The sequence below is a fragment of the Brevundimonas sp. GW821-FHT12E07 genome (assembly GCF_058807035.1).
In genome coordinates, this window is record NZ_JBXAQH010000003.1 from 113,808 (window position 1) to 222,925 (window position 109,118).

At 68.1% G+C, this 109,118-nt stretch carries 116 protein-coding genes and 2 tRNA genes (1 of these 118 only partly in view); 57 read left to right on the forward strand and 61 right to left on the reverse strand.

Annotated elements, in window-relative coordinates:
- Positions 1-13 precede the first annotated feature (13 nt).
- Positions 14-223 (forward strand): hypothetical protein, encoded by a 210-nt coding sequence (locus tag AC1ROD_RS12260; protein ID WP_492948545.1) that lies wholly within the window; start codon positions 14-16, stop codon positions 221-223.
- A gap of 3 nt (positions 224-226) precedes the next feature.
- On the opposite strand, the gene AC1ROD_RS12265 is transcribed toward AC1ROD_RS12260, so the two are convergent.
- Positions 227-1,096 (reverse strand): glutamate racemase, encoded by an 870-nt coding sequence (locus AC1ROD_RS12265; protein WP_492948546.1) that lies wholly within the window; start codon positions 1,094-1,096, stop codon positions 227-229.
- A 164-nt stretch (positions 1,097-1,260) separates the two neighbouring features.
- On the opposite strand from AC1ROD_RS12265, the gene AC1ROD_RS12270 reads away from it, so the two are divergent.
- On the forward strand, positions 1,261-3,456 hold the full coding sequence (locus AC1ROD_RS12270; protein WP_492948547.1) for a M3 family metallopeptidase: 2,196 nt from the start codon (positions 1,261-1,263) through the stop codon (positions 3,454-3,456).
- Between the two features lie 69 nt (positions 3,457-3,525).
- Here the strand turns inward: AC1ROD_RS12270 and AC1ROD_RS12275 are convergent, their stop codons facing one another.
- The 5 genes from AC1ROD_RS12275 to ppc all read right to left on the reverse strand — a co-directional run bounded on the left by AC1ROD_RS12275 (position 3,526) and on the right by ppc (position 8,023).
- Positions 3,526-3,867: a UrcA family protein gene (locus tag AC1ROD_RS12275; RefSeq protein WP_492948548.1), complete on the reverse strand. Its 342-nt coding sequence runs from the start codon at positions 3,865-3,867 to the stop codon at positions 3,526-3,528.
- Between the two features lie 146 nt (positions 3,868-4,013).
- Positions 4,014-4,361: a UrcA family protein gene (locus AC1ROD_RS12280; RefSeq protein ID WP_492948549.1), complete on the reverse strand. Its 348-nt coding sequence runs from the start codon at positions 4,359-4,361 to the stop codon at positions 4,014-4,016.
- Positions 4,362-4,538: 177 nt separating this feature from the next.
- Positions 4,539-4,835 (reverse strand): UrcA family protein, encoded by a 297-nt coding sequence (locus AC1ROD_RS12285; RefSeq protein ID WP_492948550.1) that lies wholly within the window; start codon positions 4,833-4,835, stop codon positions 4,539-4,541.
- A gap of 234 nt (positions 4,836-5,069) precedes the next feature.
- Positions 5,070-5,243, reverse strand: coding sequence for a DUF1328 family protein (locus tag AC1ROD_RS12290; protein ID WP_207870306.1), 174 nt, complete (start codon positions 5,241-5,243; stop codon positions 5,070-5,072).
- Positions 5,244-5,314: 71 nt separating this feature from the next.
- Positions 5,315-8,023 carry a phosphoenolpyruvate carboxylase gene (ppc, locus tag AC1ROD_RS12295; RefSeq protein ID WP_492948551.1) on the reverse strand — a complete coding sequence of 903 codons (2,709 nt, stop codon included), beginning with the start codon at positions 8,021-8,023 and terminating at the stop codon, positions 5,315-5,317.
- A 344-nt stretch (positions 8,024-8,367) separates the two neighbouring features.
- Here ppc and ffh point away from each other — a divergent pair, with 344 nt between their 5' ends.
- The 4 genes from ffh (at position 8,368) to AC1ROD_RS12315 (ending at position 11,923) form a co-directional block, all read left to right on the forward strand.
- A complete protein-coding gene (gene ffh, locus AC1ROD_RS12300) occupies positions 8,368-9,909 on the forward strand; it encodes a signal recognition particle protein (RefSeq protein WP_492948552.1) in 1,542 nt (513 codons plus the stop codon).
- Positions 9,910-9,937: 28 nt separating this feature from the next.
- Complete coding sequence (gene rpsP / locus AC1ROD_RS12305) at positions 9,938-10,507, forward strand: 30S ribosomal protein S16 (protein ID WP_492948553.1); 570 nt, start codon at positions 9,938-9,940, stop codon at positions 10,505-10,507.
- Positions 10,508-10,622: 115 nt separating this feature from the next.
- Positions 10,623-11,153, forward strand: coding sequence for a ribosome maturation factor RimM (gene rimM, locus AC1ROD_RS12310; RefSeq protein ID WP_492948554.1), 531 nt, complete (start codon positions 10,623-10,625; stop codon positions 11,151-11,153).
- Between the two features lie 65 nt (positions 11,154-11,218).
- On the forward strand, positions 11,219-11,923 hold the full coding sequence (locus AC1ROD_RS12315; protein ID WP_492948555.1) for a glutathione S-transferase N-terminal domain-containing protein: 705 nt from the start codon (positions 11,219-11,221) through the stop codon (positions 11,921-11,923).
- Here the strand turns inward: AC1ROD_RS12315 and AC1ROD_RS12320 are convergent.
- The 8 genes from AC1ROD_RS12320 to trhA all read right to left on the reverse strand — a co-directional run bounded on the left by AC1ROD_RS12320 (position 11,901) and on the right by trhA (position 17,175).
- The gene (locus tag AC1ROD_RS12320) at positions 11,901-12,095 is read right to left on the reverse strand and encodes a hypothetical protein (RefSeq protein WP_492948556.1); all 195 of its coding nucleotides are present in this window, start codon (positions 12,093-12,095) and stop codon (positions 11,901-11,903) included. The genes AC1ROD_RS12315 and AC1ROD_RS12320 overlap by 23 nt on opposite strands.
- On the reverse strand, positions 12,095-12,295 hold the full coding sequence (locus AC1ROD_RS12325; RefSeq protein ID WP_492948557.1) for a hypothetical protein: 201 nt from the start codon (positions 12,293-12,295) through the stop codon (positions 12,095-12,097). Before AC1ROD_RS12325 ends, AC1ROD_RS12320 begins: the two co-directional genes overlap by 1 nt.
- A gap of 292 nt (positions 12,296-12,587) precedes the next feature.
- The gene (locus AC1ROD_RS12330) at positions 12,588-12,764 is read right to left on the reverse strand and encodes a YegP family protein (RefSeq protein ID WP_492948558.1); all 177 of its coding nucleotides are present in this window, start codon (positions 12,762-12,764) and stop codon (positions 12,588-12,590) included.
- A 129-nt stretch (positions 12,765-12,893) separates the two neighbouring features.
- The gene (gene hslU / locus AC1ROD_RS12335) at positions 12,894-14,195 is read right to left on the reverse strand and encodes an ATP-dependent protease ATPase subunit HslU (RefSeq protein WP_492948559.1); all 1,302 of its coding nucleotides are present in this window, start codon (positions 14,193-14,195) and stop codon (positions 12,894-12,896) included.
- A 22-nt stretch (positions 14,196-14,217) separates the two neighbouring features.
- Positions 14,218-15,093 carry a DUF4440 domain-containing protein gene (locus AC1ROD_RS12340; RefSeq protein ID WP_492948560.1) on the reverse strand — a complete coding sequence of 292 codons (876 nt, stop codon included), beginning with the start codon at positions 15,091-15,093 and terminating at the stop codon, positions 14,218-14,220.
- A gap of 217 nt (positions 15,094-15,310) precedes the next feature.
- Positions 15,311-15,703: a hypothetical protein gene (locus tag AC1ROD_RS12345; RefSeq protein WP_492948561.1), complete on the reverse strand. Its 393-nt coding sequence runs from the start codon at positions 15,701-15,703 to the stop codon at positions 15,311-15,313.
- Positions 15,704-15,711: 8 nt separating this feature from the next.
- Positions 15,712-16,362: a polyhydroxyalkanoate synthesis repressor PhaR gene (phaR, locus tag AC1ROD_RS12350; RefSeq protein ID WP_492948562.1), complete on the reverse strand. Its 651-nt coding sequence runs from the start codon at positions 16,360-16,362 to the stop codon at positions 15,712-15,714.
- A 108-nt stretch (positions 16,363-16,470) separates the two neighbouring features.
- Positions 16,471-17,175, reverse strand: coding sequence for a PAQR family membrane homeostasis protein TrhA (trhA, locus tag AC1ROD_RS12355; RefSeq protein WP_492948563.1), 705 nt, complete (start codon positions 17,173-17,175; stop codon positions 16,471-16,473).
- 155 nt (positions 17,176-17,330) lie between these two features.
- Here trhA and AC1ROD_RS12360 point away from each other — a divergent pair, with 155 nt between their 5' ends.
- Entirely contained in the window at positions 17,331-18,518 is a 1,188-nt protein-coding gene (locus AC1ROD_RS12360) for an acetyl-CoA C-acetyltransferase (protein WP_492948564.1), read from the forward strand.
- Between the two features lie 37 nt (positions 18,519-18,555).
- On the opposite strand, the gene fzlA is transcribed toward AC1ROD_RS12360, so the two are convergent.
- Both fzlA and AC1ROD_RS12370 read right to left on the reverse strand, forming a co-directional pair.
- The gene (fzlA, locus tag AC1ROD_RS12365) at positions 18,556-19,236 is read right to left on the reverse strand and encodes an FtsZ-binding protein FzlA (RefSeq protein WP_492948565.1); all 681 of its coding nucleotides are present in this window, start codon (positions 19,234-19,236) and stop codon (positions 18,556-18,558) included.
- Positions 19,237-19,298: 62 nt separating this feature from the next.
- Complete coding sequence (locus AC1ROD_RS12370; protein WP_492948566.1) at positions 19,299-20,285, reverse strand: cation diffusion facilitator family transporter; 987 nt, start codon at positions 20,283-20,285, stop codon at positions 19,299-19,301.
- Between the two features lie 135 nt (positions 20,286-20,420).
- Here AC1ROD_RS12370 and AC1ROD_RS12375 point away from each other — a divergent pair, with 135 nt between their 5' ends.
- The gene (locus tag AC1ROD_RS12375) at positions 20,421-21,599 is read left to right on the forward strand and encodes a citrate/2-methylcitrate synthase (RefSeq protein ID WP_492948567.1); all 1,179 of its coding nucleotides are present in this window, start codon (positions 20,421-20,423) and stop codon (positions 21,597-21,599) included.
- Positions 21,600-21,632: 33 nt separating this feature from the next.
- Complete coding sequence (locus AC1ROD_RS12380) at positions 21,633-22,442, forward strand: undecaprenyl-diphosphate phosphatase (protein ID WP_492948568.1); 810 nt, start codon at positions 21,633-21,635, stop codon at positions 22,440-22,442.
- A 378-nt stretch (positions 22,443-22,820) separates the two neighbouring features.
- Here the strand turns inward: AC1ROD_RS12380 and AC1ROD_RS12385 are convergent, their stop codons facing one another.
- Entirely contained in the window at positions 22,821-23,810 is a 990-nt protein-coding gene (locus AC1ROD_RS12385; RefSeq protein WP_492948569.1) for a complex I NDUFA9 subunit family protein, read from the reverse strand.
- 189 nt (positions 23,811-23,999) lie between these two features.
- On the opposite strand from AC1ROD_RS12385, the gene AC1ROD_RS12390 reads away from it, so the two are divergent.
- Positions 24,000-24,086, forward strand: a tRNA-Leu gene (locus AC1ROD_RS12390).
- 59 nt (positions 24,087-24,145) lie between these two features.
- Here the strand turns inward: AC1ROD_RS12390 and AC1ROD_RS12395 are convergent.
- Positions 24,146-24,955, reverse strand: a complete 810-nt coding sequence (locus AC1ROD_RS12395; RefSeq protein WP_492948570.1) for a hypothetical protein — start codon at positions 24,953-24,955, stop codon at positions 24,146-24,148.
- 113 nt (positions 24,956-25,068) lie between these two features.
- Between AC1ROD_RS12395 and AC1ROD_RS12400 the strand changes: the two genes are divergently transcribed.
- Genes AC1ROD_RS12400 through lptB form a run of 4 tightly spaced genes read left to right on the forward strand, consistent with a single transcriptional unit; the run spans position 25,069 to position 27,681 of the window.
- Positions 25,069-25,683: a ribonuclease D gene (locus tag AC1ROD_RS12400; protein ID WP_492948571.1), complete on the forward strand. Its 615-nt coding sequence runs from the start codon at positions 25,069-25,071 to the stop codon at positions 25,681-25,683.
- Positions 25,676-26,353 (forward strand): LPS export ABC transporter periplasmic protein LptC, encoded by a 678-nt coding sequence (lptC, locus tag AC1ROD_RS12405; protein WP_492948572.1) that lies wholly within the window; start codon positions 25,676-25,678, stop codon positions 26,351-26,353. The genes AC1ROD_RS12400 and lptC overlap by 8 nt, the downstream gene beginning before the upstream one ends.
- An 8-nt stretch (positions 26,354-26,361) precedes the next feature.
- Positions 26,362-26,847 carry an LptA/OstA family protein gene (locus AC1ROD_RS12410; RefSeq protein WP_492948573.1) on the forward strand — a complete coding sequence of 162 codons (486 nt, stop codon included), beginning with the start codon at positions 26,362-26,364 and terminating at the stop codon, positions 26,845-26,847.
- A 33-nt stretch (positions 26,848-26,880) separates the two neighbouring features.
- Entirely contained in the window at positions 26,881-27,681 is an 801-nt protein-coding gene (gene lptB, locus AC1ROD_RS12415) for an LPS export ABC transporter ATP-binding protein (protein WP_492948574.1), read from the forward strand.
- Between the two features lie 5 nt (positions 27,682-27,686).
- Here lptB and AC1ROD_RS12420 read toward each other — a convergent pair whose 3' ends face one another.
- A complete protein-coding gene (locus tag AC1ROD_RS12420) occupies positions 27,687-28,505 on the reverse strand; it encodes a DUF805 domain-containing protein (RefSeq protein WP_492948575.1) in 819 nt (272 codons plus the stop codon).
- Between the two features lie 223 nt (positions 28,506-28,728).
- Between AC1ROD_RS12420 and rpoN the strand changes: the two genes are divergently transcribed.
- From rpoN to AC1ROD_RS12440, 4 genes are all read left to right on the forward strand, one after another.
- Positions 28,729-30,252, forward strand: coding sequence for an RNA polymerase factor sigma-54 (gene rpoN / locus AC1ROD_RS12425; protein ID WP_492948576.1), 1,524 nt, complete (start codon positions 28,729-28,731; stop codon positions 30,250-30,252).
- A gap of 74 nt (positions 30,253-30,326) precedes the next feature.
- Positions 30,327-31,010, forward strand: coding sequence for a ribosome hibernation-promoting factor, HPF/YfiA family (hpf, locus tag AC1ROD_RS12430; RefSeq protein ID WP_492948577.1), 684 nt, complete (start codon positions 30,327-30,329; stop codon positions 31,008-31,010).
- Positions 31,011-31,106: 96 nt separating this feature from the next.
- Complete coding sequence (locus AC1ROD_RS12435) at positions 31,107-31,574, forward strand: PTS sugar transporter subunit IIA (protein ID WP_492948578.1); 468 nt, start codon at positions 31,107-31,109, stop codon at positions 31,572-31,574.
- A gap of 92 nt (positions 31,575-31,666) precedes the next feature.
- Complete coding sequence (locus AC1ROD_RS12440) at positions 31,667-32,212, forward strand: dihydrofolate reductase family protein (RefSeq protein WP_492948579.1); 546 nt, start codon at positions 31,667-31,669, stop codon at positions 32,210-32,212.
- 208 nt (positions 32,213-32,420) lie between these two features.
- Here AC1ROD_RS12440 and gcrA read toward each other — a convergent pair whose 3' ends face one another.
- A complete protein-coding gene (gcrA, locus tag AC1ROD_RS12445) occupies positions 32,421-32,954 on the reverse strand; it encodes a cell cycle sigma 70 cofactor GcrA (RefSeq protein WP_492948580.1) in 534 nt (177 codons plus the stop codon).
- A 371-nt stretch (positions 32,955-33,325) separates the two neighbouring features.
- Here gcrA and AC1ROD_RS12450 point away from each other — a divergent pair, with 371 nt between their 5' ends.
- Positions 33,326-34,147, forward strand: coding sequence for an ABC transporter permease (locus tag AC1ROD_RS12450; protein WP_492948581.1), 822 nt, complete (start codon positions 33,326-33,328; stop codon positions 34,145-34,147).
- On the opposite strand, the gene pdeM is transcribed toward AC1ROD_RS12450, so the two are convergent.
- On the reverse strand, positions 34,144-34,857 hold the full coding sequence (gene pdeM, locus AC1ROD_RS12455) for a ligase-associated DNA damage response endonuclease PdeM (protein WP_492948582.1): 714 nt from the start codon (positions 34,855-34,857) through the stop codon (positions 34,144-34,146). The genes AC1ROD_RS12450 and pdeM overlap by 4 nt on opposite strands.
- Positions 34,858-34,889: 32 nt before the next feature.
- Entirely contained in the window at positions 34,890-37,430 is a 2,541-nt protein-coding gene (locus AC1ROD_RS12460; RefSeq protein WP_492948583.1) for a ligase-associated DNA damage response DEXH box helicase, read from the reverse strand.
- A 106-nt stretch (positions 37,431-37,536) separates the two neighbouring features.
- On the opposite strand from AC1ROD_RS12460, the gene AC1ROD_RS12465 reads away from it, so the two are divergent.
- A complete protein-coding gene (locus tag AC1ROD_RS12465; RefSeq protein WP_492948584.1) occupies positions 37,537-37,902 on the forward strand; it encodes an endonuclease domain-containing protein in 366 nt (121 codons plus the stop codon).
- 139 nt (positions 37,903-38,041) lie between these two features.
- On the opposite strand, the gene AC1ROD_RS12470 is transcribed toward AC1ROD_RS12465, so the two are convergent.
- From AC1ROD_RS12470 to AC1ROD_RS12480, 3 genes are read right to left on the reverse strand one after another with little or no spacing between them, the layout of a single operon-like run.
- On the reverse strand, positions 38,042-38,251 hold the full coding sequence (locus AC1ROD_RS12470) for a hypothetical protein (RefSeq protein WP_492948585.1): 210 nt from the start codon (positions 38,249-38,251) through the stop codon (positions 38,042-38,044).
- A gap of 10 nt (positions 38,252-38,261) precedes the next feature.
- Entirely contained in the window at positions 38,262-38,603 is a 342-nt protein-coding gene (locus tag AC1ROD_RS12475; protein WP_492948586.1) for a RidA family protein, read from the reverse strand.
- Positions 38,604-38,635: 32 nt separating this feature from the next.
- Positions 38,636-39,991 (reverse strand): amidohydrolase, encoded by a 1,356-nt coding sequence (locus AC1ROD_RS12480; RefSeq protein WP_492948587.1) that lies wholly within the window; start codon positions 39,989-39,991, stop codon positions 38,636-38,638.
- A gap of 94 nt (positions 39,992-40,085) precedes the next feature.
- On the opposite strand from AC1ROD_RS12480, the gene AC1ROD_RS12485 reads away from it, so the two are divergent.
- The 3 genes from AC1ROD_RS12485 to AC1ROD_RS12495 are packed head-to-tail and all read left to right on the forward strand — an operon-like array spanning position 40,086 to position 42,262.
- Entirely contained in the window at positions 40,086-40,457 is a 372-nt protein-coding gene (locus tag AC1ROD_RS12485) for a hypothetical protein (protein ID WP_492948588.1), read from the forward strand.
- A gap of 2 nt (positions 40,458-40,459) precedes the next feature.
- The gene (locus AC1ROD_RS12490) at positions 40,460-41,761 is read left to right on the forward strand and encodes an MFS transporter (protein ID WP_492948589.1); all 1,302 of its coding nucleotides are present in this window, start codon (positions 40,460-40,462) and stop codon (positions 41,759-41,761) included.
- 54 nt (positions 41,762-41,815) lie between these two features.
- On the forward strand, positions 41,816-42,262 hold the full coding sequence (locus AC1ROD_RS12495) for an SRPBCC family protein (protein WP_492948590.1): 447 nt from the start codon (positions 41,816-41,818) through the stop codon (positions 42,260-42,262).
- Between the two features lie 133 nt (positions 42,263-42,395).
- Here AC1ROD_RS12495 and AC1ROD_RS12500 read toward each other — a convergent pair whose 3' ends face one another.
- The 10 genes from AC1ROD_RS12500 to AC1ROD_RS12545 form a co-directional block, all read right to left on the reverse strand.
- Positions 42,396-43,364 (reverse strand): type II secretion system F family protein, encoded by a 969-nt coding sequence (locus tag AC1ROD_RS12500; RefSeq protein WP_492948591.1) that lies wholly within the window; start codon positions 43,362-43,364, stop codon positions 42,396-42,398.
- A 12-nt stretch (positions 43,365-43,376) separates the two neighbouring features.
- Positions 43,377-44,357 (reverse strand): type II secretion system F family protein, encoded by a 981-nt coding sequence (locus AC1ROD_RS12505; protein WP_492948592.1) that lies wholly within the window; start codon positions 44,355-44,357, stop codon positions 43,377-43,379.
- 10 nt (positions 44,358-44,367) lie between these two features.
- Positions 44,368-45,993, reverse strand: a complete 1,626-nt coding sequence (locus AC1ROD_RS12510) for a TadA family conjugal transfer-associated ATPase (protein WP_492948593.1) — start codon at positions 45,991-45,993, stop codon at positions 44,368-44,370.
- A gap of 6 nt (positions 45,994-45,999) precedes the next feature.
- Positions 46,000-47,508 (reverse strand): CpaE/TadZ family protein, encoded by a 1,509-nt coding sequence (locus tag AC1ROD_RS12515; RefSeq protein WP_492948594.1) that lies wholly within the window; start codon positions 47,506-47,508, stop codon positions 46,000-46,002.
- Positions 47,509-47,515: 7 nt separating this feature from the next.
- Positions 47,516-48,196, reverse strand: coding sequence for a CpaD family pilus assembly protein (locus AC1ROD_RS12520; protein WP_492948595.1), 681 nt, complete (start codon positions 48,194-48,196; stop codon positions 47,516-47,518).
- 8 nt (positions 48,197-48,204) lie between these two features.
- Positions 48,205-49,875, reverse strand: a complete 1,671-nt coding sequence (locus AC1ROD_RS12525; protein ID WP_492948596.1) for a type II and III secretion system protein family protein — start codon at positions 49,873-49,875, stop codon at positions 48,205-48,207.
- An 8-nt stretch (positions 49,876-49,883) separates the two neighbouring features.
- Positions 49,884-50,828, reverse strand: a complete 945-nt coding sequence (cpaB, locus tag AC1ROD_RS12530; RefSeq protein ID WP_492948597.1) for a Flp pilus assembly protein CpaB — start codon at positions 50,826-50,828, stop codon at positions 49,884-49,886.
- A 151-nt stretch (positions 50,829-50,979) separates the two neighbouring features.
- Positions 50,980-51,495, reverse strand: coding sequence for an A24 family peptidase (locus AC1ROD_RS12535; RefSeq protein WP_492948598.1), 516 nt, complete (start codon positions 51,493-51,495; stop codon positions 50,980-50,982).
- Positions 51,496-51,624: 129 nt separating this feature from the next.
- On the reverse strand, positions 51,625-51,807 hold the full coding sequence (locus AC1ROD_RS12540; RefSeq protein WP_492948599.1) for a Flp family type IVb pilin: 183 nt from the start codon (positions 51,805-51,807) through the stop codon (positions 51,625-51,627).
- Between the two features lie 259 nt (positions 51,808-52,066).
- On the reverse strand, positions 52,067-52,249 hold the full coding sequence (locus AC1ROD_RS12545) for a Flp family type IVb pilin (protein ID WP_492948599.1): 183 nt from the start codon (positions 52,247-52,249) through the stop codon (positions 52,067-52,069).
- A 264-nt stretch (positions 52,250-52,513) separates the two neighbouring features.
- Here AC1ROD_RS12545 and AC1ROD_RS12550 point away from each other — a divergent pair, with 264 nt between their 5' ends.
- Genes AC1ROD_RS12550 through AC1ROD_RS12560 form a run of 3 tightly spaced genes read left to right on the forward strand, consistent with a single transcriptional unit; the run spans position 52,514 to position 54,067 of the window.
- A complete protein-coding gene (locus AC1ROD_RS12550) occupies positions 52,514-52,930 on the forward strand; it encodes a pilus assembly protein N-terminal domain-containing protein (RefSeq protein WP_492948600.1) in 417 nt (138 codons plus the stop codon).
- Between the two features lie 4 nt (positions 52,931-52,934).
- On the forward strand, positions 52,935-53,480 hold the full coding sequence (locus AC1ROD_RS12555) for a TadE/TadG family type IV pilus assembly protein (protein ID WP_492948601.1): 546 nt from the start codon (positions 52,935-52,937) through the stop codon (positions 53,478-53,480).
- Positions 53,481-53,509: 29 nt separating this feature from the next.
- On the forward strand, positions 53,510-54,067 hold the full coding sequence (locus AC1ROD_RS12560) for a TadE/TadG family type IV pilus assembly protein (protein WP_492948602.1): 558 nt from the start codon (positions 53,510-53,512) through the stop codon (positions 54,065-54,067).
- Here the strand turns inward: AC1ROD_RS12560 and AC1ROD_RS12565 are convergent.
- The 5 genes from AC1ROD_RS12565 to AC1ROD_RS12585 are packed head-to-tail and all read right to left on the reverse strand — an operon-like array spanning position 54,057 to position 57,729.
- Positions 54,057-55,400: an anthranilate synthase component I family protein gene (locus tag AC1ROD_RS12565; RefSeq protein WP_492948603.1), complete on the reverse strand. Its 1,344-nt coding sequence runs from the start codon at positions 55,398-55,400 to the stop codon at positions 54,057-54,059. The genes AC1ROD_RS12560 and AC1ROD_RS12565 overlap by 11 nt on opposite strands.
- The gene (locus tag AC1ROD_RS12570) at positions 55,397-56,179 is read right to left on the reverse strand and encodes a tyrosine-protein phosphatase (RefSeq protein ID WP_492948604.1); all 783 of its coding nucleotides are present in this window, start codon (positions 56,177-56,179) and stop codon (positions 55,397-55,399) included. Before AC1ROD_RS12570 ends, AC1ROD_RS12565 begins: the two co-directional genes overlap by 4 nt.
- Before the next feature lie 19 nt (positions 56,180-56,198).
- Positions 56,199-56,501, reverse strand: coding sequence for a winged helix-turn-helix domain-containing protein (locus tag AC1ROD_RS12575; protein WP_492948605.1), 303 nt, complete (start codon positions 56,499-56,501; stop codon positions 56,199-56,201).
- On the reverse strand, positions 56,501-57,133 hold the full coding sequence (locus AC1ROD_RS12580; RefSeq protein ID WP_492948606.1) for a hypothetical protein: 633 nt from the start codon (positions 57,131-57,133) through the stop codon (positions 56,501-56,503). The genes AC1ROD_RS12575 and AC1ROD_RS12580 overlap by 1 nt, the downstream gene beginning before the upstream one ends.
- A 23-nt stretch (positions 57,134-57,156) precedes the next feature.
- Positions 57,157-57,729 carry a hypothetical protein gene (locus AC1ROD_RS12585; protein WP_492948607.1) on the reverse strand — a complete coding sequence of 191 codons (573 nt, stop codon included), beginning with the start codon at positions 57,727-57,729 and terminating at the stop codon, positions 57,157-57,159.
- A gap of 110 nt (positions 57,730-57,839) precedes the next feature.
- Here AC1ROD_RS12585 and AC1ROD_RS12590 point away from each other — a divergent pair, with 110 nt between their 5' ends.
- On the forward strand, positions 57,840-58,595 hold the full coding sequence (locus AC1ROD_RS12590; RefSeq protein ID WP_492948608.1) for an SAM-dependent methyltransferase: 756 nt from the start codon (positions 57,840-57,842) through the stop codon (positions 58,593-58,595).
- A 50-nt stretch (positions 58,596-58,645) separates the two neighbouring features.
- Here AC1ROD_RS12590 and AC1ROD_RS12595 read toward each other — a convergent pair whose 3' ends face one another.
- The gene (locus AC1ROD_RS12595; protein WP_492948609.1) at positions 58,646-60,091 is read right to left on the reverse strand and encodes an AMP nucleosidase; all 1,446 of its coding nucleotides are present in this window, start codon (positions 60,089-60,091) and stop codon (positions 58,646-58,648) included.
- Positions 60,092-60,137: 46 nt separating this feature from the next.
- Positions 60,138-60,965, reverse strand: coding sequence for a helix-turn-helix transcriptional regulator (locus AC1ROD_RS12600; RefSeq protein WP_492948610.1), 828 nt, complete (start codon positions 60,963-60,965; stop codon positions 60,138-60,140).
- 98 nt (positions 60,966-61,063) lie between these two features.
- Between AC1ROD_RS12600 and AC1ROD_RS12605 the strand changes: the two genes are divergently transcribed.
- Complete coding sequence (locus AC1ROD_RS12605) at positions 61,064-61,957, forward strand: SDR family oxidoreductase (protein ID WP_492948611.1); 894 nt, start codon at positions 61,064-61,066, stop codon at positions 61,955-61,957.
- Here AC1ROD_RS12605 and AC1ROD_RS12610 read toward each other — a convergent pair.
- Both AC1ROD_RS12610 and AC1ROD_RS12615 read right to left on the reverse strand, forming a co-directional pair.
- Positions 61,954-62,814 carry an alpha/beta hydrolase gene (locus tag AC1ROD_RS12610; RefSeq protein ID WP_492948612.1) on the reverse strand — a complete coding sequence of 287 codons (861 nt, stop codon included), beginning with the start codon at positions 62,812-62,814 and terminating at the stop codon, positions 61,954-61,956. The genes AC1ROD_RS12605 and AC1ROD_RS12610 overlap by 4 nt on opposite strands.
- A 75-nt stretch (positions 62,815-62,889) precedes the next feature.
- Complete coding sequence (locus AC1ROD_RS12615) at positions 62,890-64,941, reverse strand: AsmA family protein (protein WP_492948613.1); 2,052 nt, start codon at positions 64,939-64,941, stop codon at positions 62,890-62,892.
- Between the two features lie 214 nt (positions 64,942-65,155).
- On the opposite strand from AC1ROD_RS12615, the gene AC1ROD_RS12620 reads away from it, so the two are divergent.
- Positions 65,156-65,476, forward strand: a complete 321-nt coding sequence (locus tag AC1ROD_RS12620) for a hypothetical protein (RefSeq protein ID WP_492948614.1) — start codon at positions 65,156-65,158, stop codon at positions 65,474-65,476.
- 77 nt (positions 65,477-65,553) lie between these two features.
- Here AC1ROD_RS12620 and AC1ROD_RS12625 read toward each other — a convergent pair whose 3' ends face one another.
- Complete coding sequence (locus AC1ROD_RS12625; RefSeq protein WP_492948615.1) at positions 65,554-67,656, reverse strand: S9 family peptidase; 2,103 nt, start codon at positions 67,654-67,656, stop codon at positions 65,554-65,556.
- 131 nt (positions 67,657-67,787) lie between these two features.
- Between AC1ROD_RS12625 and AC1ROD_RS12630 the strand changes: the two genes are divergently transcribed.
- The 7 genes from AC1ROD_RS12630 to trxA all read left to right on the forward strand — a co-directional run bounded on the left by AC1ROD_RS12630 (position 67,788) and on the right by trxA (position 78,020).
- Positions 67,788-68,642, forward strand: a complete 855-nt coding sequence (locus AC1ROD_RS12630) for a 1-acyl-sn-glycerol-3-phosphate acyltransferase (protein WP_492948616.1) — start codon at positions 67,788-67,790, stop codon at positions 68,640-68,642.
- A complete protein-coding gene (gene tsaE / locus AC1ROD_RS12635) occupies positions 68,639-69,124 on the forward strand; it encodes a tRNA (adenosine(37)-N6)-threonylcarbamoyltransferase complex ATPase subunit type 1 TsaE (protein WP_492948617.1) in 486 nt (161 codons plus the stop codon). Before AC1ROD_RS12630 ends, tsaE begins: the two co-directional genes overlap by 4 nt.
- Positions 69,111-70,208 (forward strand): N-acetylmuramate/N-acetylglucosamine kinase AmgK, encoded by a 1,098-nt coding sequence (amgK, locus tag AC1ROD_RS12640; RefSeq protein WP_492948618.1) that lies wholly within the window; start codon positions 69,111-69,113, stop codon positions 70,206-70,208. Before tsaE ends, amgK begins: the two co-directional genes overlap by 14 nt.
- Positions 70,205-70,960: a nucleotidyltransferase family protein gene (locus tag AC1ROD_RS12645; protein WP_492948619.1), complete on the forward strand. Its 756-nt coding sequence runs from the start codon at positions 70,205-70,207 to the stop codon at positions 70,958-70,960. Before amgK ends, AC1ROD_RS12645 begins: the two co-directional genes overlap by 4 nt.
- Positions 70,957-74,055, forward strand: coding sequence for a double-strand break repair protein AddB (gene addB, locus AC1ROD_RS12650; protein ID WP_492948620.1), 3,099 nt, complete (start codon positions 70,957-70,959; stop codon positions 74,053-74,055). The genes AC1ROD_RS12645 and addB overlap by 4 nt, the downstream gene beginning before the upstream one ends.
- A complete protein-coding gene (gene addA / locus AC1ROD_RS12655) occupies positions 74,052-77,561 on the forward strand; it encodes a double-strand break repair helicase AddA (protein ID WP_492948621.1) in 3,510 nt (1,169 codons plus the stop codon). The genes addB and addA overlap by 4 nt, the downstream gene beginning before the upstream one ends.
- A gap of 117 nt (positions 77,562-77,678) precedes the next feature.
- Positions 77,679-78,020, forward strand: coding sequence for a thioredoxin (gene trxA / locus AC1ROD_RS12660; RefSeq protein WP_207870453.1), 342 nt, complete (start codon positions 77,679-77,681; stop codon positions 78,018-78,020).
- Positions 78,021-78,078: 58 nt separating this feature from the next.
- Here trxA and AC1ROD_RS12665 read toward each other — a convergent pair whose 3' ends face one another.
- Complete coding sequence (locus AC1ROD_RS12665; protein WP_492948622.1) at positions 78,079-79,368, reverse strand: bifunctional folylpolyglutamate synthase/dihydrofolate synthase; 1,290 nt, start codon at positions 79,366-79,368, stop codon at positions 78,079-78,081.
- Between the two features lie 52 nt (positions 79,369-79,420).
- Positions 79,421-79,588, reverse strand: a complete 168-nt coding sequence (locus AC1ROD_RS12670; protein ID WP_492034908.1) for a hypothetical protein — start codon at positions 79,586-79,588, stop codon at positions 79,421-79,423.
- Positions 79,589-79,904: 316 nt separating this feature from the next.
- Here AC1ROD_RS12670 and AC1ROD_RS12675 point away from each other — a divergent pair, with 316 nt between their 5' ends.
- The 5 genes from AC1ROD_RS12675 to AC1ROD_RS12695 all read left to right on the forward strand — a co-directional run bounded on the left by AC1ROD_RS12675 (position 79,905) and on the right by AC1ROD_RS12695 (position 84,315).
- Entirely contained in the window at positions 79,905-80,588 is a 684-nt protein-coding gene (locus tag AC1ROD_RS12675; RefSeq protein WP_492948623.1) for a sugar transferase, read from the forward strand.
- 112 nt (positions 80,589-80,700) lie between these two features.
- Positions 80,701-81,555: an oxidoreductase gene (locus tag AC1ROD_RS12680; protein ID WP_492948624.1), complete on the forward strand. Its 855-nt coding sequence runs from the start codon at positions 80,701-80,703 to the stop codon at positions 81,553-81,555.
- A 106-nt stretch (positions 81,556-81,661) separates the two neighbouring features.
- Entirely contained in the window at positions 81,662-82,084 is a 423-nt protein-coding gene (locus AC1ROD_RS12685; RefSeq protein WP_492948625.1) for a DUF3597 domain-containing protein, read from the forward strand.
- 78 nt (positions 82,085-82,162) lie between these two features.
- The gene (locus AC1ROD_RS12690) at positions 82,163-82,432 is read left to right on the forward strand and encodes a hypothetical protein (RefSeq protein ID WP_492948626.1); all 270 of its coding nucleotides are present in this window, start codon (positions 82,163-82,165) and stop codon (positions 82,430-82,432) included.
- Between the two features lie 47 nt (positions 82,433-82,479).
- Positions 82,480-84,315 carry a DNA polymerase III subunit gamma/tau gene (locus AC1ROD_RS12695; RefSeq protein WP_492948627.1) on the forward strand — a complete coding sequence of 612 codons (1,836 nt, stop codon included), beginning with the start codon at positions 82,480-82,482 and terminating at the stop codon, positions 84,313-84,315.
- 135 nt (positions 84,316-84,450) lie between these two features.
- Here the strand turns inward: AC1ROD_RS12695 and AC1ROD_RS12700 are convergent, their stop codons facing one another.
- Positions 84,451-85,062 carry a malonic semialdehyde reductase gene (locus AC1ROD_RS12700; protein ID WP_492948628.1) on the reverse strand — a complete coding sequence of 204 codons (612 nt, stop codon included), beginning with the start codon at positions 85,060-85,062 and terminating at the stop codon, positions 84,451-84,453.
- Between the two features lie 183 nt (positions 85,063-85,245).
- Here AC1ROD_RS12700 and AC1ROD_RS12705 point away from each other — a divergent pair, with 183 nt between their 5' ends.
- The 8 genes from AC1ROD_RS12705 (at position 85,246) to AC1ROD_RS12740 (ending at position 91,801) form a co-directional block, all read left to right on the forward strand.
- Positions 85,246-85,575, forward strand: coding sequence for a YbaB/EbfC family nucleoid-associated protein (locus AC1ROD_RS12705; protein ID WP_492948629.1), 330 nt, complete (start codon positions 85,246-85,248; stop codon positions 85,573-85,575).
- A complete protein-coding gene (recR, locus tag AC1ROD_RS12710) occupies positions 85,576-86,193 on the forward strand; it encodes a recombination mediator RecR (RefSeq protein WP_492948630.1) in 618 nt (205 codons plus the stop codon). It begins immediately after the preceding gene.
- 37 nt (positions 86,194-86,230) lie between these two features.
- Entirely contained in the window at positions 86,231-87,460 is a 1,230-nt protein-coding gene (locus AC1ROD_RS12715; RefSeq protein ID WP_492948631.1) for a DNA recombination protein RmuC, read from the forward strand.
- 85 nt (positions 87,461-87,545) lie between these two features.
- The gene (locus tag AC1ROD_RS12720; RefSeq protein ID WP_492948632.1) at positions 87,546-87,986 is read left to right on the forward strand and encodes a hypothetical protein; all 441 of its coding nucleotides are present in this window, start codon (positions 87,546-87,548) and stop codon (positions 87,984-87,986) included.
- Positions 87,987-87,990: 4 nt separating this feature from the next.
- Positions 87,991-88,179 carry a helix-turn-helix transcriptional regulator gene (locus AC1ROD_RS12725; protein WP_492948633.1) on the forward strand — a complete coding sequence of 63 codons (189 nt, stop codon included), beginning with the start codon at positions 87,991-87,993 and terminating at the stop codon, positions 88,177-88,179.
- A 4-nt stretch (positions 88,180-88,183) separates the two neighbouring features.
- Positions 88,184-88,786: a hypothetical protein gene (locus tag AC1ROD_RS12730; RefSeq protein WP_492948634.1), complete on the forward strand. Its 603-nt coding sequence runs from the start codon at positions 88,184-88,186 to the stop codon at positions 88,784-88,786.
- Between the two features lie 39 nt (positions 88,787-88,825).
- Entirely contained in the window at positions 88,826-89,803 is a 978-nt protein-coding gene (locus AC1ROD_RS12735; protein ID WP_492948635.1) for a TraB/GumN family protein, read from the forward strand.
- A 351-nt stretch (positions 89,804-90,154) separates the two neighbouring features.
- Positions 90,155-91,801 carry an FAD-dependent oxidoreductase gene (locus tag AC1ROD_RS12740; RefSeq protein ID WP_492948636.1) on the forward strand — a complete coding sequence of 549 codons (1,647 nt, stop codon included), beginning with the start codon at positions 90,155-90,157 and terminating at the stop codon, positions 91,799-91,801.
- A 15-nt stretch (positions 91,802-91,816) separates the two neighbouring features.
- Here the strand turns inward: AC1ROD_RS12740 and AC1ROD_RS12745 are convergent.
- Together AC1ROD_RS12745 and AC1ROD_RS12750 are read right to left on the reverse strand one after the other, a co-directional pair.
- Positions 91,817-91,890, reverse strand: a tRNA-Gly gene (locus tag AC1ROD_RS12745).
- 62 nt (positions 91,891-91,952) lie between these two features.
- Positions 91,953-92,528 (reverse strand): TetR/AcrR family transcriptional regulator, encoded by a 576-nt coding sequence (locus tag AC1ROD_RS12750; protein ID WP_492948637.1) that lies wholly within the window; start codon positions 92,526-92,528, stop codon positions 91,953-91,955.
- A 121-nt stretch (positions 92,529-92,649) separates the two neighbouring features.
- On the opposite strand from AC1ROD_RS12750, the gene AC1ROD_RS12755 reads away from it, so the two are divergent.
- A complete protein-coding gene (locus AC1ROD_RS12755) occupies positions 92,650-92,961 on the forward strand; it encodes a CC_3452 family protein (protein WP_492948638.1) in 312 nt (103 codons plus the stop codon).
- 4 nt (positions 92,962-92,965) lie between these two features.
- On the opposite strand, the gene AC1ROD_RS12760 is transcribed toward AC1ROD_RS12755, so the two are convergent.
- Positions 92,966-94,327 carry a glutamate--cysteine ligase gene (locus tag AC1ROD_RS12760; RefSeq protein WP_492948639.1) on the reverse strand — a complete coding sequence of 454 codons (1,362 nt, stop codon included), beginning with the start codon at positions 94,325-94,327 and terminating at the stop codon, positions 92,966-92,968.
- 325 nt (positions 94,328-94,652) lie between these two features.
- On the opposite strand from AC1ROD_RS12760, the gene AC1ROD_RS12765 reads away from it, so the two are divergent.
- Entirely contained in the window at positions 94,653-95,252 is a 600-nt protein-coding gene (locus tag AC1ROD_RS12765) for a hypothetical protein (protein ID WP_492948640.1), read from the forward strand.
- Here the strand turns inward: AC1ROD_RS12765 and AC1ROD_RS12770 are convergent.
- The 6 genes from AC1ROD_RS12770 to AC1ROD_RS12795 all read right to left on the reverse strand — a co-directional run bounded on the left by AC1ROD_RS12770 (position 95,249) and on the right by AC1ROD_RS12795 (position 100,490).
- Positions 95,249-95,968: a 16S rRNA (uracil(1498)-N(3))-methyltransferase gene (locus tag AC1ROD_RS12770; RefSeq protein ID WP_492948641.1), complete on the reverse strand. Its 720-nt coding sequence runs from the start codon at positions 95,966-95,968 to the stop codon at positions 95,249-95,251. The two genes, AC1ROD_RS12765 and AC1ROD_RS12770, sit on opposite strands and share 4 nt — an antisense overlap.
- Before the next feature lie 19 nt (positions 95,969-95,987).
- Positions 95,988-96,410 (reverse strand): hypothetical protein, encoded by a 423-nt coding sequence (locus AC1ROD_RS12775; protein WP_492948642.1) that lies wholly within the window; start codon positions 96,408-96,410, stop codon positions 95,988-95,990.
- Between the two features lie 87 nt (positions 96,411-96,497).
- A complete protein-coding gene (locus AC1ROD_RS12780; RefSeq protein ID WP_492948643.1) occupies positions 96,498-97,661 on the reverse strand; it encodes an acyl-CoA dehydrogenase family protein in 1,164 nt (387 codons plus the stop codon).
- A 108-nt stretch (positions 97,662-97,769) separates the two neighbouring features.
- Positions 97,770-99,551, reverse strand: a complete 1,782-nt coding sequence (locus AC1ROD_RS12785) for an acyl-CoA dehydrogenase C-terminal domain-containing protein (RefSeq protein ID WP_492948644.1) — start codon at positions 99,549-99,551, stop codon at positions 97,770-97,772.
- A 3-nt stretch (positions 99,552-99,554) separates the two neighbouring features.
- The gene (locus tag AC1ROD_RS12790) at positions 99,555-100,067 is read right to left on the reverse strand and encodes a MerR family transcriptional regulator (RefSeq protein ID WP_207870485.1); all 513 of its coding nucleotides are present in this window, start codon (positions 100,065-100,067) and stop codon (positions 99,555-99,557) included.
- Positions 100,068-100,130: 63 nt separating this feature from the next.
- Positions 100,131-100,490: a hypothetical protein gene (locus tag AC1ROD_RS12795; RefSeq protein ID WP_492948645.1), complete on the reverse strand. Its 360-nt coding sequence runs from the start codon at positions 100,488-100,490 to the stop codon at positions 100,131-100,133.
- A gap of 38 nt (positions 100,491-100,528) precedes the next feature.
- Here AC1ROD_RS12795 and AC1ROD_RS12800 point away from each other — a divergent pair, with 38 nt between their 5' ends.
- A complete protein-coding gene (locus tag AC1ROD_RS12800; RefSeq protein ID WP_492948646.1) occupies positions 100,529-100,723 on the forward strand; it encodes a DUF2256 domain-containing protein in 195 nt (64 codons plus the stop codon).
- Here the strand turns inward: AC1ROD_RS12800 and AC1ROD_RS12805 are convergent.
- Both AC1ROD_RS12805 and AC1ROD_RS12810 read right to left on the reverse strand, forming a co-directional pair.
- Entirely contained in the window at positions 100,686-101,123 is a 438-nt protein-coding gene (locus AC1ROD_RS12805; protein WP_492948647.1) for a DoxX family protein, read from the reverse strand. The genes AC1ROD_RS12800 and AC1ROD_RS12805 overlap by 38 nt on opposite strands.
- 384 nt (positions 101,124-101,507) lie before the next feature.
- Entirely contained in the window at positions 101,508-102,935 is a 1,428-nt protein-coding gene (locus AC1ROD_RS12810; RefSeq protein ID WP_492948648.1) for a protein adenylyltransferase SelO family protein, read from the reverse strand.
- A 104-nt stretch (positions 102,936-103,039) separates the two neighbouring features.
- On the opposite strand from AC1ROD_RS12810, the gene AC1ROD_RS12815 reads away from it, so the two are divergent.
- The 3 genes from AC1ROD_RS12815 to AC1ROD_RS12825 are packed head-to-tail and all read left to right on the forward strand — an operon-like array spanning position 103,040 to position 104,760.
- Positions 103,040-103,639 carry a DUF2975 domain-containing protein gene (locus AC1ROD_RS12815; protein WP_492948649.1) on the forward strand — a complete coding sequence of 200 codons (600 nt, stop codon included), beginning with the start codon at positions 103,040-103,042 and terminating at the stop codon, positions 103,637-103,639.
- Positions 103,639-103,887 carry a helix-turn-helix domain-containing protein gene (locus AC1ROD_RS12820; RefSeq protein ID WP_492948650.1) on the forward strand — a complete coding sequence of 83 codons (249 nt, stop codon included), beginning with the start codon at positions 103,639-103,641 and terminating at the stop codon, positions 103,885-103,887. Before AC1ROD_RS12815 ends, AC1ROD_RS12820 begins: the two co-directional genes overlap by 1 nt.
- A gap of 27 nt (positions 103,888-103,914) precedes the next feature.
- Complete coding sequence (locus AC1ROD_RS12825; RefSeq protein WP_492948651.1) at positions 103,915-104,760, forward strand: alpha/beta fold hydrolase; 846 nt, start codon at positions 103,915-103,917, stop codon at positions 104,758-104,760.
- Positions 104,761-104,793: 33 nt separating this feature from the next.
- Here AC1ROD_RS12825 and AC1ROD_RS12830 read toward each other — a convergent pair whose 3' ends face one another.
- Positions 104,794-105,276, reverse strand: a complete 483-nt coding sequence (locus AC1ROD_RS12830; protein WP_492948652.1) for an SRPBCC family protein — start codon at positions 105,274-105,276, stop codon at positions 104,794-104,796.
- Complete coding sequence (locus tag AC1ROD_RS12835; RefSeq protein ID WP_492948653.1) at positions 105,269-105,619, reverse strand: ArsR/SmtB family transcription factor; 351 nt, start codon at positions 105,617-105,619, stop codon at positions 105,269-105,271. The genes AC1ROD_RS12830 and AC1ROD_RS12835 overlap by 8 nt, the downstream gene beginning before the upstream one ends.
- Positions 105,620-105,841: 222 nt before the next feature.
- Here AC1ROD_RS12835 and nhaA point away from each other — a divergent pair, with 222 nt between their 5' ends.
- Positions 105,842-107,041, forward strand: a complete 1,200-nt coding sequence (gene nhaA / locus AC1ROD_RS12840) for a Na+/H+ antiporter NhaA (protein ID WP_492948654.1) — start codon at positions 105,842-105,844, stop codon at positions 107,039-107,041.
- Positions 107,042-107,301: 260 nt separating this feature from the next.
- Positions 107,302-109,118, forward strand: partial view of a TonB-dependent receptor gene (locus AC1ROD_RS12845; RefSeq protein WP_492948655.1) — the 5' portion only. Its footprint extends 802 nt past the window's final position; the window shows 1,817 of its 2,619 coding nt (coding positions 1-1,817); the start codon lies at positions 107,302-107,304; its stop codon lies beyond the right edge, outside the window.

A 109,118-nucleotide genomic window follows, 5' to 3' on the forward strand; every position in this document is an offset into this window, starting at 1 on the left:
CCCGGAGACGCCCATGCCCGACACCGCCCATCCGCAACGCCCCGGCGACTGGACCCTGCTTCAGGATCACGTCACCCACGCTCTGTGGCAGCAGGATGAGGCCGACGCGGGCGGGCGCGTGATCAGCCGCTTCTGGGTGGTCAATCCGCCCGAGCAGCTGATGTTCGACACCTTCGACGAGGCTGAGGCGATGTTCGAACAGCTCGGTGAGTCCGGGGACTGACGCTCAGGCCTTGGTTGGGGCGGCCGCGAAGGTCAGGGGCGCGCCCCAGAACTGGCTGACCAGCTCCGACTGCGGCCCCGGCGTGCCGCTGGTCAGGAAGTCGCGGCGGCCCGACGATCCCAGCTCATAGTCCGGGTGGTGGGCGAAGTAGCGCTCCAGGGCGTCGGCCACGGCGGTCGGCTGGTGGATCAGGCTCGTGCCCGCCGGGAGGGCCTGGGCGAACAGTTCGGCGATGATCTCATAATGGGTGCAGCCCAGGATGGCGGTGTCCGGATGGCGGCCGATGCGACGGCGCAGGGCGTCGACATGCTCCTGGACCACCACCTTCAGCTCCTCGGTGGTGGCGCCCAGCTCGATCAGGCCCGCCAGCCCCGGGCAGGGCTCGGAGAAGACCGCCAGGTCCTCGCGCCGCTTGTCGATCTCGATCTCATAGACCCGGCTCATGGCCGTCGCGGCCGTCGAGAAGACGCCCAGGATGTCGATGGCCTCGATCTTGTCGTCCCTGGCTGACTTGTCGGATTCGTAGGTCCAGGGCAGGCCGGTCGCGGCCTCGATGGTCGGAACGATGATGCCCAGCACGTTCACCGGCCGGCCGTAGTGGGCCTTCAGCCCCGGGATCCAGGTCTGCTGCAGACGGCGCAGGGCCACGGCCGAGGCGGTGTTGCAGGCCAGGACGACCACGCTGGCGCCCGCGTCGAACAGGGTCGTGCAGCCCTCGCGGGTCAGTTCGACGATCTCCTCGCCGGTCTTGCCGCCGATCGCGCCGCGCGCCTGATCGGCGAAATAGACGAAGTCCCGCTCCGGGAACCGGGCCACGAGTTCACGGTGGACCGTCAGTCCGCCCACGCCGGAGTCAAATACGCCTATCGCCATGACGCGGGCTTTAGCCGGGATCGCGGGCGGTGGGAATGCGCGACGTGGCCGGGATTTCCAACAGCTCCGTGATCGGGCGATCCGGGTTACGCGACGTTCAGGTGACCGCCGCCGATCTTGCGCCTAAGGTTCGTCATCATGACCGCATTCGACCGGAGTTTTCGATGCATCGACGCCAGCTTCTCATCGCGGGCGGTAGCCTGATGGCCCTCTCTGCCTGCGCTTCCGTGCCCGGCACCGCTGACAGCATGGCGGGTGAATACGCCGCCGGCTCCAACCCGACCACGGTCGCCGACGAGGCCCGCATCGCACGCGCCGTCCTGCCGCAGACCGCGCCCAAGGCCGAGCTGTTGCAGCCCTGGACCGGCCCCTATGACGGCGTGCCGCCGTGGGACAAGGTGACCCCCGCCAAGCTGCGCGAGGCCCTGATGGAAGGCATCACCCTGAACCGGGCTGACGTCGAGGCCGTCGCTAACAACCCCGAGGCCCCGACCTTCGCCAACACCCTGGTGGCCATGGAGCTGATGGGCGCGCCGCTGGACCGGGTGTCGAACATCTACAGCGTCATGACCGGCAATATCGGCGGCGACGAATACGACGCCCTCGACACCGAGATGTCGCCGATCCTCTCGGCCTTCTTCGATGAGATCAGCTTCAACGACAAACTGTTCCAGCGCGTGAAGAGCGTCGCCGACAATGCCGACGCCATGGGTCTGAACGCCCAGCAGAAGCGTCTTGCCGTGCGCAGCCGCGACAGCTTCATCCGTTCGGGCGCCAATCTGGACGCCGCCGGCAAGACCGAGCTGGGCCGGATCAACACCGCCCTGTCCAACGCCTTCACCCGCTTCGGCCAGAAGGTCGTCGCCGACGAGAACGCCTGGACGGTGATCCCGACCGAGGCCGGGGTCGCGGGCCTGCCCGCCTCCAACAAGGCCGCCGCCGCCGCCGCCGCGCGCGCCAAGTCGATCCCGGGCTGGATCATCATGAACACCCGCTCCAGCGTCGATCCCTTCCTGACCTTCGCCGACAGCCGTCCGATGCGCGAGGCCGTCTGGCGGAAGTTCGTCAACCGCGGCGACAACGGCGACGCCAACGACACCAATGCGACCATCGCCGAGATCGTGAAGCTGCGCGACCAGCGCGCCAAGCTGCTGGGCTATCGCAACCACGCCGAACTGCGCATGCAGGACACCATGGCCAAGACCCCGGCGGCGGCGAAGTCGCTGATGGACCGCGTCTGGGCCCCGGCCCGCGAACGGGTCGCCGAGGAGGTCGCCGACATGAAGGCGATCGCCGGTTTCGACATCGAGCCCTGGGACTACCTCTACTTCGCCGAGAAGGTGCGTAAGGCCAAGTACGACCTCGATCAGAACGAGCTGAAGCCCTACTTCGAGCTCAACGCCGTCCGCGCGGGCTCCTTCTACATGGCCGAGCGCCTGTACGGCTTCCAGTTCAAGAAACTGCCCGCCGGGTCCGTTCCGGTGTTCGAGGAAAACGTCGTCACCTACGAGGTTCACGACAAGGCCACTGGTCGCCTGCTGGGCCTCTATTACACCGACGACTACGCCCGTCCGGGCAAGCGTTCCGGCGCCTGGATGACCACCTACCGGTCCTTCTCCCAGCTCGACGGCTCCAAGGTCATCCTGGCCTCGAACAACAACAACTTCACCAAGCCGGAACCCGGTCAGCCCGTCCTGCTCTCGCTCGACGACGCCGAGACCATGTTCCACGAGTTCGGCCACGCCCTGCACTATTTCAGCTCGGTGGTGACCTATCCCTCGTTCGGCAACACGCCGCGCGACTTCGTGGAATATCCGTCCCAGGTGCATGAGCACTGGGTCCTGACCCGCCCGATCCTCGACGGCTTCATGAAGCATGTGGAGACGGGCCAGCCCATGCCCCAGGCCCTGGTCGACAAGATCGACGCCTCGGAGACCTTCAACCAGGGCTATGCCACGGTCAGCTACCTGTCCTCGGCCATCGTCGACATGGACCTGCATACGCAGGAGACCCCGCCGACCGATATCGACGCCTTCGAGAAGGCCTCGCTGGCCCGCATCGGCATGCCAAAGGAGATCGTGATGCGGCACCGCCTGCCGCAGTTCAATCACCTCTTCACCTCGGACGCCTATTCGGCGGGCTATTACAGCTACCTCTGGTCCGAGACGATGGACGCCGACACCTGGGCCTATTTCGAGGAGTCGGGCGACGTCTTCAATCCGGACATCTCGGGCCGGTTCAAGTCGATCATGCTGGCGCCCGGCAACACCACCGACCGCGCCGACGCCTATCGTCAGTTCCGGGGCCGCGACGTCGACGTGTCGGCCCTGCTGAAAGTGCGCGGCTTCCCCGTGAGCTGATCGCGGCGATCGGAAACGAAGAAGGGCCGGCGGGACACCCGCCGGCCCCTTTCAATTCAGGCGAAGGCTTCAGGCCGAAAAGTTCGGAACCATGGCCAGGACGCGGCCCGAACGGCCCCGGGCGTACTCCTGACGCTGCTGGGCGGGCAGGGCGTCGCGCAGCTCGCGCGTCAGGGTCTGTCGGCACTGCAGGTTGGTGATGGTCGGGCGGCCCGAGCAGGTCGAGCGGGCCTGACGCTCGATCCGCTCGTCGAAACGGGCGGCGCCGTTGGCCGAGGACAGATCCAGATCGTCGATGCGGACGCGGACGTCATCGCTGCGGGGAGCGGGCGCGCGATCTTGTGCGAAGGCGGGGGCGGCGACGGTGAGGGCGGCGCAGGCGAGAAGGGCGGAGAGGGCGAACCGGGGCATGACCGATATCCTTGTTCGTCGCGGGGAGGGCGACGGCCGCCCCTCTAGGCCGCATCGGTGACAGTGCGACGCCCGCTTTGTGAGACTTTCCTCACGCTTTGCGGGCGCCGTTCTGACAGTCGTTCCGGGGACGAACAGCCCTTAACCTAGAGGTCGATCCGGGGCAGGCGGGCCCGGGCGTAGTCTTGCTGTGCGCCCTGGGGCAGTTGGCGCATCACCTCGGCGCGGACGGCGGCCTGGCACCAGACCCGGTCGCTGATACGGCTGCCGGGGCGACGGGCGCCGCGGCAGAGGTCGCGCGCGGCCTGATCGATGCGGAGGTCCAGGGCGTCGGCGCCCCGGACAGTGGAGAGGTTCAGGTCGGAGAAGGGGATGCGCGCCTCCCTTTCCGCGGCGAAGGCGGGGGCCCCGGTCCCCAGCAGGGCTGCGGCGAAGGCGGCGGCGGCCAGCAGGGAGGCGGAAAGGAAGGACGCGGTGGGGAACTCGGTCTTCATGGCGTGTCTCCTGAGGGTTCATCGCTCTTTCGGCGACCGCTGCGGTGTGGGCTTTCCATGTTTCGCGCGCGTGTGACGGTGATGGCGGGGATGTGGCGCCGCCTTAAATCGCGGACAGAAAAGGGCCCGGCGGATCGCTCCGACGGGCCCTTTGGACGCCACTGCTCTTCACCCGGCTTACAGGGTGATCGGCTGGCGGTTGGCGGCGTACTGGGCGCGCGCCTGGGCGGGCAGCTGGGCCACAGCCTCGGCGCGGACGGCAGCGGCGCAATGGGCGCTGTCTTTCAGGCGGCTGGCCGGGCGGGTGGCGTCCTTGCACATCGAGCGGCTGGCGTCGGCGATACGGGCGTCGAAGGCGGCGACGCCGGCGGCGGTCGAGAGATTCAGATCGCCGTAGGGAATGCGGGCGGTCTGGGCGGAGGCGGCGCCGGCGATTGCAGCGACGGCGAGGGCGGAAGCGAGGATCAGTTTCATCGGGGGCGGTTCCTGAGTGAGCGTCGCTCTTGTCGGCGACGAACCGTCTTCTGAACCCCTTCCGGAGCGGGACGCGGACCCTTCGGCGGCGACCGTGTGGCCAAGCTTTAATTCGAAGTCATGACATTGAAGTCATTACGTTTTTGTCAGGGTCTTTAATCGTCCGTCTACGGAAAACGGCGGCCCCGAAGGACCGCCGCTTCATCGTTTCGAACTGTCGTTCAAGCCGCTGTTTCAGGTGACTTTCTTGGCCACGGTGAAGCCCAGGACCAGGAAGACGGCGAAGACGATCAGAGCCAGAACCGCCAGGAATTTGGCGATGCCCGCCGCGGCGCCGGCGATGCCGCCGAAGCCGAGCAGCCCCGCCACGATGGCGATGACGGCGAAGATGAGAGCCCATTTCAACATGACGTGTTTCCCTTGCAGGTCTTTTCCTTGCAGGTCTGGGAAACGAGACAGAATGTCGCAGGTTCCTGCCGTCAGCCGCTGTTTCTCAACCCCGCCGCCACCCCGTTGATGGCCAGCAGGATGCCTTCGCGGACCAGCGGATCGTCGTCCCCCGCCCGACGCCGCCGGATCAGCTCGATCTGCACATGGTTCAGCGGCTCGACATAGGGCATGCGCAGCCGGATCAGCCGGTCCAGCTCGGGCTGGCCGCCCAGCAGGTCGGACTGGCCGGTGATGCTCAGGACGGCGTCCTTCGTCTTGTCCCACTCCTCCTTGATCGCGCCGTAGATGGTGGCGCCGAGGTTGGCGTCGGGGACCAGTCGGGCATAGCGGCGGGCGATGGTCATGTCGGCCTTGGCCATGATCATCTCCATGTTCTGGATCAGGGTGCGGAAGAAGGGCCATTCCTTGCCCATGGCCTGCAGCTCGGCCATGTCCATGCCTTGCACGGCGCTGCCGAACCCGAACCAGCCCGGCAGCATCACGCGGCTCTGCGACCAGCTGAACACCCACGGAATGGCTCGCAGGTCCTCAATGGCGGTCGAGGAGGTCCGCGAGGCCGGACGCGAGCCGATCTTCAGTTCGGCCAGTTCGGCGATGGGGGTCGCGGCGCGGAAATAGTCGACGAAGCCCTGGGTCTCATAGACCAGCGACCGATAGGCGGTCATCGAGGCCTGCGACAGCTTCGACGCCGTCGGCCCGTGGCGCGCGGTCAGTTCATCGTCCGGCGGCGGCGCCAGGGAGGCGATCAGCACCCCCGCTGTCAGGGCGTCGAGGTTCCTGCGCGCCACATCGGGCTCGCCGTATTTGTTGGCGATGACCTCGCCCTGTTCGGTGATGCGGATACGGCCATGGACGGTCCCTTGCGGCTGGCTGACCACCCCGGCGAAGCTCGATCCGCCGCCGCGCCCGACCGCCCCGCCCCGGCCGTGGAACAGCTGGAGCTTCAGCCCGGCGGCGTCGGTGACGTCCAGCAGGGCCCGCGACGCCTCGTGCAGCTCCCAGGTCGAGGTCAGGTAGGAGCCGTCCTTGTTGGAGTCGGAATAGCCGATCATGACCTCCTGCACCCCGCGCGCCTTGGCCACGGCGAGGGCGGACGGCTCCTTGAGCAGGCGCGACAGGGTCGGCTTGGCGGCCCTCAGGTCGTCGATGGTCTCGAACAGGGGCGCGGCCTGGATCGGGCATTCGCCGGGCGCCTCGGGCCGGTAGAGGCCGACCTCCTTGAGCAGCAGATAGACTTCCAGCAGGTCAGAGGCCGCGTCGGTCTTGGACACGATATGGGTCCGGATCGCCTGCGGTCCGTAGACGGACAGGGCCTTGGCCGCCGCCTCCAGAATGGCGCGCTCCTTCAGCGTCTCGTCCGTATAGGTGGCATAGGGGCTGAACAGCAGCCGGCCTGAGGCCAGTTCGCTTGAGAGCAGGGCGATGCGCCCCTCCTCGTCCAGCGCCGAATAGTCGGCCTCGACCCCGGAGACCTTGAACAGGTCGGCGACCACCCGCTCGTGCACATCGGAGTTCTGGCGCAGATCGAGCGTCGCCATGTGGAAGCCGAAGATGTCCACAGCGGTGATCAGCTGCGTCAGGCTGTCGTCGGCGAAGACCTGGCCATGGTTGGCCACCAGACTGTCGCGCAGCACCGCCAGTTCGGCGCGGAAGGCGTCGGGCCCGGCATAGGGCTCGGCCCCGAACCGGGCCGCGCGCGGGGCCGGGGTCCCGGTGATGCTCTGGTGGGTCGCCGCCAGCCGGGCGTAAATCTCGGTCAGGGCGCGGCGATAGGGCTCATCGGCGCGGTGCGGGCTGTCGTCCTCCGACGCCCCAGACAGGGCCGCCATCTCGGGCGAGACATGGGCGAGCGAACCCGACAGGCTGAGCTCGGCGCCCAGGTCGTTCACCTCTTCGAGGTAGTAGCGCAGCACCGCTCGTGAGGCCGTGGCCAGGGCCGCCGTCAGGGTCTTGCCGTCGACATTGGGATTGCCGTCGCGGTCGCCGCCGACCCAGGCCCCGATGCGGGTGAAGGGATTGAGATCGGGCGCATCCAGCGCCTTCCTCCACTCCTGCAGCTGTTCCGGCGCGACCCTCAGGAAGATGCGGTCGAGGAAGGAGACGACGGTGTCGATCTCGTCCTGCACCACCAGTCCGGTGGTCCGCACCAGCCGCGTGGCCCACAGGATCACTGTCTGACGCCGCAGCCCCCGGTCCAGCACGTCCGTCGCGCAGTTCAGGTCGTCCTTGTCGCAGGCGTCCAGAAGGTCCGAGACCGCTGCGATCCGGTCGATGACGCTCTTGCGCCGCACCTCCGAGGGGTGGGCCGTCAGGACCGGCGAGATCAGGCCGTCGTTCAACAGGTCGCGCGCATCCGCCGCCGTCTTGCCTGCCGCGGCCAGCCGGGCCATGGCCCCTTCGAGCGTATCCTGCCGAGCGCCTTCCGCCGTCTGGGTCCGGGCGCGGCGCTTGCCGGCCCGGTCCTCGGCGACATTGGCCAGAAGCGAGAAAACCGCGAAGCCGTGCGCCAGCCCGACCGCCTGCTCCAGCGACAGCTCCGACAACAGCCGCTCCAGGCGCCCGGCCGGGTGAGAGCCCGGGTCGCGGTGATAGGCGACCGAGGCCTGCCGCACCGCCTCGATCCGGTCGTAGAGTTCCTGCCCGCCCTCGTCGCGAATGACCTCGCCGAGCACCGCGCCCAGTTTGCGAACCTCCTCGCGCAGACGATCGTCGGCGACAGGAGCGGAAGAAGTCGGCATGGCGTGTCTCTGTGCAGGGGGAGCTGCGGGTGAAAGCGGGACCGTATCAGGGGTTTCCCGTCTGACCATCCCGCACCCTAACGCTGAAACGGATTGTGCGGTCCGCCAGCGAACGCGCAATTCCCCGCAAGAGTCGACAAACGGCCCACTTTCCCTCATAAGCCGCCGCTTCCGACGCAATTGAACCTGCGTCTCCACCTGCACGTCCCCGGTTTCGACCGGACGAGGCAGGCGAGAAACCTCTGCCGACGTGATCGTCGCCAGAGGCCGTTTCGCTATGGGGACCGGTTCAGGCGTGGAAATCACGGCTCCCGCCAATCCCGGCGAGGCTGACGAGGTAGTGAATGTTCGAGGCTCTGAACGAGCGGCTGACAGGCGTTTTCGACCGGATCACCGGCCGCGGCGCCCTGTCTGAAAAGGATGTCGCCGAGGCGATGCGCGAAGTGCGCGTGGCCCTGCTGGAGGCCGACGTCGCCCTGCCGGTGGTCAAGGACTTCATCGCCTTCGCCACCGAACGCGCCACGGGCGAAGAGGTCATCCGCTCGGTCAAGCCGGCCGACCAGGTGGTCAAGATCGTCTATGACGGCCTGATCGAGATGCTGGGCGGCGAGGAGCCGGTCGGCCTCAACACCAACGCCACGCCCCCCGCCGTCGTCCTGATGGCCGGCCTGCAGGGCTCGGGCAAGACGACGACCTCCGCCAAGCTGGCGCTGCGACTGACGAAGTTCGATCGCAAGAAGGTCATGATGGCCTCGCTGGACACCCGTCGCCCGGCGGCGATGGAACAGCTGGCCACCCTCGGCAAGCAGATCGAGGTCGCCACCCTGCCGATCGTGGCGGGCGAGAGCGCGGTCCAGATCACCAAACGCGCCCTGACGTCGGCCAAGCTGCAGGGCTTCGACGTCCTGATCCTCGACACCGCCGGCCGCATCACCCTCGACGAGGGTCTGATGGCCGAGGTCGCCGAGGTCGCGGCCATCGCCAATCCCGTCGAGACCCTGCTGGTCGCCGACAGCCTGACCGGTCAGGACGCCGTCCGCACCGCCAAGGCCTTCCACGAACGCCTGCCCCTGACGGGTCTGGTCCTGACCCGCGCCGATGGCGACGGTCGCGGCGGCGCCATGCTGTCGATGCGCGCCGTGACCGGCCTGCCGATCAAATACATGGGCTCGGGCGAGAAGGTCGATGCGCTGGACGTCTTTGACGCCCGCCGCGTCGCCGGCCGCATCCTGGGTCAGGGCGATATCGTCGCCCTGGTCGAAAAGGCGTCCCAGGAACTCGACCAGGCCAAGGCCGAGAAGATGGCCCGCAAACTGGCCAAGGGTCAGTTCGACCTCGACGACCTGGCGGCCCAGTTCCAGCAGATGAAGAAGATGGGCGGTCTTCAGGGCATCATGGGCATGCTGCCCGGCGTGGCCAAGATGAAGAACCAGATGGCCGACGCCAACATCGACGACAAGGCGATCGCGCGTCAGGAAGCCATCATCTCCTCGATGACCAGGGCCGAGCGCAAGAAGCCCGACCTGCTCAACGCCAGCCGCAAGAAGCGCGTCGCCGCCGGCGCCGGCGTCGAGGTCCAGGACATCAACCGCCTGCTCAAACAGCACCGTCAGATGGCCGACATGGTCAAGTCGATGGCCAAGGGCGGTCCGCGCAAGATGCAGCAGATGGCCGCCATGCTGGGCGGTCTCGGCGGCGGCGGCGGCGGTATGGGCGGCATGCCCGGCGGCCCCGATCTCAACCGTTTGAAGGCCATGGGCGGGGGCAAGATGCCCGAACCCTCGGCCGACGAAATGAAAGCCATCCAGGACCGCCTCGCGGGTCTGGGCGGCGGACAACTTCCGGGAGGCCTGCCCGGCCTGCCGGGCTTCCCACCCAAGAAATAAGACTACAGATTAAAGAAAGAGACTGAAAATGCTGAAGATTCGTCTGGCCCGCGGTGGCGCCAAGAAGCGCCCCTACTACTACATCGTCGTCGCCGACTCGCACGCTCCCCGGGACGGCAAGTTCCTGGAACGCGTCGGCAGCTACAACCCGATGCTGCCCAAGGACGGCGCCCAGCCGCGCGTCACCCTGAAGGCCGACCGCATCTCGGAATGGCTCGGCAAGGGCGCCCAGCCGACCGACCGCGTCGCGCGCTTCATCTCGCAGAGCACCGACGAAGCCCTGGTCGGCAAGGTCAAGTGGACCCAGTCGAACAACCCGAACAAGGGCACCCCGGGCAAGAAGGCCCAGGAGCGTACGGCTGAACGCGCCCAGCGCGAAGCCGACCGCGCCGAGGCTGAAGCCGCCGCCAAGGCCGAGGCCGCTGAAGCCGCCGCCCGCGCCAAGGAAGAAGCCGCCGCCGCCGCCGCTGCTCCGGCCCCGGCCGCTGAAGAAGCCCCGGCTGAAGAGGCTCCGGCCGCTGAAGCCGAAGGCTCCGCCGAGGTCAGCGTCGAGGAAGCTCCGGCCGAAGGCGCCGCCGAAGAAACCACCGAGGGCTAAACCCCTTGCCGCTGACCCGGCGAAAGCCGGGTCCAGCTGGAGAAAGGCAGTGTCCGGTATCCGGGCGCTGCCTTTCTGCTATCTGGCGAGACACGGATCGAACGGAGCGGCCGCGATGGCGCAGAACGACGCAAAACTCATCCTCGTCGGCCATGTCGCCGGGGGCTTCGGGGTGAAGGGCGAGGTGCGGATCACCGCCTATACCGCTGATCCCCTGGCCCTGACCGCCTATGGCCCGCTGCTGCGCGCCGACGGCTCCCACGCCCTGACGGTCACCGGGACCCGCGCCACCAAGGACGGCGTCGTCGGACGGGCCAAGGAGATCGCCACCAAGGAACAGGCCGACACCCTGCGCAATCTGAAGCTCTACGTTCCCCGCGACCGCTTCCCCGAGCCGGAGGAGGACGAGTTCTACCTCGCCGACCTCGTCGGCCTTGAGGCTCGTGACCCGGAAGGCGTGGTCCTCGGCAAGGTCAAGGCGGTCCAGAATTTCGGCGCCGACGACATGCTGGAGATCGCCCCCGCGGCCGGCGGCCAGACCTGGTATCTGCCCTTCACGAAAGAGGCCGCGCCCGAGCTGCACATCGCCGACGGCTGGCTCCTTGCCGTCCGTCCGGTCGAGACCGGCGAGCGCGAACCGGACTGACTGATCCCGGCTTGCGGTCAAGCTGACCGCTCCCGACATAGGGGCTCGCCACACGAGGGAGCACCATGGCCGATCTGTCCGCCTTTGCGATCACCAACCAGTACCCGGCCAAGGACCCGACGGTCCTGCAGTACTACGGCCTGCCCACGCCCAACGGCGTGAAGGTCTCCATCATGCTGGAGGAACTGGGCATCCCCTATGAGGTCCACCTGGTGGACATCATGAAGAACGAGAGCTGGACCCCCGACTACCTGTCGCTCAATCCGAACGGCAAGATCCCGGCCATCCTCGATCCAGACGGCCCGGGCGGAAAGCCGCTCGCCCTGTGGGAATCCGGCGCCATCCTTATCTATCTGGCCGAGAAGACCGGCCGCTTCCTGCCCGCCGACCCCGCCCTGCGCTACCAGACCATCCAGTGGCTGATGTGGCAGATGGGCGGTCTGGGCCCGATGTTTGGCCAGCTCGGCTTCTTCCATAAGTTCGCCGGCAAGGACTACGAGGACAAGCGTCCGCGCGACCGCTACGCCGCCGAATCCAAACGCCTGCTGGGCGTGCTGGAGAGCCGCCTTGAAGGCCGCGACTGGATCATGGGCGACGACTACACCATCGCCGACATCTCCATGATCGGCTGGGTCCGCAACCTGATCGGCTTCTATGAGGCCGCCGAGATCGTCGACTACGCCAGCCTGAAGAATGTGCCGCTCTGGCTGGAACGGGCGCTGGCCCGTCCCGCCGTGCAGCGCGGCCTCACGATCCCCGCTCGGGGCTGATCAGGACGACATGGCCGGGGTGGCATTCCGCCTCGGCCATGGCGTGTCTCAGGGCGGTGCGGCGGTCCGTGAAGATCCCGCTGAACAGCCGGTCGCTGGACCGGAGCCGCCAGCGCGGCCCGTCGGGCAGGACCTCTATCACCGCCGGCGGCGTCTGAAGGGCGAGAGCCATCAGTGCGGCCTGTCGTTGTTCAGCGCGTCGGCCTGTTTCTGCAGCGACCTGGCGATCCGCTCGGCCGCACGGCGGCTGCGGAAGGGCCGGGTGCAGGCGTCGTTCAGCACGACGCTCCAGCCGCCCGCCCGGGCGACGACCTCATAATGACGCGGCTTCACGGCGTGCGGCCGGGTCTCCGAAATGACCCCCGACATCATTTGACGGCCCTCCGTCGCGTTTCGGGAAACGCTGAGCCAGAGCGTGGCGCGGCCCCAAAGGCGGCGCCCAGAACGGTCAGGGCCGCTCGCCAGCTGCTCCATGGGTAAGGCTCCGGCGAGGTGGATTTCGTGCGCGACATGGGAGGATGTCCTTTCGCGCGGAGTTCACTCCCGCACCCCGTAAGGGCGCCATTCTGAAAGCGGGATCGCGCATAAGGCGGGCGTAAGGGCGCAACGAAAAAGGCCCCGCGGGCGAACCGCGGGGCCTCTGTCTGTCACACCGTGGGGCGGACTATTCGATCTCGACGGTTTCCGCGTCGGGCACGTGCTTCTTGATCGACTCGATCGCCCGCTTGGCGCCCGACTTGTCGGAATAGCCCTCGGTCGAGAAGATGACCTCGGAGTTGAATTTGAACCGGACGCGGAACTCGCCGGCCTTGTCCTTGTAGACTTCGAACTTGTGCGCCACGGGGCGTCTCCTTGATTTCACGGCCCTGTCGGGCCGCGCCAAGCTGGAGCGGATGGGATCAGGGCGTCAATCGCGAACTGTCGGCCGCCGCACACAGGCGCGTGAGTTACAATTGGCCCCTGCGTCGGATCAGAGGATGTACCGGCTCAGGTCGGCGTTCTTCGCCAGGTCGCCGACCTTTTCGCGCACCTGTTCGCCATCGAAGGTCAGGGTCTGGCCGGACAGGTCCGAGGCCTTGAAGGAGGTCTCCTCCAGCACCCGTTCGATGACGGTGACCAGACGCCGCGCGCCGATGTTCTCGACTTGGCCGTTGGCGGCGACCGCCGCATCCGCCATGGCCTCGATGGCGTCGGGGGTGAAGGTCAGGGTCACCTCCTCCGTGGCCAGCAGGGCCTGGTTCTGACGGATCAGATTGGCCTCGGGCTCGGTCAGGATGCGCACGAAGTCGTCGCGCGTCAGGGCCTTCAGCTCGACCCGGATCGGCAGCCGCCCCTGCAGCTCGGGCAACAGGTCGCTGGGCTTGGCCACGTGGAAGGCGCCCGAGGCGATGAACAGCACATGGTCGGTCTTCACCGGCCCGTATTTGGTCGAGACGGTGGTCCCCTCGATCAGGGGCAGAAGGTCGCGCTGAACGCCTTCGCGCGACACATCGGCGCCGCCCCGGTCTTGCCGCCCCGCCACCTTGTCGATCTCGTCGAGGAAGACGATCCCCTCCTGTTCGGCCAGGGTCACGGCGTCACGGGTCAGACTGTCCTGATCCAGCAGCTTGTCGCTCTCCTCGGTGATAAGGGGCGTCAGGGCCTCCTTGACCGTCGTGTGGACCGACTTGGTGCGCGGCCCGCCCATCTTGCCGAGCATCTCCGACAGATTGATCATCCCCACGCCCCCGGCGCCGCCCATGTCCATCCCCTGCAGGGGCGAGGCCGTGTCGGCCAGGTCGAGTGTGATCTCCTTGTCGTCCATCTCGCCGGCGCGGAGCTTCTTCCTGAAGCTGTCGCGCGTCGCCGGACCCGAGCCGGGGCCGACCAGGGCGTCGAGGATCCGCTCCTCGGCCGCCGCTTCGGCCTTGGCCCGCACGTCGGCGCGGCGCGTGTCGCGCACCATGATCAGGGCCGCCTCGACCAGGTCGCGCATGATCTGGTCGACGTCGCGGCCGACATAGCCGACCTCGGTGAATTTGGTCGCCTCGACCTTCAGGAAGGGGCTGCCCGACAGCCGGGCCAGACGTCGGGCGATCTCGGTCTTGCCGACCCCCGTCGGGCCGATCATCAGGATGTTCTTGGGCGTCACCTCGTCGCGCAGATCGGCGGGCACGCGTTTGCGTCGCCAGCGGTTGCGCAGGGCGACGGCGACGGCGCGCTTGGCGTCGTGCTGGCCGACGATGAAGCGGTCGAGTTCGGAAACGATTTCGCGGGGGGACAGATCGGTCATGCCGCTCAGATAGGGCGTCGGTTCAGCTTGCGGGAGGGGGTTGCGTCGTCGCAGGCGGCGGATTGGGCAGCAGCTGTGCGAAGGCCAGCTTCCAGCCTTCCGGCCGCTTCTGCCACAGGTGGACATACCAGCCGGTCCGCTCGGCGCCGTCGCGGCTCCAGCTTGCCGCCCCATAGTCCCAGACCAGATCGCCGCCCTGGGATGCTCCGCCGCCGGTCGGCGCCGTGAGGTCGAAGGTCGCAGGCCAGCCGTCCAGCGCGGCGGCATAGGCAGGGGCTCCGATCGCCGGCGGCAGGGGCGCGACATAGAGGCGGCCGTCGTCGGCCAGCACGGCCAGATGCGCGGCCTTCTGATCGGTCGCGGCGGCGACGGCGAGTTTGGCCTCCTCGGCGCGGACCTCGGCCATGGCGGCGTCCGGGGAAGCCGAGCCGACGGGCGCGACGGGCAGCTGCATCGGCTCCGTGTCGGCGCCCGGGACGTTCGCCGCCGTCGCGCCTGTCCCGCCGTCATAGACCCACTTCCAGTCGCCATCCGACTGGCGCTTCCAGATGGTGAAATAGTGCCCCGTGCGGCGTCCGCCGACCTCGACCCCGCCGGTGGTGAAGCCCAGGTCGCCGGACCGTGCGATCCCGGCCCAGTTGGGCCACCAGACCAGCGAGGGCGACGCCGGATCGAAGACGGCCTTCGGGTCGAGGATCTCGTGGGCGATCTTCGGCCCGCCGCCGGCGATCATCACCGCCTCGGGCGCGGACCATTTCAGGAAGGAGGCGTCGACCCCGGTGGCCAGACCGTCGGCCGCGAAGGCGCGTTCAGCCGCGATGACGGGGGCGGGATCAGCCGTCTGGGCCAGCGACGGCCTCGCGGCGATGACGGCCAGAAAGGCGAGATATCGGATCATGCGCGGTCTCCAGACCCGCATTGATCGCCGATCGGCGCGCGCCGACCAGTGAATTCCGCGACAGGTTTAGAGCAGGGCCGCGAAGATCAGGGCGACGACGATGACGTCGAAGGCGCGGAAGGCGGAGCTGACGGCGAGGGACATGGGCGCGGACCGCGGGATCGGGACAGATGTCCGTCCTCACTGCAAACCGCGCGCCAGATTTCGGTTCCGCGCCTCAGATGTCGGTGCGCTTGGTCGTCCCGACCTGAGGGCGGCGGTCCTTCTCGCCCGTATATTCCGCGCCGAGGTAGGCGGAGCGGGCCTTGTCCATGACCGGCGGGCCGCCCTTGATGCCGTTTCTCTGGCCGCCCTGACCCAGCATCTGGGCCGCGAACCCGGCCGCAGCGGCCTGGGCCTCGGTCATCGCCGCTTTGGACGCGGCAGGGCCTGCCGGGTCATGGTGAACGGGCTTGCCGACCGGGACCAGATCGCGCGAGGCGCTTTCTTTCTTCGCTCGCCGATCCGCCGAGCGGCGCTCCTGGCCGCGCCGGTCCTCGTTGCTGGTCCGCGTCACCGCGGGGGTGATCGCGCCACCCCCGACGCCGCTGACGGGCCCGACAGGAGGCACGCGACCGCTCATTCGCCCTTGCCGCCCTTGGAGGCCTTTGGCGGGGTGGAGATGCGTTCGATCTGGGCGCGCATCTCGTCCATCTGGCGGCGCATCTCGGCCAGAGGGTCGTTGGCGGCTTCCGGGGCTGCCTCGGGAGCCTCCTTCGGCGCGTCCGGCTCGGTCCGCGCGCCATAGGCGCCGCCGAAGGCCGGGAACATCTTCATGGCGTTCTGGAAGATGGCCATGTTCTGTTTGACCGCCTCTTCCATCAGCGTGCCCGTGGAGCCGCCGCCGAAGGCCTTGGCCATCTGGGCGCGATATTGCTCCTGTTGGCGGGAGAAATTCTCGAGCGACATCTCCAGATAGGACGGCAGGACGCCCTGCATCTGGCCGCCGTAGAAGCCGATGAGCTGGCGCAGGAACTGGACGGGCAGCAGGGCCTCGCCACGGCTCTCTTCCTCGAAGATGATCTGGGTCAGGATCTGACGCGTCAGCTCCTCATTGGTCTTGGCGTCGAACACCACGAACTCGACCCCGTCCCGGACCATCTTGGCCAGGTCCTCGAGCGTCACATAGGCGCTGGTCGAGGTGTTGTAGAGGCGGCGATTCGCATACTTCTTGATGACGACAACGTCGCCCGCCCTGGTCTTCCCCGTCTGGGGTTTATCGTCGGCCACGCCAATCAACTCCCTTTATCTTTTCCTCAGTATCCCGCAGTGCGAAGACGGACGCCAGTGCAATATTTGGCGCCGCACAAGGCGGGAATACTCAGGCAAGACAGAGTGTTAGGCCATCTGGGGCGCGAGGACGACGCCCAACAGCACCGCCACCCAGTGCACCCCGGCCCCGGCGACGACGAAGCCGTGCCAGATCGCACGCCGGTATTTCAGGCGCGGGCTGATGAAGACGAAGACCCCGGCGGTATAGATCAGCCCGCCCAGGACCAGCAGGCCCAGCGCCACCGGATGCACCGTCTCGAGCATGGGTTTGAGGGCCAGGACGGCCAGCCAGCCGAACAGGACATAGACCCCGCTCCAGAAGGCGTCGGAGATGCGCGGGGCGACCAGCTTGGTGGCGACGCCGGCGCCGGCGATCAGCCAGACCGCCAGGGTGAAGCCGATGGACCACATCCCCTCGAACCTCTGGGTCGTGAAGGGGGTGTAGGAACCGGCGATCATCAGGAAGATGGCCGCCTCGTCCATCCGCCGCAACACGGGGCGAGCCGCGCAGGGATTGGTCCAGTTGTAGATGGTTGAGACCGACAGCATGGCGATCAGACAGACCGCATAGACGGCCGTGGCGATGATCGTTCCGGGGCCACCGTAGACGGCCGCCAGTCCCGCCAGGACGATGCCGCCGACGCCCGCGAGAGACAGGCCCGTCACATGCACCCAGAGGTCCGCCAGGCGCTCGGCCCGGGTCTGGTAGTGGTCGATCATGTCCAGCGCGTCAGGCGTGCAGACATGGGTAAACACGGATCGCAAACGCATCTTCATGGCCCCATCAAGCCCACGACCGTTCGGTTCGTTCCCTCCATCTGGACGCGACACGATGACCATCCGCTGAATCCGGCGTATGGGGCGTGACGAAAGCGCCGGGATGCGGCAGAAACGCCACGCAATATTTCCGCAGTGAGTGAATAACCATGGCCTCCGCTGTCTCTGACGTCGTCATCGTCTCCGCCGCCCGCACCCCCGTCGGGTCCTTCCTCGGCGGCCTGTCGAGCCTGCCGGCCTCTAAGCTGGGCGAGATCGCCATCAAGGCGGCGCTGGAGCGGGCGGGCGTCGCGGGCGCCGAGGTCGACGAGGTCATCCTGGGTCATGTGCTTCAGGCCGCCGCCGGTCAGGGTCCGGCCCGTCAGGCCTCGATGGGCGCCGGCGTCCCGAAGGAAGTCCCGGCGTGGAGCCTGAACCAGATCTGCGGCTCGGGCCTGCGCGCCGTCGCCATCGGCGCCCAGCAGATCGCGCTCGGCGACGCGAAGATCATCGTCGCCGGCGGTCAGGAGAGCATGAGCCAGGCGCCGCACGCCCAGCACCTGCGCACCGGCCAGAAGATGGGCGACATCGCCCTGGTCGACACCATGATCAAGGATGGCCTGTGGGACGCCTTCAACGGCTATCACATGGGCCAGACGGCCGAGAACATCGCCGCCGAGGGCCACATCAGCCGCGAGGCCCAGGACGCCTTCGCCGTCGCCTCCCAGAACAAGGCCGAGGCCGCCCAGAAGGCCGGCAAGTTCGCCGACGAGATCGTCCCGGTCGTCATCCCGGGCCGCAAGGGCGACACCGTCGTCGATCAGGACGAGTACATCCGCCACGGCGCGACCCTGGAGGCCATGGAGAAGCTGAAGCCGGCCTTCACCAAGGACGGCACGGTCACCGCCGCCAACGCCTCGGGCCTGAACGACGGCGCCGCCGCCCTGGTGCTGATGTCGGCCGAGGATGCGAAGGCGCGGGGCCTTGAGCCTCTGGCCCGCATCGCCTCCTGGGCCACCGCCGGCGTCGATCCGGCCGTCATGGGCACGGGTCCGATCCCGGCCTCGAAGAAGGCGCTGGAGAAGGCCGGCTGGACCGTCGCGGACCTCGATCTGGTCGAGTCCAACGAGGCCTTCGCCGCCCAGTCGCTGTGCGTGCTCAAGGAGCTCGGTCTCGATGCGGCCAAGGTCAACGTCAACGGCGGCGCCATCGCCATCGGCCACCCGATCGGCGCTTCCGGCGCCCGCATCCTGACCACCCTGCTGTTCGAGATGAAGCGCCGGGACGCCAAGAAGGGCCTCGCCACCCTCTGCATCGGCGGCGGCATGGGCGTGGCCCTGTGCGTGGAGCGCGCCTGATCGCGAAGCTCTGCCGCCTCTGAGACGGCGGACCGCCCTAGAAGTCCAGATCGGCGTAGTGCGGGGCCGGGGCCAGGCCCTGGAACCGGTCCGCCAGCAGCGGCCGGAAGCAGGGGCGTGACTTGAGGCGCATGTACCAGGTCTTGAGCAGCGGATAGGACTTCCAGGCCACCTCGCCGAAGTAGTCCAGCACCGAGACGTGAGCGGCGGCGACCAGATCGGCCTGGCTCATGCGGCGGCCGGCCAGCCAGTCGCGCTCGCCCAGCAGGCCTTCCAGCATGACCAGATGCTCGCGCAGGGCGCCGCGGCCCTCGCGCAGGCCTTGCGCCTCGGGCGGGCCGAGGCGGAGCAGGGGCTTCTCCATCCGCTCGTGCAGCAGGACGGCGTTGACCTCGTCGGTGAAGCGGCGGTCGAACCAGGTGGTCAGGCGGCGCACCTCGGCGCGCTCGGCCGGATCGGCGGGCATCAGGAGCGGCGTCTTCTGCTGGTCCTCGACCCAGCCCATGATGGCGTTGGCCTCGCACAGGGTCAGGGGGCGGCCCTGATGGCTGGTCTGCAGCACAGGCGGCATGCCGGATGGATTGAGGTCGCGCACGGGGCAGTCGGCCTCCCACGGACGCACCGCGGTCTCCTCGACTGCGATCCGGGCCTCGCCCAGCGCCAGCCGGGCGGAGCGCGAGCCGGGGTCGAAGGGGAAATGGAACAGTACGGCCGTCATGCGCGACTCCATGCCCCCCTCGCTCTTAACGGGCCGTTTACCGCGGTCGGTTCAGCCGCCCTCTATGACCAAGGTCCTGTGTTCGGGACGGTCTGGCCGCCCTCGACCGGCGTCTCAACCGCCGGGCCGACCTGAGGTTCCGCCGGGCGGATCCCGGCCGGGTCGGCGTGGATCAGGATGTCGCTGTCGGGCAGGACGGCGCGGATGCGGGCCTCCGCCGCCTCGACGATGGCGTGGGCGGCCTCCAGCGTCAGGTGCGGGTCCATGTCGACATGCATCTGGACCATCAGGGTCGAGCCGGCCATGCGGGTGCGCAGGGCGTGGACGCCGGTGATGCGGGGATCGGCGAGGACGGCGGCGGTCACAGCCTGCTGCTCCGCTTCGCCGGCGGACTTGTCCAGCAGGTGATCGGACGCGTCCCTGAGCAGGCCGAAGGCGCCCCAGAAGAGCCAGATGGCGACCACCAGGCCGGCGGCGGCGTCGAGGCCCGGGGCGCGCAGCCAGGCCCCCGAGACCACGCCGATGAGGACGACGGCGTTGGCGGCGAGGTCGGCGGCGTAGTGGCTGCGGTCGCCGGCGACGGCCAGCGACCCGGTCTGCTTGAGCGCCTTGTCCTGCATCCAGATCAGGCCGGCGGTCAGGGCGATGGAGACGACGATGACGGCGACGGCCCAGCCTCCGGCGGCGACCGGGCGGGGGTCGACCATGCGCTGCAGCGCCTCCCAGCCGATGAAGACGGCCGAGGCGAAGACCAGACCGGCCTGGACCAGGGCGGCCATGGCCTCGCCCTTGCCGTGACCGTAGCGGTGCTCCTCGTCCGGCGGGGCGGCGGCCCAGCGCACGGCGTAGAAGGTGGCGAGCGAGGCGATCAGGTCCAGCACCGAGTCGGTCAGGGAGGCCAGGATCGACACTGATCCCGAGGCGCCCAGGGCGAAGGCCTTGAGCGCGATCAGGGCCACGGCGACCCCGACCGAAAGGCGGGTGATCCGGCGGGTGATCGCCGCCTTGTCCACAGTTGACTGGGGCGTGACGCCGTCCGTGTCGCTCATCCCGCCTTGTCGCCGATCAGGCCGCGCAAATCCAGAGCGGGCTTATGTTTCAGCAAGCTTGGCCTTATTGCCCCGGTCACGAAATGGCCGCATGGTGAGCGCTGCATTCATCCACAGGCAGGACGTGGATCGCGTATGGCAGGGGTTGGGGCCCAGACTGAACGCTGGATCGGCCGGGGCGAGGCCCTGGAGCGGCTGGGGGTCAAGACCCAGACGCTGTACGCCTATGTCAGCCGCGGCCGGATCGCGGCCCGCCCGGATCCCGACAACCCGCGCCGCAGCCAGTATGACGCCGGGGACATCGCCCGGCTGAGCGCGCCGCTCGCCCCCGGCCAGACCCCGCCGCCCTTCGTGCCCTTCGAGCACGCCCCGGCGCGGGGCGAGGCCCTGATCCGGTCGTCCCTGAGCCTGGTGTCCGACGGGCGGCTCTTCTACCGCGGTCAGGACGCCATCGCCCTGTCGCAGACGGCGACGGTGGAGGACGCGGCCCGGCTGCTGTGGGACGCGCGCGAGCACAACCCCTTCGCCGGGCTGGGCCCCCGGCTGGACAGCGCCGGCGGGGTCACGGCCCGGACCCGGCTGTTCGCGTCCCTGGCCCGCCGCGCCGAGGAGGACGCCTCCACCGCCGGCAAGACGCCCGAGCAGGTCAAGGCCCAGGCCGCCTCGGTGCTCAATGAGGTGGTCGACGCCATCGCCGGGCCCGGCCCGCGCCTGTTCTTCCACCAGCGGCTGGGGCGCGGCTGGAAGGTGCTGGAGCGCGACAGCGTCATCATCCGGCAGGCCCTGGTCCTGATCATGGACCACGCCATGAACCCGGCCGTCATCGCCACCCGGGCGGCGGCGGGCGGCGGCGCCTCTCCGGCGGGGGCGGCGCTCGCGGGTCTGGCCACCTTCACCGCCTCGCCCAAGGCCTTCGAACTGGCCCGGACCATCGCCTGGGTTATCGAGGCGCGGCGCGATCCGCGCGGGGCGGCGGAGCGGCGCATGGCGACCGATGGTCGCGTCCCCGGCTTCGGCGACCCCGCCTGGCCCGAGGGCGACCCTCGCGCCGAGGCCCTGCTGGACGCCGCCCAGCTGCCCGCCGATCTGGCCGCCATCGTCCGCGAAGGCGAGGCGGCGTCGGGCGTGAAGGCCAATGTGGGTCTGGCTTTGGCCCTTGTCGCCCGCCGGCTGGATCTGCCCCGCGACGGCGCTTCGGACATGCTCCTGATCGGCCGTCTGGTCGGACTTCTGGGTCATGCGCTGGATCAGGCCACGGACGGCTCGCCTATCGCCGCCCGACTGCGCTATGTGGGTCCCAGACCCGGCGCCTGAACAGGCTCTCCCACCCGGGCATTGGGGATACCTATGGCGGACTGGATTGCGGCGATCATCCTTGGGCTCGTGGAGGGACTGACCGAGTTCCTGCCCGTCTCCTCGACCGGCCACCTGCTCTTGACCCAGCATCTGCTCGGCCTGACCGACCTGCGCTGGAACGCCTTCGTGGTGCTGATCCAGCTGGGCGCGATCCTGGCGGTGGTGGCCCTCTACTTCCAGCGGCTGTGGGGCGTGCTGATCCGCCTGCCCACCGACCCGGCGGCGCGGCGCTTCGCCATCAGCGTGCTGATCGCCTTCATCCCCTCGGCCATCGCCGGCCTGTTCCTGCACGACTTCATCACCAAGGTCCTGTTCGAGGATCTCCGGACCATCTGCTGGGCCCTGATCATCGGCGGGGTGATCCTGCTGGTGCTGGAGCGCTGGGCCCCGAAGCCGCACACCGGCGACGCCATGGCCCTGAGCTGGCGTCAGTCCTTCCTGATCGGCCTGTTCCAGTGTCTGGCCCTGGTGCCCGGCGTGTCCCGTTCGGGCGCAACCATCTCGGGCGGTCTGGTGCTGGGGCTGGAGAAGCCGGCGGCGGCGGAGTTCTCCTTCTTCCTGGCCATCCCGACCATGGTCGCGGCCTTCGGCCTGGACCTGCTCAAGTCGAAGGACTCGATCGATCTGCACTTCGCCTGGATCATCGCCATCGGCTTCCTCGTGTCGTTCGTCAGCGGCCTGATCGTCATCAAATGGATGCTGGGCTTCGTGTCGAAGCACGGCTTCGCCCCCTTCGCCTGGTGGCGGATCGCCATCGGCGCGACCGGCCTGTTCCTGCTGACCATGGGCTTCGTGGCCTGAGGGTTCTGCACTCGAAAAAAAGCGGGTGCAAAAGGTGCAAAGGTGAAGGTCGGGCGGCAGGTTTCGGCTTTAGGGCGCGGAGTTTGAAAGGCTTTTTGATCGACCGGAAATTGCACTCCGGGTGCACGCGCGTGCAAAGGCGTGCGCTCGGGCGGGTGTCTGGATTTGCGATGTCAAAGACCGGCGGACGCCAATTGTACGCCCGCGCGGAGACATGCGCGGTCGAATGGGGCTGAGAAACGCCAAGATGTTGGTTTAAGGCGTGTTTTTCAGGGGGCGGGCGCCATGTCGAACGGCAGCCCCTCACCCTTTCGCGCCAGGACGACGGCTTTGCCGTCGTGCGCTCAAGCCCTCTCCCACCGGGAGAGGGTGGCGTGATCAGGCCGTGACGAGGGTCTCGGCGGCCGGGGCTTCGGCGAACTGGCCGCCCTTGCGGTAGCGCCAGAGGTAGGCCGGGGCGATGGCTTCCAGGCCGGTGGGTTCGATGCCCAGGGCGGCAAGGCCCTCGGCGCCCGGGGCGACGAGATTGTCGCTCTCCAGCGAGACGACCTGGTCCTTCGTCAGCAGCGGGGTGATCCCGAAGCCGGCGGTGATCTGGGCCAGGGAGCCGATGGTCCGGGCGATGCCGAAGGGCAGGGGCGCCAGGGCGCGCTCACGCTTGGTTTCGCGCAGAATGTATTTGAGCACGTCGCCGAAGGTCCAGACGGCCGGGCCGCCCAGTTCGAAGGTGCGGCCGGCGGCGTCGGCGCGGGTCGTGGCGCGGGCGATGGCCTCGGCGACGTCGCCGACATAGACGGGCTGCAGCTTCGTCTCGCCGCCGCCGATCAGGGGCAGGGCGGGGGCCATGACGGCCAGGGAGGCGAAGCGGTTCAGGAAGCTGTCGCCGGCGCCGAAGACGACGGACGGGCGCACGATCACGGCGCCGGGCATGACGGCGCGCACGGCCGCCTCGCCCTGCGCCTTGGTGCGGGCGTAGTCGCTGGCGGCGTTCAGGTCGGCGCCGAGGGCCGAGACCTGGACCAGACGGGTGACGCCGGCGGCCACGCAGGCCTCGGCGACGTTCTTCGCGCCATCGACGTGCAGGGCCTGGAAGGTGCGTTTGCCGCTCTCGTGCAGGACGCCCACCAGATTGACCGCCGCGCTGGCGCCCTTGAGGGCCGCCGCCACGTCCGCGGGTGAGGTGATGTCGCAGCGCACGGGCTGGATCTGGCCAACCTCGCCGAGCGGGCGCAGGTCATAGGAGATGTTGGGCGCACGAACGGCGACCCGCACCCGCCAGCCGGCTTTCGCCAGGGCGCGGACGGTCTGGGCGCCGACGAAGCCGGAGCCGCCGAACACAGTGACCAGACCCGGGCTGAACGCGGACATGGGAAGCTCCAATCGAAATCTCAGACTGGCGGGATAGACCAGGTCTCGCTGCATCGCAACGCGCCGCACAAAGGGTTTGAAGGCAATGTGCAAAACTTGTCGCAAAAGCATATTGACCCGCCCGCCCGGCTCCCGTAGAGGTCCGCGCCTTCCCGACGGAAACGCCTTCACCGGCGCGACCGACAGGGGGCCCAGGTGGCGGAATTGGTAGACGCGCTGGCTTCAGGTGCCAGTGATCGAAAGGTCGTGGAGGTTCGAGTCCTCTCCTGGGCACCAATTCTCAAAACGGCGTCGCATCGACAGATGCGGCGCCGTTTTTGATTCAGGCCCCGACTTCAGGGGTCGACGTAGCGCTGAAGAATACCGGGGCTCAGGGCGTTGATCTTCTCCGCCTCGGCCTTGCTCACGAAAAACAGGACAGATGCCTGGCCGTTGTCGGCGGCCCAGAAGCGCGAGGGGCCCTTCGCCGCGGCTTCCAGATCCCTGACGAAGGCCTCCACCGCCTCCGGATCGGCCCAGTCGTTGTTGACCCGCGCCTTCAGGGTGCGGGCCTGGCCCATCACTGTGTATCGGATCGCGGCGGTTTCGGCGTCGGGGCTGAAATCATCCGACAGGTTGGTCACCAGATCGCGCCCACCCGTGATGCGGACCAGCGACTGGAACGCCCGGGCGTAGTCGCCGGCCTGTTCGAGACACTCCATGTCGAAATTCCAGCCCCGCTCGCAGAAGACGCGGCCCCAAGGTTCGGCCTCCACCTCGCTGCCGTACATGAAGAGCAGCAGATTCCAGGGATCGGCCTCATAGTCTTCGCGCGACCAGGACTGGAGCAGCTCCTCGATCGTCCGCCCGGGCGCCAGAACCAGTCCGGCGTCGGCGAGGGCCGCGATCTGATCCTCAAGGCGAACGGGGGTGGCGGCCGATTCGGGGACCCGCGAGGGCGCCGGTCGCGGAGCCGGGACCAGGCTCCGCTCGTCCGGCGCATTCCAGTCCTTCCACGCGCTTCGGACAAAGAAGGCGGCAACGCCCGCAAAGACCAGCACCAGCACCCAGCCGCCCGGATCCGTCACCTTGAGCGCGATGGACAGGGCCAGGCCGCCGATGAACAGCGCGCCCGCGCCGTACAGCACCGCCATGATACGGTTCATGCGACTTGTCTCCCCAACTCCGGACGAAGGGTTGCGACGGCCTGTGCGGCGGGTCAAGCAAAGCTACGGGGCAGACGTGGCGGCTTCGGCATCGCCAGTGTAAGGAACCCCGCATGACCGTTTATTTCCATGAAGGCGACCTGCCCGACGACCTCGACCTCGGCCCCTCGGTGGCTGTCGATTCCGAGACGATGGGCCTGCGCTATCACCGCGATCCCCTGTGCGTGGTCCAGCTGTCGGCCGGGGACGGCGACGCCCACGTCGTGCGCCTGCGTCGGCCCGCCTATGACTGCCCGAACCTGAAGGCCCTGATGGCCGACCGGGCCGTGCTCAAGATCTTCCACTTCGGCCGTTTCGACATCGCCATGATGCAGCTCTATCTCGGCGTCGAGACGGGGCCGGTCTATTGCACGAAAATCGCATCGAAGCTGGCCCGCACCTATACGGACCGGCATGGGCTGAAGGACGTCACTCGCGAATTGGCGGGCGTGGACCTGTCCAAGGCGCAGCAGTCGTCGGACTGGGGCGCGGATGTCCTGACCCAGGCGCAGCTCGACTATGCGGCCTCGGACGTCCTCTATCTGCATGCGGTCAAGGACAAGCTGGACATGATGCTGGCCCGCGAAGGCCGCACCGAACTGGCGAAGGCCTGTTTCGACTTCCTGCCGACCCGGTCGCGCCTCGATCTCGAGGGCTGGGAAGAGATGGATATCTTCGCCCATGCCTGAGGCGGACGGCCCCGATCTGGCCGCCGTGGAGGCGCGCCGCGCCGAGGATGAGGCGCGTCTGGCCCAGGCCGCGGCCAAGTGGCGCGCGCGCTCGCGCCGGGTGCAGCTGTACCGTCGGCTGCTGCCGATCCTGATCGTCGTCCTGGCGGGCGGCGCCTTCACCTGGACAGTGTTCCGCACGGTGATCTCGGGCGTCGAGCGCAAGGCCGCCCAGAGCCGCGAGGTCCGGCTCGACAACCCGATGTTCCATGGTCAGGACGCGCAGGGGCGTTCGTTCCTGATCGGCGCCGCGGGCGCGGTGCGTGACCCCAATACCGGCCATTTCCGCCTGAACGGCCCGGTGCTGAGGCTGAATCTCGGCGGCCGCAAGGTGACCCAGATGACCGCCGACGCGGGCATCTATGACGAGGTCAAACGCACGGTGACCATCGGTCCGAACGTCAAGATCACCGACGGCGGCTCGGGTTTCACCCTGACGACGCCCGAGGCCGTGGTCGATACGGCGACGGGCATCACGACCGGGAACAAGGGCATCGAGGGCCACGGCCCTCTTGGAACCATATCCGCTTCGTCCTATGCCATCTATGATCAGGGCGAGCGGGTGACCTTCAACGGCTCCGGCGAAAACAAGATTCGCGGCGTGTTCAACACGACGCGTTCGGGTGGATGATGATGACGATGAACAGAACGGTTATCGCGGGTGTTGCGGCGGCGGGCCTGCTGGCGGTCGTCGGCGGCGCCGCCTTCGCCCAGTCGGCGCGCTCGAACGTCAGCGACCAGCCGATCATGGTCGGCGCCGACGGCGGTGAGCGCACCAACACCGGCTTCGCCCTGCGCGGCCGCGCCGAGGTGACCCAGGGCCAGAACCGGCTGCGCGCCGATTCCATCGTCGGGACCAATGCCGAGGGCCAGAACATCTCGACGGTCACGGCGACCGGCAACGTCTATTATGTCACTCCGAACGAGACGATCCGCGGCGACCGCGCCGTCTATACGGTGTCGAACGCGACCATCATCGTCACTGGCGACGTCGTCCTGACCCAGGGCAAGAACGTCCTGACCGGCGGTCGGCTGAGCTACAATATCGATACGGGCCAGACGGATATGGCGGCGGGCGGAAACGGCCGCATCCAGGGCGTCTTCTATCCGCAAGGTGCGAACTGAGACCTCGGGTCTCGGTCGACTGAAAGGCCCGGTTTGGCGCGCAAGGAACTCTCCGCTCTCAACGTCAACGATCCCGCCAGCGGGATCGCGCCGACGCTCGTCCCTGAGGCGGAGCCGACGCGCGGCCTGAGGGTCAAGAACATCGCCCGGGCCTTCGGCGCGCGGCAGGTGGTGCGCGACGTCTCCCTGACGGTCCAACGCGGCGAGGTCGCGGGCCTGCTGGGACCCAACGGCGCCGGCAAGACCACCTGCTTCTATATGATCACCGGCCTGATCCCGGCCGACAGCGGTTCGATCTGGCTGGACGGCGAGGACATCACCAAACAGCCGATGTACCAGCGCGCCCGGATGGGGCTGGGCTATCTGGCGCAGGAAGCCTCGATCTTCCGCGGCATGACCGTCGAGCAGAACATCAAGGCCGTGGTCGAGCTGCGCGAAAGCGGCAAGGGCATCGAGGTCGAGACCACCCGGCTGCTGGAAGAGCTGCACATCGACCATCTGCGCCACGCCCCGGCCTCGAGCCTGTCGGGCGGCGAGCGGCGGCGGGTCGAGATCGCGCGTTCGCTGGCGGGCCGTCCGTCCTTCATGCTGCTGGACGAACCCTTTGCCGGCATCGACCCCCTGGCCATCGCCGACATCCGTCAGGTGATCCGCTATCTGGCGGGCGAGGGCATCGGGGTGCTGATCACCGACCACAATGTCCGCGAGACGCTCGATATCATCGACCGCGCCTCGATCATGTCGGGCGGCGAGGTGCTGTTCGAAGGCACCGCCGATCAGGTGATCCATGATCCGGAAGTGCGCCGCGTCTATCTGGGCGACCTGTACGGCTGATCCGCTCAAGCCCCTCTACGGCCGAAGGGTCGGGACGGGGCGACGCCGGGATCCCAGGCGGGATTTGACCATCCCTGCTGCGGCTGGGCCGGGAAGGGCGCGGGCTCCGGGACCGATGGGCGGGTGACCGGGCCGTGGCCGAAATCGAAGATCGGCTTGTAGGGCTGATCCGGGTCGCCGCGTTTGGCCTCGGCGATCAGGGCGTCCCAGCGATCCTCGTCCAGGGCGTGAGGATCGTAGGGGTCGGCATCAGGATCCTTCGGATCCGGGCCGAAGCGGTTGGGGCCGCGCTTGCCGGGCCAGACCGTCATGACGAACAGGGCGAAGCTGCAGATCGAGGCGACGACGGCGATCAGCCCGACCTGACCGAAACCGGCCGCCACGGCCTGCTCCATCGGGCCGTAACCGGCGGCGCCCGTCTCAAGACCCCCGGCCCGCGCCTGACGGACCATGCTTCCCATGGCGTTGAAGGTCGCGAACTGGGTGGCGATATTGGGCAGCAGCAGCGCCATCCAGAAGGCCGAGAAGCCCGCGTCGTGCAGCCTGCGCGCCAGAAGCGCGTAGTTCGGCAGGGCGAAGGCCAGCATCCCGATCAGGGCCACGGCCAGCCAGCCGAACAGGCCGAGCACGCCATTCAGCCCCTTCGACAGGGAGGTCGCGGCCAGCACGATACAGGTCAGATAGAAGACCCCCTGCAGGGTCATGAACAGCCAGTATTCGGTGCGGCTCGCCCGACCCTTGAAGTCGGCGTAGCGCATCAGGGGGCGGAACATCAGCATGGCGGGACCGGGGGTGGGGCGTCGGGCCGGGAGAGAGGTCGCCATCCTGCGACATGCCGATGAATTTCGAACAAAGGGATGTGGTGAACGGCGGCCGCGCCCGGCGCCGTCTTGAGGAAGCAAGAACCCCCTCCGTCACGTCGCCAAGCGGCGACGCGCCACCTCACCATCGCAAGCGATGGTGAGGCAAACGCGGCGTTAACACCTTGCCTGCATTCTGGGCACAGCAAGTTCCGGGCCAGACGCCCGAACGGGGAGACGAACGGCGGTGGTCGGTCAGAGGCTGGAGATCAGACAGGGGCAGGGGCTCGTCATCACGCCCCAGCTGCAGCAGGCGATCAAGCTGCTGCAACTGTCGAACCAGGAGCTGGACGAATACGTCGAGACCGAGCTCGAGAAGAATCCGCTGCTGCAACGCGACGAGAGCGAGGCCGGACCGGCGCGCGAGGCCGGTGACGACATGCCCGCCGGCGCCTCTTCGGCCGAGGGCGCCGAACTCAGCTTCTCCGACGCCGGGGTCTCCGAGCGTAATGCGACGGTCGATGCGGGCGACAATGACGTCTATGGCGACGCGACGCCGGGCGAACGCACCGTCGACCGCCTGTCCGACGAGGCGGCCCAGCCCGGGCTGTCGGACTGGTCGAGCGCGGGCAAGGGCGGATCGGCCTTCTCCGACGGCGAGGCCGGCGAGCGGCCGGACCAGCGCGCCGCGACCCTGTGGGAGCATCTGCAGGCCCAGGCCTCGTCCGCGGGCTTCGACGCCACGGATCACGCCATTGCCCTGAGCCTGATCGATGCGGTCGACGAGGGCGGCTATCTGCGTGGCGAACTGGCCGAGATCGCCGACCGTCTGGGCTGCGGCCTGGAGCGGGTCGAGGCGGTCCTGACCGTCTGCCACGGCTTTGAGCCGACCGGAATCATGGCGCGTTCGGTGCCGGAGTGCCTGAAGCTGCAACTGATCGAGCGCAACCGCTTCGATCCGGCCATGGAAGCCCTGCTCGACAATCTGGAGATGTTGGCGCGGCGCGACCTGCAGGGCCTGCGTCAGGCCTGCGGCGTCGACAGCGAAGACCTGGCCGAGATGATCTCGGAGCTGAAGGCCCTGACGCCACGCCCGGGCGCCGGCTTCGGCGGCGAGACGGCCCAGACGGTGATCCCCGACGTCCATGTCCGCCCCGATCCGGCCGGCGGCTGGAAGGTGGAGCTGAACACCGACACCCTGCCCAAGCTTCTGGTCGACAAACGCTATCACGCCTCGGTCTCGGCCGGGGCCCGCACCGAGACGGAGAAGGCCTTCGTCGCCGACTGCGCGGCCCAGGCCAACTGGCTGGTCAAGTCGCTGGACCAGCGCGCCAAGACCATCCTGAAAGTCGCCTCGGAGATCGTGCGCCAGCAGGACGCCTTCCTCGCCTTCGGCGTCGAATTTCTGAGGCCGCTCAATCTGAAGACCGTCGCCGACGCGATCAGCATGCATGAATCGACCGTCAGCCGGGTGACCTCGAACAAATATGTCTCGACCCCGCGCGGGGTGTTCGAGCTGAAATTCTTCTTCACCGCCTCGATCAACTCGACCGGCGACGGCGCCGCCCACTCGGCCGAGGCCGTCCGGCACCGGATCAAATCCATGATCGACCACGAGGCGCGGGAGGGCGACGTTTTGTCCGACGACCGCATCGTCGAACTGCTGAACGAGGCCGGCATCGACATCGCCCGCCGTACGGTCGCCAAGTACCGGGAAGCCTTGAGGATTCCGTCCTCGGTCCAGCGCCGCCGGATGCTGAAGTTCGCCTGACGGGCGTCTGAAAAACCGACCACAAAACGGTGATCCCGATTGACACCAAAATCAGTCGGGAGCGTTCTATCCGTATGCAAGTCCAAGTCAGCGGCAAGCAAGTGGATGTCGGCGAAGCGTTAGGCTCGCGCATCTCCCAGGAACTCGAAGAGGGAGTCGGTAAGTACTTCGAACGCGGCGGTCAGGACGCCGAGGTCGTGGTTTCCAAGGACGGCTATGGGTTCAAGGTGGACTGTTGGGTCCGTCTCGCCTCCGGCCAGTCGCTGGTGACCACCGGTCACGGCGGCGACGCGCATTCGGCCTTTACCGACAGTCTCGACAAGCTTGAGAAGCGGGTCCGCCGCTACAAGCGTCGTCTCAAGGATCACCATATCGGGCCCAAGGGCCTGTCGCCTGAAAAGACCGAAATGGCCGCGGCCTCGGTTGCCCGCTCGATCGTGCTGCGCAATCCGGACAGCGTCGAGGATGACGTGTTCGGCGACACCGGAACCTCGGACGAACCGCCGCCCGTCGGCATGGTCATCGCCGAGACCGAGGCCGAGATCCGCACCATCACCGTCGGACGCGCGGTTCTGGAGCTCGACATGACCGGCTATCCGGTTGTGCTGTTCCGGAATGCGGCCCATGGCGGTCTGTCGGTGGTCTATCGCCGCCCGGACGGCAATGTGGGCTGGATCGACCCCGAACGGACCTCTCCGGGCCTGAACGGCAAGGCCAACGGCGCCAAAGCCAATGGGCACGCTTCCGTAAGCCCTTAGTGTTAGCTGTCAGTTGAAGGCTTTCCTTGATGCGGCGGAAGGGTTAAAGCCCGCCCGCCCCATCGGGGACGAGAGAGTATCGAGTCGGGGATAGTCATGGACATCGGTGAATTGCTGGCGGAGGACGGGATCGTCCTGCGCAGCGGTGCGTCGTCGAAACGGCAGGCCCTTCAGGTCGTCGCCGAAACCGCCGCCTCGGCCATGGGCCTGGATGCGGCCCGCGTTATGGACGCGCTGCTGGAGCGTGAAGCTCTGGGTTCGACCGGCCTCGGCTCGGGCGTGGCCGTTCCGCACGCCCGGATCGAAGGCCTGCAACGCGTGTTCGGCGTCTTTGTGCGTCTGGATACGCCGGTCGCCTATGGCTCGGTCGACGACCGTCCGGTCGATCTGATGTTCGCCCTGTTCGCCCCGCCGCGCGACGGCGCGGACCATCTGCGCGCCCTGGCCGCGGTGTCGCGCGCCGTGCGTTCGCCCGAACTGCGCGAAAGCCTGCGTCAGGCCCGCACCGTCGACGCCGCCCACGCCCTGTTCGTCACCGACAACGCGCCGGCCACCGCCGCCTGAAGACGTCCGCCTGAGGGCAAAAGGCGAATAGCCGCACAGGGCTGCGCCATGGCTTTCCGGATGGTAGAACTCCGTTTCCCACGGAGGTCGCGATGGCGAAGCTTGTCTACGGGTTGAACCAGTCGCTCGACGGCTATGTGAACCACGACGCCTTCGGGCCCGGGCCGACGCTGTTCCGGCATTTCATCGATCACATGCGCGAAGTGACGGCGAGCGTCTATGGCGGGCGGATGTACGAGATCATGCGCTACTGGGACGAGGACCAGCCCGGCTGGGACGCGCCGGAGCGGGAATATGCCGAGGCCTGGCGAGCGACGCCGAAATGGGTGGTGTCCCGCACGCTGAAGACTGTTGGACCCAATGCGACCCTGGTCGAGGGCGACCTCGAGACGGCGATGCGCGGGCTGAAGGAACGGCTGGAGGGCGAGATCGAAATCGCCGGACCCGGCCTGGCGAACCAGTTGATGGCGCCGGATATGATCGACGAATACCGGATCTATCTGCACCCGGTGGTGGCGGGCCCGAGCCTTGGGGCGAAGGGAGTGCTGTTTTTCACGGGATCGCCGCCGCCGCTGGAGCTGGTGTCGAGCGAGCTGGTCGGGGACGATGTGGTCCTGCTGACCTATGCGCCCGCCTGAGACGGCGTGACGAGAGGGCGATGGGGCTGCGTCAACCCGGATAACCGCAGCCCCGCCCAGAGCCCGCGCTGACTGGGGAGCCATGCGCGGGGTGGAGGTGTGTCCGCCGAAACGGTCGGGCGGAGCAACTCGAAAGCACGTAACCCAAACGATACGGTCGCCCGCCGCGCTCAAGCAGCGAGCGACCGCGTCGCGAGCGTTAGCGCCCTTAAATGTAGCGACGCAGCGAGCGGGTCAGTTCGCTCGTGCCGTTCTTCTTGACCTGGGGCTGGTAGGCGACGCGGGCGTGTTCGCCGCAATAGACGCCTTCCGAGGCGCGACGGCCGCAGAAGCTGAACTCACGCGACGACGGGTCGCCGATCGGCCATTTGCACATGTGGGCGCCGAGCGTCAGGACGGTGGCGGTGCCGGGCTGTTCGACGACGACGGGCAGAGGGGTCGGCGGGACCGGAGCGGTCGGGCGCGGCTGGACGGCCTCGATACGGCGCGGGGCCGAGGGTTGGCCGTAGTCCTGCTTGGGCGGGGTCGTCCGGGTCTTGGCCGGACGGAAGGCGGTGGTGGTGGTCCGCGCCGGCTGCGACGGGGTCGCGCGGCCCGACAGGCCCAGACGGTGCACCTTGCCGATCACGGCGTTGCGGGTGACGCCGCCGCCCAGTTGTTTGGCGATCTGGCTGGCCGACTGGCCTTCCAGCCAGAGCTTCTTCAGCGCGCCAACGCGGTCTTCGGTCCAGCCTGCGGTCATCTCGCCCTCCGGGGGGATCAGGATTCAATATGTAGTGGCGAACCCTTCCTCCAGGACCCGCGACCTACCACCAATCGTAAACGAGCGGTTAACAGACGCAAGATGTGCGAATCAGTCCGTCCACAGAAACCAGATGTTGAATCGGTGTTATGTGGGCTGTCCTCACCGCGGCGCAGCCGTGGGGAGGGGGACCGCCCGCGTCTTCGCGGGTGGTGGAGGGGGTTCTTTGACGGGAGCGGATGCGGGCTGGCGAAAGCGAAGGCAGCGAGAGCCCCCTCCGTCACGGCGCCGAAGAAGCGCCGCGCCACCTCCCCAAGCTTTGCTTGGTGAGGACATTGCGAAACCGCTCCTGAAGGCGCATTTGCCGCTCCATGACCGATCTCGCCTCTACCCGCCCGTCCGGGCTGCCCACGCCGCGCCGTTACAATGGGGTCAACTGGGTGGGGGTGCAGACCCTGTACCTGCGCGAGGTGCGGCGGTTCTGGAAGGTCGGGACCCAGACGGTGGCGGCGCCGGTGGTGACGACGCTGCTCTACATGCTGGTCTTCGTGGTCGCCCTGAAGGGCTCGCGGCCGCCGATCGACGGGACGCCCTTCGCCGAGTTCGTGGCGCCCGGCCTGATCATGATGGCGATCCTGAACAACGCCTTCGCCAATGCCTCGTCCAGCCTGATCCAGGCCAAGATCATGGGCACCTCGACCGACTTCCTGACCCCGCCGCTGAGCCCCCTGGAGCTGACCATCGGCTTTTCCATGGGCGCCGCGACGCGCGGCATCGCCGTGGGTCTGGTGACGGCGGTCTGTGTCCTGCCGTTCGCGAAGCTGGGCGTCGCCAATCTCGCGATCATTCTCTATTTCGGCCTGATCGCCTCCCTGCTGATGGGGATGGTCGGGGTGCTGGCGGGCCTGTGGTCCGAGAAGTTCGACCAGTTGGCGGCGGTCCAGAACTTCGTCGTCATGCCCATGACCTTCCTGTCGGGCGCCTTCTATCTGGTGCAGAACCTGCCCGGGCCGTTCGCGACCATCAGCCACTTCAACCCCTTCTTCTATCTGATCGACGGCTTTCGTTCGGGCTTCATCGGCCATGCCGAGGGCAGTCTGATGATCGGGGTGGTGATGACCGCGCTGCTGACCGTGGTCATGGCCTTCGCCTGCTGGCTGGTGTTCCGCTCGGGCTGGCGCCTGAAGAGCTAGACCAGACTCTTCCACGCGATCGCATGCACCTCGTCCCGGCCCGGGACGGCGGCGAGCGGGGGCGTCGAGAACAGGCTCGCTATGGCCGGATCGCGCACGTTCAGACCGCCGGTGAAGGCGCCGAAGGCCGGCAGGATAATGCGGCTGCCGTCGGTGATGAAACAGGGTTTGCGCACGCCCCGGCCATAGGCGGCGACGCGGGCGGCGGGATGCAGATGCCCCGCCACCTCGCCCGGCTGATCCCCCGGCATCGGCTCGTGCACCAGCCTGAGCGCGCCGAGCGACAGGGTCTCGATGACCGAGCCGGGCAGACGGTCGAGGTCGGCGCCCAGGGCCTCGCGGTCGTGATTGCCCTCCAGCCACAGCCACTCGCGGCCGAAGGCCAGCCGCTCCAGCGTCTCGCGGTCGCTGTCGGCCATGCGCGGGATCGAGCGGCGGTCGTGGAAGCTGTCGCCCAGCAGGACGACGCGGCCGGGGTTGAGGGCCGCGATCTCTTCCTCCAGCCGGGCGAGGGTGGCGGCGCTGTCATAGGGCGGCAGCATCTGGCCGCGCACGGCGAAGGCCGAGCCCTTCTCCAGATGCAGGTCGGCGACGATCAGGACGTCATGCTCGACCACATGCAGGGCGCCCGAACAGCGCAGCACGCAGCGTTCGCCGGCGATCCGCACCGCCAGCCCGCCGCATCCGCTCCGCCTCGGCGCCAGAACCATCCGCCACTCCTCACTGACCGCACGCCTCGCCGTCACGCCGCACCCTGTAGCTCGGGCGGGGCGTCGTCCATGACCTCGGCGATCAGGGCCTCGGCGGATTCCTTCAGGATCATATCGGCCGCGTCGCCGCCGCCGACCCGCTCGCGGCCGATGACCACCAGAACCGGAACGGAGAAGGGCGAGGGACGCTCCAGCGCCTTCGTCCGGATCTGGCCCGAAATCCGCGTCAGCAGCTGCCCTAACCGCGCCACGTCCAGAAGCCCCGCCGCCGCATCGGCGCGCGCGGTGCGGAGCAGCAGATGGTCGGGCTGGTGGCGACGCAGGACGTCGTAGATCAGGTCGGTCGAGAAGGTCACCTGACGCCCGGTCTTCTCCTGCCCCGGCTGGCGGCGCTCGATCAGGCCGGAGATCAGGGCGCAGTTGCGGAAGGTGCGCTTCATCATGAAGCTCTCCTCCAGCCAGCTCTCCAGATCGTCGCCCAGCATGTCGGGCTGGAACAGGTCGTCGTAATCGAGCTCGCCGCCGTCGGCGGTCGAGGTCATCGGTTTGATCGACCAGATGGCGATCGAATAGTCGGTGCAGACGAAGCCCAGCGGCCCGACGCCGGCCCGGTCCAGCCGCCGGGTCAGCAGCATGGCCAGGGTGTTGTGGGCCAGACCGCCCTCGAACGGATAGGCGACCATGAAGTGGCGATTGCCGCGCTGGAAGGTCTCGATCAGCATCTGGTCCGCCGTCGGGATGGCGGATTTGGCTTCCTGCAGCTCCAGCCATTCCTGCACGTCGGGCGGCAGGACGCGCCAGTGGTCGCGGTTCTGGATCAGGTTGCGGACCCGGTCGGCGAGCGAGGTCGACATCGGGAATTTGGAGCCGCCCCATGAGGGGATCTTGGGGTCCTTGTCCTGGGCGTGGGTGACGAGGGCGTCGGTCCCCGAGATGCCCTGAAAGGCCCAGATCTGGCCGGCGAACAGGAAGGTGTCGCCGGGCGTCAGCTGTTCGAAATACCACTCCTCGGCCTCGCCGACCTTGCGGCCGCCGATCAGCTGTTTGGTGGCGCCCGCCCCGCGGCGCGAGGCGATGCGGACGTTCAGGGTTCCGGCCGCGACGATGGCGCCGACGTTCATGCGGTGGCGCTGGGCGGTGTCGGCGTTCCTGACCTTCCAGCGGCCCTCGCGGTCCTTCACGATCCGGGCGAAGCGGTCGTAGGAACGCAGCGCATAGCCGCCGGTGGCGACGAAATCGACGACCTCCTCGAACTGTTCATAGGGCAGGTCGGCATAGGGGCCGCAGGTTCTGATTTCCTCGTGGAGGTCCTCCAGCCGAAAGGGCTCGGAACAGGCCACCCCCATGATGTGCTGGGCCAGGGTGTCGAGGGTGCCGATATGGTGCGGCTCCCAGTCGAAGGCGTTCTCGGCGACGGCCTCGCGCGCGGCCTGACACTCCAGCATCTCGAAGCGGCTGGCCGGGACCATCAGGGCGCGCGAGGGCTCGTCCAGCCGGTGGTTGGCGCGGCCGATGCGCTGGACAAGGCGGCTGGCCCCCTTGGGCGCGGCCAGCTGGATGACCAGATCGACGTCGCCCCAGTCGATGCCGAGATCCAGCGTCGAGGTGCAGACCACGGCGCGCAGATCGCCGCGCGCCATCGCCGCCTCGACCTTGCGCCGTTGCTCTGCGGCCAGAGAGCCGTGGTGCAGGCCGATGGGCAGGTTGTCGTCATTGATCTCCCAAAGCTGCTGGAAGACGAACTCCGACTGCCAGCGGGTGTTGACGAAGATCAGGGTCATGCCCGACCGCTTGATGGCCTCATAGACCTCGGGGATGGCGTGCTGGCCGGTATGGCCGGCCCAGGGGACGTGGCCCTCGGAGACCAGCACATCGACGACGGGCGGGGCGCCGGGGTCGCCCTTCACCAGGGTGACGTCCTGCAGGTCGCCCTCGGGGACGTGTGGCCTCAACCAGTCCCGGATCAGGTCGGGATCGTCGATGGTCGCGCTCAGCGCCACGCGCCGCATGGCGGGGGCGAACTGCTGAAGCCGCGCGATCCCGAGCGCCAGCAGGTCGCCGCGCTTGCCGCTCCAGATGGCGTGGACCTCGTCGAGGACGATGCATTTGAGGTCGGCGAAGTAGGCGCGGGCGCCGTCCCAGGCACAGAACAGGGCCAGCTGTTCCGGGGTGGTCAGGAGGATGTCGGGCGGGAAGTCGCGCTGGCGCTGCTTCTTCGATTGCTTGGTATCGCCGGTGCGGCTCTCGACATGGATGTTCAGCCCGATCTCGCGGATGGGCGTCATCAGGTTGCGCTCGACGTCGGTGGTCAGGGCCTTGAGCGGCGAGATGTAGATGGTGTGGATGCCCGAGCCGGGGCCGATGGCGGGACGCGGGCCGCGCTCGGCCAGTTCGATCAGACTGGGCAGGAAGCCGGCGAGGGTCTTGCCGCCGCCGGTCGGGGCGACCAGCAGGGCGTGCCGTCCGGCGACCCCCGCCGCGATCATCTCGGCCTGGTGGCGGCGTAAGGACCAGCCACGCTGCGCGAACCAGTCGGCGAACAGGGGCGGCAATGTCGCGGAAGGCGGCGTCACCCGGGACCTATAGCATGTTCCCGTTCCGTTTCCCTAGGGGGTGATCTATCCTCACCACGCGTAGCGTGGGGAGGGGGACCGCCCGCAGGGCGGTGGAGGGGGTTCTTTGCCAAAGCCAGACGCCGTTACCTATCATCGCGCGGGGGATCTCCGGCGAAGTTTGACGCCGCCGGAAGCGCGGCTGTGGATTCGATTGAAAGGAAGCGGCTTGGCGGGACTGAAGTTCCGTCGCCAGCGGCCGGAGGGGCCGTACATCCTCGACTTCTACTGCGTCGCCGCACGGCTGGCGGTGGAGGTCGACGGCGCCATCCATGATCAGCCCGATCAGCTCGCGCATGACCGGCGGCGTACGGCATGGCTGGCGGAGCAGGGGATTGAGGTGATCCGGTTTCAGGCTCTGTCGATCCGGGACAATCTGGACGGGGTGCTCGTGGCTATCCGGGAGGCGGCTGAGGCGCGTTTGCGGCGGTAAGGAAGTAAGAACCCCCTCCACCACGACCCAAGCGGGTCGCGGTCCCCCTCCCCACTTCGTGGTGAGGATAAAGAACCCCCTCCACCACCCGCCAAGAGGCGGGCGGTCCCCCTCCCCAAGCTGCGCTTGGTGAGGAAAATCAGTGCGGCTTGTCGGGAGACTTCGCCTCGAGCCAGGCGATGCGGCGGTCCATGTCGGCGACGACCTCCTGGAGGCGGAGCTTCTCGGAGGCCATGTCGACGGGGGTGCCGTCCTCGTAATTGATCTGGGCGCCCTTCTCGATCAGGTCGAGGCGGAACAGGGCGGTGACGCGCTGGGCCTTGAAGCGGTCGAGTTCGCTGTCGCTCATCTGCCCGATCCTATTTGGCCGCCGTGACGACGATCTCGACCAGATAGTCCGGCGAGGCCAGCTTCGCTTCCGAGGTGGCGCGGGCCGGCGGGTTGGACGGATCGACCCAGGCGTCCCAGACGCTGTTCATGGCGGCGAAGTCGGCGATGTCGGCCAGCCAGATGGTGGCCATCAGGATCTTCGACTTGTCCGATCCGGCGAGACCCAGCAGGCGCTCGATCTCGAACAGGCAGGTCTTCGTCTGGGCGACGACGTCCTCGCCGGGCTCCCCGACCTGACCGGCGAGGTAGATGGTATCACCGTGGATCACGGCCTCGCTCATGCGGGCGCCGGGTTCGAGACGGGTGATCATGACGGGGCTCCTGAGAAGGTTCGGCCCCGCCTCTAACGCATCAGGGGCGCTGCAGGAACCGGATCGCCGTCATCACATGCGCCCTCACGCCGACGGGCAGGACGCTCTCGTCGACGTCGAAGCCGGGCGAGTGGTTGGGGGCGGCGGTGGCCGGGTCCTCGCCGACCTTGGTGCCGCCGAGGTGGTAGAAGACGCCCGGGATCTGGCCCTGGAAGTAGGAGAAGTCCTCGGCGACCGTGGTCGGGGGGGCTGGCCGGGTTGACGTTTCCGGCGCCCGCCGCCTCTTCCAGCACCGGGGCCAGCCAGGTCGACAGGGCCGGGTCGTTATAGGTCAGGGCGGCGTTCTGGCGGATCGAGAAGTCGGCGGTGGCGCCGTAGATGCTCGCGACATGGTCGATGGCCGCCTCGGTACGCTTCACCAGATCGTCGCGCTCGGCGATGTCGAAGGTGCGCAGGGTGCCGGACAGGACCGACTGGTCCGGGATGATGTTGTAGCGGACCCCGGCGTTGATCGTGGAGATGGTGAAGACCGTCGGATGGATGGTCGGGTCGATGGTCCGGGCGGTCAGGGTGTTGATGGTCTCGATCACCTGGCTGGTCGCCGCGATGACGTCGACGCCGCGCCAGGGCCAGGCGCCGTGGGTCTGTTTGCCGTGCAGGACGATGTCGATGCGGTCTGACGCGGCCATGAAGCCCTGCGGCCGGTAGAAGAGGGTCCCGGTCTTTCCGGGCACGACGTGGATGCCGAAGATGGCCTCGACCTTCGGATCGTTCAGCGCGCCTTCCTTGATCATCAGGGCCGCGCCGCCCAGCGGCTCTCCGGGAGGAGCGCCTTCCTCGGCGGGCTGGAAGATGAAGACGACGGTGCCCGGAATGCGGTCCTTCATCTTCGACAGGACCTCGGCGGCGCCCAGCAGCATGGCCATATGGGCGTCGTGGCCGCAGGCGTGGGCGACGGGCACGGTCTGGCCCATATAGGTCCCGGTCGCGGTCGAGGCGAAGGGCTCGCCGGTCGCTTCCTGCACCGGCAGGGCGTCCATGTCCGAGCGCAGGGCGACGACGTGGTTCCCCGGCAGGCCGCCGTGCAGGATGGCGACGACGCCGGTCTTGCCGACCCCGGTGCGGACCTCCAGTCCCATGGCCCTGAGGTGTTCGGCGATATAGGCGGCGGTATTGACCTCGGCGAAGCCCAGCTCGGGATTCTGGTGCAGGTGGCGGCGCCATTCAATGACGCTGGGATTGATCTCCGCCGCGGCCGCCGCGACGTCGGCGGAAAGGGTGTCCGGCGCAGCCGTTTGGGCCTGAACCGCCCCCGCTCCCAATCCCGCTCCAAGAGCCAGCGCCGAAGTGAAGACGAAGGCCGTCAGGCGCGATTTCAGGCGGGTCATGAGTTTCTCCGGGAGGGACGGCCGATCATGAAGCTTCAGCGACGCGATGCGCAAGGCGCTTGCGTCCGTCTCGCGAGTCAGCGATCTCCGGAGCATGGCTGACAAACCCATTCAGGTCGCGAAAACCCAGTGGAAGGACGTCGTCCTCGTCTGCAAGAAATGCTCGAAGAAGCTGGACGGCGGCTTCGGGCCCGACGGCGACGTGTCGCTGAAGAAGGCGCTGAAGCGCTATCTGAAGCCGCCCAAGAGCGCGAGGGCCGCCAAGGGCCGCAAGGCCGAGCTGACGGTCAAGCACACCGACTGTTTCGACGTCTGCCCCAAGAACGCGGTCATCGCCGTCAACGCCGCCAATCCCAAGGCCCTGCTGATCGTGCCGGCCGGCGCCGACCTGCTGGAGGTCAAGGCGCGGCTGGGTCTGCATGACGGGCGGCGGACGCGGCCCAGTCTGACATTGATCGGCGACTGACCATGTCGATGCCGCCCCGGTCCCCGGCCTTCATCATGCTGTGCGCGGTCAGCCTGATCGCCTCGGCCGGGAACATCGCGCTGCAGGCGGTGCTGCCCGCGATCGGGCGGCAGTTCCATCTGGCGGATACGCTGGTGGTCGGGGTCTTCGCCATCTCGGCCCTCATGTGGACCCTCACCTCGCCGGTCTGGGCGCGACTGTCCGACCGGCTGGGGCGCAAGCGCGTCATCCTGATCGGGATGGCGGGGTTCAGCGCCTCGATGGCCGGGTTCGGTCTCGCCGCCACCTCGGGGCTGGAGCACTGGCTGGGGCCGGTGATGGCCTTCGTCCTGATGGCGGTGGGGCGGACCATCTACGGCGTCTTCGGTTCGGCCGCGCCGATCGCCTCACAGGCCTATGTCGCCGACCGCACCGCGCCGGAGGAGCGGACCCAGGCCATGTCCCTGCTGGCTTCGGCGCAAGGTCTGGGCACGGTCATCGGCCCGACCCTGGCGCCGCTGCTGATCCTGCCGGTCGTGGGGCTGGCCGGGCCGATGTATGTCTTCGCCGCCGTCGCCGCGGCGGCCTTCGTCTGGGTGGCGAGGAAGCTGCCGAGCGGGGGCGTGACCCGGATTCCGTCGCCGACGGGCCAGAAGGATCATGACGGGCGCGGTCTTTGGAAGGACGCGCGGGTGCGCGACTTCCTGATCTACGGCCTGCTGGTGACGGGGGCGCAGGCGATCAACATCTCGGTGCTGGGCTTTCACGTCATCGACGAGATGGCGAAGACGGGGCTGACCACGCTTCAGGCCCAGCCCTTCATCGCCACCGCCATGTTCGCCGGGGCCGCCGCGACCCTGATGGTGCAGTGGGGCCTGATCCCCCTGTTGAGGCTGCAGCCACGCGCCCTGATGCGCTGGGGGGCGGGGATGGCGCTGGCGGGCAATCTGCTGAGCATCTTCGCGCCCGGCTTTTACGGCGTGGTGGTCGGCTATGCAGTGGTGTCGATGGGGGTCGGCTTCGCCCGGCCGGGGTTCACGGCGGGGGCGTCGCTGGCGGTCGGGCCGGCCGAGCAGGGGGCGGTGGCGGGATTGATGATGTCGATCGCGGGCATCAGCTATCTGGTCCCGCCGGTTGTCGGGGTGGCGCTCTACCAGCTGGCCGGGTTCGGGCCGTTCGCGGCCAATGCGACCCTGCTGGTCCTGGCCTTCCTGATCTGCCTGACGAGCGCGGCGCTGAGGGCGGCGGCCGTCTCGACCGGGGTCGGGGCCGAGGTCGCGTCCGAGCCGCCCGCCTCCCAGCCCGGGCCCGAGGGCAATCGCTAGACGCGACAACGGACCCGTCTTCCTTCCGCCCGCGCGCCGTGCCACAGACCGGAAATGGACAGTTCGACACGTATCGAGAACCGCATCGGGGTGCAGGCCACCTCGGACACGATCTGGAGCCTGATCGGCGATCTGGGAACCTGGAGCCAGTGGAACCCGATCGAGACGGGCGCCGAGGGCCGTATCGGCTATGGCGGCTCGATCAGCCTGACCGAGGCCATTCCCGGCCTGCCCGAGCGGCAGGTGGTCGGCAAGGTCGGCGACTGGCGTCCCTATGCCCAGCTGATCTGGCACGAGCGGCGTGGCTGGCAGTTCAACGCCATGCGCTATTTCGAGATCGAGGAACTGGTCCCCGGCAATTGCATCGTGGCCAACGGCGTCTGGTTCGGCGGCTTCCGTGGCGAGTTCTTCCACGACAAGCACCGCAAGGCGATCAAGGACGCCTACATCCAGGTCGGCGAGGCGCTGAAGGCGGCGGCCGAGGCGATCGAAAAGGCTTAAGGATCCTCCCCCGTAGGGGGAGGGGGACCGCGAAGCGGTGGAGGGGGCTGACCCCAAACACCGCATGTGGATTGGCCCCCACCGTCACGGCGCAAGTGCGCCGCGCCACCTCCCCCAATGGGGGAGGATCGAGCTAGTGGCTCTTCGCCATCGTGTCCTGGATGTTGATGATCGCCGGACCGAGGATCACGACGAACAGCACCGGCAGGAAGAACAGGATCATCGGCACGGTCAGCTTGGCCGGCAGGGCGGCGGCCTTCTTCTCTGCGGCGGCCATGCGCAGGTCGCGGTTTTCCTTGGCCATGGTGCGCAGGGCGGCGGCCAGGGGCGTGCCGTATTGCTCGGCCTGGACCATGGAGGTGGTGACCGCCTTGACCCCGGCGTGGTTGGTCCGCTTGGCCAGACCTTCATAGGCCTGACGTCGCTCGGGCAGATAGCTCAGCTCGGCCGAGAGCAGCGACAGCTCCTCGGCCAGTTCGATGGAGGTGCCGCCGATCTCCTGCGAGACCTTCTGGATGGCGCCCTCGATCGACATGCCGGATTCCACGCAGATCAGCAGCAGGTCGAGCGCGTCGGGGAAGGCCTGCATGATCGACTGCTGACGCTTGGCGATCATGTTGGAGAGATAGATGTTCGGCGCATAGAAGCCGACGACCGCCGCCGCCATCGTCGCCGTAACCCGCGCCATCAGCGGCAGGCCGAAGTCATTGAAAATGAACAGGTAGAAGCCGACGAAGGCGAAGAAGATGAAAGGCGAGGCGAAGCGGAAGAAGTAGAAGCGGTTGAGGGGCTTGGGGCCCCGGTAGCCGGCCTGGGCCAGTTTTTCGATGACCTGGGGGTCTTCCAGCATCTTGGCCAGGTTCAGCTTCTCGACCACGTCCTTGTGGAAGCCGGCGTCGGTGTGGCGCAGGCCGCCCTCCTTGGCCAGGGCCTGACGTGAACGGCGCTTCAGCTCGTCGCGGCGCACGGCGACGGCGTTCATCCGGTTTTCGAGCTTCGCCCCGCCGCCGACGGAGGACAGCAGGGTGAAGAGAGTGGCGAAGGCCAGCACGCCCACGAGGATGGAGAGCAGGTTCTGCGGGTTGGTGAGGAAGGCGATCATGGTCTTTCCCGCCTAGAACTTGAACGCGATCATCTTCTTCATCACGAAGACGCCGGCGGACATCCACAGCGCCGCGCCCAGCAGCATCACCTGACCGCGCGGGTCGGTGAACAGCAGCATCATGTAGGCGGGGGTGGTGATGAAGACGAGGCCCATGACCACAGGGGGCAGGGAGCCGATGATGCCCGCGGAGGCCATGGCCTCGGACGACAGGGCCTTGATCTTCTCGGCCATCATCCTGCGGGCGCGGAGCACGGTGGTCAGGTTGGACAGGGCCTCGGCCAGGTTGCCGCCGGTCTTCTGCTGGATGGCGATGACGATGGCGAAGAAGCGCAGCTCGGCGGTCGGCATGCGCTCGTACATCTTGTCCAAAGCCTGGGGCAGGGTCAGGCCCACGCCCATGCCCTCGACCAGGGTCTGGAACTCCGGCCCCAGCGGCGCAGGGCTCTCGCGAGCAATGATCTTGAAGCATTCATGGACCGGCAGGCCCGACTTGATGCCGCGCACGATGACGTCGACGGCATTGGCGAATTCGCCCGAGAATTTCTTCATCCGGCCCTTGCCGATGAAGCCGACGACCCAGCGCGGCAGGCCGGCGCCGAGGATGACGGCGGCGCCGAGGGCGATGAAGATATTGGCCCCGAGCAGCAGCGGCAGCAGCAGGCCGAAGACGCCGAGCACCGCGCTGATGATCCAGAAGGTGCGGATATTCATCGTCAGGCCGGCGTGTTTCAGCTTGGCCGCCATGGTCATGCGGGCCTTGCGTTCCTTGCGGTCCGCCTCCTTCAGCTGATCGACGATCTGCTTGCGGCGCGCCTCCGGCGTGTTGCTGGCGGCGGCTGCAGCCAGCTTCTTGGCGTTGGCCGGATTGCGCTGACCGAGTCCCTGGGCGCGCTTGAGGGCGGCGTTCGAGGAATCGTCGCCGCCGACGAGCGCCCAGCCGAGACCGCCGATGGTCACGAAGGCGAGGATGGCGGCGAGAATGGGCAGCATGGCGTGAACTCTACTCCGCCGCGTCGAGGGCTTCGGCCAGCTCGCGTTCCAGGCCGTAGTAGCGGGCGCGGTCCCAGAAGCGCGGGCGGGCGATGCCGGTGGAGCGGTGACGGCCGACGACCTTGCCGTGCTCGTCCTCGCCGGTGATTTCGTAGATGAAGAGGTCCTGGGTGACGATGACGTCGCCTTCCAGGCCGACCACCTCGGTGATGTGGGTGATGCGGCGCGAGCCGTCGCGCAGGCGGGCGGCCTGGACGATGACGTCGACGGAGCCGGTGATCATCTCGCGGATGGTCTTGGAGGGCAGGCCGTAGCCACCCATGGTGATCATCGACTCCATCCGGGCCAGGGCCTCACGCGGGGAGTTGGCGTGGAGCGTGCCCATCGAGCCGTCGTGGCCGGTGTTCATGGCCTGCAGCAGGTCGAACGCCTCGGGGCCGCGGACCTCGCCGACGATGATGCGTTCGGGGCGCATCCGCAGACAGTTCTTGATCAGGTCGCGCATGTGGATGGCGCCTTGGCCCTCCAGGTTCGGCGGCCGGGTTTCCAGACGGACCACGTGCGGCTGCTGCAGCTGCAGTTCGGCGGCGTCCTCGCAGGTGATGACGCGCTCGGTGGGGTCGATGAAGGCGGTGAGGGTGTTGAGCAGGGTCGTCTTGCCCGAACCCGTACCGCCGGAGATGACGACGTTGCATCGGCAGGCGCCGATGACGCCCAGGACGCGGGCCCCTTCCGGACTGATGGAGGCGTACTCCACCAGGTTCTTCATCGTCAGCTTGTCTTTCTTGAACTTCCGGATCGTCAGGGTCGCGCCGTCGATGGCCAGCGGCGGGGCGATGACGTTGACGCGGCTGCCGTCGGGCAGACGGGCGTCGCAGATCGGAGAGCTTTCGTCGACGCGACGGCCGACCTGGGACACGATCCGCTGACAGATGTTCATCAGCTGGGTGTTGTCGCGGAAGCGGACATTGGTCAGCTGGACCTTGCCGTTCACTTCGATGAAGACCCGGCCAGCGCCGTTCACCATGATGTCGGCGATGTCGTCGCGCATCAGCAGCGGTTCGAGCGGGCCGTAGCCGAGGACGTCGTTGACGATGTCCTGGACCAGATGCTCCTGCTCGGCGACCGACATGGAGACGTTCTTGATCGCCACCAGCTCGGCGACGATGTCGCGGATCTCTTCGGACGCCGCCTTGGTGTCCAGCTGGGCCAGCTGGGACAGGTCGATGGTGTTCATCAAGGCGTTGAAGATGGTGGTCTTCGTCGCGTGATAATAGTCGCTCTGCTCGCGCACGATCTCGGCGACGGGCTGGGCCTTCTTCAGCTGTTCGAAGCCGGCCGTGGCGCGGGGACCCGGGCCGTTGGAAGGCTTGGGCGCCGGAGCGGCGGCCGGCTTGGGCCGTGCGGCCAGGGCGTCGAGACGGTCGGGACCGGACGGCGCAGGCGCAGCCGCCTGGGCGAAGCCGGCGGCGGCCGGGGCGGTCTCCTCGGCGGTGAAGGCGAAGGCCTGGGTCTGGACGCCCTGCTGCGGCTGGCCGCCGAATTGCGGCGCGGCCTCGACCGAATGGCCCATGGGCTGGGCCATGGGCTGTAGCGGCGCCGAGGGGGCGGGCTGGCCTGTGCGCTTACCGAACACGGCGGATCAGCGCTTCTTGAACATGTTGGCGAACATCGACTTGCTCTCGGCCTTGCCCGAGGCGGCGCCTGCTCCGGAACCGGGGGCCGGCTTGCCCTTGGGACCGGCGATCTGGGGCAGTTCGCGGCGCGAGACGATCTGGGCCAGGGTCTGGAAGGCTTCGGCGGCCTTGGACTTGGCGCCCGAGTCGATGATCATCTGGCCGTTGTTGGCGGCGGCCCCGAACAGCTTTGCATCAAACGGGATGATCAGGCTGGGATGGACGCCGAGCGCGGCGCCGAAGTCCTTGGCCGGGATCTCCGGACGGCCGGGCACGCCGACCTGGTTGAGCACCAGCCGCGGCGGCGCGTCGTTGGGCCGGCCCGACTTGATCAGATCGATCATGTTCTTGGCGTTGCGCAGCGAGGCCAGGTCGGGCGTCGCCACCACGACTACTTCATCGGCCGAAATCAGCGTCTTGCGCATCCAGCCGGACCAGAGGTGCGGCAGGTCCAGCACCACGAAGGGGGCGGTGGAGCGGATGCGGCTGGTCACCTCCTCGAAGGCGTCGGGCGAGATGTCCCAGTCCACGTCGAGGGTGGCGGGCGCGGCGAACAGCGACAGCTTGTCGGTGCAGCGGACCATCATCCGGTCCAGCAGGGTGGCGTCCAGACGGTCGGGCTGGCCGAGGGCGTCGGCGACCCCGTTCAGCGGGTCCTGGTTGAAGTCCAGGCCGGCGGTGCCGAACGGCAGGTCGTAGTCGACGATGACGGTGTTGGCGCCGATCCGCTCGGACATCGCATAGGCGGTGTTATGGGCGACCGAAGAGGCCCCCGCGCCGCCGCGCGCGCCGACGAAGGCGATCGAGCGGCCGACGAAGGGCTGGGCCGGGTCGGCGAACAGGCCGCCGATGGCCGCGATCAGCTGCAGCGGCTGGATCGGGGCGACCAGATATTCCGACACCCCGCGGCGCATCAGCTCACGGAACAGGATGATGTCGTTGGTGGCGCCGATGACCACGACCTTGGTGCCCGCGTCGCAGACCTCGGCCAGCATATCGACCTGCTGGAGCAGGGTGTGCGGGTCCGACAGGCATTCGACGATGATCAGGGGCGGCGTGGGCTCATGGTGATAGGCCTCGACCGCGGCGGGGACGCCGCCGACGCGGATCTGGGTCGTGGCGCGCGACAGGCGGCGGTCCTGGCCCGCGCGCTCGGCGGCGGCGAGGGTGTCCTGACGTTCGGCGAAGACGTGGATGGCGATGCGCGGCACCGACACTTCCGCGCCCATCGACGAGGGCTGAAGGGCGGAGACGGCGCCGGCCATCATGTCGCCGACCGGATTGAAGCTCGAGGCGGCGACCGGCATCTGGCCGCTCACGGCGGCGGGCGCGGTCGCCGGGGCGGCCGCTGCGGGTGCAGTGAACTGAAGCGGTTCGCGCACGTCGGGACCGCCCGCTTGAGGCGCGAACTCGCCGTCGAGATCGAATTCGTCCTCGAAGGCTTCATAGCTCCGGGGGGCGAAGGCGTTACTCATGATCGGATCAATTCACCGCCTGGGAAACCCGCCGGTTCGCGACGAGATCTTCTTGAGGGGCCGCGGTGGCTTCGCCTTTGCGGTAGTTGTCGAAGACGACGGCGCGACGGCCGTTGTCGGAAGGGGTCATGCCGCGCGGCGTGACGATGTCGCGCGGATTGTCGATCTGGGCCGCCAGATTGGCGGTGACCGCGCAGCCGAAATTGGCCGAGGTCTCGTTGCGGTTGGTCCGGCCCAGGTTGCCCCAGGAGGTCCCGCACCGGGGCACAGCCGCCTGCAGGGTCTCGAAGCCGACCAGGACGGGCGCGCGCGGATCCGGCGCGGCGTACCCCACGACCTCGATGGCCTGGACGGGCGCGCCGCGGGCTTCGAGGGCGGCCTTGATCTGATACGCGAAGGCGGCCGAGACCGGATCGCCGCCCGACGGCGCCTCGATGCGCAGCACGGTCGCCCCGGCGATGCCGAAGCGGTTGGAGAGGTCGGTCAGGGCGGCCTGCTGGTTGCCCGACAGGCCTTCCTCGTGCACCGCCAGGGCGATGCGGTCGACGTCCGGCTCGACCTGCAGGGTGAAGCGCGACGTGGGGCTGAGCGGGGCGGGGCCGACGCCGCCGGCCGGACCGCCCATACAGGCGGCCAGGGTCAGGGGCGCGAGGACCAGAACCAGGGCGCGAGGGATGAAACGGGTCATCAGATCTCTCACTCGATCACATAGCCGACCGGACCCTGCCATCCGGCGCCCTCGACCGCCGTCGGGGCGGGGGTGCCGTAGGCCTGGTTGAGCTGGCCGAACAGATTGGACTGGAGGTCGGTGGCGATCCTCAGGCCGTCAGCGGGGGTCTGCATCCGGCCGGGCGAGGTCGGGCTGACGATATAGGGCTCGACGATCACGACCAGTTCGGTCTCGCCGTTCATGTAGTCGCGCGAGCGGAACAGCGATCCGAGGACGGGAAGGTTGGTCACGCCGGGCAGGGAGTCGATCGTCTGGGCGGTGTTTTCCTGCAGCATCCCGGCGATCATCATCGATCCGCCGCTGGGCAGTTCGACCGTGGTCTGGGAACGCCGCACCTTCAGGCCGGGCAGGGTGATCGACGAGGTCGTGCCGGCGCCGATGGTCAGACCGCCGTCATTGGCCAGTTCGGACACCTCGATCGAGACCTGCATCGAGATATTCCCCGCGGTCCGGACGACCGGCCGGAAGGCGAGGCTGACGCCGTAGGGCTTGTATTCGACGGTGATGGTGCCGTCCTTGTCGCGACCGGAGGGGACCGGGAACTCGCCGCCCGCCAGGAAGGTCGCGCTCTCGCCGTTGACCGAGGTCAGGTTCGGTTCGGCCAGGGTGCGGATCAGGCCGACGCGCTCGAAGGCCTGCAGACAGGCGCTGGCGTTGTTGCCGGTGACGGTGCTGTAGAGGGTGGACGCCGCCGAGGTGATGGCGTTGGTCACCGTGTTGGAAAGCGTCGACTCGACCGTATTGCCGCTCGTCGTCGTGGCGGAGCTGGCGGTGCCCGGAACGCCGAAGATGCCGACCTGGGTCGTCTCGGTGTTCGTTCCCCCGTTCGTGATGGTCTGGAGTGACCCGCTGGAGGTCTCGTTGCTGTTGTTTACGCCGTTGCTGAAGTTCGTCGTGCGGGCGCCGGTCTGGGTGTAGCAGGCGCCGCCGCCGCCCAGCGAGGCGCCGTTGGCGCCGTAGGTGTTGGCCCGGCCGAAGCTGATGGCCTGGGACCCCGAGTTGAAGATGACGTTCGACGACAGGCCCAGCTGCTTGGCCGCGCTGCGCTGGACCTCGACCACCCGCACCTTGAGCGTGACCTGGTCGGAACCGGCCACGGTCATCATGTTGAGGACCTTTTCCGGCGCCGAGACGAAGGCGCGGGCCAGCTGGACGATGCGGTCGGCCTCCGCGGCGCTGGTGACCATGCCGGTCAGGACGATGCTGTCGTTGAGCGCTTCGGCATGGGCCTGGGAGCCGGGGGCGACGCGATCAATGGTGTCCTGCAGCGCATAGACGCCGGCGTCGACCCGGATGCGCAGCGACAGGATGGTGCGGCCGGCGGCGTCGAGGAAGACGGCGTCGGTCTGGCCCGGGGCCACGCCGATGATGGTGTAGCGCCGCGAGCTGTGCGTCAGGGCCTCGGCGACCGCCGGGTTGGAGACGATGGCGTCATGGGCGTCGGTCGGCAGGTCGATGGCCATCGACGAGCCGCGCGGCAGATTGATCAGGCGCGGGGTCGAGCCGACCTGGACCGAGGACCGGCCGTCCGCATCGGAGGCGAAGGCCGCGACCGGCGCGGCGAGCGGGGCCAGGGCAGTCAGACCGGCCGAGGCCAGGACCGTCAGCAGACGCGCAGGCTTGGTGATGGAGGGCATGAGACGCTTCATTGGACCACGACCACTTCGGGAGCGCCGCCGCGGAAGACGCGGATGGCGGTGGATTGGCGCGCGTTCTGGACAACACGGCCCGACGGACCGGCGGTGTCGGCGTAGGAACGCAGGACCAGCGACAGGTCGCCCTCGGACTTGGCGAGGGCCAGGGCCTCGGCGTCGGCCGGACCGACTTCCAGCGTGGCCGTGGCGCCGACCACCGACTGTTCGTCATCGCCGGCGCGGGTGGTCTGGTCGATGGCCAGGACCTTGATGTTGCGCATCACGGTGGCGGACGTGAATTTGGAGCCCTGACTGTTGTCGATGCCGGAGGTCGCGGCCGCCTTGGTCATCAGGACGTCGACCCGGTCTCCGGGAAGGATGAAGCCGCCGGCGGCGGTCTCCACCGTTACGCGGATGGCCATGGCGCGCATGCCGGGCTCGAGGTAGGCGGCCAGATAGCCGCTGTCGCCGGCGCGGACGATCTTGCGCGCGACGATGGGCTCTCCGGCCAGAATGGGTTCACGCACGACCGAGCCGACATAATCGGCCTTGGCGCCGCCGGTGGCGACGTCGTTGGCGGCGCGGGCGACCGCGGCGATGGCGTTGCCGGACTTGGCGGCCGCAGCGGGCGCGCCTTCCAGGGTTCCGGCGGCGGCCTTGGCCTCATCGGCGGTCGGCGGGGCGGGGACGGGGGTCGTGCCGTCGGTGATGAAGGCCGGATTGACCTCGTCGACCGGCCAGTCCTTCCAGGTCATGTCGCCGTCTTCCAGACGCTTGCCGGGCTGGAGATCGCGCGCGGCGACCAGAACCTTGGCCATCGGACGCGCGGCCTCCATCGGAGCGGCGGTGGCCACGGCGACCGGCTTGCCCGACGAGCCCATGGCGCGCACGACGAAGGCGAGGCCGATGGCGGCTGCGGCGGCGACGCAGATGACGGCGATACGGGCGGGCTTCATCGACGGTCTCCGGCACAGTCGGGCAAACGGAATCGGTCCCCACCGACGACGCGCCATTAAGGAGAATGAACGCCACGTGTTAACGAGCGCCTAAGTGCCCGAGGCCGGAGGCAAGTCGCCGTCCGGGACAGGCTTGTTCTGGCCGCGCCGCCTAGTGTCCGGCGACGAAGCCGGTCAGGAGGGCGCTGGACGGAAAGGCCAGCAGGGCGCCGATGGCGATGGCGACGCCGTAGGGGATGTCGCCCCGGGGCTCCAGCAGGCTGTCGATCCATTGGGGGGCGCCGAAGATATAGGGGCGCAGCTGGCTTCGGGCGAACATCAGCAACAGGCAGAAGATCCCGCCCGCGACGCCGGTCCACAGCACGAACACGGTCGAGCCGGCCACGCCCATCCACAGGCAGGCGGCGGCCATCAGCTTGGCGTCTCCGCCGCCGATGACCCGCATGGCGAACAGACCCATGCCGACGAAAAGGGCGACGACCGCGACGCCGACATGGGCCAGCACCGTCATCGGCGACAGACCGACCATGAAGGCGGTCGGGAAGAAGCCGAGGATCAACAGCCCCGAGATCCAGTTGGGGATCTTCATCGTCGTCAGATCGCTCAGGGCGGCGGCGATCGTCAGGCAGGGGAGAATGCTGAGCAGCAGCAGGGTCACGGTTTCCATGAGGACCACTATGCGGAACTGGCGTTAAGGCCGGGTTTCCCGGATCCCGCCGACGGGCGACCCATAAAGCAAGGGGCCGGAGCGTTTCCGCCCCGGCCCCTGCCGATTTCAAGACTTCAAGTCCGCGGCTTAGGCGCCGGTGGTCTTGCCGTTCATACCGTCGGTCACGGCCTGGAACTTGGACGAGATCGTGGTGCCGAGGGTGGTGACGGCCGAGATGATGACGACGGCGATCAGGGCGGCGATGAGGCCGTACTCGATGGCGGTCGCGCCCGACTCGTCCTGAACGAACTTCGAAATGAACTTGGTCATGGTGATATCCCTTTGAAAAGCGGTTTTGCGAGCAACGATGGCTGGGGGGAGACCGGTTGCCCGCTTGACCCCCAAACGCACGGTGATCATGCGCTGAAGCAGTTAAGAGTGCGTCGGCGGGAGTGGTTACTGCGGCATTTACTGTAAAAAGTTTTCGCGAGACCGGAACGAAATCGCGGGTGGGTTCCGGCCAAACAAGCAAAGGGCCGGGGCGTTTCCGCCCCGGCCCCCGCCGGTTTCAGGATTTCAGGTCCGCGGCTTAGGCGCCGGTGGTCTTGCCGTTCATGCCGTCGGTCACGGCCTGGAATTTCGACGAGATCGTGGTGCCGAGGGTCGTCACGGCCGAGATGATGACGACGGCGATCAGAGCGGCGATGAGGCCGTACTCGATGGCGGTCGCACCCGACTCGTCCTGAACGAACTTCGAAATGAACTTGGTCATGGTCTCTTCCTTTTGCGTAGCGAGCTGGTTCGCGTGTCCACCGTGGGACCATCGGTTTCGCCCGCTGGATCCCCCATTCACGGGATCAATGTAGCGCCCCGCGGTTAAATGCAAGTAAAGCGAAATATCACTTCAGGTAGAAAGACATGGTTACCGGCGTGTTTACTTGAAGCAGGAAGGTCCTGCGCGCTCTTTCGTTTCAGACTTTGTTGAGGTTTCGAGGGCATGGTCGCGCGCATCGCCTCGTGCGCAGGATATATTGCCATGACCGTCACCCTCCGCCGCCTCGCTTCCGTCGCCGCCGTCGCGGCCCTCGGGATCGCAGGACCGGTGCTCGCCCAGTCCGCTCCGATGAACCTCGCCGTCGATACGATGCAGCGGGTTTCGGTGCGCGGCTCGATCAGCTCCGTCATCGTGGCCAATCCCCAGATCGCCGATGCGACGGTGGTGGACGCCAACACCCTGTTCGTCACCGGCAAGGGCTACGGCACGACCCAGGTCACCGCCGTCGACGCCATCGGCCGCGTCCTCTTCCAGAACCAGATCGTCGTGACCGGCGGCCAGTCGGGATCGGTGCGGGTCTGGCGCGGCGCCCAGGTCACCGAAATGGCCTGCGCCTCGTCCTGCTCGCCGAGTATCCGCTCGAACGGCGCCGGCGCCTCGGCGACCCCGACGCCCTAGTCCGATGAAACGTCTGCGCCGCCTCACCTCGACTCCTGAGGGCCGCCGCTCGCGCGACGGGTCGGCGGCGGTCGAGTTCGCGATGGTCGCCCTGCCGTTCTTTTTCATGCTGTTCGCCATCATGGAGATCGGCCTGATCTTCGTGACGGACTCCATTCTCGAGAACGCCACCGTCGAGACCGGGCGTCTGATCCGCACCGGTCAGGCGGCCAACTCCAAGCTCACGGCCGACCAGTTCAAGACGGCCCTGTGCTCGAGGATGAGCATCTTCAGCGCCAATTGTTCGTCGCGCGCCAATGTCGACGTGCGCGAGATCACCCAATTCCGCAACGCCAATCCGCCGGATCCGCTGGCCAACGGCAAGACGTTCGACAGTTCGGGCCTGACCTATGTGACCGGCCAGCCCGGGAGCCTGATGCTGATCCGCGTCTGGTATTCCCAGCCGCTGGTCACGCCCTTCATGGCCCAGTCGCTGTCCAGACTGCAGGGCAGCGGCGCGACCATGCTGACGGCGACCACCACCTTCCGCAACGAGCCGTACAACCAATGACCGGGGCAACGAGCGGCCGGCGAGCCGATGTGAAACGCGAGCGCCCGGCCGGCTTTCTGATGCGTCTGGCCGGCGACCGGAGGGGCGTCTCGGCCGTCGAATTCGCCCTGATCGCGCCCCTGATGATCGCCTTCTATTTCGGCCTGGCCGAATTCTGTCAGGGCTATATGTCCCAGAAGCGGCTGCAACACAGCGCGTCCGCGGTCGCCGACCTCGTGGCCCAGACGGATGTGGTCACGATGGACGAGCTGGACGACATCCTGGCGATCGGGGCCCTGGTCATGAAGCCCTTCTCCACGACGACCCTGACGGCCCGGGTGTCGAGCGTGACGCGGGACTCCAAGGGCGTGGCCAAGGTCGACTGGAGCCGGGCCAGCGGGACCACCCCTTACACGCCCAAGGATGTCGTGACCGTACCCACCGACATGATCGCCAACGGCGAGAGCGTGGTGATGGCCGAGACCACCTATGACTACGCCTCGCCGGTCAAATTCCTGCTGCCGTCGGTGACCAAATTCTCGAGCGTCTTCTACGAACGCCCCCGCCGCGTCGAGACGGTCGGTTGCAGCAACTGCCCTACGAAGTAAGGGCGCGCCCCGTCAGCGCTTGCCTGAGGGCGCTGATCTTGGCCTCGGTTTCCTGAAGTTCGGCCTCCGGATCGCTGTCGGCGACGATGCCGGCGCCCGCCTGGGTGCGGAAGGTCCAGCGTCCCTCGATCCGTTCGAAGGCCGCCGTGCGGATGAGGACCGAGGCGGTCAGGTCGCCGTCTTCATCGATCACGAACAGCGAACCGCACCAGGCGCCGCGCGGCGGCTCCAGCGACGCGATCACCTTCATGGCCTGATGCTTGGGAGCGCCGGTGATCGAGCCAGGCGGGAAGGTCGCTTCCAGCACCTCGGCCGGGCCGAGACCGGGCGCGAGGGTCCCGCTGACGGTCGAGACCAGATGGTGGACGGTCGGGTGGCTCTCGATCTCGAACAGCCGATCCACGACGATCGAACCGGGGCGGCAGACGCGGGCCAGATCGTTGCGCATCAGATCGACGATCATCAGGTTCTCGGCGCGGTCCTTGGCGCTGGCCGAGAGCGCCCGGGCGTGGGCGGCGTCGATGGCGGGATCGGGATCGCGCGGCCGGGTGCCCTTGATCGGCCGGGTCTCGATGCGTCCGGTCGCCGCGTTCAGGGCGAGGAAGAGCTCGGGCGAATTGGACACCAGGGCCCGGTCGCCGATCCGCCAGAAGGCGCCGTAGGGCGCGGCGCGGGCGCCGTCCTCGCCCAGGGTGAGGCGCAGGAAGACGTCGAACGGATCGGCATCGGAGTTCAGCGTTCCGCTCCAGCCGCGCGCGATGTTGGCCTGGAACAGATCGCCGGCGGCGATGCGCGACACCACCTCGGCGACCGCGTCGCGATAGGCCTGCGGTGGGGCGTCGGGGGTCAGGGCGGGCGCGGGCGCGGGGGGGAGGACGGGCGTCACAGCCGCGCCGATCCAGACCTCGGCGGCGTCGCAGGCGGCCTCGGCTTCGGTGGCGTCGCGGCCCCAGCCGATCAGGCTCAGGCGTCCCGCATCGTGATCGAACACCGCCAGGGCCGGATAGCGGGCCAGAACCAGGTCGGGCCAGACGGTCTCGCGCGGCCCGGTCGCGGTGCGGGCGCCGGCGTCATAGGCGGCCAGTCCGATCACCCCGCCGTCGCGCCAGTCGGGGGCGTCGAGGGGGGCGAACAGGTCGCCGGAAACATTCTCGAAGACGGTCAGCCGATCGGGATCGGCCGCGACGAACGAGCGGCTCCCGGGGATCGTCGGATCGGACAGCAGGCACAGGGCTCCGTCACGGTGCGCGAGCCCGGCGGCGACGGTCAGGGGCGAGACCCAGGGGAGAAGGCGGTGGACCTGGACGAGGGGCGCCTGACCGCGGTCCGTCATGCGGTCAGCCGCTCCGCGATCCGCTCGCGGCGGGCGGCGTCGACGCCCAGGGCCTGTTCCAGATAGGCGTCGAGCGAGCCGTGCCGGTCGTCGATGGCCGCAAAGGCCGCGTCCAGATAGGCGGCCTCCACCCCCATGAAGGCGACGACGGCGTCGGGGGCGGCGAGGCGGCCGGTGAATTTCTGCATCTGCAGGGCGATGTCCGGCGCACGGACCTCGAGGTCCACGGCGACATTGGTCAGCAGATAGTCTTCCAGCAGATCGTCGCGGCTGACGCCGAGAAGGTGGTGGGTCAGGGCGGCCAGCATGCCGGTGCGGTCCTTGCCCGCCGCGCAGTGGATCAGGACCGGCCGGTCGCTCTCGGCCAGGACCTCGAAATACTGGGCGAAGATTTCGAGGTGGGAGGGTGCGAAGGGCATCTCTCCATAGAGGGCGGTCATGAAGCGGCGGCCGGAATCCGGGGTGAGGTCGGCGGACTTCAGGAAGGTGATGTGCGGGGCCTCGCCCACGGCGTCGAGGTCGTTCTCGATCACCCGGCCGTCGAAACCGGCGTAGCGGCGCGAGGGCTGTTTCGAGCGCTCGATCGGGCGGCGCAGGTCGACGATGGTCCCGAAACCGTATTCGCCCAGCACCGCCAGGTCGGCGTCGCTGATGCGCGACTGATGGGCCGAACGGATCAGCCGGCCCGACTTGATGCGGCCGCCGCCCGCCACGGCGTAGTCGCCGTAGTCGCGGAGGTTGTCGAGGGTCTCGAGACGGCGCAGACGATCGGTGCTCATGCCCGCTCTATAGGGCCGGTCAGCGGTCGCGCACCAGCCCGGCCATGGCGTCCAGATAGGAGAGGAAGGCGGTGCGGCCCGCCTCGGTCATCTTCGCCTGGGTCAGGGGCTTGCGGCCCTGGAAGCTTTTCTCGACGGCGACGAAGCCCGCCTCCTCCAGCTTCCTCAAGTGGACCGAGAGGTTGCCGTCGGTGGTCTGGAGCCGGGCCTTCAGGGTGTTGAAGTCGGCGCTGTCCACTCCGGCCAGCACGGCCATGATGCCCAGACGCACCCGCCCGTGGATGACGTCGTCGATGCGGCCGATGTCGAAATCCTCGGCCATCAGGCTGTCGGGGCCCGGCTGGCGGCGCGCATGAGCAGGAAGCCGGGCACGGCCATCAGGACCAACAGGGCCAGGGCATAGGCCAGATAGAGGGCCGGAGAGTTCGTCATGAAGCCCAGAACCGGCGCCGCCACGAAGGAGGCGATGCAAAGCCACAGCAGGCGCCGGGACCGGAACATCGCCGCACACACACCCCAACCGAGGCCGTAGAACACCATGATCAACGACGGCAGCAGCCACAGCAAGACCGACCCCGCCTCGCCCAACTGCCAGCTGACCGCGGCCATCGAGGCGATGCTGGCGAAGATGCCGGCCCCGACGCAGGACCAGGCCGCGCGCGCCGCGCGGTTGGCGGCGGTCTTCACGCCTGTCGGCGGGCACCAGAAGATCTTGTCGACGACGACGAGCGCCAGGAAGACGGCGGTGGCGGCCAGCCAGATCCAGTTGCTTTGACGCACAGAGAAGGGCGCCAGCTCCATGATCGCCGCCCACTGGCTCAGGCTGGCGAGGCCGTAGACGATGCCGGCGGCCATCAGGATGCGGCCGCCGCCCAGCGGGGCGTTCGCGCCTTCCTCGGCGAGGCCGCGCAGGAAGGCGAGGTCGGCGGGGCGGTTATCGGTGTCGTCGGTCATGTTCTGATCTTCTCTAGAGCGATTCAGGCCTTGTGGCCCAGCATCAGCCAAAGGCCGGGGATGAGGACGAAGGCGATGAGGCCGGCGGCGTAGGCCAGATAGGCGGGAGCGGTTCCGAGAAGGGAGATCACCACCCCGGCGGCGACGAAGGCGCCCAGAGACGGGCCGACCATCCAGCCGCGGCCTCCGCGAACCGTCGCCGTCATCCAGGCCAGGCCGTAGATCACGAGGCCGACGGGCGAGGTCCAGTACATGAAGGTGAAGTCGTGGCGGAGGAGGCTGAGGCCCAGCAAGGCCAGGGCGATCAGGATCTGGGCGCCGATGGCCATGCGCGACCACAGGGCGACCCGGCGGCCATTGGCGCCGCCGCCGGCGCGCAGCCGCGCCAGGACCGTGAAGAAGATCGCCAGGGCGATGGGCCAGCTCAGCGACAGGGTCGCCGGATGCAGGTGCAGCAGGCCGCTGTAGACCCCGAACTGGAACAGGTTGGCGGCGGCGAAGACCGAACCCGCCAGGGTCATGACGCGGCCGGCGCAGACGGCGAGCGTCGGCTCGGCTGTGATGGACGACGGATCGGAATAGGCGGTGGCGGTCACGGGATGTCCCCCTCGGTTGATGACGGATGGGTACGTCATTCACTTTGGGATGTAAAGTGCTTTTCACGATCCTCTTGGAGACATCCTGCCGTGCAGGTTATTCAAGGGGCATGCGCCCGACCTTTCATCGCATCGCCTATGAGGCTCTGGACGTCTGCAACGCGGTCGAGATGTCGACGCTGGAGGCGGCGGTCGAAGCCACTGGCCTGCCGCCCCACGCCCGGGTGCTGGACATCGGCAGCGGCAACGGGGCGGTCGCGATCAGCCTGGCCGAAGTGTTCGGGTTCGAGGTGACCTCGGTCGAGCTGGATCCGGCCATGGCCGAGCTGGCGCGGTCGCGGATCGAGGCCTCCGAGGCGTCCTGCCAGATCATCCTGCATGAGGCGCGCTCGGATGTGGTGCTGGAGGCCGGCGGGCCGTTCGACCTGATCGTCGCACTGGGGACGACTGAGCCCATCGGCGGCGGGGTGCGTGATCCGCGTGGCATGCTGAAAGGGCTCGCGCGGCGGCTGACGCCCGGCGGCTGGCTGTTGTGGGGCGATCTGGTCTGGATTTCGGAGCCGTCGCAGCCCCTGAGGCAGATCGTCGAATTGAACAACACCTATGCCGACCACGCGGGCTGGCAGGCGGCGGCGAAGGCCGCAGGGCTGGAGGTCGTCTCGGCCGAGGTGTCCTCGCCCGAACTCTGGAACCGCTACCGTATGACCATGATGGCGGCGGTCGAGGTCTGGCTGGACACCCATCCCGACCACCCGGCGGCCGCCTCGATCCGGAGCCGGGCGCATCAGTTGAAGCTGATGTTCGACTTCGGCGAGGGGGCGCTGGGTTTCGGCCTCTATCTGCTGCGCCAACCGCCCGCGTCCTGACGGACACGCGCTCAAGCAGTGAGCTGCCGCGCAGCGAGCGCTAGCGCCCTTTATCTAAAAGGCGGCTCGTCGAAGGCGCGCAGCTTGCGGGAGTGCAGGCGCGAGCCTTCCTGACGCAGGATGTCGATGGCTTGGATGCCGATCTGGAGGTGTTCCGAGATGGAGCCCTCATAGAAGCGGTTGGCCTGGCCCGGCAGTTTGATCTCGCCGTGCAGCGGCTTGTCCGAGACGCACAGCAAGGTGCCGTAGGGGACGCGGAAGCGGTAGCCTTGCGCCGCGATGGTCGCGGATTCCATGTCGATGGCGACGGCGCGCGACTGGTTGAAGCGCAGCGCCGACTTGGAATAGCGGAGCTCCCAGTTCCGGTCGTCGGTGGTGACCACTGTGCCGGTGCGCAGGCGCCGCTTGACCTCTTCGCCCGGCGCGCCGGAGACGATCTTGGCCGCGTCATAGAGGGCGCGCTGGACCTCTGCGATCGAGGGGATCGGAATGTCCGGCGGCAGGACGGCGTCCAGCACATGGTCCTCGCGCAGATAGGCGTGGGCCAGGACGTAGTCGCCGATGGTCTGGGTCGGACGCAGACCGCCGCAGTGACCGATCATCAGCCAGGCGTGCGGCCGGGTGACGGCCAGGTGGTCGCAGATGGTCTTGGCGTTGGACGGCCCGACCCCGATGTTGACCAGGGTGATTCCCGTCGCGCCCGGCGCCGTCAGGTGATAGGCGGGCATCTGGTGCTTCTTCCAGGCGGCGTCCATGACGGCGGCCTCGGGATCGGCGGTTTCGCGGGTGATGACCATCCCGCCGGCGCAGGACAGGGTCTCATAGGGGCTGTCGGGATCGCGTAGCTGCTGGCAGGCCCAGCGCACGAAGTCGTCGACGTAGCGGTTGTAGTTGGTGAACAGGACATAGGACTGGACGTCCTCGACCGGGGTGCCGGTGTAGTGGCGCAGCCGGGCCAGGGAGAAGTCGGTCCTCAGGCCGTCGAACTGCGACAGGGGGAAGTCCTCGTCCGGATCGAACAGGCCGTCGGAGATCTCGTCGCCGATATGGGCCAGGTCGGTGGTCGGGAAATAGCGGGCGATGGCCGCCGTCTGCGACGGGTTGAGCACCACGTCGGACCCGTCCAGCACATAGGGGAAGGGGATTTCCTGGGTCGAGGGCTCGACCTCGAAGGTCGCGCCATAGTCCTGTTCCAGCAGGGTCAGCTGCTCGTGCAGATAGGACCGGAACAGGTCGGGCCGGGTCACGGTGGTCGCATAGACCCCCTGACGCGACATCCGGGCATAGGCGCGAATGGGCAGGTCGACCGGTCGGTCGCCGAACCAGCTGATCTTCAGCGAGGGATAGGAGAAGAGGCCTTTGGCGCGGGCTTCGGCGTCGGCCCGTTCGCCGGTGGCGAGGAAGTGGCGCACCGCACTGCGGAGATTGGCCACGGACTGGGTGTAGAGGGTTTCGAGGCGGTCCAGCGCCGCCTGAGCTGTCATCGTTTCTGTCATGGCCTCCTCTAACGGAAGAAGATGACATTGGCGAGGGGAGGGAGCGTCAGTTCCGCGACGCCACCAGCGCCCGGATCCGCTCCGCATCGGCGTCGTTCACCGGGTTGTAGACGACCATGGCCAGTTCGGGCCGGCCCTCGACGGCGAAGGTGGAGAACTCGAGTTCCAGTACGCCCAGTTCGGGGTGGTGCAGTCGTTTGAAGCCCTCGCCGTGGGCGACGATGTCGACCTCCTTCCACAGGGTTTCGAACTCCGGGCTCTGGCGCGACAGCTCCTCGACCAGCCGGTCGATCTCGGCGCCCGCGCCTGCGCGCGCGGCGTCGGCGCGGAAGGCGGCGACCACGAAGCGGGCGACCTTCCACCAGTCCTCCTGAGCCGCCTTGACCCGCGAGTCCGAGAAGATCAGCCGCAGGACGTTGCGGCGCTCGGGCGGCAGCTTCGAATAGTCGGTCAGGACGGCGGCCGCCGCCGCGTTCCAACCGACCACGTCCCAGGTGGCGTTCTTCACGATGGCCGGGCTGTGGGTCATGACGTTCAGCACCCGCTGCAGGCGCGGGCTGACACCGTCGACGGCGCGGTAGCGGACCTCGGGCGGGCGGCCGAGGCCGAGGATGAACAGATGCTCCCGCTCGGGCTCGGTCAGCATCAGGCCCGAGGCGATCCGGTCCAGCACATCGGCGGACGGGGCGCCGCCGCGACCCTGTTCGAGCCAGGTGTACCAGGTCGGGCTGATGTTGGCGCGCTGGGCGACCTCCTCGCGGCGCAGGCCGGGCGTGCGACGCCGGCCGACGGCAAAGCCGAGGGCGGCGGGGTCCATCCGGGCGCGGCGACCTCTCAGATAATCTCCGAGACGGTTGGGGGCTTCGGCGGTCATGCAAGGATCCGGGTGGTCATTATACCGGGATAAGGTCACTACTTTAACAGGATCAAATCTGCGCCCAGAACGCTCTCCAGACAAGACGGAGAGTTTCCATGCGTGTTTTCCTGACCGGTGCGACCGGCTTCATCGGCGCCCGGATCGTACCCGAGCTGATCGGGGCGGGCCATTCGGTGCTGGGCCTGACCCGGTCCGAGGCGGGCGCCGCCGCCCTGACCGCCGCCGGGGCCGAACCCCACCGCGGCGACATCGAGGATCTGGACAGTCTGCGCGCCGGAGCGGCTGCGGCCGACGCCGTGATCCACACGGCCTTCGACCACGACTTCTCCAACTTCGTCGCCAACTGCGAGAAGGACCGGCGCGTGATCGCGGCCATGGGCGAGGTGCTCAAGGGCTCTGACCGGCCCTTCCTGATCACCTCGGGCGTGGGCATGGGCGGCGGAGGACATGGCGGGTTGGCGACCGAGGACCGTTTCGACCGCTCGCATCCCAATCCCCGTATTGCCTCCGAAGAGGCCGGCGAAGCGCTCAAGGCGGCGGGCGTCGATGTGCGCGTGATCCGGCTGCCGCAGGTCCATGACACGGTGAAGCAGGGGCTGATCACGCCCCTGGTCGAGATCACGCGCGAGAAGGGCGTGTCGGCCTATGTCGGCGAGGGCGCCAATCGCTGGTCGGCGGCCCATGTGTCGGACGTCGCCCAACTGTACCGTCTGGCGCTGGACAAGGGCGCGAAGAACGCCCGCTACAACGCCGTGGCCGAGGAAGGCGTCACCGCCCGCGCGATCGCCGAGGCGCTCGGCGCGGGTCTGAACCTGCCGGTGGTCAGCCTGACGCCGGAAGAGGCGCCGGCGCATTTCGGCTGGATGGCGATCTTCGCGGGCATCGACATGGCCGCGTCCAGCGTCCTGACCCGCGATGCGCTTGGCTGGACTCCCAAGGGACCCGGCCTGATCGCCGACCTCAAGGCGATGGACTATCCGGCGGTCTAGCCCAGCTCGCGGTGGAAGAAGGCGCTGAGGTCGTCCAGCACCGGCGCCTTCTTCCTGAACAGAGGCGAGAAGGTCGCGATCAGGTCGGCGTGGTTCAGGCCGGGGTAGAGTTTGGCCTCCGAGCGCCCGCCGACCGCGTGCATCCGGTCGTTGAGGATGATCGTGTCCTCGTCATGGACCACGGTGTCGGCCGTGCCATGACCGAGCCACAGGGGCGGGGCGTCGGCGCGTACGAAGGTGACCGGCTGGGTCAGGGTGGGGTCGGGCGCCCGGCCGAAGGCGTTGATCGAGGCCGGGACGTCAAACGGCAGGAACTCATAGGGCCCGGCCAGACCGGCGGCGGCCTTGATGAGATTCGGCTGGTCGACGGCGGCCATGTAGCGGCGGTCGAGGGTGATCATCATGGCCAGATGGGCGCCCGCCGAATGGCCCGCGACGCCGAGACGGTCAGGATCGCCGCCGTACTGGCCAGCGACCTCGGCGACCTTCGCCGTGGCTTGGGCGGCGTCCTCGATGAAGGCCGGGAAGACGACCTGGGGCACGACGCGGTAGTCGGGCAGGGCGACGAGAAAGCCCTTGGCCGCAAGCGCCTGGGCGGCCCAGCCATAGAGGGTACGGGACCCCGAATCCCAACCGCCGCCGTAGAAGAAGACGATGACCGGCTGCGTGGGCTCGCCCGGCCTCCACTTCAGGCCGTAGAGGTCGAACTTCTGGCGAGGGTCGTCGCCATAGGACAGGTCGCGCGCGACCCGGCCCACGCCCCGGTCGCGCGGACCGAGGGTGTTGAGCATGCCCAGGGGCGAACAGGCGGCAGCGAGGGAGCCGAGGCCGGCGGCGAGAATGCCTCTGCGGGTCATGGAGTCTCTGTCAGGCGAAGAAGATCAGGCCGCAGATACGCACGGCGGCGCGGTCCGGCTCAACCATTCTCAAAATTATCCGGCGTGCTGGATCAGGGCGCCGCAGTCCGCGTCCTTGGCCAGACCCGGATCGACGAAGGCGAACAGGGCCGCGACCGGGGCGACGACGGCGCCGAGGATGGCCGTCAGGCCGCCCTGACCGACGACCGAGGCCGCATCGACGGCGATATGGGGCGCCGTCAGCGGGCCGCGCACCAGGATGGGCGTCCACAGGCGCAACAGGCGCGGCTTCTTGGACTCGCCGTCGATCTTCAGATTCAGCGTCTCGTCGCCCAGATTGATCGAACCCGACCCCTTGGCCAGCACCACATCGGTGTCGATGACGAAGGTCTGGGCGCGGGCCACGCCGCCGGAAACGTTGAAGTCGGCGACGGCGCAGCGGATCTCGCTCTTGGACTGGTCGCCGCTGAGCAGCTTGAGCAGGCCCGCCGAGGCGTTGATGCCCAGCAGTTCGGCGAAGGCGGCCCGCATCTCGCCGTGCGGCACGATCAGGGTGGCGGTGCCCTTGGACCCCGCCGCGAACCGGTGGATCGAGTTCCCGGGCCCTTCCAGCTTCACCCGGCCCAGGGCGCGGCCGGTGATCGGCGGCGAGCCGTTGGTCACGGGGATGATGGATTCCAGCGGATAGCCGGCCAGACGGAAGTCGATGGCGCTGTAGGGCATGTCACGGGTGGCGTTGATCTTCGCCGTGCCGTTCAGCTCCCCACGGTTGAATGTGAAGGACACCGGATTCAGGTCGAGGACGCCTGCCTCAAGCTTGGCTCCCAGATTGACGGCGCGGATGTCGAGGTCGTTGGCCTTCACCGTGGCGGCGCGATAGGTCAGGGTCCCGTCCATCGAGCGCAGACGGTCGACCTGCAGGGTGGCGTCGGGCAGCAGCTTGCCGGGCGCGCCGGAGCTGACGGTCGTGGTGTTGGTGCCCGCCGCATTGGTCTGGGTCTTTGCGCCGAGGATGGCGGTCAGGTCGTTGATGTCGAGGTTGCGTGACGCCAGCTGGGCGTCTACCCGCAGCCGGCCCTTGGCCTCGACCTTGACGTCACCCGACAGGTCCGACGCCCCGACCCGGCCCGAGAAGTCGTTGAAGCTCCAGGTGCTGTCGTCGCGTTTCAGGGCGCCCGACAGGCGGTAGGGCGGGGTGTTGGGCAGGGTGATGCCCGTCAGCAGATAGAGGTCGTTCAGGTCCTGGCCCTGCAGGCTCAGCGTCGACTGGAACTGGCCCAGGTCGAACGGTCGGGTGATCGAACCGTCCGCGACCAGCCGCGAGCGCGCGCCCGAAAGGTTGGCGCTGAAGTGATAGGGCCTGTTGCGGCGGATGTTGATGAAGGGTCCGCCCTCGATCCGCAGCGTCAGGGGCGAGCGGTTCAGACTGCCCTTTCCGTCCAGCACGAAGCCGGCGTCGCCCTCGTTGGCCGTCTCACGCGCATTGATCGAGGCGTCGAGCGTCAGGCCGCGCTTCTGTTCGTCGAGCACGATGTGGCCGCCGGTGATGATCAGCTGCTGGATCACCGGCAACTTCATGCCTTCGCCGGTGTCGGGTTTGGGTTTGCCGAAGGTCCAGCTGTTCTTGCCGTCCTTGGTGGCGATCAGCACGACCTCCGGGCGAGTGAAGGACAGGAGCGGCATCTCGATCTGGCCGGCGAGCAGCTTTCTCAGCCGAACCGAGGCCTCGATCCGGTCGATGTCGGCGGTGTCCTTGTCCAGGGCCCATTGCGGACCGCCGACCTTGAGGTCGCGCACCACGACGGACGGCGTCCAGCTGAACAGCTTGACGTCCAGGTCGCCCTGCAGGGCGATCTCGCGCTCATATTTGGCAGAGGCCCAGCGACCGATCGGGCCGCGCAGCATGTTCCAGTCGAACAGCAGCAGGAAGATCACCACCGCCGCGACCAGCAGAAGCGCCACGCCGCCGACGATTTTTTCTGTCGGGCCGGGGCGGCGGAAGGACCGGTAGACGGGGTCGTTGGCCTTGATCCAGTCGCGCCATTGCACCGCCCGCGCCCCGGCGGGGACGAGGGCGTTCTGCTGGAAGCCGCGCCAGTTCAGGCTGTTTTTCAAGTCGTTGGGCAAATCGTCGATCCGGGGCGAACCGCATCAACGCATCAAGGCGGGGATTGGCGCCATCCGGGGATCGGATTGATCGCCCGGCGTGCCGATTATGATCCGTTTGGGGAGTATTTGTCGTACTTTGGTCTTGTCGCTGTCGTAATACCTTTACAAAGGCGGCGGCGCGCGCATTATGCTCCGGACCCTGACGTAATTCAGGCCTTGGGAGGAGCCCGCCATGAACCGTTTCACCACCTTCGCCGTCGCCGCCGCGACCCTTCTCAGCGCCGCCGCGCCTGCTTTCGCCGCCCAGACGACCCAGGCTCCCGCCCGGATCAACGTCACCGTCTGCGAACGCGACGCCCTGACCCAGGCGGCCTTCCGCCGGAATTACGGCGGCACTCCGCAGTTCGTCACCGCCGATCAGGTCCTGGCCGCCCGCGCTTCGGGCGAGCGTTGGGCCGAAGCGCGCTGCATGACTGCGGGCGAGCACCAGCGGCTGACCCAGGCCACCGCGCCGCGCACGTCTCGTGCCGCGACGCCCCGCCCGGCGCTTTAAAGACCCGGCCACAAGGCCAAAAAAGAAAGGGCGCTGCCTCGCGGCAGCGCCCTTTTTCGTGTCGGCGGATCGCCTGACTAGTGGGCGGCGGGCGTCAGGTATTTGTCCAGCCAGCCGAATACCTCATTGTGCCATTGCAAGCTGTTGGCCGGCTTGAGCACCCAGTGGTTCTCATTGGGGAAGACGATCAGGCGGCTGTCGATGCCGCGACGCTGCAGGGCCGTGAAGGTCGACAGGCCTTGAGCCGTCGGGATGCGGAAGTCACGGTCGCCCTGGACCACCAGCATCGGCGTCTTCCACTGGTCGACGTGATTGGCCGGGTTGAACTTCTGATAGCCCTCGGGGTGATCCCACGGCGTGCCGCCGTATTCCCATTCGGTGAACCACAGCTCCTCGGTCGAATAGCCCATGCCGAAGGTGTCGAAGACGCCGTCATGGTTGACCAGGCACTTGAATTCGTTCGGCCAGTTGCCGGCGATCCAGTTGATCATATAGCCGCCGTAGGAGGCGCCCAGGGCGCAGGCGTTGGAGCCGTCGAGGAAGCCGTACTTCTGCTGCGCGGCGGCCCAGCCCTTTTGCAGGTCCTCGAACGGACGGTCGCCCCAGTGCTGGGAAATCGCGTCGGTGAAGGCCTGGCCGTAGCCGGTCGAGCCGTGGAAATCGATCATCACGACGGCATAGCCGGCGCCGGCATAGGTTTCCGGGTTCCAGCGATAGGACCAGCCGTTGCCGAACGAGCCCTGCGGGCCGCCGTGGATCAGGAAGGCGACCGGGTATTTCTGGCCTTCGACGTATCCGGCGGGCTTGATGACATAGCCGTGGACCTCTTCGCCGTTCCAGCCGGCGAAGGTGAACTGCTCGGCGGCGCCGAAGACCTTCTCGTCCAGCGACGGGTTCACATGGGTCAGGCGACGCGGCATCTCACGGCCGCGGAAGGTCTTGGCGTAGAGGTCGCCCGGCTCGGTCAGGCTGTCCTGCTGGAAGATGAAGCCCGAGGGGGTCTGGACGAAGGCCGCGACGTGGCCGGGGCCGGTGATCGGCACGACCTGGCCCGAGCGCACGTTGATCGAGAACAGACGTGTCTGACCGACGTCGCCGGCGGTGGTGTAGAGGGTCGAGCCGTCCCTGGACCACTGCAGGCCGTCGGCCGAACGATCCCAGTCGGCGGCCAGCTGGCGGGTCTGGCCGGTGGCGACGTCACGCAGGAAGATCGAATATTTGTCGGCCTCGAAGCCCGGACGGGCCATGGCGCGATAGGCCAGGGTCTTGCCGTCCGGCGAGAAGACCGCGCCCGTGTCCCAGGCCTTGTTGGCCTCGGTCAGGTTGGTGAAGTTGCCGTCGCCGGTGGTCAGGCCACGGGTCTGGTAGAGGTCGAAATTCGTGCTCCAGGGCTCCGAATGACCGGCGTGGCGGGCCGAGAAGACGATGGCCGAGCTGTCGGGGGTGAAGGTGAACTCGCTCTCGTCGCCGAAGGGCTTGGAGGGATTGTCGCCGTCGAAGCCCTTGGTCACCCAGACGGCGTCGCCACCGGCGGTGGGCACGACGAAGAGGTGGTTCTGGGTGCCGTCGGCCCAGGTGTCCCAATGGCGCACGAACATCCGGTCATAGACCTGACCCGTCGACTTCTTCTCGGCGTTGGCCTTGAAGCGGTCGACCGAGCACTGCAGGTCGGCGCAGTCGCCGAAGACGGCCAGCGAGACGACGATCTTCGCACCGTCGGGGCTGAGCTTGTAGGCGTTGACGTCCAGCGGCAGGCGGGTGACCTGGGTCGCGCCCGTCCCGTCGGCGGCGGCGCTCCAGACCTGGCTGGTCCCGGACTTGGACGACAGGAAGTAGAGGCGGCCGTCGGCGCCCCAGCGCGCCGAGTTGGCGCCGTCGTCGGAGATGGCCAGGCGGCGCGCCTCGCCATCGGCCTGCAGATCCTTGATCCACAGGCTGCCCGAACGCTTGTTGGCGGCGACGTCGGTCGCGGTCAGGGCATAGACCAGCCAGCGACCGTCGGCCGAGACCTGCGGATCGCCGATCCGGTTCAGCCCGATCATGTCGTTATAGGTGAAGGCGTCGCTGGGAGCCGCAGCGGCGGCGGCGGAAACGGCGGCGGGCACCTCGGCCATGGCCATCGAGGCCGTCGTCAGGGCGAGGGCGGCGCAGGCGCCGGAGAGCAGGGAGCGATAACGCATCGAGCGTGTCCTTGAGAACTGATGCGGCAGGCGTAGCACCGTCGCCTCCGGCGCGAAAGTTGCTGTTACGGTGAAACGGCGCGCGTCGCCGCGCTTGCTCCCGCGCCCCGATCCGGCGACAACCGGCGCGCATGGATTCCTCCGTTCCCGCTACAGCTGACTCCCATATCTGCGATGTGCTGATCGCCGAGCGCGCGCCGCGTTTGACGCGCTCCTGGGCCTGGCCGATCGTGCGGCCGGCCCTCTACAAGCTGCTCAACTACAAGGCCGCGCGGCGAATGGCCGAGGGGGTCAAGGGTCTCTCGGGGCAGGGGGCGTTCGACTATATGTCCGACCTGCTGGACCTGAAGGTCTCGACCCTGAACCTTGAACGGATCCCGGCGACGGGCCGCTGCATCATCGTCTGTAACCACCCGACCGGCATCGCCGACGGAGTCGCGGTCTATGACGCCATCAAGCAGCGGCGGTCCGACGCCATCTTCTTCGCCAACGCCGACGCCCTGCGGGTCTCGCCGCGTCTGGGCGAGATCGTCATCCCGGTCGAGTGGGTGGTCGACAAGCGCACGCGCGAAAAGACCCGCGCCACCCTCGACGCCGCGAAACAGGCCTTCGAGGGCGAGCGCTGCGTGGTCATGTTCCCGGCCGGACGTCTGGCCCGGGTCGGCAAGGACGGCTCGGTGACCGATCCCGAATGGGCGCCGACGGCCGCCTCCATGGCGCGCAAATACGATGCGCCGGTGGTGCCGATCCATGTGGCGGGGCCGACTTCGACCCTGTTCCACCTGTTCGACAAGGTCTCGCAGGAGCTGCGCGACATCACCCTGTTCCACGAACTGCTCAACAAGCGGAAGAAGGCCTTCCAGCTGAAGGTCGGCCTGCCGATCCCGCCGACCCGGCTCGACATCGATGCCGCGAAGGCCACCTACGGTCTGAAGGCCTTCACCGAGCGGGTCCTGCCCAGCCAGCCGGACGCGGAGTTCGCGTGAGCGCTTCCCATACGATCAGCCTCGCCGACGCCGAGGCCACGGCGGCGCTGGGCGCCCGCATCGCTCCCCTGCTGCGGCCGGGCGACGCCGTCCTGCTGTACGGGCCGCTGGGTATGGGCAAGTCGACCCTGGCGCGCGGCCTGATCCGGGCCCTGGCCGGACCGCACGAGGATGTGCCGTCTCCGACCTTCACCCTGGTCCAGTTCTACGAGACCACCCCGCCGGTGGCCCATTTCGACCTCTACCGTCTGAGCCGCGCGGACGAGGCCTTCGAGATCGGGCTGGACGAGGCTCTGGACGACGGCGTGGCCCTCGTCGAATGGCCCGAGCGGCTCGGCGAGGACGTCAGCTGGCTGATCGGCGAGAACCGCCTGTGTATTACGCTCTCGGAAGAGGGTGACGATCCCGAAACCGCCGGTCGTCTTGCGACCGTTCTTGCCGCAGGATCGTGGGAAACGAGAATCGACCATGCCTTCGCCTGACCGTGAGCTTCAGCGTCTCGACTTCCTCAAGGCCGCAGGGCTCGGGGACGCCGCGCGTGCGCCCCTGCCGGGCGACGCCTCGACGCGGCGCTATGAACGGCTGACCGCGACGGACGGGACCTCCCTGATGCTGATGGATCAGGTCGCGGCGGCGGAGAGCCCGCCGTGCGATCCGTCGTGGTCGCCGGAAGAACGCAAGGCCAAGGGCTGGAACGCGGTCGCCCGCCTGTCGGCCGGGCGGGTCGAGGCCTTCGCGGCCGTCGCCGACCATCTGCGCGGTCTGGGCCTGTCGGCGCCCGCCATGCCCGCTCTGGACGCGCCCGAGGGGCTGGCGGTGCTGGAGGATTTCGGCGACGCCCTGTTCGCCCGGGTGATCGAGGCCGGCGAGGATGAAACGCCGCTCTATCTGGCCGCCATCGAGGCTCTGGTCCGGCTGCACCATGCGGGCAATCCGCCCGAGGTCCTGTCGGGTCCTGGCGGGGACTGGCCGCTGCTGACCTATGACGCCACGGCGCTGCAGGGCGGGGCGGATCTGTTCGTCGAATGGTTGCCGAAGCTCGATGCGGCCCTGTCATTCGACGCGACGGCTCTGGCCGAATGGGCCGAGGCCTGGGCGCCGATCACGGCGGCGGGGGAGGCGGGCGCCGTCGTCATGGCCCACCGCGACTATCACGCCGAGAACCTGATCTGGCTGCCGGAGCGCGAGGGCGCCGCCCGGGTCGGGATGATCGACTTCCAGGACGCGGTCAGGGCTCACCCCTCCTGGGATCTGCACTCCCTGCTTCAGGATGCGCGGCGCGACGTCTCTCCGGCGCTCGAAGCGCTCGCGCTCGATCGCTATTTCGACCTGCGTCCCGAGCTCGACAGGGTCGAGTTCATGAAGGCCTATGCCGGTCTGGCGGCTCTGAACGAGGCGCGGATCCTCGGCATCTTCGCGCGTCTGATCGTGCGCGATCACAAGCCGAAATACGCCGCCTTCATGCCGCGCATGTGGGCCCATCTGAACGCCAATCTGAAACAGCCGGGGCTGGAGACGGTCGCGGCCTGGTTCGACAAATACGTCCCGGCGGAGAGCCGTAAATGAGCGCCGTGCCGAAGACCGCCATGGTGCTGGCCGCCGGGCTCGGCACCCGGATGCGGCCCTTGACCGACGACCGGCCCAAGGCCCTGGTCGAGGTCGGCGGCCAGGCCCTGATCGACCACACCCTGGCCCGGCTGGCCGAGGCGGGTGTCGAGCGGGCCGTGGTCAACGCCCACGCCTTCGCCGACCGTCTGATCGCCCATCTGGGCGGCTATGACGGCCCGCTGGAGATCGTCATCTCCGACGAACGCGAGCATTCCCTGCCGCTGGAGACGGGCGGCGGCATCAAGGCGGCCGCGGCGCATCTGGGCCAGGCGCCCATCCTTGTGGCCAATATCGACAGCGTCTGGATCGAGGATCAGGAACCGCCCGCGACGGCGATCCGTGACCTCTGCGCCGGCTTCGATCCGGAACGGATGAGCTGCCGGCTGCTGCTGGCCCATATGGCGCGCACGACCGGCTTCGACGGCGCCGGCGACTTCATGCAGGCGGATGACGGCAAGCTCACAGCCCGGCGCACGGCGAAGGCCGCCAGCGCCCCGCTGAACTATATGGGCGTCCACATCGTCGATCCGCGTCCGATCTTCGCCTGGCCCGAAACCGAGTTCGGCCTGTTCCCGGCGGGCGGCGGCCTGTGGGGCGGCTGGGAGGCGGAAGGGCGGCTGTACGGCCTCGTCATGGAGGGCGACTGGATGCACGTCGGCGACCCCGAGGCCCGCGACGTCGCCGAGGCGCGGCTTTCGCGAGACAAATGACCGGGCGGTTTGATCCCTTCGCGGGCGCGGGTCCACGCTGGCTGACGATTCCGGCCCACCGGCCCTTCCTCGAGGATCTGGCGGCGGGGGTGCTGGACTGGCTGGGCGACGCTCCGCCCGAGACCCTGAGCGACGCCGTCATCCTGTTGCCCAACCGGCGCGCGGCCCGGGCCTTCGGCGCGGCCCTGTCGCGGCTGAGCGGCGACAGGCCCATCCTGCTGCCGCAGGTGCGGCCGCTCGGCGATCTGGAGGAGGATGAGCCGCCCTTCGCGCCGGGCGAGATCGGCCTCGACCTGCCGCCCGCCATCGCCCCCCTGACGCGCCGGTTCGAGATGGCGCGGATGATCGCCGAGGACCTGAAGGACGAGTTCGAGGACGCCCTGACGCCGCTGCGGGCGCTGGAGCTGGCCGACGCCTTCGCCGGCTTCCTCGATTCCTGCCAGATCGAGGAGATCGCGGACCTGTCGGCGATCGGCGGGCTCGTTCAGGCCGATCTGGCCGAGCACTGGCAGGTCTCGGCGAAATTTCTGGGGCTGGCGGTTCAGGCCTGGCCCGACCGGCTGGCGGCTCTGGGACTGATGGACCCGGCCGAGCGTCGGGCGAAGCTGCTGCGGCTGCTGGCCCAGCGCTGGGACGAGGCGCCGCCCACCGGGCCGGTCATCGCCGCCGGTTCGACCGGTTCGGCCCCGGCCGCCGCCGCCGTGCTGAAGGCGGTGGCGAAGGCGCCGCAGGGTTGCGTGGTCATCCCCGGCCTGGACGCGAACCTCGACCCCGCCGTCTGGGCGACATTGGGCGATGAGGAACAGCATCCTCAGAACGCCCTGTGGCGGCTGCTCGATTTCGCGGAGGTCGAACGTGAGGCTGTGCGGCCGTGGTTCCAGCTGCCGACCGCGCCTGCCGTTCAGGCGCGCGGTCTGGCCCGGGCGCGGCTGATCAATGAGGCCCTGCGACCGGCCCGTGCGACCAGCGACTGGCGCGATGAGATCCGGCGCATCCGCGAGGCCGCCGCGCCCGTGCAGGGCGCCGATCCGATCGCGCTGGGGCTTGAGAACCTCGGCGTCATGACCCTGCGCGCCGAGGAGGATGCGGCGGCGACCCTCGCCCTGATGATGCGCGAGACGCTTGAGGTTCCGGGCAAGACCTGCGCCCTCGTCACCCCCGATCTCGACCTTGGGCGACGCGTGGCGGCGCGGCTGGAGCGGTGGGGGATCGTGCCCGACTCCTCGTCCGGCGCGCCTCTGTCCCGGATGCCTGCGGGTGTGCTGATCGATCTGGCCGCGCGCTGGATCGCCGATCCGCTCAAGCCGCAGACCATCCTCGCCCTGCTCAAGCATCCGCTGGTTCGCATCGAGATGGAGGAGGCGGACGCCGCCGTCCGCGCCTTTGAGAAATACGCCCTGCGCGGGCCGCGCGGGCGCCGCTGGACCGATCTGCATCGCAATCTGCAACGCGCGGCCGAGCCGCGCGAAGGGCAGAACCCGCCGTCGGAACACCGGCTGAAACGACTGGGTCAGGCGCGCGAACTCTGCGACCGGCTGGAGGTCCTGTCCGCCGAAGCCATCGCCGTCTTCACGCCCGCCGCCTCGCTGGAGGCCGCCGCCGTCGCCCTGACCCGACTGATCGAGGCCATGGCCGGACAGGACGCCTGGGCCGGTCCTGACGGCGAGAACGCGGCCTCGGTCCTGTCCGGTCTGATTGAGGGCGGGGCGGCGCTGGGCGAAGTGAAGCCCGCCGAACTGGCCGAGCTGATCCAGAGCCTGCTGGCCGGCGCCACGGTGCGGACCGGCGGCGCGACCCATCCGTCCCTGCGCATCCTCGGAGCTATCGAGGCCCGGCTGGTGCGGGCCGACCGGATGATCCTCGCCGGGCTGGAGGAAGGCGTCTGGCCGGGCCCGGCGCCGACCGATCCCTTCCTCTCGCGGCCGATGCGGAAAGCCCTCGGCCTGCCGCCGCCTGAACGGCGTCTGGGCCAGACGGCGCAGGACTTCGTTCAGGCCGCCTGCGCCGATGAGGCGATCCTCGTCCATGTCGATCGGCGCGGAGGCCAGCCTGCGGTCAAGTCGCGCTGGCTGTGGCGGCTGGAGATGCTGACGCGCGGCGCGAACAGCGAAGCCACGCCGGTAGTGCTGGAACGGCCCTTGGCGGCGGCCGGGATCGCCCGTGCGCTGGACGCCCCGCCGCCGGGTCCGGCCCGCTACGCGCGTCGTCCGGCCCCGACCCCACCTGTCGATCGTCGCCCGCGCGAGATGCCGGTGACCGGCGTCGAACGCTGGGTCCGCGACCCCTATGCCGTCTATGCCCAGCGCATCCTTGGTCTGAAGAAGCTCGACCGGCCGGGCGCCGACGCCGAGGCCATGGCCCGCGGCAATGCGATCCATGCCGCCATCGAACGCATCGTCGTCACCTGGCCCGAGGCCCTGCCGTCCGACTGCGCCGTCCAGATCGAAGGCTTCATCCGCGAGGCCATGACCGAGGCCGGGTTCGAGGACCACGTCATGGCCCGCGAGGCCCCGCTGGCCCGTAACTGTGCCCTGTGGCTGGCCGACTGGGAACGCGAGCGACGCGCGCGCGGCGCGACCCTGCTGATCGAGCAGTCGGGCCGGGTGCGTTTCCCGGCGCCCGGTGGCGACTTCGTTCTGACCGCCCGCGCCGACCGGATCGAGCTGGACGCCACGGGCGCCGCCGTCATCGACTTCAAGACCGGCGGCACGCCCAGCGTGAAACAGGTGGCCCAGGGCTATTCGCCCCAGCTGACCCTGACCGCCGCGATTCTGGCCGGGGGCGGTTTCGCCGAGGCCCCGCCGACCGAGGCGACCGAACTGCTCTATGTCCGCGTCACGGGCCGCAAGGTTCCGGGCGTGGTGATCGAGGCCTCGAAAACCTCGAAGAACCAGCCTCTGGAGGCCGCCGCCCTCGCCGACGAAGCCTTCGAGAAGCTGAAGGAATGGGTCGCCCATTTCGATGAGGAGACGACCCCTTACGCTTCCTGGCTGGCGCCCCAGTTCATGGGGACCTTCGGCGGCAACTACGACCATCTGGCCCGCGTCTGGGAATGGCACGTGGTCGGCGGCGAGGAAGGGGAGGCGTCGGAATGACCGATCTTCTCGCTGAGGCGCGCGCCCATCAGGTCACGGCGGCCGATCCCGACCTGTCGGTCTTCGTTACGGCCAACGCCGGATCGGGCAAGACCACCACCCTGGTCGACCGGGTGGCGCGGCTGCTGCTGCGTCAGGTCGAGCCGGGCGAGATCCTGTGCGTCACCTACACCAAGGCCGCCGCCGCCGAGATGCAGGCGCGGCTGTTCGAGAAGCTGGGCGCGTGGGCCGTCGCCGACGACCGCAAACTCAGCGAGGAGCTGGCCAAGCTGGACGGCCGCGATCCGGCGGCCCTGACCGGCGCGAACCTGTCCGACGCCCGCCGTCTGTTCGCCCGCGCGCTGGAGACGCCGGGCGGGCTGAAGATTCAGACCATCCATGCCTTCTGCGAAAAGCTGCTCAAACGCTTCCCGCTTGAGGCCGGGGTTTCGCCGGGGTTCCGCGTACTGGAGAACGAGGCGGCCATCTCCCTGTCGCACGAGGCGCGCGAGGATCTGGCGCGGGCGGCCCTGGCCGACCCGGACGGCCCGATTGGTCAGGCCTATGCTCATTTCGCGGTCGAACTGGACTGGGGTTCCTTCCACGACCTGCTCGGCAAGATCGAAAACGAGCGCGGCGCCCTGACCGATTATATCGCCCGGGTTCAGGCCGGCGAGGCGCCGACGCCGCACGCCCTGACCGGCGCCGATCCGGAGCGGACGCCGGATGATATCGAGGGCGACTTCCTCGACTGGATCGACGGTTCGGAATGGGAGCGGGTCGCTGACGGCATGGCCACGGGCTCGGCCAATGATCAGAAGGTGGCGGCCTCAATGGACGCCGTCTCACCGGCCAACTGGTCGGTTGCGGCCATGGCCCCGATCTTCCTGACCACGGCGGGCGAACCGCGAAAGAGCATGGGCACGAAGTCGGCCCCGCCCTGGGCTGTCGAATTCCTGGTCGATCTGCAGCTCAAATATCTGTCGGTGCGCGACGCCCTGCGCGCGGCGCGGGTGGCGGACGACACGGTCAAGGCCCTGACCCTGGCCCAGGCCCATGCCGCCCTCTACGACATCGCCAAGCGGCGGCGCGGCGCGCTCGACTTCTCCGATCTGGTCGTGAAGACGGTCGAGCTCCTGACGAAGAAGGCCAATGCCGCCTGGGTGCTGTTCAAGCTGGACGGCGGCATCGAGCACGTCCTGATCGACGAGGCCCAGGACACGGCGCCCGAGCAGTGGGATATCTTCAAGGCCCTGACCGAGGAGTTCTTCGTCGGCGCGGGAGCCGAGCGGCGCGGCCCTGTGCCGGAGAGTGCGCCCCCTCGCAGCGTCTTCGTCGTCGGCGACCAGAAGCAGTCGATCTATTCCTTCCAGGGCGCCCGGCCCGAGCGGCTGCTGATCGAGGCCCAGGCCTATGAGCGCCAGATCCGGGACGCCGGCGGCCAGTTCCGGCAGGTGCCGCTGGAGACTTCCTTCCGCTCGACCGAGGACGTGCTCAAGTTCGTCGACGCCGCCTTCGTCGGTCCGGAGCGGACCCGGGCTCTGGCGGGCGAGACCGGCGACATCACCGTCCACAGCGCGGCCCGCGTCGGCCAGCGCGGCAGTGTCGACCTGTGGCCCCTGTTCGAGGATCCGGCGGCCGAGGACCGGCCCGCCTGGAACGCCCCGGTCGACAAGGAGGGCAGCTTCAGCGGCCGCAAACGCCTCGCTCAGGCCCTGGCGCGTGAGGTCAAGCGGCAGGTCGAGAGCGGCGTCGCCGTTCATGAGCGCGGTACGGGTCTTCGGCCCGCGAAATACGGCGACTTCCTCGTTCTCGTGCGCCGCCGCGACGCGACCTTCGAGGAGATCATCCGGGCGCTCAAGACCGAAGGCGTGCCCGTCGCGGGCGCCGACCGGTTGAAGCTGTCCAGCCATATCGTCTTCGACGACCTGATCGCCCTGGCCCGTTTCGCCCTCTATCCGGAGGACGACCTGTCGCTGGCCGAGATCCTCCGCAGCCCCCTATGCGACGTGACGGACTTCGGTGACGCGCACAGCCTCTATCCCCTGGCGGACGCCAAGGGGCGGGAAGGGCGCGGTCTGTGGAGCGAGCTGAAGCGGCGGGCGCATGAGCATCCGCAGTGGAGCCGCGCGCGCGACCTCTTGCAGGCGGCGCTGGCCGACCGGGATCGCGATCCCTTCGCCTTCTTCTCCGGCGTCCTGAACCGCGTCGATGCGACGGGTCAGTCGGGTCGCGCGCGTATCCTCGCCCGGCTGGGTCGCGAGGCCGAGGAGGCGATTGACGAGACCCTGGCCCAGGTCCTGAACGCCGAACAGCGCGGCGGGAGCGATCTGGAGACCTGCCTGTCGCTGCTCGAGGCGGCGGACGTCGAGGTCAAGCGCGAGATGGAGGGGGCGCGCAACGAGGTCCGCGTCATGACCGTCCACGGCGCCAAGGGGCTGGAGGCGCCTGTGGTGATCCTGCCGGACACGACGTCGCGGTCGAAGCCGCAAGGGCCCACCCTGATGCCGGCCCTGTTCGATCAGAACCGTCCCGAGCTCGGCGAAGGCTGGCTGATGTGTCCGGGCCGGGCGGGCGACGACTGCGAGGCCTCGGCCCGGGCGCGGCAGGCGCGGATCGACCGCACCGACGCCGAGGCCCTGCGCCTGCTCTACGTCGCCCTGACCCGGGCCCGCGACCGGCTGATCGTCATGGGCCGCGCCCTGAAGCGGCCTGAGGTCGGCTATGAGGACAAGAGCTGGTGGAGTGTGATCTCCGAGACGGTCCAGAGGCTGGGCGAGACGCAGCCGGGTTCAGTTCGCGATATCTCCGGGCCCGGAGGTGAGAGGGTCCTGCGCTACGGCGTCGATCCGGAAACGGTTCCGCTCATCGCGACCGAACAGGCCGTAGCCGCCATCGTCCCCGACTGGGCCCGAACCTCGCCCGCGCCTGAGCCCGGCGCACGTCTGGCGGCGCCGTCCAAGATGGACGAAGCCCTGCGCATCCCCGCGCCCTCGCCCCTAGCAGAGACGGGCGGCCTTGGCCGGTTCCGGCGCGGCGACCTGATCCACCGGCTGCTGGAGCGGCTGCCCGAGATCGCCTCCGCCGATCGGCCCGACGCCGCCGTCCGCATGCTGGCGCGCGAACGCGGCCTCGACGACGTCCAGAGAGCCGAGATGATCGACGCCGCCTTCCGGGTGTTGAACGATCCCCGGTTCGCGCCCGTGTTTGGTCCCGGTTCACGGGCGGAGGTCGCCCTGACCGGCTCGGCTCCCGAACTGAACGGCGTCTCCATCTCGGGCCGGATCGACCGGCTGGTGATCACGCCCGAGCGTGTGCTGGTCGTCGACTACAAGTCCAACCGCCCGGCTCCCGACGCCATCGAGGGCGCCGACCCGGCCTATGTGCTGCAGCTGGCGGTCTATGCGGCGGTGCTGAAGCGGCTCTATCCGGATCGCGCGGTCGAGGCGGCCCTGGTCTGGACCGACGGGCCGAAGCTGATGCCGGTCCCCGAGGCGATGATGGAGGCGGCGCTAAACACCCGTTGAACTGGCCGGGAATCACCCCACATCTGCACCAACGGTCACCCTCGACCATCACACCAACCCCGCGCTCAAGCAGCGAGGTCCCGCGGACCGAGCGCTAGCGCCCCAAGGAGCCATAAAATGGCGACGGTAAAAGTCACCGACGAAAGCTTCGACGCCGACGTCCTGAAATCCTCCACCCCGGTCCTCGTGGACTTCTGGGCGGAGTGGTGCGGCCCCTGCAAGCAGATCGGCCCGGCTCTGGAACAGATCGCCGACGAGCTGAACGGTCAGGTGACCATCGCCAAGGTCAACATCGACGATAGCCCGATGACCCCGTCCAAGCTGGGCGTGAAGGGCATCCCGACGCTGATGCTGTTCCGCGACGGCCAGCTGTCCTCGCTGAAGGTCGGCGCCATGCCCAAGGGCAAGATCGTCGAATGGCTGGCCGAAAGCGGCATCAAGGCCTCAACCGCCGCCTGATTTCTGACCGCTGACTGATATCGAACGCCCGGCGGTCCCGCGACCGCCGGGCGTTTTGCTATTTCGGCCAGGTTTCGGGCGCCGCGCCCAGAACCTCGCCGGCCAGATACAGCGAGCCGCAGATCACGATGCGTCCGGCGCCGAGCCTGAGCGCCCGGTCCAGCGCCGCCTCCACCGAGGGGGCGGCCTGCGCCCCCAGTCCGTGACCGCGCGAGACCGCCGCCAGGGCTTCCGGATCCGCCGCCGCGCCGTCGAAGGCGACCGTGAAGACGTGGGCGCCCGAATCCTTCAGCGCCTCGAAGAAGCCGGCGGAATCCTTGTTGGCCAGCATGCCGACGATAAGGGCCAGCGGCATCGGCGCCCGGGCCTCACGCAGGGCGATGGCGGCGGCCAGGGCGCGCGCAGCGTGGGGATTATGCCCGCCGTCCAGCCACAGCTCGGCGCTCGCCGCCCGGGCCTTCTCGCCATAGGGGCCGGTGGTGAGCCTTTGCATCCGGGCGGGCCAGACCGCCTTGCCCAGGCCCTCGACGATGGCGGCCTCCGGCAGGTCCAGCTCGAGGGCGGCGGCCACGGCCAGGCCCGCATTGTCGATCTGGTGGCCCCCGGCGAGTGCCGGGGCCGGCAGGTCGAGGAACCGCTCCTGATCCTGATAGACCATGCCGCCACGCTCGCCCCAGGCGTCGAAATCCACGCCCATGACGGTCAGGGGGGAGGGTTGTCCGTTTACGGACGATCCGGCCACGGCCTCGATCACCGCCATGGCTTCTTCGGACTGGCGGGCGACGATGCCGCGCGCCCCGGCCTTGAGGATGCCGGCCTTCTCGGCGGCGATGCCGGTGATCGAGGTCCCGAGGAACTCGGCGTGATCCATGTCCACCGGGGTGATCACGCTCAGCAGCGGGCGTTCGATGACATTGGTGGCGTCCAGGGTCCCGCCCAGTCCGACCTCGATGATCGCCAGATCCGCCGGAGTCTCGGCCATGGCGACGAAGGCCGCGGCCGTGGTGCTCTCGAACACGGTCGCCTCGACGCCGCGAACGGCCTCGATCCGGTCGAGGATGGGGTTGAGCTGTTCGTCCTCGATGAGCCGGCCGGCGAGGCGGATGCGCTCATTGAAGCGGACCAGATGGGGAGAGGTATAGGCGTGGACCCTGAGGCCCGCCGCCTCGGCCATGGCGCGGATGAAGGCGACGGTCGAGCCCTTGCCGTTGGTGCCGGCGACATGGACGACGGGAGGCAGGCGAAGCTGGGGGTTGCCGAGGACCGCGCAGAGGGTCCGCATCCGGTCCAGCGACAGATCGATCTTCTGCGGGTGGCGCAGACGCAGGCGTTCGGAAATCGGGTCCATGGATCACCCTAGCGCAATCACGCCCGGGTCGCCCACGGTGGAAGGCGAGGTTTTAGCCCAGGATGAGTTTGAAAACGCCGACCCAGACCGCGACCGAGCCGAGCGCGGCCGCGCCGAAGGCGATCAGAGGCGAGGTGAGGGCGATGCGCGGACGGCGCTTCGCGACGACCGCCGGAGCGGCCTCAAACCCGACATGCAGTTTTTCGGCGGATGCCCGCATCAGACAGAACTCCCCAACACAGGGTCATCCTGGGGTCACGACATTGAGATATTCGTAAAGGGCGTGGTTAAGCGTCCGGCGGCCCGCGTTAAGGTTTCAGGCCGCCTTCGGCTGGTTCTGCGCGCCATTCCAAAAATGGGACAGCAAGGCTGAAAATATCTGTTTTTTCAGAGGCTTTGCTGTGAGAGAACTGTGCTTCAATTGTAACATACCCTCGTTCTTTTCGTCGGTCGCGGGATTCGTCTTGCACTGCACCATCGGGCGCGGCTTAACATGTCGGTAACTGGTTTTGGCGCGTGAGAGGTTAGCGAGGGGCATGTTCGACACCGTGTCGTCCGATCTGCGTCCCACTTCCCGTCCGGCCCCTTCGGCTCCGGGCGCCGCTCCCGTGATTTCCGCCCGCCGCCGTCTCTCCATGATGCTCAAGCGTCTGTTCGACGTCTTCTGCGCCCTCGGCGCCTTGATTGTCCTGGCGCCGGCCCTGATCGCCATCGCCGTCGCGGTCGCCCTGGAATCGCCGGGCCCGGTCCTGTTCCGCCAGCGCCGCACCGGTCAGGGCGGCAAGGTGTTCCGGATCATGAAGTTCCGCACCATGACGGTGACCGAGGACGGCGACGTCATCAAACACGCCAGCAAGAACGACAAGCGCGTCACCCGCATCGGCGGCTTCCTGCGTGAAACCAGCCTCGATGAACTGCCGCAGCTGTTCAACATCGTGCTCGGCGACATGTCGGTGGTGGGGCCGCGTCCGCACGCCCTGGCCCACGACGCCCACTACGGCGCCCTATTGCCGCGCTACGCCGACCGTTTCGCCGTGCGTCCCGGCCTGACCGGTTTCGCCCAGGTCCAGGGCCTGCGCGGCGAGATCCACGATCTGGACTGTATGGCCCGCCGCATCGACGCCGACTGCCAGTACGCCGCTAGCTGGTCCTTCCGCAGCGACCTGATGCTGATCCTGCGCACCGTTCCCATGCTGGTGAAGCGCGTCAACGCCTACTGAGGCGTCTCGCCGGACCGTTCCGGGGATGAATTTTCAAGCCTTTGCCCCAACAGCCAAGTTGAACGGCGGCGGTCGTCTTCCCAATTGAACGTCTCCCTCCCGGAGACCTCCCATGACTGACAGCGCCACCCCCGTCTGGTTCATCACCGGCTGTTCGACCGGCTTCGGCCGCGAACTGGCCGTCGCCCTGATCGACAAGGGCTACCGGGTGGTCGCCACCGCTCGCAATCCCGACGACCTGACCGATCTGGCGACGGCAGGCGGCGACAAGGTTCTGACCCTGAAGCTGGACGTCACCGACGCCGGTCAAGCCGAGGCGGCGGTTCAGGCGGCACAGGAACGCTTCGGCCGCATCGACGTCCTCGTGAACAATGCCGGCATCGGCTATTTCGCCGCCATCGAGGAGGCGGAGGAGGCGGAGGTCCGCCGCATGTTCGAGATCAACGTCTGGGGCCTGATCCGCATGACCCAGCTGGTCCTGCCGGGCATGCGGGCGCAACGCTCGGGCACGGTGGTCAATATCTCCTCCATGGGCGGGCTGCGCGGCTTCCCGGCGGTCGGTCACTACAACGGCACCAAGTTCGCGGTCGAAGGCCTGTCCGAGGCCCTGTCGGCCGAGGTCGCGCCGCTCGGCATCAAGGTCCTGATCGTCGAGCCCTCGGGCTTCCGCACCGACTGGGCCGGCCGCTCGGCCAATGAGTCCAGCATCACCATCGACGACTATGCCGAGACCGCCGGCGCCCGCCGCGCCGCCATCCGCGGCTATTCCGGCGCCCAGCCGGGCGATCCCAAACGGGCTGTCGCGGCGATCATCCAGGCGGTCGAGGCCGACAACCCGCCGCTGCGCCTGCTGCTCGGCAAGACCGCCCTGGCCATGGGCCGCCAGAAGATCCAGATGATGAAGAAGGACTTCGACGCCTGGGCCGAGGTCACCGAGGGCGCCGACTTCCCCGACGGCGAGGGCTGAGCGGGGTCCTGAAGCGACGGTCCGGCCAAGACCTGACGCCGGGAACCCGCCGCCGTCCCGTTCGCTCCTGTCGCTCAACGTCACACGCGGACGGCAGGAGCGGACCATGAGCATTCTCGGCAAGATTCTCGGCGGCATCTTCCACAAGAAGGAGGCGCCGCCCGCCGCGCCGGTCCCGGGCCAGGTCGCTGCGCCGGCGCCTGCCCCCTCGGCCATTCCGCCGATCGACGCCTCGGTCGCCAGCGCGCCCCAGCCCGCTCCCACGCCGATGGCGGTGGACGTCGCCGGCATCCTCGACTTCAAGAACAGCGTGCGCGACCAGAAGCTGAACTGGCGCACCTCCATCGTCGATCTGATGAAGCTGGTCGGGCTGGAAAGCTCCCTGGCCGAGCGCAAGGAGCTGGCCGGAGAGCTCGGCTACACCGGCGACACTTCCGACACGGCGACGATGAACATCTGGCTGCACAAACAGGTGATCCAGAAGATCGTGGACAACGGCGGCCAGCTGCCCCGGGACATGACGCCCTAGGGGTTCGAAAGCGTACCGTTAACGGAACAGGATGGCGTCCGTGAGGTTGCAATGGGCTGACCTTAAGGAGGCCCGTGTATGAACGCCGCCGACACCGCCGCCAAGGCGGAAGCCACCGACCATCTGCTCAAGGCCGTGATCGCCCTCCTGACGGTGCGTGATCCGGAGTTCCTGAACCATCTCAACCAGATCTTCGCCCTGGCCGACATTCACGACAGCAAGATCAGTCGGATGCGGCCCGAGGCCTGGGCCGAGGTCCGGCGAGAAATCCAGATCGTCCACGCCTTCGTGCAGGGCGAGGACGAGACGATCGGCGCCGCCCAGTCCGAGATCAAAATCGCGCATTGAACCCCGCTCGTGTTCGCTATCCGTCTTACTCGCGGTAAGACGGTCGCATGAGCGATGTGGACGTTGATTCCGGCGAGCCCCCCTGGGAGGAAGACCTTCCCGAGCGGGACGAAAACACCGACGACATGTTCGGTGCGCCGTCGCCTGCGCCCGCCGCCGCGCCGGCTCCTCTTCCGCCGCCCGTCCCGGTCAGCACCCCCGCGCCCGTCGAGGGGGAAGGCGAGGCCTATACGGTTCTGGCCCGCAAATACCGGCCCCGCACCTTCGAGGACCTGATCGGCCAGGAGGCGATGGTCCGCACCCTGACCAATGCCTTCGCCACGGGCCGGATCGCCCACGCCTTCATGCTGACCGGCGTCCGGGGGGTGGGCAAGACAACGACTGCCCGCCTGCTGGCCCGGGCCCTGAACAACCAGACCGAGGTCATCGACCGCCCGTCGCTGGAGCTCAGCGCCAATGGCGTCCACGACGCCGCCATCATGGCCGGCCAGCATATGGACGTCATGGAGATGGATGCGGCGTCCCACACGGGCGTCAACGACATCCGCGATATCCTCGAGAGCGTCCGGTACGGCCCCGTCGAGGCCCGCTACAAGGTCTATGTGCTCGACGAGGTGCACATGCTGTCCAACCAGGCCTTCAACGCCCTGCTGAAGACCCTGGAAGAGCCGCCGCCGCACGCCAAATTCATCTTCGCCACCACCGAGATCCGCAAGGTGCCGGTGACCATCCTCAGCCGCTGCCAGCGCTTCGACCTGCGCCGCGTCGAGCCCGAGGTGCTGGTCGAGCATCTGGGCCGGATCGCCGTGAAGGAGGGGATGAAGGTCGAGGACGACGCCCTGGCCCTGATCGCCCGCGCCGCCGAGGGCTCGGTCCGCGACGGTCTGTCCCTGCTGGATCAGGCCCTGGTTCAGGGCGAACGCGGCGAGACGGTGAAGACCGAGATCGTGCGCGACATGCTGGGTCTGGCCGACCGCAGCCAGACCATCGCCCTGTTCGAACAGATCATGGGCGGCCGCACGCCCGAGGCGCTGGAGACCTTCCGGACCCTCTACGGCTACGGCGCCGATCCCATTCAGGTGACCAACGACCTGCTCGAGCACTGCCACGCCGCCTCGGTGGCGAAGATGCTGGGCCCGAACGCGACCCGCCTGCCGGCCGATCAGGCCAAGACGCTCGCGGCCATGGGCGCGGCCATCTCGGCCGGGACCCTGTCGCGGACCTGGCAGATGCTGCTGAAAGGTCTGGAGGAGGTGCGCCGCGCCCCGAGCCCGGCCGATGCGGTCGAGATGATCATCGTGCGTCTCGCCTACGCCGCCGACCTGCCGGCGCCCGAGGATGCGCTCAAGAAGCTTCAGAACGGCGAACCGCTGGGTGGCGGAGCCGGCGGTCCGTCCCGAGGCGGCGGCGGTGGCGGCGGAGCTTCCGCGGCGCTCGCGCCCCGTCCTGCCCCTCAGCCCGCCCTGCCGGATCCCCAGACCTTCGAGGCCACCGTCGAACTGATCGGCCAGAGGCGCGAGATCGGGCTGCAGCTGGACGTGCAGCGCTACGTCAAGCCGGTATCCTTCAAGCCCGGCGCCATTGTCTATGAGAGTGTTGAGGGCGCGCCGCTGGATCTGGCGCGGCGTCTGGCCTCGCGTCTGCGCGAATGGACCGGTCGCACCTGGCTGATCGCCGCCAACGGCCAGGGCGGCGGCGAGACCCTGATCGAACAGGAGAAGCGCGGCCGGGCCGAACTGCGGGCCGCCGTCGAGGCCGACCCCTTCGTCGCCTCGATCATGGCCGCCTTCCCGGGCACGGTGATCGCCAATATCGTCGAGGCCCCCAAGGTCGCCCTGCCGTCGATCCCGGACGAAGCCGGCGACGAGGACGACGACGACTGAAGTGATCCTCCCCCAACGGGGGAGGGGGACCCCGAAGGGGTGGAGGGGGCTAGCCGCGCAAACCGCGTCTGGATCGCCCCCTCCGTCACGGCGCGAAGAGCGCCGCGCCACCTCCCCCAGGGGGGGAGGACTTGATCAGAGGATCTTCGCGGCCGTGTCGAAGTCGAGACGCGGCGAGCGCGGGAACAGGTTCTCGTCGGTGCCGTAGCCCAGGTTGATCACGAAGGACGGGACCCAGCTGCTGTCAGCCAGGAACTCGGCCTTCACCCCGGCTGCGTCGAAGCCGATCATCGGGCCGACGTCGAGGCCCAGGGCGCGGGCGGCGATCATGAAATAGCCGGCCTGGAGCGAGCTGTTGAGCACGCCCGGCGTCTTGCGGGCCTCGGTGTCGCCGAACCAGTCCTTGGCGCCCGGATTGTGCGGGAACAGCAGGGGCATGTGTTCGTGGAAGTCGTTGTCGAAGGCGACCACGACATTGACCGGGGCTTGCAGCGTCTTGGCGCGGTTGGCTTCCGACATGAAGGGCGCCAGACGCGCCTTGGCCTCGGGCGAGGTGATGAACAGGAAGCGGGCCGGGGTGCTGTTGGCGGCCGTCGGGCCGTATTTGGTCAGCTCATAGAGTTTGTGCAGCTGCTCGGTCGAGACCGGGCGGTCGCTGAAGGCGTTGCGCGTGCGGGCTTCGGTGAACAGCTGGGCGAGCGCGGTCTCGTCGAGCGCAGCGTCGCGGGTGGAGGCGTCATAGGCCATTGGAAGGCGTCCTGATTTAAACAGCAACAATCGTGGTTGCAAAATAGGCGTCCTTGCCCGCACTGCAAGCAAGGATTTGGCAATTCTGGGTTTCGCTGGGCGAACGCCGGCGATTTGGCAAGAGCGAACTCTCCGGTCTTCACCCCTCTGTCGCTATGGCCGGCTTCGTCCTATCTAGGGGGCATGAAAGACCTCAACGCCCTGATGCAACAGGCTCAAGCGATGCAGCAGAAGCTGCAGGACGCCCAGGCCAAAATGACCGAAACCACCGCCGAGGGCACCTCCGGCGGCGGACTCGTCACCATCGCCCTCAGGGGCGCCGGCGAAATCACCTGCGTGAAGATCGACGACAGCCTGCTGGTGTCCGGCGAGGGCGAGATCCTGGCCGACCTGATCGTCGCCGCCCACGCCGACGCCAAGCGCAGGCTGGATGAGATCAACGGCGAGCTGATGCGTCAGGCCGCCGGGCCCCTGGCCGGAATGAACATCCCCGGCATGCCGAAGCTGTTCTGATTGGCCGCCTCCGCCGGACCCGAGATCGAACGCCTGATCGCCCTGCTGGCCAAGCTGCCGGGGCTGGGTCCGCGCTCGGCCCGGCGCGCGGCCCTGCAACTCCTGAAGCGGCGCGAACAGCTGCTGCTGCCGCTCGCCGCCGCCATGGCCGAGACGGCGGAGAAGGTCGTGTCCTGCTCGGTCTGCGGCACGCCGGATACGCGCGACCCCTGCTCGATCTGTTCGGACCCGAACCGCGACAACGGCCTGATCTGCGTGGTCGAGGAGGCCGGCGCCCTGTGGGCCATGGAGCGGTCGGGCGCCTTCCGCGGCAAATACCATGTGCTGGGCGGGCTGCTGTCCGCACTCGACGGGATCGGTCCCGAGGCCCTGCGCGTCGCCGAACTCGTCGGCCGGGCCAGGGCGGGCAATGAGACCGGCGCCGGGGTTCGCGAAGTCGTTCTGGCCCTGCCCGCCACCGTCGACGGCCAGACCACGGCTCACTATCTCGCCGAACGGCTGACCGGCAGCGGAGTGGAGGTGACCTCCCTGGCGCGCGGCGTCCCCGTCGGCGGCGACCTCGACTGGCTCGACGACGGCACCATCGTCCAGGCGCTGCGGGCGCGACGGCCGGCCTGACCTTTTCGCCGGCCCCGACTCCGTCTAGGAACGGAGCATGAACATGCTGATCCCGATCCTCGCCGGCCTCGCCCTTCTTCTGGGGCTCGCGTTTCTGTGGGCCTTCACGGGCTGGCAGAAGGCCAATGCGGCCCTGACCTCGGCCAATGACCGGATCGCCCTCGTCGAGGAAAGCCGCACCACCCTGGCCGATCTGATGAAGGCCCAGGCCGCCCAGTCGGCCCAGGCCGTCGCCGACCAGATGGTCACCCGCGCCACCGAGACTTTTCAGGCCCAGGACCGGTTCGCGCGCGAGCGGATCGAGGCCCAGCTCAAGCCCGTCTCGGAACAGCTGACCAAGTTTCAGGAACATGTCTCGGCGCTGGAGAAGGCGCGCACCGAGGAGACCGGCGGGCTGAAGGAACAGCTGTCGCTGCTGATGACCGCTTCGACCGCCACCCGCGACGAGGCGCGCCGCCTGACCGAGGCCCTGCGCGGCAATACCGGCCGGCGCGGCCGTTGGGGCGAACAGACCTGCCGCAATGTGCTTGAGGCCGCCGGGATGGCGGGCCGGTTCGACTTCACCGAACAGACGTCCGAGATGAACGACGAGGGCCGGCAGTCGCGGCCCGACTTCATCGTCAAACTGCCGGGCGGCGGCATGTTCGTCATCGACGCCAAGGTGTCGCTGGCCTTCGCCGACGCCTCGGACGGCGACGAGGAGGCCCAGGCCCGCGCCGCCTCGCTGCGCACCGCCGCCAGTATGAAGACCCACGTCCGCCAGCTGTCGTCCAAGGCCTATCAGGACCAATTCAAGCCCAGCCCCGACTTTGTGGCCATGTTCGTGCCGGGCGACGCCTTCCTGTCGGCGGCGCTGGATCACGAGCCGGACCTGATGACCCAGGCGATGGAATCGCGCGTGGTCATCGTCACCCCGACCACTCTGTTCGCCCTGTGCAAGGCCGTGGCCTACGGCTGGCGGGCCGAGGAGCAGTCGAGGAACGCCGATGAGGTCGCCCGTCTGGGCAAGGAGCTCTACAAGCGGCTCTCGGCGATGGGCGGCCACGCCGCCTCGGTCGGCAAGGCGCTGGACGCCGCCGTGGGCCGCTACAACCAGTTCGTCGGTTCGCTGGAGAGCCAGGTCATGGTTCAGGCCCGCCGCTTCGAGGACCTGCAGGTCGACCACGAAGGCCGCGACCTGCCCGAACTGGCCGCCATCGACCAGTCGCCGCGCGGCATCAGCCGTCCCGAACTGATCGCCTCCGACGAGGACCGCAAGCTGATCTGAGGGGGGGGGGGGGGGGGACAAGGTCGCTTGACTTCGTTCGGCGGCGTTGTAAAAGACCCTTGTCACAAAGACCGGGGTGCTTGTCATGTTTATGGAAGGTCGCGGGCGGCAAGGTCCGTTGGCGCGCTACGGCCGGGTCATGGGTGTCAGCGCCCTGGCCGGCGGCGTCGCGGGCGCCGGTTCGGCGATTGTCGGCCTCACGACTCCCGACGGAAGCTGGCTCAGCGCCGTGCTGGTCGCGGTCGTCGTGGCCTTCGCCATGGGGATCGGTCTCTGGGCCAGCCTCAAATGGTGGCAAGGCCTCGATGAGGCGGCGCAGGAGGCGCACAAATGGGCCTGGTGGTGGGGCTCCACCGTCGGTCTCGCCGTCGCCGGCGTCCTGTTCCTGACCCTGCTCTACGGCACGGGGCCTCAGGGCGACGCCTCGGTGAAGGCCGGGCTGATGATCGGCGCCGCCATCGTGGTGGGCTGTCAGGTCGTCGGCTACGGCGTCGCATGGGCCTTCTGGTGGCTGAAGCGGCGGTGACCCGATGAACAATCGTCTCAAGGTCCTGCGCGCCGAGCGGAACTGGAGCCAGGCCGATCTGGCCGAGCACCTCGGCGTCTCGCGCCAGACCGTCAATGCGCTGGAGACAGGCCGCTACGACCCCTCCCTGCCTCTGGCCTTCAAGATCGCCAAGGTCTTCGGCCAACCCATCGAATCCATCTTCTCGGAGTGAGATCATGACCGCTTCGCCCCCCACCCCCCGCTTGCCTGCTCCGAACTCGCCCGCGGTCCGTATCGCCAGTGTCCTGGTCCTCGGCCTGATCGGCGCCGCCGCCGGCCTCGGCATCGCGACCCTGACCAAGGAGACGAACAGCGGCTGGGAAGACACCGTCGCCCTCGGCGCCGGGGCCGCGCCCCTGATCATGGCTGTGATCATCGCCCTGGGCCTGATCACCAGACGCGGTGCGGGCGTCATGAGAGCCTGTGGCGGACTTCAGGTCCTGGTCATGCTGTTGGCCGGGGCGATGATGGTTCTGCCCATGATCGGCGCCCGCCTCGCCGCGCCCGGTGTGGTCATGGCCGGGCTCGCTGTCATGCTGGTGGTCCAGATGGGCGCCAACCTCCTGCTCTGGCGCCGCGCCGACGAGATGCTGCGCCGCATCATGGCCGAGACCGCGACCATGGCCTTCTGGGCCCTGCAGTCGGCCCTGTTCCTCTACGCCGCCGCCGAGCGTCTGGGCCTGATCCACGGCCTGACCGCCTGGGGGATGATGGGCATCCTGATGGGCGTCTATTTCGTCGCCTCGGCTGTCGCCGCCGCCCGCCGCGGCATCCACTGAACCCTTCGCCATCCCCCGAAGCGAACCCAAGGATAAGCCATGACCCTTCGCCCCCCGCCGAAGACCGCTCCCGTCGCCCGACTGGCGAAGCTGGCCGCCGGAACCGCCCTGGGCCTCGCCCTCGTCGCCGCCCTGCTGGCGCCCTTTGCCGGCAAGGCCCATGCCGAGGCCGCCGCTGCTCCCGCAGCGGTCGTCGCCGCCGAGCCCGCGGCCGATGCCGGTCCCGCCCTGTGGGTGATCAAGGACGCCGACTCGACCATCTATCTGTTCGGAACCGTCCACGTCCTGCGCCCGACCACCCGGTGGGAATCGCCCAAGGTGACGGCCGCCTTCAACAGCGCCTCGGACATCTGGTTCGAGATTTCCAACCCCGATGACGTCGCGGCCATCGTCCCCCTGATCCAGCAGTACGGCGTCTCGCCCGCCACACCCCTCTCCAGCCAGTTGACGCCCGAGGAGTTCAAACAGCTGGACACCGCCGCGCAGGCGCTGGGCGTCACGGGCGCCCAGATGGATATCTTCCGGCCTTGGTACGCCGGCCTGACCCTGTCGATGGCGCCCCTCAAGAAGGCCGGATACGACCCCGCTTCGGGCGTCGAACTCACGCTCAAGGCCCGGGCCGAGGCGGCGGGCAAGCCGGTCCACGGTTTCGAGACGATCGAGAAGCAGGTGCTGATCCTCGCCAACCTGCCGCAGGACATCCAGCTGGAGTTCCTGCGATCGACCCTCAAGGACTATGACGAGGCGACGACGGAGCTCGACGCCATGGTCGACGCCTGGTCCTCGGGCGATGTGGCGCGGCTCGACCGTGTCACCAACCAGGACATGAAGGCCGAGGCGCCGGATATCTACAAGGCGCTGCTCACCGATCGGAACGCGGGTTTCGCCGACCAGATCCAGACCCTGCTGGCCGGTTCAGGCACGGCCTTCGTAGCGGTGGGCGCCGCCCATCTGGCCGGCGACGACAGCGTCCAGGCCATGCTGGAAGCCCGGGGTGTCGAGGTCGAGCGGGAGTAGGTCGCGGTCCCGCGCGCCACCTCAGAACCAGGCGTCGAGCCGGTGCAGGATGGCGTTGGCGACAGCGATGATGACCAGCCAGCCGGCGATGGACACCGGCATGGCGAACACCATCCCTCTCGCCGCGCGACCGTCCATGCTGTTCGCCTCCCCTTGCCGGTGGGTCCCGGTGCGCCGGTTGGTTCCGACCCCCAAGGCATAGCTTGGCCGTGCCCGCTGCGCCTCATAACTTTGGTTCGAATCGCGCGAACGCCGTTCGAAGCGCGGTGTGGCGGTTGACGCACCGGCGAAATCCGCGAACGGTTCGCGCGTCCTGCTGGCTTCTGCCCGGGACGCTCCGGGGATTGCCAGATGACCGAGACCGACACCCGTCACGCGCAGAGATTTCCGGTCCTCGACCCCACTGCCGTGGAGACGGCCCGCCGGTTCGCCAGCGACCAGCCCCGGCGCTTCGAACCCGGTGAGATCGTCTTCGCGCTCGGCGAGATGGGCAGCCCGGTCTGGCTGGTCCTCGAGGGCGCGATCGACGTGGTTCGCCGCGACGGTCTGGGGCATGAGGAGGCGATCGTCACCCACCGCCCGGGCCAGTTCTCGGGCGAGGTCAGCCAGCTGGCAGGGCGCGCCTCGCTCGCCGAGGGGCGGGCCGGGGCCGAGGGCTGCACCGCCGCCCCCATCGACGCGGCCCATCTGCGCGCCCTGATGATCGGCTCGGCCGAGGTCGGCGAGGTCGTGATGCGCGCCCTGATCCTGCGCCGCGTCGGCCTGATCGAGGGAGGGACCGCGGGCTCGATCCTGGTCGGCCATCCCGGCGACGCAAACCTTCGCAGCCTGCAGGGCTTCCTGACCCGCAACGGCTATCCCAATACCCTGCTGGACGCCGACAGCGACGCCGAGGGCCGCGCCGTGGTCGAGCGGCTGGGCGTACATCCGGATGAACTGCCGCTGATGGTCTGCCCCAACGGCACGGTGCTGAAACGTCCCACCGAGGCAGAGGCCGCGATCTGTCTGGGCATGACGCCGGAGCTGGATCCGGCCAAGGTTTATGATGTCACCGTGGTCGGGGCCGGGCCTGCCGGCCTGGCCACCGCCGTCTATGCCGCCTCGGAGGGGCTGTCGGTTCTGGTGCTGGACCAGCGCGCCATCGGCGGTCAGGCGGGGGCCTCGTCGCGGATCGAGAACTATCTGGGCTTTCCGACCGGTATCTCGGGTCAGGCTCTCGCCGGCCGCGCCTATAACCAGGCCCTGAAGTTCGGCGCCGAACTGGCCATCCCGCTGGAGGTCGCGCGGCTGGACTGCGCGGCGGAAGGCGCGGGCCTGCCGCACCGGCTGGAGCTGTCCAGCGGCGAGACGGTCCAGACCCGCACCGTGGTCGTGGCCACCGGCGCCCGCTATCGCCGCCCCGGGATCCAAAACCTCAGCCCGTTCGAAGGCTCGGGAGTCTCCTACTGGGCCTCGCCGGTCGAGGCGCGGCTGTGCGCGGGCGAGGAGGTCGCCCTGGTCGGCGGCGGCAATTCGGCGGGCCAGGCGGTGGTCTTCCTGGCCTCGAAGGTGAAGGCGCTCAATCTGGTGGTTCGCGGCCCGGGGCTGGAGGCCTCGATGTCCAAATACCTGATCGACCGGATCGCGGCCCTGCCCAATGTCCGCCTCCACACCCACACCGAGATCACCGCCCTGGAAGGTGACGCCGACACCGGCCTGACCGGGGCGGTTTTCCGCGACCGGCGCTCGGGCGAGACCCATGTCTGTCCGATGCGGCACCTGTTCCTGTTCGTCGGGGCCGATCCGAACGCCGACTGGCTGGCGCGCTGCGTCGCCCTGGACGACAAGGGCTTCGTCGAGACCGGGCGGTCAGCGCTGTCCTTGCAGACCGACACCCCGGGCATCTTCGCCATCGGCGACGTCCGGGCGGGCTCGACCAAGCGGGTCGCTGCGGCGGTGGGCGAGGGAGCGGCCGTGGTCAGCCAGATCCACCAGTATCTGGCGTCGCTTGAGGCTTGATCTGTAAGGGGAAGCTGGAGCGGGCAGCGGGAATCGAACCCGCACGAAAAGCTTGGGAAGCTTTCAGGCTACCACTACATCATGCCCGCGGAAGCGAGGCGCAAACTAGCGATTACGACGCCGGGCTCAAGACCTGATCCGTCGAAATCGGTCAGGGCTCGCCGACGAGGGCGCGGAAGGCGGCGCGCGCCTGGGCCCGGGCGGCGCCGTCGTCGAGCATGCGTCGCGAGTGACCATAGGCCAGGATGATCCCCTTCAGCTGGAAGGCCATGGTCTCGGCGGTCGCTTCCTCGATGCCGGGCCGGAGCGCCATGAACTCCCGCTTCAGGGTCTTCGCCCAGCGGATCTGGCCGGCCTTCAACTTGTCGCGCAGGGGGCCGGGCTGGTCGTCCAGCTCGATCGCCGTGGCGGTCAGGGGGCAGCCGCCGAGGACGGATTCGCCATCGACCCAGTCCAGATCGCGCTCGAAGATTTCGGTCAGCCGGGCACGGCCCGGCGCCAAAAGCTCGGCCGGCTTCCAGATTGCCATGACGAACCGCTCGATCATCGACTCGATCAGGGCTTCCTGCAGGGATTCCATGGAGTGGAAATGTTTGACCACCCCGCTCTTGGACAGATTCAGCGCGGCGGACAGGTCGCCGAGGCTCACGCCCGCGAGGCCGCGCACGCTGACCTGGTTCATGGCCTCATCGAGAATCCGGGCCCGGGTGTCCTCGCCCTTACCCATGCCGGAACACGCTCACGAAAGCCTCTTGACCAAAAGTATACGACCGTGCACTTATTAGTGTGCGACCGTTCACTTTCTCACGATGCGGCCGCCTTTGCAAACCTCCCCGGAGTGAAGCGTCATGCTCCTCATGTCCCTGATGGCGGCGCTGGCCGTCGCCCAACCCGCCTTCCTTCCCGAACCCGCCGGGCCCGGCGCCGCCGAGGCCGTACTCGTTCAACCCCGCGCCCTGACCCAGGTCTTTGACGGCCGTAGCTGGACCTGCGACGAGGCCGGCCGTTGCGTCGGTCGCGGCGCCGGCGCCAACCAGCCCCTGATGCGCGAGTGCCGCCGTTTCGTCGCCCGTCTCGGCCCTGTCAGCGCGTACGGTCGTGGCGGTCAGGCCTTGACCGAGGCCGAGCTGGCCCAGTGCAATACGGCGGCCGCCAACTGAGGCCTCAATAGGCGAAGTCGCGGTAGATGCGGCTGACGTCGCCCTGCCATTCGCCGTGGTAGAGGGCCAGGAGGCGCTCGGCGGGGGTGACGCCCGAATCCGCGATCTCTTCCAGTTCGGCCAGATAGCCGCGCTCGTCGACCATGCCGCCCGAGAGCTTGTTGCGGGCCTTCAGGCCGGCGGAGGCGATGGCGACCATGTCGACGGCGATGTCGCGCACCGAGCGGCCCGCGACCTCGGCCTTGAGGCCCAGACGGGTCACGTCGCGGCGCAGGCGCTCGTGGTCGGCGATGTCCCAGCCCTTGCACAGGTCCCAGGCGGCGGCCAGCGACGGGGCGTCGTAGAAGATGCCGGTCCAGAGCGCGGGCAGGGCACAGATGCGGCTCCACGGCCCGCCGTCCGCGCCGCGCATCTCCAGATAGGACTTCAGCCGCACCTCGGGGAAGAGGGTGGTCAGGTGGTCGTTCCAGTCCTTGATCGTCGGCAGCTCGCCGGGCCGGGCGGGCAGTTCGCCCTTCAGGAAGTCGCGGAACGACTGGCCCGAGGCGTCGATGTATTTCCCGTCGCGCTTGGCGAAATACATGGGGGTGTCGAGGGCGTAGTCGGCGTAGCGCTCGAAGCCGAAGCCGTCCTGGAAGACGAAGTCGATCATGCCGGTGCGGTCGGGATCGGTGTCGGTCCAGACATTGGCGCGCGCCGACAGGAAGCCGGAGGGCTTGCCCTCGATGAAGGGCGAACAGGCGAACAGGGCCGTGGCGATCGGCTGCAGCGCCAGCGACGTGCGGAATTTCGCGACCATGTCGGCTTCGTCGGAGAAGTCGAGGTTGGCCTGGATGGTGCAGGTGCGCAGCATCATGTCGAGGCCGAGCTTGCCCTTCTTGGGCATATAGGCGCGCATGATGTCGTAGCGGCCCTTGGGCATGACTGGCACGTCCTCGCGGGTCCACAGCGGGTCGAAGCCGGCGCCGAGGAAGCCGAGGTTGATCTGGTCGGCGACCTGTTTGACCTCCATCAGGTGCTGGCCGGTCTCGCTGCAGATGTCGTGCATCGTCAGGAGCGGGGCGCCCGACAGTTCGAACTGGCCGCCCGGCTCCAGCGACACCGAGGCCGAGAAGCCCTCGGCGTTCTTGCGCTCCAGCGCGATCAGATGGCCGCCTTCCTCGACAGGGCTCCAGCCGAAGCGCTGCAGGCCGGTCAGCATGGCGTGGATGCCGCCGGGACCTTCATAGGCCGGACGGCGCAGGGTGGAGCGGTCGAAGCCGAATTTCTCGTGCTCGGCGCCCACGCGCCACTGGTCTTTCGGCTTGGCGCCGTCGGCCATGACGGCGATCAGCTGGTCTTTGGTCAGCGGCTCGGAAGCAGACATGCATATCCCCTCGACGCCCCGGATCGCGCGGCGCCTGTCGCGGCTAGATGGGCGGGAATACGGCCATGCTCAAGGGGGGAGGGCGAGATGGCGGTCCGCATCCGAAAAAACACCGCCACACCGCCAAATCCCGCCACTTCCCAAACCCTTGAAGAGAGCGATCAGTCTAACCCGACGATTGCGGGCGCTGGACTGAAAGCCGCCTTCAGGCCCCAAAGGCCGACGTGGCGGGAAACCGGATGCGAGACCGATTTTTCCGAGCCCTGTTGCGGGCTGCTCCCGGTGCTGCTTTGGCTTGGCAGTCCGGAATGGCGGGAGCGAGCGCATGGGACGCGAAGCAGTCACGACGGCGACCTATGACGGGCGCACCGATGAGGCGAAGGTCCTGCTGGAAAGCCAGGGGGTCCTGCTGCGCGCGCCCTTCTCCCTGACGATTCCGCGCGACGGGATTTCAGGGCTGGCGGTCGAGGGCGAGACCCTCATCGGGCAGGGGCCGCGCGGACGGTTCGAACTGATGCTGGGCGCGGCCGAGGCGGGGAAGTGGAAGGCGGCGCTGGAGAAGCCCCTGCCGACGCTGGCCGACAAGCTGGGTCTGAAGTCGGGCGTCACGGTTTGGACCGCGGGTGATGTGGGCGGCCCCGAACTCGCCAATGCCCTTGCTGACGTTGAGCGCGCGGCGGCCGAGGCGGCGGCGCTTCTGATCGTTCAGGCGGCCGACAAAGAGGCCCTGAACGCGGCTCTGGCGGCCTCGGAGGGATCGGCCGCGCCGGTCTGGATCATCCACGGCAAGGGCAAGGCGGCGAGCTTCGGCGAGGCGCCGGTCAGGGCCCTGATGCGCGAACGCGGCTTCATCGACACCAAGGTCAGCGCTGTTTCGGACAGCCTGTCCGCGACGCGTTACGCGAAGCGCCAGGAGGGGCGCTAACGTTCCCAGTCGCCGACGGCGGCCTGCCACAGGGTCATGGCGGCGATGGCGGCGGTATCGGCGCGCAGGATGCGCGGACCTAGCGACACGGCGGTGGTGAAGGGCAGGGACCGCAGCCGCTCGCCCTCTTCCGGCGAGAAGCCGCCCTCGGGGCCGATCAGGATCGCCCACGGACCGGGACCGGCCGCCGTCAGGGCGGGGACGGCGGGGGCGCCGCCGGTTTCGTCGCAGAACATCAGCTTCCGGGCGGGATCCCAACCGTCGAGAATGGCGTCCAGCTTCATCGGATCATTGACCGGGGGCACGTCCAGCCGCCCGGTCTGTTCGGCGGCCTCCTCGGCGATGGCGTCCAGCCGGTCGAGGCGGACCTTGTCGACATTGGTGCGCCGGGTGATCGTCAGACGCACCCGCGCCGCGCCCAGTTCGGTCGCCTTCTCCACGATGGTCTCGACCCGCGCCTTCTTGACCATGGCCACGATCAGTTCGAGGTCGGGCGCGACGGTCTGTTCGCGCGTCCGTTCCTCGCATTTCAGGATGACGCCGCGCTTGTGCGTCTCCGCGACGCTGGCCCGCCACTCGCCGTCGCGGCCGTTGAAGATCAGCAGCTCGTCGCCCTGGGACAGGCGCATGACATTGGTCAGATAGCGCGACTGGTCCACCGTCGGGGCGACGGCGGCGTTGGGGGCGAGGTCGGAGGTGACGTGAAGGCGGATCATGTCGCGCTTATTAGCCGCCTCAGCCGACGCTCACCACCATGCCGGTGACCAGGATCACGCCGAGGCCTGCCGCGATGCTGGTCGTCCAGCCCGTACCCTTCGACCGCGACCAGCCGCTGAGGCCGAGACTGATCAGCAGCGCATAGAGGCCGAGGATGAATCCGATCGACATGACGACCTGGGCGAACCCGGCCGAGCCTATGCGACTGGCGGGGCCATCGGGATGCAAGGCCGCCACCGTGGCGGTCGATCCGACCACGGCGACGATGAAAGCCACCGAGGAGGTGACCGAGAACCCGATCGCCAGCGACCCCGTGCGTCCCTTCACATTCAGCGCCAGCAAGGTGCCCAGAAACGTCGCCGCGAACCCGCCGAGAAAGGCGCTGAGCCCCCCGGTCTGGGCGGCGATGGCGGAGAGGTAGACGGGGGAGAGCGGTTCCATGGGAGAACGTTAGCGGTATTGCACCGCTTGTCATCCCCGTCCCGGCTCTCCGCTGCGCTACGGCCGGGATGACAAGGGCAGTACGCGCTAAAGGCTACGCGCGATCAGCACCTTCATGATCTCGTTCGTGCCGCCGTAGATGCGCTGGACGCGGGCGTCCTTGTAGAGCTGGGCGATAGGGTACTCGTTCATATAGCCGTAGCCGCCGTGGAGCTGGAGCATCTCGTCGATGACCTCGCCCTGGATGTCGGTGACCCAGTATTTGGCCATGGAGGCGGTGGTGGCGTCGAGTTGGCCCTTGAGGTGCAGGCCGATGCAGTGGTCGACGAAGACCCGGGCCACGGTCAGCTTGGTCTTGACCTCGGCCAGCTTGAACTGGGTGTTTTGGAACTCCAGGATCGACTTGCCGAAGGCCTTGCGCTGTTTGACGTATTCCAGGGTCTGTTCGAGGCCGCGCTCGGCCGCCGCGACGCCTTGGACGGCGATGTTCAGACGCTCCTGCGGCAGCTGCTGCATCAGCTGGATGAAGCCCTGGCCCTCGACCCCGCCGATGATGTTGTCGGCCGGGACCTTCACATCGTTGAAGAAGAGTTCGGAGGTGTCATTGCCCTCCATACCGATCTTGTGGAGGTTGCGGCCGCGTTCGAAGCCTTCCGCGCCATCGGTCTCGACCACGATCAGCGAGGTGCCCTTCGAGCCCTGCGACGGGTCGGTCTTGGCCACGACGATGATCAGATTGGCCAGCTGGCCGTTGGTGATGAAGGTCTTGGAGCCGTTGACCACATAGCCGTTGCCGGACTTGATGGCGGTGGTCTTGACGCCCTGCAGGTCGGAGCCGGCGCCCGGCTCGGTCATGGCGATGGCGCCGACCAGTTCGCCGGTCTGCAGACGCGGCAGCCAGCGCTTCTTCTGCTCCTCAGTGCCGTAGTGCCAGATGTAGGGAGCGACGATGGCGTTGTGCAGCGATATGCCGAAATGATCCGCGCCCTTCCAGCCGAGCTGACGCATCAGCACGACTTCGTGGCGATAGTCGCCGCCGAAGCCGCCGTCTTCCTCGGGCATGGACAGGCCCAGCAGGCCCGCATCGCCGGCGTCGTTCCACAGCTGGCGCGGGACGGAGCTGTCGGCGATCCACTGCTGGACCTTCTCCGGCGGCGCATGTTCGTCGATCCATTTGCCGACGCTGTCGGAGAAGAGGGTGATCTCTTCTTCCAGCATGAAGTCAGGGGAGGGGGTGGTGATGACGTTCATGGCGTTTCCAGCGGGCAAGGCCCCGGTCGCTGTCGCCAGAGCTCGATAATATGATTGAGGCGACCCCGGCTTGGCCGGGATCGCCTCGGGATCAGTTACGCACTCAGATCAGAACGCTTCGGCCGGCATGGCCATCAGGACGTCGGCGCCGGTCTTCATCTTGGTCAGATGGGCGGCGGCGTCGGGCAGGATGCGCTCGACGAAGTAGCGGCCGGTCTGCAGCTTGGTGACATAGAACGGGTCGGTGTCGCCGGCGTCGATCTTCGCCTGGGCGGCCTTGGCCATCTGGGCCCAGAGGAAGGCCAGGGCGGTGATGCCGAACAGGTTCAGATAGTCGGTCGAGGCGGCGGCGGCGTTGTCCGGATTGGCCAGGCCGTTCTGCATCAGCCACATGGTGCCGTCCTGCAGCTTGGCCTTGGCGTCGGCGAGGCCGTTGACGAACGGCTTCACGGCGTTGTCCTCGCCGTTCTCGGCGACGAAGGCGTCGATGTCGGCGAACCAGCTCATGATGGCGCGGCCGCCCTGCGAGGGCAGCTTGCGGCCGACGAGGTCGAGGGCCTGAATACCGTTGGTGCCTTCATAGATCATGGTGATCCGCGCATCGCGCAGATACTGGCTGGCCGTGAACTCCTCGGTGTAGCCCGAGCCGCCGTGGACCTGCATCGACAGGGAGGCGACGTGGAAGCCCTTGTCGGTCAGATAGGCCTTCAGGACCGGGGTCAGCAGGCCCATGTAATCCTTGGCCTTCTGGGCGGTGGCTTCGTCGGCGGATTCCTGCAGGTCGGCCTGGAGCGCGGTCCACAGGATGAAGGCCTGGCCGCCTTCGACGAAGGCGCGGGCTTCCAGCAGCATGCGGCGCACGTCGGGGTGGACCATGATCGAGTCGGCCGGGCCGTTCGGGTTCTGCGGACCGGTCAGGGCGCGGCCCTGCAGGCGGTCCTTGGCGAAGGCCACGGCGCCCTGATAGGCGGCGGCGCCGATGGCCAGACCCTGCAGGCCGGTGCCGAGGCGGGCCTCGTTCATGACCACGAACATATTGTTCATGCCGCGGCCTTCCTCGCCGATCAGCCAGCCGGTCGCCTCATCATAGTCCATGACGCAGGTGGCGTTGCCGTGGATGCCCATCTTGTGCTCGAGGCCGCCGCAGCGGACGCCGTTGCGCTCGCCCAGCGAGCCGTCGTCGTTGACGAAGATCTTGGGCACCAGGAACAGCGACAGGCCCTTGATCCCGGCCGGGGCGCCTTCGACGCGGGCGAGGACCGTGTGGATGATGTTGTCGGCGAAGTCGTGCTCGCCGGCCGAGATCCAGATCTTCTGGCCGGTGATCTTGTAGGTGCCGTCGCCCTGCGGCACGGCCTTGGTGCGCACCATGCCCAGGTCGGTGCCGCACTGGGGCTCCGTCAGGTTCATCGTGCCGCCCCACTCGCCGGTGGTCATCTTGGGCAGGTATTTGGCCTTCAGCTCTTCCGAGGCGTTGGCGTGGATGCCCGCATGGGCGCCGGCCGTCAGGCCCGGATACATCGAGAAGGCGGCCGAGGCGCCGGCGGTGAACTGGCCGAAGGCCATGCCGACGACGGCGGGCATGCCCTGGCCGCCATAGGCCGGGTCGGCCGACAGGGCGGGCCAGCCGGCCTCGACCATCGCCTTATAGGCTTCCTTCCAGCCCTTCGGACCGGTGACGACGCCGTCGTTCCAGTGGCAGCCTTCCTTGTCGCCCGGGTTGTTGATCGGCGCGATGACCTCCTCGGCGAACTTGCCGCCTTCCTCGAGGATCTGCTGAACCAGGTCCGAGGAGATGTCCTCGAAACCGTTCTGGTTCGTATAGCGATCGATCTCCAGGACCTCGTTCAGGATGAACATGAGGTCGCGGACAGGCGCCTTGTAGGCCATGGATTACACTCTTGCTTTGAAGGGGTGACGCGCGGGGTGGCCCGCGAAGTCGGAGTGGTGGTGGTCGTGGTCGATCCGCGCCGAGACGATGGACTCGTACTCCTCGGCGCCCGGTAGAAGGTCGGGACGGATGTTCTTCAGCCGCTCTTCCATGGCCGCGCAGGCGGCCTCGGCCATTTCGATGGCGCCGTCCAGATCCTCGCGCTGCTGCTTCAGGGCCTCGATCTGGGCCCGGTGGCGACGCAGGGCGATGGCCATCTGGTGGATGTTGCCGTCGTTGCGGTCGTACAGATCCAGCATGTCCTGGATCTCCTGAAGGGTGAAGCCGATGCGGCGTCCCCTCAGGATCAGCTTGAGCCGGGCGCGGTCGCGGGCGTCATAGACACGGGTCTGGCCCTTGCGCGCAGGGGTCAGCAGGCCCTTGTCTTCATAGAAGCGCAAGGCGCGCGCCGTGGCCCCGAACTCGCGGCACAGCTGGCGAATGGAATAGGTGCGATGATCGTCGGCGGTCGACATGGACAGCGTCATAACTTGACGCGCACGTAAAGGGAAGCTTTGAGTTTGTCAGTCGGCGTTATCCTACTCTTCCCAATCGAGCCAGACGCTGAACATGACGGGGTTGGTCTCGGCTCTGGCGGATGCCAGCAGGTTCACGATGAAGGTGTGTGAATCCGCCGCCCGGGCCGCCCACGACTTCAGTTTCTGATCGTCGGTTTCGCCGTACAGGGACAGGTCCAGTCTGGCGATGTCGTATTGTTCGGTGATCTCGTAGGCTTCGACAAAGGGGACCACCCGTTCGGACGTTCGGCACATTTCCGACAGGGCCAGGAGGTCGTCGCAGGTCAGGTATGCAGACGGATAGTACCCCGACAGGCCGGCGGCATAGACGGCGCTGACGTCGGCGCCGCCGTCCCGTGGCTCTTTTCGCGCGTTGTCCATCTCGGGATGGTAGCCGTCCTGGAGCGCAGGGGAAGATCGTGGCGCGAAAGCACGTCAACGATGCAGGCGTATCGAAACGCGATTTGCCGCAGAAGACCTGCGTCTCCTGCGGCAAACCGTTCGTCTGGCGCCGGAAATGGGCGCGCGATTGGGATCAGGTGAAATTCTGCTCGGACCGCTGCCGGTCCGTCGGCGTCAGCGCGCCCAACGACCCAGCAGAACCGGGATCGTGATGGCCAGCAGGAAGACGTTGACCAGGGCCAGGCTGATGTCCATGCCGAAGGCGTGGACGCCCAGCATGATGGTCTCGAGCACGGTCAGACCGGCGGCGGCGACCACCAGGATCGGACGACCGATCTTCCATGAGGCCAGGGGCGCCAGGACGCCGAGCGCCAGAACGATCTCCGCCAGGCCCAGGCCGCGCACGAAGGCGGGGCTGACCAGGGCCGGCCAGTTCATCAGGGCGACGAGGTTGGTCATCGGCTCGGTGATCTTGGCGTAGCCGGCGGCGATGAAGAACATCGCGATCCAGCCCTGCAGGGTCCAGAGCGCGAGGTTGCGCCAGGTGGCGACAGTGCGTTCGCGCGCGGTCAGAGGGCGCGAGACAGAGGCGGGCGTGAAGGTAGCGGCCATAGCGGGACCTGAGGGAGAGAGGGGTAGTCGGGGAGGAAACGGGGGAGGAAGCGTACGCGAAAGCGAACTGGTAATCTGCAACAGTCGCGATATCGGATCGCCGTCCTGCTTGCGCAAGGGGTATATGGCGCAGATACCGAGAAATGTCATCAGCCGTAGACATCAGCTGATGACTTAGCCGATCAACGTGTGTTTCAGGCGACAGACCGGCGGCCGAAAACGCGGTCTCGATCCCGTCGTACGCTTACTGAACAGGCGGCTTCATCGACCCTCTCCGGGGCCGAACCGTGACAGTATGCATAAGGATTCGTAATGTAGGCTTTACGCCGCCGTACGGTCCGATCCGGATGTCGAGCCGGATATGGTGACGCTCAGGGCCCGGGTCTAGGGCGTTGGGAAGCTCCAGGCCTGACGCGCGGTTTCAAGACGAGACAATTTGGTCTCGAGCGCCGTCCAGTCGTCGCCCATGGCGATGTCGGCCCACAGGGTCTCGACCTCGTCGATCAGCATCTCTTCCGGCCCGGGCGCGGCGAACATCGGATGCTCCAGCCGTTCGGGCCGGTCCGGCTCGTGTTCGAACAGGGCGAAGCGGAAGGCGTCGAAGGCCTCGCCCTGGTAGAGGCCGGCGCGAGGGCTGGCCAAGGCCCGGGCCGAGGAGCTGAAGCCGGTGAACCAGTCGAAGAAGAGCGGCTCCCAGCGCAGGCTGGCGCCTGGCGCCTGACCGCCCTCGCGCAGCAGGGCCAGGGTGCAGTCGGTCAGGCGCTGGTCCGCCGCCTCGCCCAGCGACTTCACCCCCAGTCGCATCAGGAAGGCGGCGCGCAGGTGTCGGATATAGGCGGGACCGAAGCCGTTCAGGACATCCGTCAGCGGCCCGGCGTCGGCGACCAGCTTCAGACATCCGGCCAGCTGGGTCAGGTTCCAGAACACGGCTTCCGGCTGGCGTGCGAAGGCATAGAGGCCGGTCTGGTCGAAATAGGCGGCGGTGAAGCCGGGCTGGTACGACGGCAGGAAACGCCAGGGGCCGTAGTCGAAGCTCTCGCCCGTGACGTTCAGATTGTCGGTATTGAGCACCCCGTGGACGAAGCCGGCGGCGATCCAGTGCGCCGTCAGCCGGGCCGAGGCCTCGACGATGGCGGCCAGCAGGCCCGGCGCGTCCCCTTGCGCGACCTCGGGGTGGTAGAGGGCGCGGACGTGCTCGACCAGCTGTTCGATCAGGTCGGCGCGCTGGAAGTATGCGGCGCGCTGGAAGGTCCCGAAGCGGACGTGGCTGTGCTGCAGCCGGACCAGAACCGCCGAACGGGTGGGGGAGGGCTCGTCGCCGCGCTCCAGCGCCTCGCCGGTCTCGATCAGGCTCAGCGCCTTCGAGGTCGGGACGCCGAGGCTCTCCAGCATCGTCGCCGCCAGCACCTCGCGCACCCCGCCCTTGAGCGTCAGCCGTCCGTCGCCGGCGCGCGACCAGGGCGTCGTGCCGGAGCCTTTGGTGCCGAGATCCAGAAGCCGGTCGCGATCGTCCCTCAGCTGCCCCGCCAGAAACCCGCGTCCGTCGCCGAGGTCGGGGTTGTACGTCCGGAACTGATGGCCGTGATAGCGCATCGCCAGCGGTCCGGGCTGGCCGGGCAGAGGCTGGAACCGCCCGAAGGCGGTGATCCACTCGGCGTCGCTGAGACCTTCCAGCCCGACCGACGCCGCCGCCCGGTCATTGCGATAGCGCAGCACCGTCTCGGGAAACTCCGCCGCCTGAACCGGATCGCCGAACTCGGCGCCCAGATCAAAGAAGCGCGGTTCGGGGCGATAGGCGGAGGTCACGGACATGGCGCCCAGATGGACGCTGTCGCGATCCGTCGCAATGGCGAAGCGACAACATATCGTTTGACAGAAAATAATTTCAATTCGATCCTGCGGCCAAGGAGGCCGTCATGACCGCTGTCATCACCTTGAAGCCACGCGCCGAGCTGCTGGTCGCCCCGGAGACCGACGCCCAGCGCCGGGTCCGTCTGGGCAGTCAGGCCATGGTCTGGCTGTTCACCGGATTGTTTGGCCTGGCCGTCGTGGTCCTGGCGACCGCGCTGGCGACCATGGTCTTTTACAAGGGCGAACTGGTCAGGATCGGGCCCGACAACGCCTATCTCGGCGGCGGCCCCGCCAACTCCGTCGCCTTCGGGTCGCTGCCGCTGGTTCACCGTCTCGTCTACTGTCTGGTGGGAATCGCACGCGCCACGCCGATCATCATGCTGTTCTGGAGCGTGAGGACGCTGTTTCGCCTCTACGTCCGCGGGAAGGTCTTCGAGCCCGAGAACGGGCGCAGCTTCAGCCATATCGGCGGGTGGCTGTGCGCCTATGCGGTGTCACCCTTCCTCTGCCATCTGGTCCTCAGCGCCACCGGCTATGAGATCGACAGGAACTGGGCCCATGTGGCCAGTTTTCAGGCCTTCATCCTGGGGCTGCTGGTTTTCGTGATCGGCCAGGTCATGCGCGTGGGCCGAGAGATCGAGGAAGATCGAAAGGCCTTCGTCTGATGCCCATCGTCCTTCGTCTCGATGTCGTCATGGCCCGACGCAAGGTGCGGTCCAACGTTCTGGCCCGCGCCATCGGCATCACCGAAGCCAATCTGTCCCTGCTCAAGTCGGGCAAGGTGAAGGGCATGAAGTTCGAGACACTCGAGGCCATCTGCACCTATCTGGGCTGCCAGCCGGGCGACATCCTCGAATACCGCCCCGACGACGACATCGAACACCCGCCGATCGAGTTCAAACGCGCCGGCTGAACGGCGCATCAACCCCGGAGACATCGTATGAAACTGCGTTCAACGCCCGTCTGGGCGATCGCGATCGGCTGCCTGCTGTTCAGTATGACCCAGGCCGTTGCGGAGACCCGCTTCGTTCCGGTCGAAGGCGGCCAGATCGCCGATGAGACTTGCGGCGAAGGGCCGGCGACCGTGGTTCTGATCCACGACGGCATTCTGGATTCGTCCGCCTGGGACGGGGTGTGGTCGCGGCTTTGCGGCGCCTACAGGGTGGTGAGATACGACCGGCGCGGATACGGCGCCTCTCCGGCCGCCTCCGCGCCCTACGACCCTGTCCCTGATCTCGCCGCCGTCCTGCGGGCGGCCGAAGTGAGCCGTGCAACTCTCGTCGGCTCGTCGGCCGGCGGGGGTGTGGCGGTGGAATACGCCCTGGCCCATCCGGATGCGGTGCAGGAGCTGGTGCTGGTCGGACCGGCGGTCAGCGGCTTTCGTCCGACCGATCATTTCATGCGGCGCACGGCGAACCTGGTCGGTCTGCTGTCGCAGGGGCGGCTGGAGGATGCGGCGCGCGATCCGTACATCCTCACCCCCTCGGCGGACGCGGCCCGGGCCTTCGTCGTCGCCGATCTGAGCGCTCACCCCGGTAATTTCGGCGCCGGCCGGATGATGCGGAACGGCGAGGGCGTGATGGGGCGGCTGAAAGATCTGTCGACGCCGACGCTGATCATAACGGGCGAGGTCGACATGCCGGATGTTCACGCCCACGCGGGAGCGCTGGAGGCGCTCATCCCCGGCGCCAGGCGGATGGTCATGCCAGACGGGGGCCACTTCATCTACCTCGAGCGGCCTGACGCCTTCGTCTCCGTCCTGCAGGACTTCCTCGCGAAGCCGTGACGGGCTGCTCCCGGAGATCAGGCGCGCCGCCTGTCAGCCTCCGTCCGCCAGGGTATCGAGCAGCCCGTCCAGCGCCTCGAACTGCTCGGGCCAGGCGCCGGTGCTGCCGGAAGCGAGCGCTTCGTCGAGCGCCTCCTTCGAGGGATAGAGATCGTGCACCACGACCGTCGTCCTGCCGTCCGTTTCGGTGAAGGTCGCGGTGGTCACGGCCCCGTCCTCGCCTTCCTCATTGGTCCAGACGATGCGGGAGGGCGGCACGACCTCGATGTAGCGACCGAAGAAGGCCATGGGCTGTTCCGAGGCCGGGTGGCCGAAGACATAGCGGTACGAGCCCCCGGTCCGGACGTCGGTCTCGCAGGACAGGAAGGTTATCCCGAACGAGGCCGGCGCCCACCAGCGCATGATCAGCTCGGGCGTCGTCCACGCCTCGAAGACAATGCGCGCGGGCGCGTTGACGGTCCGTGTCACCACGAGTTCCCGGTCAGAGGTCCGTTCGACGGTCGTACGGCTAGTCATCGCTCTTCTCCTTGCGTTTCAAATCCTCGACGACCTGATCCAGGGCGTTGAAGCGTGCATCCCAAAGCCGGTGGTGCGTCTCGATCCAGGCCGCCTCTTCCTCGAGACGGCGGCGGCCAAGTCTGCAGGTCCGGACGCGCCCGATCTTCTGCGTCGTGACCAGCCCCGCCTGCTCCAGAACCCCGACATGCTTCTTCATGCCCGTCAGGGTCATGTGAAAGCGGTCGGCCAGCTCAGAGATGGAGGAATCCGATCGGCCGAGCTGCTCCAGCACCCCGCGCCGGGTGGCGTCGGAGAGGGCCGCGAAGGCCGCGTCAAGGCGGGTTTCTGAATACTGCACCATTTGGTTCAGTGTTAGATCGCGAATGTGCGGAACGCAAGGGCTCCGCCCGGTTTGCGTTGAACCGAAACGCTGCCGTGGGTATTCCTGTTCGCAGAGATCAGGCCCGCCGCGCGGGTCAGGCCGGCGCCGCCCTGCTTTAAGTATTCGCAGGGCGGAAGCATTCGGTCCGGCGCCCGTCGATAACCTGGCGCCACGGAACAGACCCCTTCGCAGGAGGCCCCCGTGGCGAGCAAACTGACACTCGATTTCCTCAAGACCGAGACCGCCTCAGGGGCCGCCCTCGGCCTCGCCGCCGTCGCCGCCCTGATCGTCGCCAACTCGCCCTGGGCGGGCGACTACTTCCACTGGCTGAAGAGCTATCAGGTGCTCCAGCTCGGTCCGCTGCGTCTCGAGGAGACGGTGTCCGACTGGATCAAGGAAGGTCTGATGGCGATCTTCTTCCTCGTGGTGGGGCTGGAGATCAAATACGAGATCCTGAAGGGCGAGCTCAGCGATCCGAGAAAGCTGGCCACCCCGGTCATCGCGGCGCTGGGCGGGATGATCGCGCCCGCCCTCGTCTATCTGGCGGTCGCGGGCGTTCTGGGTGGGCCGCACGCGGGCTGGCCCGTGCCGCTCGCCACCGACATCGCCTTCGCCCTGGCCGTCTTCGCCCTGGTCGGCAAGGGGTTGCCGCCGTCGCTGCGCGTCTTCCTTCTGACCCTGGCGATCGTTGATGACCTCGGAGCCATCGCCCTGATCGCCGCCCTGTTCAGTTCGGGGGTTCAGCTGATCCCCCTGCTGGGCGTGCTGGCCCTGCTCGTGACGGGAGCGATCTGGTCCGGCGTGGGGCGGATTCCGGCGCCCTACTGGGTCATGGGCTTCTTCGGCGTCTGGCTGCTGACGGTCGAGGCGGGGATCAGCACCTCCCTGACCGCCGTGGCCTTCGCGATCATCGTGCCCATCAAACCGCGCCACGAGGATCGCCAGAGCCCGCTCAAGGAGGCCATGCAAGACCTCCACCCCTATGTCTCCTGGCTGGTCCTGCCCCTCTTCGCCTTCGCCAAGGCGGGCGTGTCCTTCGCCGGCCTGTCGCTGGAACAGGCGGCGGCGCCCCTGGTGCTGGGGATCGCGCTGGGGCTGTTCCTCGGTAAACAGATCGGGGTCTTCGGCGCGGCCTGGCTGGCGGCGAAACTCAGGGTCGGCGCCCGCCCCACCGATGCGACCTGGCTTCAGGTCTATGGCGTCAGTCTGCTGTGCGGGGTCGGTTTCACCATGAGCCTGTTCATCGGCGCCCTGGCCTTTCCCGGCGCGGTTGATTCCCCGGAACAGGTCGAGGTCAAGCTGGGGGTGCTCGGCGGGTCGTTGCTTTCAGTCCTCGCCGGCGCCCTGGCCCTGTCGGCCGCAAACCTTACGTCACGCAAGGTTTTGGCCGAAACCGCTTGAGATACTGCATAAGGCGATCTGAATATTGACCTAGCGTCATGGATATTTGTCGCTTTTGCGTCACACGACACTGGCTTGCGAGATGAAATTCGCCTGAAAGGCAGCGTGGCGGGGGCACAGCTTCTTGTTGCCTTACCCGGCTTGGACTACGCCAAGGGTTCAAGACTCCATCGTCCCGCAAAGAGGACGGGGATCGGGAACAGGAAACGCCGCGACTGTCCCCAATGTGGGCTGTCGGGCCATTGAGCCGGGAGCCGTCCATGCGTCTTACGCAAATTCTTCGCACCACCACGTCCGCCGCTGTCGTCGGCGCCGCTGTCTTCGGCTTCGCCGGGATCGCTTCAGCCCAGACCGCGCCCCAGGATCAGGATGGTCCGGCGGCCTCGGTCGACGACATCATCGTCACCGCCCAGAAGCGTGAGCAGAGCCTGCAGGACGTGCCGATCGTGGTCACGTCGCTGAACCAGGAAGCCCTGAACAACGCGGGTGTGAGGGACATCAAGGATCTGCAGATCCTGACGCCTGGCATGACCGTGACCTCGACCACCTCGGAAGCCTCGACCACGGTCCGCATCCGCGGCGTCGGCACCGTCGGCGACAACCCCGGTCTGGAAAGCTCGGTCGGCGTCGTGATCGACGGCGTCTATCGTTCGCGCAACGGCGTCGGCTTCGGCGACCTGGGCGAGCTGGAGCGCATCGAGGTCCTGAAGGGTCCGCAAGGCACCCTGTTCGGCAAGAACACCTCGGCCGGCGTCGTCAACATCATCACCGAGGCTCCGTCCTTCACCCCCGGTTTCAACGGCGAACTGACCTGGGGCAATTTCAACGCCCTGGGCGCCTCGGGTTCGGTCACCGGCCCGATCAACGACCAGGTCGCCTTCCGCCTGTACGCCGCCAAGCGCACGCGTGACGGCTTCAACCCGGTCGATATCGGCGACGGCCCGCGCGCCCAGCTGGACGACCAGAACCAGGACTTCTGGACCGCCCGCGGCCAGCTGCTGATCCTGCCCAACGACAACGCCTCGATCCGCATCATCGCCGACTACTCCAGCCGCGATGAATACTGCTGCACCGGCACCCAGATCCGCACCGGCCAGACCTATCCCTTCATCGACGCCCTCTCGAACGGCACCGGCCAGCGCCCGCCGAACGCGACCTTCTCGGGCCTGCCGTTCTCGCGCACGGGCTTCGCCAACCGCGGCACCGAACAGGAAATCACCGACCGCGGCATTTCGGCGGAAGGCAATTTCGACCTGAGCAACGGCGCGACCCTGACCACCGTCACCTCGTGGCGTCAGTGGGACTCGGTCAACGGCCAGGACATCGACTACACCGGCGCTGACATCCTGTACCGCAACCCGGACGGCGACTACGGCTACCGGGTCGGCAACATCACCCAGGAAGTCCGTCTGGCCGGCCAGAACGACAAGCTTGACTGGCTGGTCGGCGCCTTCGCCACGCGTGAACACATCGACCGCACCGACAGCTACATCTTCGGCGCCGACTATACGCCCTTCCTGTCCTTCCTGCTGTCGGCCAACCTGAACCGCGCGGTCCCGGCCTTCCCGGTCAGCACCAACGACATCGGCTGCTTCACCCGCGTCGCCCAGACGGCGCTGGGCCTGCAGCAGTGCCTGGGCACCGGCGGCGCGGTTTCGGGCGGCGGCATCGGCTATATCGTCGGCCAGGGCGTCCGCGACCAGTACAGCCAGGACTCGGACTCGGTGGCGCTGTTCACCAACGACACCTTCCACGTCACGGACAAGTTCGATATCACCGTCGGCCTGCGCTACACCTACGACTCCAAGTCGATGGACGCGCTGCAGACCAACCAGAACGGCAACTCCAACACCTGTAACGCCGCCCTGGCCAATGCCGCCGCCATCACCGGTGTTCTGGGCGCCGCCGGGTCTTCGATCCTCGGCACCATGTGCCTGCCCTGGGCCAACAGCGCCTTCCAGGATCGCGCCACCCATCAGGAAGAGAGCGACGGCGAGTTCAGCGGCACGATCAAGGGCTCCTACCGCCTCAACCCTTCGCTGATGACCTATGTGTCCTATGCGCGCGGCTACAAGAG

Coding starts and splice junctions, on each gene's coding strand:
- AC1ROD_RS12260 (WP_492948545.1), top strand. CDS start 14: ATGCCCGACACCGCCCATCCGCAACGCCCCGGCGACTGGACCCTGCTT.
- AC1ROD_RS12265 (WP_492948546.1), bottom strand. CDS start 1,096: ATGGCGATAGGCGTATTTGACTCCGGCGTGGGCGGACTGACGGTCCAC.
- AC1ROD_RS12270 (WP_492948547.1), top strand. CDS start 1,261: ATGCATCGACGCCAGCTTCTCATCGCGGGCGGTAGCCTGATGGCCCTC.
- AC1ROD_RS12275 (WP_492948548.1), bottom strand. CDS start 3,867: ATGCCCCGGTTCGCCCTCTCCGCCCTTCTCGCCTGCGCCGCCCTCACC.
- AC1ROD_RS12280 (WP_492948549.1), bottom strand. CDS start 4,361: ATGAAGACCGAGTTCCCCACCGCGTCCTTCCTTTCCGCCTCCCTGCTG.
- AC1ROD_RS12285 (WP_492948550.1), bottom strand. CDS start 4,835: ATGAAACTGATCCTCGCTTCCGCCCTCGCCGTCGCTGCAATCGCCGGC.
- AC1ROD_RS12290 (WP_207870306.1), bottom strand. CDS start 5,243: ATGTTGAAATGGGCTCTCATCTTCGCCGTCATCGCCATCGTGGCGGGG.
- ppc (WP_492948551.1), bottom strand. CDS start 8,023: ATGCCGACTTCTTCCGCTCCTGTCGCCGACGATCGTCTGCGCGAGGAG.
- ffh (WP_492948552.1), top strand. CDS start 8,368: ATGTTCGAGGCTCTGAACGAGCGGCTGACAGGCGTTTTCGACCGGATC.
- rpsP (WP_492948553.1), top strand. CDS start 9,938: ATGCTGAAGATTCGTCTGGCCCGCGGTGGCGCCAAGAAGCGCCCCTAC.
- rimM (WP_492948554.1), top strand. CDS start 10,623: ATGGCGCAGAACGACGCAAAACTCATCCTCGTCGGCCATGTCGCCGGG.
- AC1ROD_RS12315 (WP_492948555.1), top strand. CDS start 11,219: ATGGCCGATCTGTCCGCCTTTGCGATCACCAACCAGTACCCGGCCAAG.
- AC1ROD_RS12320 (WP_492948556.1), bottom strand. CDS start 12,095: ATGGCTCTCGCCCTTCAGACGCCGCCGGCGGTGATAGAGGTCCTGCCC.
- AC1ROD_RS12325 (WP_492948557.1), bottom strand. CDS start 12,295: ATGATGTCGGGGGTCATTTCGGAGACCCGGCCGCACGCCGTGAAGCCG.
- hslU (WP_492948559.1), bottom strand. CDS start 14,195: ATGACCGATCTGTCCCCCCGCGAAATCGTTTCCGAACTCGACCGCTTC.
- AC1ROD_RS12340 (WP_492948560.1), bottom strand. CDS start 15,093: ATGATCCGATATCTCGCCTTTCTGGCCGTCATCGCCGCGAGGCCGTCG.
- trhA (WP_492948563.1), bottom strand. CDS start 17,175: ATGCGTTTGCGATCCGTGTTTACCCATGTCTGCACGCCTGACGCGCTG.
- AC1ROD_RS12360 (WP_492948564.1), top strand. CDS start 17,331: ATGGCCTCCGCTGTCTCTGACGTCGTCATCGTCTCCGCCGCCCGCACC.
- fzlA (WP_492948565.1), bottom strand. CDS start 19,236: ATGACGGCCGTACTGTTCCATTTCCCCTTCGACCCCGGCTCGCGCTCC.
- AC1ROD_RS12370 (WP_492948566.1), bottom strand. CDS start 20,285: ATGAGCGACACGGACGGCGTCACGCCCCAGTCAACTGTGGACAAGGCG.
- AC1ROD_RS12375 (WP_492948567.1), top strand. CDS start 20,421: ATGGCAGGGGTTGGGGCCCAGACTGAACGCTGGATCGGCCGGGGCGAG.
- AC1ROD_RS12380 (WP_492948568.1), top strand. CDS start 21,633: ATGGCGGACTGGATTGCGGCGATCATCCTTGGGCTCGTGGAGGGACTG.
- AC1ROD_RS12385 (WP_492948569.1), bottom strand. CDS start 23,810: ATGTCCGCGTTCAGCCCGGGTCTGGTCACTGTGTTCGGCGGCTCCGGC.
- AC1ROD_RS12395 (WP_492948570.1), bottom strand. CDS start 24,955: ATGAACCGTATCATGGCGGTGCTGTACGGCGCGGGCGCGCTGTTCATC.
- AC1ROD_RS12400 (WP_492948571.1), top strand. CDS start 25,069: ATGACCGTTTATTTCCATGAAGGCGACCTGCCCGACGACCTCGACCTC.
- lptC (WP_492948572.1), top strand. CDS start 25,676: ATGCCTGAGGCGGACGGCCCCGATCTGGCCGCCGTGGAGGCGCGCCGC.
- AC1ROD_RS12410 (WP_492948573.1), top strand. CDS start 26,362: ATGAACAGAACGGTTATCGCGGGTGTTGCGGCGGCGGGCCTGCTGGCG.
- AC1ROD_RS12420 (WP_492948575.1), bottom strand. CDS start 28,505: ATGGCGACCTCTCTCCCGGCCCGACGCCCCACCCCCGGTCCCGCCATG.
- hpf (WP_492948577.1), top strand. CDS start 30,327: ATGCAAGTCCAAGTCAGCGGCAAGCAAGTGGATGTCGGCGAAGCGTTA.
- AC1ROD_RS12435 (WP_492948578.1), top strand. CDS start 31,107: ATGGACATCGGTGAATTGCTGGCGGAGGACGGGATCGTCCTGCGCAGC.
- AC1ROD_RS12440 (WP_492948579.1), top strand. CDS start 31,667: ATGGCGAAGCTTGTCTACGGGTTGAACCAGTCGCTCGACGGCTATGTG.
- gcrA (WP_492948580.1), bottom strand. CDS start 32,954: ATGACCGCAGGCTGGACCGAAGACCGCGTTGGCGCGCTGAAGAAGCTC.
- AC1ROD_RS12450 (WP_492948581.1), top strand. CDS start 33,326: ATGACCGATCTCGCCTCTACCCGCCCGTCCGGGCTGCCCACGCCGCGC.
- pdeM (WP_492948582.1), bottom strand. CDS start 34,857: ATGGTTCTGGCGCCGAGGCGGAGCGGATGCGGCGGGCTGGCGGTGCGG.
- AC1ROD_RS12470 (WP_492948585.1), bottom strand. CDS start 38,251: ATGAGCGACAGCGAACTCGACCGCTTCAAGGCCCAGCGCGTCACCGCC.
- AC1ROD_RS12475 (WP_492948586.1), bottom strand. CDS start 38,603: ATGATCACCCGTCTCGAACCCGGCGCCCGCATGAGCGAGGCCGTGATC.
- AC1ROD_RS12480 (WP_492948587.1), bottom strand. CDS start 39,991: ATGACCCGCCTGAAATCGCGCCTGACGGCCTTCGTCTTCACTTCGGCG.
- AC1ROD_RS12485 (WP_492948588.1), top strand. CDS start 40,086: ATGGCTGACAAACCCATTCAGGTCGCGAAAACCCAGTGGAAGGACGTC.
- AC1ROD_RS12490 (WP_492948589.1), top strand. CDS start 40,460: ATGTCGATGCCGCCCCGGTCCCCGGCCTTCATCATGCTGTGCGCGGTC.
- AC1ROD_RS12495 (WP_492948590.1), top strand. CDS start 41,816: ATGGACAGTTCGACACGTATCGAGAACCGCATCGGGGTGCAGGCCACC.
- AC1ROD_RS12500 (WP_492948591.1), bottom strand. CDS start 43,364: ATGATCGCCTTCCTCACCAACCCGCAGAACCTGCTCTCCATCCTCGTG.
- AC1ROD_RS12505 (WP_492948592.1), bottom strand. CDS start 44,357: ATGCTGCCCATTCTCGCCGCCATCCTCGCCTTCGTGACCATCGGCGGT.
- AC1ROD_RS12515 (WP_492948594.1), bottom strand. CDS start 47,508: ATGAGTAACGCCTTCGCCCCCCGGAGCTATGAAGCCTTCGAGGACGAA.
- AC1ROD_RS12520 (WP_492948595.1), bottom strand. CDS start 48,196: ATGACCCGTTTCATCCCTCGCGCCCTGGTTCTGGTCCTCGCGCCCCTG.
- AC1ROD_RS12525 (WP_492948596.1), bottom strand. CDS start 49,875: ATGCCCTCCATCACCAAGCCTGCGCGTCTGCTGACGGTCCTGGCCTCG.
- cpaB (WP_492948597.1), bottom strand. CDS start 50,828: ATGAAGCCCGCCCGTATCGCCGTCATCTGCGTCGCCGCCGCAGCCGCC.
- AC1ROD_RS12535 (WP_492948598.1), bottom strand. CDS start 51,495: ATGGAAACCGTGACCCTGCTGCTGCTCAGCATTCTCCCCTGCCTGACG.
- AC1ROD_RS12540 (WP_492948599.1), bottom strand. CDS start 51,807: ATGACCAAGTTCATTTCGAAGTTCGTTCAGGACGAGTCGGGCGCGACC.
- AC1ROD_RS12545 (WP_492948599.1), bottom strand. CDS start 52,249: ATGACCAAGTTCATTTCGAAGTTCGTTCAGGACGAGTCGGGTGCGACC.
- AC1ROD_RS12550 (WP_492948600.1), top strand. CDS start 52,514: ATGACCGTCACCCTCCGCCGCCTCGCTTCCGTCGCCGCCGTCGCGGCC.
- AC1ROD_RS12555 (WP_492948601.1), top strand. CDS start 52,935: ATGAAACGTCTGCGCCGCCTCACCTCGACTCCTGAGGGCCGCCGCTCG.
- AC1ROD_RS12565 (WP_492948603.1), bottom strand. CDS start 55,400: ATGACGGACCGCGGTCAGGCGCCCCTCGTCCAGGTCCACCGCCTTCTC.
- AC1ROD_RS12570 (WP_492948604.1), bottom strand. CDS start 56,179: ATGAGCACCGATCGTCTGCGCCGTCTCGAGACCCTCGACAACCTCCGC.
- AC1ROD_RS12575 (WP_492948605.1), bottom strand. CDS start 56,501: ATGGCCGAGGATTTCGACATCGGCCGCATCGACGACGTCATCCACGGG.
- AC1ROD_RS12580 (WP_492948606.1), bottom strand. CDS start 57,133: ATGACCGACGACACCGATAACCGCCCCGCCGACCTCGCCTTCCTGCGC.
- AC1ROD_RS12590 (WP_492948608.1), top strand. CDS start 57,840: ATGCGCCCGACCTTTCATCGCATCGCCTATGAGGCTCTGGACGTCTGC.
- AC1ROD_RS12595 (WP_492948609.1), bottom strand. CDS start 60,091: ATGACAGAAACGATGACAGCTCAGGCGGCGCTGGACCGCCTCGAAACC.
- AC1ROD_RS12600 (WP_492948610.1), bottom strand. CDS start 60,965: ATGACCGCCGAAGCCCCCAACCGTCTCGGAGATTATCTGAGAGGTCGC.
- AC1ROD_RS12605 (WP_492948611.1), top strand. CDS start 61,064: ATGCGTGTTTTCCTGACCGGTGCGACCGGCTTCATCGGCGCCCGGATC.
- AC1ROD_RS12610 (WP_492948612.1), bottom strand. CDS start 62,814: ATGACCCGCAGAGGCATTCTCGCCGCCGGCCTCGGCTCCCTCGCTGCC.
- AC1ROD_RS12620 (WP_492948614.1), top strand. CDS start 65,156: ATGAACCGTTTCACCACCTTCGCCGTCGCCGCCGCGACCCTTCTCAGC.
- AC1ROD_RS12625 (WP_492948615.1), bottom strand. CDS start 67,656: ATGCGTTATCGCTCCCTGCTCTCCGGCGCCTGCGCCGCCCTCGCCCTG.
- AC1ROD_RS12630 (WP_492948616.1), top strand. CDS start 67,788: ATGGATTCCTCCGTTCCCGCTACAGCTGACTCCCATATCTGCGATGTG.
- amgK (WP_492948618.1), top strand. CDS start 69,111: ATGCCTTCGCCTGACCGTGAGCTTCAGCGTCTCGACTTCCTCAAGGCC.
- AC1ROD_RS12645 (WP_492948619.1), top strand. CDS start 70,205: ATGAGCGCCGTGCCGAAGACCGCCATGGTGCTGGCCGCCGGGCTCGGC.
- addB (WP_492948620.1), top strand. CDS start 70,957: ATGACCGGGCGGTTTGATCCCTTCGCGGGCGCGGGTCCACGCTGGCTG.
- addA (WP_492948621.1), top strand. CDS start 74,052: ATGACCGATCTTCTCGCTGAGGCGCGCGCCCATCAGGTCACGGCGGCC.
- trxA (WP_207870453.1), top strand. CDS start 77,679: ATGGCGACGGTAAAAGTCACCGACGAAAGCTTCGACGCCGACGTCCTG.
- AC1ROD_RS12665 (WP_492948622.1), bottom strand. CDS start 79,368: ATGGACCCGATTTCCGAACGCCTGCGTCTGCGCCACCCGCAGAAGATC.
- AC1ROD_RS12670 (WP_492034908.1), bottom strand. CDS start 79,588: ATGCGGGCATCCGCCGAAAAACTGCATGTCGGGTTTGAGGCCGCTCCG.
- AC1ROD_RS12675 (WP_492948623.1), top strand. CDS start 79,905: ATGTTCGACACCGTGTCGTCCGATCTGCGTCCCACTTCCCGTCCGGCC.
- AC1ROD_RS12680 (WP_492948624.1), top strand. CDS start 80,701: ATGACTGACAGCGCCACCCCCGTCTGGTTCATCACCGGCTGTTCGACC.
- AC1ROD_RS12685 (WP_492948625.1), top strand. CDS start 81,662: ATGAGCATTCTCGGCAAGATTCTCGGCGGCATCTTCCACAAGAAGGAG.
- AC1ROD_RS12690 (WP_492948626.1), top strand. CDS start 82,163: ATGAACGCCGCCGACACCGCCGCCAAGGCGGAAGCCACCGACCATCTG.
- AC1ROD_RS12695 (WP_492948627.1), top strand. CDS start 82,480: ATGAGCGATGTGGACGTTGATTCCGGCGAGCCCCCCTGGGAGGAAGAC.
- AC1ROD_RS12700 (WP_492948628.1), bottom strand. CDS start 85,062: ATGGCCTATGACGCCTCCACCCGCGACGCTGCGCTCGACGAGACCGCG.
- AC1ROD_RS12705 (WP_492948629.1), top strand. CDS start 85,246: ATGAAAGACCTCAACGCCCTGATGCAACAGGCTCAAGCGATGCAGCAG.
- AC1ROD_RS12715 (WP_492948631.1), top strand. CDS start 86,231: ATGAACATGCTGATCCCGATCCTCGCCGGCCTCGCCCTTCTTCTGGGG.
- AC1ROD_RS12720 (WP_492948632.1), top strand. CDS start 87,546: ATGTTTATGGAAGGTCGCGGGCGGCAAGGTCCGTTGGCGCGCTACGGC.
- AC1ROD_RS12725 (WP_492948633.1), top strand. CDS start 87,991: ATGAACAATCGTCTCAAGGTCCTGCGCGCCGAGCGGAACTGGAGCCAG.
- AC1ROD_RS12730 (WP_492948634.1), top strand. CDS start 88,184: ATGACCGCTTCGCCCCCCACCCCCCGCTTGCCTGCTCCGAACTCGCCC.
- AC1ROD_RS12735 (WP_492948635.1), top strand. CDS start 88,826: ATGACCCTTCGCCCCCCGCCGAAGACCGCTCCCGTCGCCCGACTGGCG.
- AC1ROD_RS12740 (WP_492948636.1), top strand. CDS start 90,155: ATGACCGAGACCGACACCCGTCACGCGCAGAGATTTCCGGTCCTCGAC.
- AC1ROD_RS12750 (WP_492948637.1), bottom strand. CDS start 92,528: ATGGGTAAGGGCGAGGACACCCGGGCCCGGATTCTCGATGAGGCCATG.
- AC1ROD_RS12755 (WP_492948638.1), top strand. CDS start 92,650: ATGCTCCTCATGTCCCTGATGGCGGCGCTGGCCGTCGCCCAACCCGCC.
- AC1ROD_RS12760 (WP_492948639.1), bottom strand. CDS start 94,327: ATGTCTGCTTCCGAGCCGCTGACCAAAGACCAGCTGATCGCCGTCATG.
- AC1ROD_RS12765 (WP_492948640.1), top strand. CDS start 94,653: ATGGGACGCGAAGCAGTCACGACGGCGACCTATGACGGGCGCACCGAT.
- AC1ROD_RS12770 (WP_492948641.1), bottom strand. CDS start 95,968: ATGATCCGCCTTCACGTCACCTCCGACCTCGCCCCCAACGCCGCCGTC.
- AC1ROD_RS12775 (WP_492948642.1), bottom strand. CDS start 96,410: ATGGAACCGCTCTCCCCCGTCTACCTCTCCGCCATCGCCGCCCAGACC.
- AC1ROD_RS12780 (WP_492948643.1), bottom strand. CDS start 97,661: ATGAACGTCATCACCACCCCCTCCCCTGACTTCATGCTGGAAGAAGAG.
- AC1ROD_RS12785 (WP_492948644.1), bottom strand. CDS start 99,551: ATGGCCTACAAGGCGCCTGTCCGCGACCTCATGTTCATCCTGAACGAG.
- AC1ROD_RS12790 (WP_207870485.1), bottom strand. CDS start 100,067: ATGTCGACCGCCGACGATCATCGCACCTATTCCATTCGCCAGCTGTGC.
- AC1ROD_RS12795 (WP_492948645.1), bottom strand. CDS start 100,490: ATGGACAACGCGCGAAAAGAGCCACGGGACGGCGGCGCCGACGTCAGC.
- AC1ROD_RS12805 (WP_492948647.1), bottom strand. CDS start 101,123: ATGGCCGCTACCTTCACGCCCGCCTCTGTCTCGCGCCCTCTGACCGCG.
- AC1ROD_RS12810 (WP_492948648.1), bottom strand. CDS start 102,935: ATGTCCGTGACCTCCGCCTATCGCCCCGAACCGCGCTTCTTTGATCTG.
- AC1ROD_RS12815 (WP_492948649.1), top strand. CDS start 103,040: ATGACCGCTGTCATCACCTTGAAGCCACGCGCCGAGCTGCTGGTCGCC.
- AC1ROD_RS12820 (WP_492948650.1), top strand. CDS start 103,639: ATGCCCATCGTCCTTCGTCTCGATGTCGTCATGGCCCGACGCAAGGTG.
- AC1ROD_RS12825 (WP_492948651.1), top strand. CDS start 103,915: ATGAAACTGCGTTCAACGCCCGTCTGGGCGATCGCGATCGGCTGCCTG.
- AC1ROD_RS12830 (WP_492948652.1), bottom strand. CDS start 105,276: ATGACTAGCCGTACGACCGTCGAACGGACCTCTGACCGGGAACTCGTG.
- AC1ROD_RS12835 (WP_492948653.1), bottom strand. CDS start 105,619: ATGGTGCAGTATTCAGAAACCCGCCTTGACGCGGCCTTCGCGGCCCTC.